A 112,296-nucleotide genomic window follows, 5' to 3' on the forward strand; every position below is an offset into this window, starting at 1 on the left:
ATTCTCGCCGAGATCGAGACCGATAAGGCGACGATGGAGGTCGAGGCCATCGACGAAGGCACTCTGGCCAAGATCCTCGTGCCCGAGGGCTCCGATAATGTCGCGGTCAATACGCCGATCGCCGTCATCGCCGCCGATGGGGAGGATGCTTCGCGCCTCAACGTCGCCAGCGACGCGACTCAGGCGGCAAAAGGGAAAGACGCCGCTCAAAAGGGCGCTCCGCCGCCGCCTGCGGTCGCCACGGCGGCTTCTGTTCCTGCGACGGTTCACGCCGCGCCGCCGCCCGAGGCGCCTGAAGTTCCGGAAGGCGCGGTCATGGAGACCATGACTGTGCGCGAAGCGTTGCGCGACGCCATGGCCGAGGAAATGCGCCGCGACGAGAATGTTTTCGTTCTCGGCGAGGAGGTCGCCGAATATCAAGGTGCTTACAAGGTCACGCAAGGCCTCTTGCAGGAATTCGGCGCGAAGCGCGTCGTCGACACGCCGATCACGGAACATGGTTTCGCGGGCCTCGGAGTGGGGGCAGCCATGGCCGGCCTGCGCCCGATCGTCGAGTTCATGACCTTCAATTTCGCTATGCAGGCGATGGATCAGATCATCAATTCGGCCGCTAAGACTCACTATATGTCCGGCGGCCAGATGAGCTGCCCAATCGTTTTTCGCGGCCCCAACGGCGCGGCGGCGCGGGTGGCGGCGCAACATAGCCAGGATTACGCCGCCTGGTTTTCCCATGTGCCTGGCCTCAAGGTTGTCGCGCCCTATACAGCCGCCGACGCCAAGGGCCTGCTCAAGAGCGCCATTCGCGATCCGAACCCCGTTATTTTTCTCGAAAACGAAATCCTCTATGGGCACACGTTCGAAGTGCCGAAGCTCGACGATTTTCTGGTCCCGATCGGAAAGGCCCGCATCGCGCGCAAAGGAGAGCATGTGACCATCGTCTCCTTCGGCATAGGGATGACCTATGCGCTGCAGGCGGCCGCCGAATTGGAGAAGGAAGGCCTCGACGCCGAGGTCGTGGATCTCCGCACGATCCGCCCGATGGACAGCGCCACAATTATCGAATCGGTCAAAAAGACCGGTCGCTGCGTCACGGTCGAGGAGGGCTGGCCGCAAAGCGGCGTCGGCGCGGAAATCGTCGCGCGGCTCATGGAGGAGGCCTTCGACTATCTCGACGCGCCGGTCATGCGCGTAGCCGGACGAGACGCCCCCATGCCCTATGCGGCCAATCTCGAAAAACTGGCTTTGCCGAGTGTCGCGGAGGTCGTCGCCGCCGCGAAAGCCGTTTGCTACCGATAGGACGCGCATGGCCGAGCGACGAGACGAGCGCATTCTCGAAATTCTTCGGCCTATCCAGTCGGATCCCGCCGATGTGAAGTCGGATATTCGCAAGGTCCGAGGCTGCGTAGGCGACGTGCAGATAGAGCACGGTCTGCATCGTGTAGAACTCGCCGATCACTCACGATGAAATGAGCCACCATGCCCGCCAATATTCTCATGCCCGCGCTGTCGCCCACCATGGAGAAGGGCAATCTCGTCCGCTGGCTGAAGAAGGAAGGCGATAAGGTCAGATCAGGCGACGTGCTCGCCGAGATCGAGACCGACAAAGCGACCATGGAGGTGGAGGCGGTCGACGAAGGGATTCTCGCCAAGATCGTCGTGCCCGAAGGGACCGCCAACGTGCCGGTCAATGACGTTATCGGCTTGATCGCAGAGGAGGGCGAGGAGGCCGGCGAGGTCGCATCGCCGCAGCCGTCGGTCGCGGCCGCCCCCAGCGCTGCGCCAACTGAGCCTGAGCCGCGCTTGGAGAGGGCCCCGGCTCCGGCGTCCGCGCCCTCTCACAACGGCGAGGCCGGACCTCGCCTTTTCGCCTCCCCGCTGGCGCGCCGCATCGCCAAGGAGGCGGGGCTCGATCTCGCCGGCGTGACGGGGTCTGGGCCGCATGGCCGCATCGTCGAGCGCGACGTGAAGACGGCTCTGGCGCGGCCCTCGGCGCCGGCTCCCGCCGAAGAAGCGCGCCCGACATCGGCCCCGATGAGCCAGGCGCCGGCAGGCGAGCCCTCAGCGCGCGGCGACATGATCAAATCAAATTTCGCGCCCGGCTCCTTTGACGAAATTCCGCATGATTCCATGCGCCGGACGATCGCGCGGCGGCTCGTCGAAGCGAGCCAGACGATCCCGCATTTCTACCTTTCGATCGATTGTCGCCTCGATGCGCTTTTGAGCCTGCGCGAAGCGATCAATTCAGTCGCGCCCAAGGACAAGGACGGGGCGCCGGCCTATAAAATCTCGGTCAATGATTTCATCATCAAAGCCTTGGCGCTGGCGTTGATTCGCGTGCCGGACGCCAATGTGACTTGGACCGAAACCGCCATGCTGAAGCATCACTCCGCCGATGTCGGCGTGGCGGTCGCCATCCCGGGCGGCTTGATCACGCCCATCGTTCGCGGCGCCGAGAGCAAGACGCTCTCCGTCATTTCCAATGAGATGAAGGATCTCGCGGCGCGCGCGCGCGCGCGCAAGTTAAAGCCTGCGGAATATCAGGGCGGCTCGGCCTCGGTCTCCAATCTCGGCATGGTGGGGATCAAGAATTTCTCCGCCATCATCAATCCGCCGCAGGCTTCCATCCTCGCCGTCGGCGCGGCGGAGCAACGGGCGGTGGTGGAGAAGGGCGCGCTGGCGGTCGCCACGCTCATGAGCGTGACCCTTTCGACCGATCATCGCGCGATCGACGGCGCTTTGGGGGCGGAGCTTCTCGCCGTCTTCAAGAGTCTGATCGAGAATCCGATGGGGATGCTGGTTTAGGCGACGACGTCAGACCGCTTCCGCGCCGGCTTGTCCGCGCGGAGGCCCCCGAATTTGGGACATGCATCAGCGAGGCGTCCGTGGCGAGCCCTTACGACATTCTGATCATCGGAGGCGGACCCGGCGGCTATGTCGCCGCGATCCGCGCGGCGCAGCTTGGCTTCAAGACCGCGCTCGTTGAGCGCGAGCATTTGGGCGGCATCTGCCTGAACTGGGGCTGCATCCCGACCAAGGCGTTGCTCCGCTCCGCCGAAATCTATCATTATTTGGCGCACGCCAAGGATTATGGCCTCACGATCGAAGGCAGGATCGGCTTCGATCCGGCCGCGATCGTCAAGCGCTCCCGCGCCGTCTCGGGGCAGCTCAATAGCGGCGTGGGCTTTCTCCTCAAGAAGAACAAGGTCGACGTCATCTGGGGCGAGGCGGAGATCGTCAAACCCGGCGAGGTCCTCGTCCGCCCCTCAAAAAAATCGCCGATGCAGCCGCAGGCGCCGGTTCCGAAGGGCGTTCTCGGCGCGGGGTCCTATCAGGCCAAGAACATCATCATCGCCACCGGCGCGCGGCCGCGCGTACTGCCCGGCCTCGAGCCGGACCGCCGGCTGGTCTGGACGTATTTCGAGGCCATGGTTCCCGAAAAATTTCCAAAATCGCTTCTCGTGATGGGCTCGGGCGCGATCGGAATTGAATTCGCGTCCTTCTATCGCACCATGGGCGCCGAGGTGACCGTCGTCGAGGTGCTTCCGCAGATCCTGCCGGTCGAGGACGCCGAGATCGCCGCCTTCGCCCGCAAGCAATTCGAAAAGCAGGGGATCAAGTTCCTCACTTCCGCCAAGGTGACGAAGATCGAGAAGCAGGCCGACGGGCTCGTGGCGACGGCGGAGGAAGCGGGCGGCCCGGTCCAAACGCTCGCCGCCGAGCGTATGATTTCGGCCGTTGGCGTCGTCGGCAATGTCGAAAATCTCGGGCTTGAAAAGCTCGGCCTCGCCCTGGAGCGGGGCCTCATCAAGACCGATGGCTTCGGCCGCACCAATTTGGCCGGACTCTACGCCATCGGCGATGTCGCGGGTCCCCCCATGCTCGCCCATAAGGCCGAGCATGAAGGTGTGATCTGCGTCGAGGCGATCAAGGGCCTGGGTCCGCACCCACTCGATAAATCGATGATCCCCGGCTGCACCTATTGCAATCCGCAGGTGGCTTCGGTCGGCCTCACCGAGGCCAAAGCGAAGGAGGCGGGCTTCCAAATCCGGATCGGCCGCTTCCCGTTCATCGGCAATGGCAAGGCGATCGCGCTTGGCGAGCCGGACGGGCTCGTGAAGACAATTTTCGACGCCAGCTCTGGCAAGCTACTCGGCGCCCATATGGTTGGCGCCGAGGTCACCGAATTGATTCAGGGCTTTGTCGTCGCCATGAATTGCGAGACGACTGAAGTGGAACTGATCAATTCAATCTTCCCGCATCCGACAATTTCGGAGACCATGCATGAAAGCGTGCTCGACGCCTATGGACGAGTCATCCACATGTGACGCGCTGAAGTTGGAGGTTGAGATGACGGCTCGCCATTTGGCTCTTGGTTTTGCACTCGCCGTCGCATGTTGGCGTGCTTCCTCGCCGGCGCTCGCTGAGGCGCCGAATTTCGCGAATGTGCTCTCCGCCGTCACCTTGGATTTTGCCGGCGGTGGACAGCAAGATCGCGCGGTGCTGGTGCAGAATGCGGATGACGGCGCCGATCTCTATATTTATCTCGTCAAGGACGAGGCGGACTCCGAACGTAGTTGGACGCTTGCGGAGCTCAAGAAGAACCTGGTCTTCAGCGGGGCCATGTGGGGTCAACTCCCTTCGCTCGACGTCAATGGCAAAGGATCGCTGCTCATCAAATCGGAAAACGAGGGCGTTGGCCGGGACAGATGGAGCCAAACCCTGACCGTCGTTTATCGCAACAACGCGTTTCTCATTGGCGGGATCGCCTATACGGCAAGGGACACGATCGATCTCAAGGCCGGAGGCGCTTGCGATCTCAACCTTCTCTCGGGCAAAGGGACTCGCAACGGCAAGCCGATCGAAGGCAAGCTTGCGCCGATCAAGCTCGCCGATTGGTCGGATGAAAAGCTGCCCAAGGAATGCCAGTTTTGACCGCGCGGCCTCCGGACGTGGATCGTCGATAGGCGCGCCTGAACGCGTGGCTCTACGAGCTTGGCAGCCAGGTTTCGCCGGCCTTGTGATAGCTCTTCTTGACGGCCGCCCAGGCGACCCGAAAGGCGATTTCTTCCTGGCGCCGATCGTCTCGATATTCTTCATAGGCGCTGTTGAACGCGGCGCGAAAAATATCCTGCGCATGTGCCGGCAGATGATCGCGCACGGAGGGCGGCAGGTCGTCGTTGCTTGGATAGGGCATTGGGACGACTCGAAAGTGAATGCGGCGCTTTTGGGCGTTGGCCAACACTTCGCCTGCGCTCGGAGCGTCAATCGATGCGATGTCGCTATAGGTAGGTGAATTTTGCGTGACGCCCACTTATCTTTGTGGAGCGTAATGAGCCGCTCGGCGCGCCTCGGACTGCGCGGTCATGGAGAAAATGACACATGGCTTTGGACTCCGATGTGCTTCGCCCGAGCCGTGGCCTCGATGTTCCCCTGCGCCATCCTGAAAAGGCGCATCGGCCGGACCAGCCCGCGCCGCGCAAGCCCGACTGGATCAGGGTGAAAGCGCCAAATTCGCCGCAATGGGCTGAGACCCGCGCGATCGTGAAGAAGCATGGCCTCGTCACCGTCTGCGAGGAGGCGGGGTGCCCGAACATCGGCGAGTGTTGGGCTAAAAAGCACGCGACCTTCATGATCATGGGCGACACCTGCACGCGGGCCTGCGCCTTCTGCAACGTCAAGACTGGACTGCCGCGCGCGCTCGATCCCAGCGAGCCGGCCTCTGTCGCCGACGCCGTCGCCAAGCTCGGCCTCTCCCATGTCGTCATTACTTCCGTCGATCGCGACGATCTCGCCGATGGCGGGGCAGGGCATTTCGCCGAGGTGATCAGAGCCATTCGCGCCGCGAGCGCGGCGACGATTGAGGTTCTGACGCCCGATTTTCTGCGCAAGCCGGGCGCGCTGGAGACGGTCGTCGCCGCCAAGCCAGACGTGTTCAATCATAATCTAGAGACTGTGCCTTCGAAATATCTCGACGTCCGTCCCGGCGCCCGCTATTTCCACTCAGTCCGGCTCTTGCAGCGGGTCAAGGAGCTCGACCCGGAAATGTTCACCAAGTCCGGAATCATGGTCGGCCTCGGCGAAGAGCGCCATGAAGTCCTGCAGCTCATGGATGATCTTCGCGTGGCGGATGTGGATTTCCTGACCATCGGCCAATATCTCCAACCGACCAAAAAGCACCATTCCGTCGCGCGTTTCGTCGAGCCGGAGGAATTCGCCGGCTATGCGAGCCATGCCCTCGCCAAGGGGTTTCTCCTCGTCTCGGCCTCGCCGCTGACCCGCTCGTCTCACCATGCTGGGGAGGATTTCGCTCGGCTGCAGGCGCGGCGCTGGCGTCGTGACGCCCCGCCTGAACAGATCGAGCTCTAACGAGACGCCGCATGTTCTGACCGAAAAAGTCGTTCGACTTTTCCGGAACATGCTCTAGAGCATTGCCTCCTAAAGTCGAGCTTAACCCCTTGGCCGAGCGCCGAAACGCGTGGCCTCAATCTTATGCTGTGACGCCGCGTGCCTTCCTTTCAGACGATCCACAAGGTCCGCCACAGCGCGGCCGAAATGTTCGAACTCGTGTCCAATGTGGAGGCCTATCCGCAATTCGTGCCGCTTTGCCTCGCCCTGCGCGTGAAGCGCCGCAAGGAGGCGAATGAGGTCGTGATGCTGATCGCGGATATGCAGGTCGGCTATAAGGCGATCCGCGAAACCTTCACGAGTCGGGTGACCTGCGATCGAGCACAGCTCGAGATCCTCGTCGAATATATCGACGGGCCCTTCAAGCATCTTCAAAATCGTTGGAGCTTTCGCGATCTCGACGAGGGACGGGCCTGTCAGATCGGTTTCCACATCGACTATGAATTCAGGAGCCGCGCTCTCGGACTGTTGATGGGCGGCATGTTCGACGCGGCGTTTCGGAAATTCGCAGATGCTTTCGAGCGCCGGGCGGATGTCGTCTATGGCGCGGCGCCAGCGGCGTCGCTCAATCACCGATCCGAAATTTAAGCCGCGGCCTTGTGGAGCAGCTCAAGAGCCAGCGCAAGCGAGGCTAAGCGCACGCCGTCTCGCCCGAGATCGCCGAAGCGCCTTTCCACGGCGATGATCTCGCGGTCTTTGCGCCCGTAGGCAAAATGGACGAGGCCGACCGGCTTTTCGGCCGAGCCTCCGCCAGGCCCGGCGATTCCGGTGATGGAAACGGCGATGTCGGCGCGAGAATGCGCCAATGCGCCGGCCGCCATAGCGATGGCGACCTCCGGGCTGACCGCGCCACAAGCTTCAAGGAGGATAGGGGCGACGCCGAGTGATTCGATTTTCGCCGTATTGGAATAGGTGACGAAGCCGCGCTCGAAGACGTCGGAGGAGCCCGGGATCTCGGTGATCAGAGCGGCGACGAGGCCGCCGGTGCAGGATTCAGCCGTGGCCAAGGCCAAACCTGCCGAGCGGCACTGCGTGATGAGCGCCGCAGCCCTGTCTCGCAGATCTCGATCGAACATGGCGCGGATCCTTCGGCGAAAATCAGATCGGCAGCCGGACGGTCGCGATCGCCAGCGAGGCGATGCCTTCCTCGCGCCCGGTGAAACCGAGCCGCTCGGAGGTCGTCGCCTTGATCGCCACGCGGTCGATCTGAATGTTCATGATCTCCGCCAGACTCGCCCGGATGGCGTCGCGATGTGGTCCGACCTTCGGCCTCTCGCAAACCACGGTCGCATCGACATGGGCGATCATGCCGCCCCGCGCGCGCACTTTGGCGGCGGCGGCGGCGAGGAATATTTTCGACGCGGCGCCGCGCCATTGTGGATCGGAGGGCGGGAAATGGCTTCCTATGTCGCCGTCAGCCAGGGCGCCGAGCAGGGCGTCCGTGATCGCATGACTTAAGACATCGGCGTCAGAGTGGCCGAGAAGCCCATGATCATGCGGGACTTTTAACCCGCCGAGCCAAATATGGTCGCCGGGGCCAAAGGCATGGACGTCATAGCCTTGTCCGTTTCGGACATCCTGCAACTCGCGAATGAGCCGCGCCTCGGCGATTGCGAGATCTTCGGCGCTGGTGACTTTCATATTCGCGCTGTCCCCCTCGAATACATGGACGCGATAGCCCGCCCATTCGGCGATGGCGCCATCGTCCGTAAGATCGCATTCACCCGCCGCCGCCGCCTTTCGATGCGCGGCGAGAATGAGATCGAAGTGAAAGGCCTGCGGGGTCTGGACCGCCCGCAGGCGCGCCCGCGCCGGCGTGGCGACGACGCCGCTCTCTGCGTCGACCTCTTTGATCGTGTCCGTCACGAGGACGCCAGGAATGGCGGCGCCATGCGCCTTGGCGGCGGCGATGGCGCGCTCAATTAATTCAGAGCTCGCAAAAAGTCGTGCAGCATCATGAATTAAAACAAATTTTGGAATTTCTGCTTCGGCCGAGCGCAAAGCCTCAAGTCCGCCGAGCACGCTTGCCTGCCGGGTCGCCCCGCCAAAAGCCGGATCCCGCAACCGGCCGCGGAGCTTCGCATCGAGCCCGGCGATGCTCTCCAAATAGAGATCCTGATCGTCGGGGTGAATCACGGGCAGAATGATGGCGTCAGGCGCCGCCCGATGAAGCGCGGCTAGGCTGTGTGCAAGAATCGGCCGGCCGGCGAGGCTTCTATATTGTTTCGGACGTCCGCCGCCGATGCGCGATCCGCGGCCGGCGGCGACGACGAGGATCGCTAAATCGGAGATGACGGTCATGAGTCGGGCTTTAACGCCGTGGGTAAGGACGCAAGATTGGGCCTTTCCTCTCTTTTTTGGCGGCCCCCGTCAAATTTTCGCTCGCTGACAATTATATGGGCGCCATCCCTATTGCGGCGCCGCACCAAATGACTATGATCTAAGCATGGATCGAACTGCTAACGATTTAGGCGATGCTTTTCAGGACTCTGCCTTGAAAATCGGCTCTGTGTCCGTGATCGGTCGCGCCTTCCTTGCACCCATGTCGGGCGTGACCGATGTCGGCATGCGCCGGATCGCGCATGATTTCGGCGCGGCGCTAACCTTCACGGAGATGGTCGCCGCCGATCAATATGCGCGGGGCGACGCCGCAAACAGGCTCAAGGCCGAAGGCGCTGGCGTCAACGTCCATGCCGTGCAAATTGCCGGTTGCGAGCCTTGGGCGATGGCGGAAGCCGCCCGCCTTGCGCAGGATTCGGGCGCCGCGATCATCGACATCAATATGGGCTGTCCGGCCAAAAGCGTGACAAACGGCTATGCCGGATCGCATCTGATGCGTGATCTCGATCTAGCGCTCGCATTGATCCGCGCGACCGTCCAGGCGGCGCGCGTGCCGGTCACGCTCAAGATGAGGCTCGGCTGGGATCAAGGTTCGATGAACGCCGCCGATCTCGGCCGGATCGCCGAGGCTGAGGGCGTTGCGATGCTGACGGTGCATGGACGCACGCGTCAGCAGTTTTATGCGGGAAAAGCCGATTGGGCCGCCATTCGCCTCGTAAAGGAGGCGGTCGCCATTCCCGTCGTCGCGAATGGCGATTGCACGAGCGCGGCCGATGCCGCCTCCATGCTGGCGCAATCAGGAGCCGACGCGGTTATGATCGGTCGGTCCGCGATCGGCCGGCCCTGGTTCGTCGGCGAGGTCGCGCATTTTCTGGCGCGAAAGACTGAGCGCCGTCCGTTGCCGGGGGCCGTCCGCGGCGATGCGGCCATCGCTCATTATGAAAGCCTGCTCGAGAGGCTCGGGGCGGCGCAAGGCGTGCGCCACGCCCGCAAACATCTTGCCGCTTATGCCGAATGGTCCGGCGCGACCAACGCCGCGACGCTGCGCCGGCAACTCGTCGCGCTCGACCGACCAAGCTCGGTCAAAGCCATTTTGCGCGAATTATTTGACCATCCTCCGTTGACCGAGGCGGCGGCATGACGACGAGCTTTTGCAATTCACCTGCTGACAGGGTGCCTATGGCTCCAAATCCGGCTCCTCCCTCAGGCGATTCCGCTCAGCTTTTGAACGCCTTGCCGCATCCGGTCCTGGCCATTTTGCCAAATGGGGCCGTCGCCGAGGCCAACGCGGCGGCGGAGGCCTTTTTCGGCATGAGCCGGACCTCCTTGCGGCACCAGAAGTTGGCCGAGCTCGTGCCGGATGATTCGCCGGTTCTGTCGCTCATCTCTCAGGTCATGACGCGCGGCGCGGCGATCAATGAATATCGCGTCGATCTTGGCCTCGCGAAGATCCCGGGTGAAAAATTAGTCGACATCTTCGTGACGCCCTTGCCGCAAGTAGGAGAGGGCGTTGTGGTCATGCTGCAAGAGCGCTCGCTTGCGGAAAAAATCGATCGTCAGCTCACTCATCGCGGCGCCGCGCGATCGGTCGCAGCCATGGCTTCGACCCTCGCCCATGAAATCAAGAATCCTCTGTCCGGCATCCGCGGCGCTGCGCAATTGCTCGAGGCCGAGGCGAGCGACGCCGACCGGGCCTTGACGAGGCTCATCTGCGAGGAGACCGACCGGATCGTGAAGCTTGTCGACCGGATGAGCGCCTTTTCCGACGAGCGGCCGATCGAGCGGGAGAGCGTCAATATTCACGAAATACTGGATCACGTGAAGAAAGTGGCGCAAGTCGGCTTCGCGCGCCACATTCACTTCAAGGAGACCTATGACCCGTCGCTTCCGCCGGTGCTCGGCAGCCGGGATCAGCTCATTCAGATCTTTTTGAATTTGGTGAAGAACGCTGCGGAAGCCATTGGCGAAGAAAGCTCCGATGGGGAAATCGAACTCACCACCGCCTATCGGCCAGGGGTTCGCCTGCAGCTTCCCGGCTCGAGCGCGCCGGTTAGTCTACCTTTAGAGTTTTGCGTTCGCGACAATGGGCCGGGCATCGCCGAAGAAGTATTGCCCTGTCTATTCGATCCGTTCGTCACGACAAAGGTGTCCGGAACTGGCCTTGGACTTGCATTGGTAGCCAAAATAGTTGGCGATCATGGCGGCACCATCGAATGCGAAACAAACGCGCGCCGCACGACCTTCAGGGTGCTCATGCCCCGCTATGCGCCGCGTGATGGGCGTGGCGCATCGCGCAGGTGACGCCGGCGCTCTTCAAGAGCCATTGTCGAGCGCCTCGGCGGGATCGACTGGCGGACGCGCCAAATGCTGGGGGGTGGAGCGTGCTCTGATCGTCCCTGCTTGAAATTATTACGCTGCGGCGATCTCGCTCCGCCGTTTCAAACCCGTGTCGGCGCCGCCTGGCGATTTGGCCGCGCTGATTTTACGCCCGCAGGAGACGCCTCGTGATGGCAACCGGAAATATCCTGATCGCTGATGACGACACCGCCATTCGCACGGTCCTGAGTCAGGCCCTGTCGCGCGCGGGCTATGACGTGCGCACAACCGGCACGGCGGCCACGCTTTGGCGCTGGGTGCAGTCGGGCGACGGCGATCTCGTCATCACCGACGTCGTCATGCCGGACGAAAATGCGTTCGAGCTGCTGCCGAAAATGAAAAAGCTTCGGCCGGATCTGCCGATCATTGTGATGAGCGCGCAAAATACCTTCATGACGGCGATCAAGGCTTCGGAACGCGGGGCCTATGACTATCTGCCGAAGCCCTTCGATCTCCGGGAATTGGTCTCGATCGTCGGACGCGCGATGAGCGAGCCGAAAAATAGAGTCAGAGCGGAGCGCAATGAAGAACTCGAGGGCATGCCGCTCGTCGGCCGATCGCCCGCGATGCAGGAGATTTATCGCGCCCTGGCGCGGCTGATGCAGACCGACCTCACAGTCATGATCACGGGCGAATCGGGCACGGGCAAGGAACTCGTCGCCCGCGCGCTGCACGATTACGGCAAGCGCAAAAAAGGCCCGTTTGTCGCGATCAACATGGCGGCCATTCCGCGCGACCTCATCGAAAGTGAATTGTTCGGCCATGAGAAGGGCGCGTTTACCGGCGCCAATCAGCGCTCGGCGGGCCGGTTCGAACAGGCCGAAGGCGGCACCTTGTTTCTCGACGAGATCGGCGACATGCCGATGGAGGCTCAGACCCGGCTCCTGCGCGTTCTTCAGCAAAGCGAATATACGACAGTCGGCGGGCGCACCTCGATCAAGACCAATGTCCGCATCATCGCGGCGACCAATAAGGACTTGCGCATCCTGATCCAGCAGGGACTCTTCCGCGAGGATCTGTTTTTCCGCCTCAATGTCGTGCCCCTGCGCCTGCCGCCTTTGCGTGAGCGCGCTGAAGACATTGGCGATCTGGCTCAGCATTTCTTCGCGCTCGCGGCGGCGGAAGGCCTGCCCTTGAAACATATTGAGCCCGACGCCTTGGAGCGGCTCAAGCGCTACCGCTGGCCGGGCAATATCCGGGAGCTCGAGAATCTCACGCGGCGATTGGCGGCTCTTTATCCACAAGAGACCATCACGGCGCAGCTCGTGGACGCGGAGCTCTCCACCGACGCAGCTGAACTCGAGCAGGGCTTCGCCGCCGCCTTCAATTCAGCAGCGCCGATCAGGGACGGCGAGCATAGCGGATCGCTGGCGAGCGCGGTGGAGCAGCATCTTTCGGAACTGTTCCGCGGCCATGGCGACAATCTGCCGCCGCCCGGCCTTTATCACCGCGTCTTGCGCGAGCTCGAATATCCGTTGATTTCGGCTGCGCTGGCCGCGACGCGCGGCAATCAGATCAAGGCTGCCGAACTTTTGGGCCTGAACAGGAACACGCTACGTAAAAAGGTTCGCGACCTCGACATCAGGCTGATGCGGGCCCCGCGCTAGATCCGTGGAAGGCCGGCGAGGCGCGCCGCGTTCAAACGCGATGCGTTTCTGCGCGGGAGCGGTTCCATTGTTCACCGTTTTGATCGATCGCGCCCGCATGGTCATCCTGCGGTCGCCTTGTCGTCGGCGCTTCAGCGCCGGGACGTCGAGCCGCGGCTGCGTCTTGTGAAGCGCAAAGTGCGATGAGAAAAGTGTCGCTCGTTTCTGTCCTGACAGCATCGGAACATGGGTGAGCCTGAGAGAAAAGAGAAAATTTCAGCCCCGAAAATGTCGCAATTGCGCAACAGTGTGATATAAGCGCAACCTAAAGAAATTTATGCTGCATATTCTAGATATTTTGCAATATTTCCCCGACGGCCAATAGACGGCAAACAAATGGCGCCAAGTCCTTCGTCGGCCGGAACCAGCACCAAGGCGCGGTTCACCATCCGCTTCGGACCTGCGGCCGTGGTCATGGCCTTGGTCGTCGCCTTGGTCAGCTTTCTTATTTTCGCTGGCTTCACACCGATCGCCCCGCGTCCCGGCGTCCTTTTCGGGCTGTTTCTGGCGAATATCCTTTGCATTCTGCTCGTTGTGTCCTTCGTGGCGGCCGAAGCCTATGCGCTCTTCAAAGCGCGCCGAGCCGGCGTGGCGGCGGCGCAGCTTCACATACGGATTGTCGGGCTATTTTCGATCATCGCCGCAGCGCCTGCGCTTCTCATGGCCGGGGTCGGATCAGTCACGCTCGACCGCAGTCTGAACCCATCCTTCATGGCGGACGGACGCGGCTTCGTCGCCAACACGATCGACGCCGCGCGGCTGTTTCGCGAAGCGCAATGCACCTCATTGTTTCAAGAAGCGAATCTCACGGCGGGAGATCTTGACCGAGCCAAACTCATGTTCGAGGTCGACCGGCCGACCTTTCGCGAATTTTTTCGCTCGCGGGCGCGCTTTCTCGGCTTCAGCGCCGCGGCCCTTTTGAAATCGAGCGGCGAGACCATCGAGAAAGTCGACACTGGGGCTTTGTTCGGCAACGCCGTCGTGCGGCCTGACGCAAGCGATTTCGCCTATGCTCAGAAAACCAAGGACCCATCCTGCTTGATCCTCGACGAGGGGCGAACCTTCGTCGCGCTGATCGCATTAGGCTCGTTCCAGGACACGTTTCTTTATGTCGCGAGGCCAGTCGATCCGTTCACGATTCAATTTGCGCGCTCCGCGGCCAAGCTTGTTTCCCTCTACGACGGTTTCGACAGCCATAGACGCAGCATTCAGATCGCCTTTGCGACGGTCTTCGTCCTGATCGCCTTGATCATGATTCTCTCGGCGACGTGGCTCGGGCTCTCCTTCGCGAATCGCCTCGTCGCGCCGATCAGGCGCCTCATTGCGGCGGCGGACCAAATCTCGTCGGGCAATCTCGGCGTGAAGGTGCAGGTCCGCAAGTCCGAGGGAGATCTCGCCCATCTCGGCGAGACATTCAATAAAATGACCTCCGAGTTGAGGCTACAGCAGAACCGCCTCATCGCGGCGAGCAATCTCATCGATGAAAGGCGGCGCTTCACCGAAGCCGTGCTCTCCGGCGTTCCGGTCGCCGTCATCGGCGTCGGCCCCAAAGGCGAGATCACCGTGCTCAATCCTTCGGCCGAGCGCTTGATCCCGCAGGCGGGCGAGGGAGCCTCCGGCGCAGTCGGCCAGCCCCTCGAGGCGGTGCTGCCGGAAGTCAAGGAGGCGTTCGACGAAGCGCACTTCAGCCACGGACGCATAGCGCAAGGCCAAGTCTCACTTGATCGCGATGGCCTGGAACGGCTTTTCAACGTGACGGTGACCAGCGAGCCTACCGAGCGCGCTGATAAGAGCTATATCGTCACGCTCGACGACATCACGGACTTGGTGACGGCGCAAAGGACGGCGGCCTGGGCCGACGTCGCACGCCGCATCGCCCATGAGATCAGAAATCCATTGACCCCCATTCAGCTTTCGGCTGAGCGGTTGAAGCGTAAATATGGACGCCTGATCGTCCAGGATCGCGACGTCTTCGACCAGTGCACCGACACGATCGTGCGGCAGGTCGACGACATCAAACGGATGGTCGACGAATTTTCCGCCTTCGCGCGCATGCCGAGGGCGAAAGTTGAGCATGACGACCTCGGCGAATGCGTCCGACGCGTCCTTTTTCTGATGCGGGTCGCGCATCCAGACATTGTTTTCGATGAGCATTTGCCCGAGGCTCCCCTTCTTGGACAATTCGATCGGCGCCTTTTGTCCCAGGCCCTGACCAATATCGTGAAGAACGCCTGCGAGGGGATTGCGGCCCTCGCCGAGCAAGGAAGCATCGACGGACGCATCTCGGTGACGTTGTCCATGGTTGAAGGAAGCGTCGCCATCGACGTGATCGACAATGGCAAGGGTTTCCCGCGCGAGAACCGTCAAAGACTCCTTGAGCCCTACATGACGACAAGGGCCGAAGGCACCGGGCTCGGGCTTCCAATCGTCGCCAAGATCCTCGCCGATCACGGCGGCGGGCTCGAATTGCGCGACGCGCCTGAGGGCCGCGGGGCCTGGGTCAGGTTGTATTTCCCCTGGAACGACGAGACGCAGTATTTTACCGAGGCGTCGGATCAAGCCGCGGCGGTCGCGGCGCACCGAGGTTCGTGAGGACTCTATGGCGAGCGACATCTTGATCGTAGACGACGAGGCCGACATCCGCGACATCGTGTCTGGAATTTTGTCGGACGAAGGCCATGGCGCGCGGACCGCGAAAAATTCAGACGAGGCGCTGGCCGCCGTCGAGGCCAGACGGCCGAGCCTCGTCTTCCTAGACATTTGGCTGCAGGGCTCGCGTCTCGACGGCCTGCAACTGCTGAAGATCATCAAGGAGCAGAATCCGATGTTGCCGGTGGTCATGATTTCCGGCCATGGCAATATCGAAACGGCGGTCTCGGCGATCAAGCTCGGCGCCTATGACTTCATCGAGAAGCCCTTCAAGGCGGATCGCCTTGTTCTCGTCGCCGAGCGCGCGCTCGAAGCCTCGCGCCTCAAGCGCGAGGTCATTGATCTTCGGGCTCGAACCGGGGCGGCCAACCGCATTATCGGACGTTCGACCGCGATCAACCAGCTAAGGCAGGTCATCGACCGCGTCGGACCGGCAAATTCGCGGGTTCTCATCACCGGCGGGCCAGGGTCGGGCAAGGAGCTCGTGGCGAGAACCATCCACGAGGCGTCGGCGCGCGCCAGCGGTCCGTTCATCGTCATCAATTCCGCGACGATCGCGCCCGACACCATGGAGTTCGAGCTTTTCGGAGTCGAGAGCAAGGACGGCCGCAGCCGCAAGGTCGGCGCGCTGGAGGAGGCCCATGGCGGCACTCTTTACCTCGACGAGATCGCGGACATGCCGAAGGAAACGCAAGGTAAAATCCTCCGCGTTCTCGTCGAGCAGAATTTTCAGCGCGTCGGCGGAACGACCCGCGTCCATGTCGACGTCCGCATCCTGTCGTCAAGCTCGCGCGACCTGACGGCGCTCATCGCCGACGGATCCCTTCGCGAGGACCTGTTCCATCGATTATCCGTCGTGCCGGTCCGGGTGCCTTCGCTCTCCGAGCGACGCGAGGACATCTCGGAACTGATCGCCTTCTTCATGGATCAGGTTTCGGCGACGACGGGAATGCCGCGCCGCGCCATCGCCGACGACGCCATGGCCGTTCTGCAATCGCATGACTGGCCTGGCAATATCCGACAGCTCCGCAACAATGTCGAACGCCTGATGATTCTCACCGCTGGCGACCCTGAGGCCGAGATCACCGCGGACATGCTGCCGGCAGAGATCGGCGCGCTTGTGCCTTCGACTCCGAATGGCGCTGGAGGAGAAAAGCTGATGAGACTGCCCATGCGCGAGGCCCGCGAGGTCTTCGAGCGGGAATATTTGGTCGCCCAAATCAATCGCTTCGGCGGAAATATTTCGCGCACCGCTGAATTCATCGGCATGGAGCGCTCGGCCCTACATCGCAAGTTAAAGTCGCTGAGAGTCGATTGATCGCCTCCAACGTTTTCACTGCGATCGAGTGAGATCAAAAAGTCTGCGCGGCGTCTTGCTTGTCAGGGTGAGCGGCGGGCATCGGCTGCAATCAAGCGGCGAGGATGCTTCAAAAGCCAACGGCGCAAGGCGCGCCGGACAGCCTAGAGAACCGCATGGGCGTCAGCTTCTGCGCCACCTTCGTGCTCGGAGATTCTGCTCGAACAAAAGGTGTTCTCAAAATAAAGTGAACAGAATTTCAACTCTCTCTTTCAGAAATGCCGCCAGTGAGAAACACGCTTCAGCTGCATTATTATTCATTGGAGTTTCATCGCTCGATCCAAGTTGCACGTAGAGATTGTCCGGAAAATCTCATTGAATTGATATATTTTTTAGACCATACGATGCTTGAATCGTATAGCGTTCCTCACTATAGCAGCAACTGTTGTTGCACCTGACTGAAGCAGCCCTGTAACGTTATGCTCGAAGGGTGGTTAGATGTTTTATAGGCTGTATATTTTCGTTAGGGATACAATAAGGAAGTTCCCTTTTTTACATTTTTATGTATGGAGGTTGCGCAAAGCAATTTGGCGGCTGCAGGCCATTGCCGAGCCCAAACGGCCTCTTGTTCCGGGCGGCCCTCTTCTGGCGGAGGCCATCCGCTGCGCGCGGCCGCTGGCGGCGGGCAAAATCGGATTCACCGAATTATTGGCGCTCAATCACTTTCTAAAGCGGGATGCGGCGCTGACGAAAAATAGGAAGCCGGAGCCTTATCCGCGCTACGCCTTCGAAACGCTTTATATAAATTCCGGCGTTTTCCCCCAGCAAGACGAGTTTTACGACAAATTCGGCGCGATCTATCGCAACGCCGTCTCTGACATGGACATATTGGTTTCGTGGGAGCTCCAAGGAGAATATAAAATCTTCAACAGTTTGGGGCGGCGCGCGACGCTGGTGCCATGGGGCGCCGTAGACCCTTTTCTCTCGGACAAGCCTTGGAGCGAGGCGCTGCAGGGCAAGCGCGTTCTCGTCGTTTCTCCCTTCGCCGCGAGCATCCAAAAGCAATATGCTCGCCGGACGTCGATCTGGCAGGATCCGCGCGTGCTGCCCGAATTCACGCTCCTGACAATCCTTCCGCCCTTCAGCGCCGGCCTCGTGCCGCCCAAGCATCCTGATTGGATCGCGGCGCTGAACGATCTGAAAGCGCAGATGGATGCTCAGAACTATGACGTCGCTTTGATCGGCGCCGGGGCTTTTTCACTTCCTTTGGCGACCCACGCCAAGCAACACGGCAAGGTCGGAATTCATATGGGGGGCACGCTTCAGGTCTTGTTCGGCGTCTACGGCAACCGCTGGAAAGATAATAAGGCCTTTCACCAATATATTAACGAGAACTGGGTGAGGCCGAGCCCGAGCGAGACGCCGGATACGGTCCAGAAGAACGAAAACGCCTGCTATTGGTGATCGTCTCGGCCGACGAGCGATCCGCGTCGCGGCTGCGGAACGGACATTGGTTCGGCGCGCCCGATTCGCGAAAATTACGCGAGCCTCGCCGTAGCGCGCGGCGGAAAAGGGCGCCATAAGGCGCCCTCATTCACAATTCAGCGCGATTGTTCATATTGGTTTCGCATCGCGATCTCTTTTCCGCTTTCTTCAAGCTCGGCCTTCTCGGCTTCGGCGGAGTCGCCGGCTGGGTCAGGCAAATCGTCGTCGAGGAGCGGGGCTTTCTCGATGAACGCGAATTCGCCGAATGGCTCGGCGTCGCGAGCATCTTGCCGGGAGCCAACACCGTCAATCTGGCTGTCATGCTCGGCGATTTTTATAAGGGCCCGTCTGGCGTCCTCGCCGCGCTCCTCGGGCTTCTTCTGGCGCCGATCCTTATCCTGATCACGATCGTTTCGCTCTTCGATCAGTTTGCGTCTCAGCCGGACGTCAGCCGCGCGCTGGGCGGCGCCGCAGCGGCGACCGCCGGACTCGTGATCGGCAACGCCTATAAAATCATGCGCGCCATTCGCGGGGATTTCCGGGCGATGATCGTGGCCGGATCGACGTTCGCGGCCGTCGCCATCTGGCAATTCCCCCTCGCGGCGAGCCTGGCTGTTCTCGTCCCCTTGAGCATTCTCGGCTTCGCCGCATTCGGGCGGCGGTCTTGACGCCGTCCAACTCCATGTGGGGTTTACTAGTCCAACTAGCTGCAACCTTTGCGCTCTTGTCGCTCACGGCGGTAGGCGGGGCCAATGCGACGCTCCCGGAAATTCATCGGCAGATCGTCGAACTCGCGCATTTCATGGATGACGCGACTTTCGCCAAATTGGTGGCCGTCGCGCAGACGGCCCCCGGCCCGAATGTCATCGTCATCAGCGCGATCGGCTGGCATATCGCGGGCCTCCTCGGGTTGGGAGTCGCTACGGCGGCGATGATTTTGCCATCGTCCCTCGTCGCCATAGGCGCGCGCCGAACAATGCAACATTTCTCCGCTAGCGCGCCTCTTTCGACAGTCAAGAAAGCCCTGGCGCCGATCGCGGTCGGACTCATGTTCGCAAGCGGCTATGTCATGGCTCGCGCGGCGGACCACGGCGGCTTGACGATCGCTGTGACAGCCGGCATGACCCTGATTGTCGCCCGAACTCGACTGAACCCGCTTTGGGGAATCGCGGCGGGCGCCGTCATAGGCTTGGCGTCCCACCCACTGGGCTTCGCCTTCTGATTGCCTGGAGCGCACGGATGAGCAGGATCGCCTATGTCAATGGTCAATATGTCATCCAACGCGACGCCAATGTCTCAATTCAGGATCGCGGCTATCAGTTCGGCGACGGCGTTTACGAAGTCTGCGAAATCTTTCGAGGGGCGCTGATCGACGAGGCCCGCCATCTCGATCGGCTCGCGCGATCGCTCGAGGAACTGCGCATCGGCGCGCCCTTGGGGAAGGGCGCCTTGGGCGTGGTCCTGCGCGAGATCATCGCACGAAACAAAGTCGCCAATGGCTATGTCTATATTCAGGTCACACGGGGCGCGGCGCCACGCGATCACGCCTTCCCGCCAAGCTCCGTCCGCTCAAGCCTTATCGTCACCGCGCGACAAATTGATCCCGAAAAGGGCGAAGCTGCCGCGCGCAAAGGCATCAGCGTCGTCACGACTCCAGATCTGCGCTGGAAGCGCGTCGACATCAAGACCATATCGCTGATCCCGAATTGCCTGGCGCGTCAGGCGGCCAAGGAGGGCGGCGCGCAGGAGGCCTGGTTCATCGATTCAGATGGAATGGTTGTCGAAGGCGCGGCTTCGAACGCCTGGATCATCGACCGATCCGGCGCGATCGTCACCCGCCAGCTTGACAGCTCAGTCTTGCGCGGGATCACCCGGACAACGCTGATCGACATTATCGCCGCGCAGGGCTTGACGCTGGAGGAGCGCAAATTCAGCCTCGAGGAAGCTTTCTCGGCGCAGGAGGCTTTCATCACGGGCGCCACGACTCTGGTCACGCCGGTCGTCACCATCGACGGACGCAAGATCGGGGACGGCGCTCCGGGCCCATTGGCGCAAAGATTGCGCTCGATTTTTCATGACACGGCGGCGCGAACATTCTAGAATTTTGAACATAGACGGTTAGTGACATTTTTTACGATGAGTTGTCTCGCGTCGTCATAAAAACGCTGGCGCGCCCCTGTCGGCCGCTTTTATATGGCCGAAAACAAACTATCGGCGCCATTGATTGCGTCTGACCCGGCTCTATTGAACAGGCGAGCGATGAGCGTCGGCCAGTGCGCCAAGAACAAAACAGGACTTTCATGATGGCGGCAGAACGGCCACAAAACCTCCAGGACACTTTTCTCAATTTTGTGCGTAAGAACAAGGTGCCTTTGACGATTTTCCTGGTCAATGGTGTGAAGCTCCAGGGCGTCGTAACCTGGTTTGATAATTTTTGCGTGCTCCTTCGCCGGGACGGACATTCCCAGCTCGTTTACAAGCACGCGATTTCGACCATCATGCCGGGGCAGCCGATCCAGATGTTCGAATCGGGCGATGAGAGCGGAGCAGGGTAGAGCTAAAGTCCAGCTCAATAGCCGATGGTTTTCCTGAAAATCGCGATTTCTATGCCTATATATAGTCAGGATTGGACATGGGCTCGTTGTCTCGCCCACAGTCCCGCAGGAGACGGACATCGAAGAGCAAGCAAAGCCGTTGCGTTCAGCGACGACCAAAATGAGCGAAAACGGGATTGCGACAAGAGCGCGCGCGCTTGTCATCGGTCCCTATCTTAGCGAAAGAACGAGAGGGACCTTCGACGAGCGGGGAGGCGCGGCCGCGCTACGATCCGCGAGGGGGCCAGAGGCGCGTCTGGCTGAGGCGCGGGGATTAGCCGAAGCCATTGATCTCGATATCGTCGATGCGCAAATCGTCCTGCTCAGGCAGATCCATCCGGCGAGCTTCCTCGGCAAAGGAAAAGTCGCCGAACTCGCGGAGTTCGCGCGGGCGGAAGAGATCGACCTCGTCATTATGGATTGCGCGCTTTCGCCGGTCCAGCAGCGCAATCTCGAAAAGGCGCTCTCGGCGAAGGTCATCGACAGAACCGGCCTCATTCTCGAAATTTTTGGCCTCCGGGCGCGAACGCGGGAAGGCGCGCTGCAGGTCGAGCTTGCTCATTTGGCCTATCAAAAGTCCCGCCTCGTGCGCTCATGGACCCACCTTGAACGGCAGCGCGGCGGCTTCGGCTTTCTTGGCGGTCCTGGCGAAACCCAAATCGAGACCGATCGCCGGCTCATTCAGGAGCGCATGAGCCGCATCGAGCAGGAGCTCGCCGGGGTCAAGCGCACGCGCGGCCTGCACCGCAAGACGCGCCGGGCCACGCCCTATCCGATCATCGCCCTCGTCGGCTATACGAACGCCGGAAAATCCACCCTTTTCAACCGACTGACCAAGGCCGGCGTGCTCGCGGAAGATATGCTCTTCGCAACGCTCGATCCGACCCTTCGCGGCGTTTGTTTGCCGCACGGCGGTGAAATCATCCTGTCGGACACGGTCGGATTTATTTCCGAGCTTCCGACCATGCTGGTCTCCGCATTCCGCGCGACCCTTGAGGAAGTGCTCGAGGCGGACGTCATTCTTCACGTCCGCGACGTCGCCCATGAGGATTCTGAGCCGCAGAGATCCGACGTCGAGGCGGTTCTGGCGGATCTCGGAGTCGACCCGAGCGGCGACAGGCGCTTGATGGAGGTGTGGAACAAGGCCGATCTTCTCGACGACGATAGGCTCGCCGCATCGCGCGCCGACGCGCGCAGCCGATCGGCTGGCGCCAAGCCGATCATCGTCTCGGCGCTCACAGGGCAGGGCGTGGACGAACTCTATGCAGCCATCGAGGCGCGGCTCGCGATCGGGCGCGTCGTTTTCGAGGTGCCGCTCGATCCTGTCGACGGCCGAAGCCTCAATTGGCTCTATGAACATACTGAGGTGCTGCGTAAAAGGACAGAGTCCGACGGGTCTCTCAGCATCACCATTCGCGTCGCCCTGGAACGGGCGGAAATGGTCAGGCGGCGCTTCATAGTTGACGCGCCTGTCCAGGCGTGAGATCGCGGGATCAGCTTCCCGCAGATTTCTCGCAGGTCTTGGCCTCGACCCAGAGCGCTTCCATTTCTTCCAAACTCGCTTGATCGGGCGAGACGCCCTGAGCGGCTAGACGCATTTCGATGAAACGGAAGCGGCGCTCAAATTTGGCGTTGGCGCCGCGAATCGCATGTTCCGGATCCGCCCCGGCATGCCTGGCGAGATTGGCGACGGTGAACAGTAAATCGCCGATTTCATCCTCGACCGCGCTAGGATCGCCGGAGTCGAGAGCGCCTTCGATTTCATCGGTCTCCTCACGAATCTTGGCGACCACCAAGCGCGCGTCATTCCAATCAAAGCCGACGGTCGACGCCTTGGCCTGTAATTTCACGGCGCGGGTCAAGCCGGGAAGGGCGAGGGGGACATGTTCGAGCAGGCTCGCTCGCCCGCTTACGTCCGCCGCGCCATCATCGCCTGGAATCGCTTTTCGCGCGGACTCTTTCGCGGCTTTTTCGTCGGCTTTGATTCTCGCCCAGGAAGCCTTCACCTCGTCAGGCGTCAGGAGGCCGGCGTCGCCGAAGACATGCGGATGACGTCGGATCATCTTCTGAGCAATCGACAGGACCACGTCGCCGAAATCGAAAGCCTCGGCCTCCTCGGCCAGGCGCGCCTGAAAGACCACTTGGAAAAGCAGATCCCCCAGCTCTTCCTTGAAATCGGCCATATCGCCTCGTGCTACGGCATCAGCGACCTCATAGGCCTCTTCGATGGAAAATGGGACAATGGTCTCGAAGGTTTGCGCAAGATCCCAGCGGCAGCCGGTTTCCCGGTCGCGCAAAGCCGCCATGATCTCAAGGAGGCGATGGATGTCGCGAGTGGGCTGCATGGAATGACGACAATACCCCACGGGAGACGGAGAAGAGTCCATCTCCCGCTTGTAACGCGCCTCGGCGACGCTTCCGCTTAATCGAGCGACAGCGACAGAGCTTCACGCCCTTTCGGCGTGTCAACGACGCGCATGGTCACCGGCTGGCCTTCGGCGAGATGCTGAACGCCGGACGGCCCTAGAATCGAGATGTGGACGAAGACATCCTTGCCGCCATCATTCGACTGGACGAAGCCGAAGCCCTTATTGTCGTCGAACCATTTAACGGTCCCGCTGACGGAGACGGCGCTGGACGGGTCCGGCGCGCGGCGAGGCGGCCGCGGCGAATCGCCGAACGTGCGCGGCTGTGGCGCGCGCTCCGCGGCGCCGGCCGTATCGACCTCGAGCACGCGCGTGACCTGCGCGCCCTTGACGCCGTTGGAGACTGTCACCTTCAGCTTCGCGCCGGGCGGAACCGTCTCATAGCCAGCCGCTTGAAGCGCGCCGATATGGAGGAAGGCGTCGCCCGTTCCATTGCCCAGCTCAACGAAGCCAAAGCCTTTGTCGCCCTTGAACCACTTGACGACGGCGTCGACCGTGGGGCCGCTCATGGGGGCGCCGAATTCCGGCGCTCCACCGCCAAAGCTCGACGGCGCGCGTGGGGCGCGACTCTGCCGCGGCATATCGTAGGGTGAGGGGCCGTCGTCGTCGAAGCCCCTTTTCTTGGGTCCCCGGAAATCTCTACCTTTGCTCATGATGTGCCTGCTCGTCTCCACCTACAACCGCCTAACGCCTTAAAACCCGGCGTCACTCCGCCCGTAAAAATCGCCCGATTCCAATGCGGGACGCCTTAATGGCGATCGCGTCCGCTACGCCAAAAGGCCGGCAGCCAAATAGGCTCCAGCCAATAGTTTTGAAAATGGTATTCGCTATGAATGCCAATAGTCCCAGCCTTGAACAAATATATCAATTGTTCAGCGCCTTGGCTAGACCGTGATGGCGAAAAGTTAGGGCTTCTTCAGACGGATATAACGCGTGGAAACAAAGAGATTCCGAGAACTTTGCAGTACGCTTGAGCTTTCTATGCGGCTAAAGCGCGCTGGGTTCGAGATCGTTCGCTCCGCCGCGCAAAGGGCCGCGACTCCCTCGGAGCAGGCTGAACGCCGGATCAGGGCGCGCTTCGGCATGTCGCAAGGCTTTCTGCGCGCGGGGCGCGTCAACGCCGAAGGGGGCTACCCTAGAGGATGATTCGCATAATCAATATTATGGAACCTAACTAAGCAGGATCTGCCGTCGGAGTCGATCCGCGCTCACGCCAGGATCTGCATGCCGTCGAAGGCCGGCTCGATATTGGCAGGCAACTCCGCCTTGAGCCGCTCGAAATCGAGGTCCGTGTGCATATTGGTGAGGATCGCGCGCTTGGGTCGCAGCTTGGCGATCCAATCCAGGGTTTCCGGCAAAGAGAAATGGCTGGGATGCGGCGTATAGCGCAAGGCGTCGACGATCCAAATGTCGAGCCCCTCGAGAAAGCCACGACTTTCGACCGGAATGGCGTTGAGGTCTGGCGAATAAGCGACATTGCCAAAACGGAATCCGAGCGCGTCTATGTCGCCGTGCTCGAGCTGGAACGGCAAGGCCTCCACGGCGCCGCCGGGTCCGTCGATCGTGACGGATTCGCCGGCGAAAAGGCGATGCTCGTTCAGCAGCGCCGGATACTGGCTTCCGGGAGGCGTCTCGAAAATATAGCTGAAAGCCGTCCGAACCCGGGCGGACGTCGGCGCATCCATATGTATGTCGATCTTGCGGCGGGCCATGATGACCAACGGCCGGACGTCATCCATGCCATGGATATGGTCGGCATGGGCATGAGTGAGCAGGATTCCGTCGAGACGGCTGACGCCGAGCCCTAATAATTGATCGCGAAGATCAGGCGAGGTGTCGACCAGCACCTGAGTCTTGGCGTCGCCGCCTTCCGCGCGCTCCACAAGGATCGAGCAGCGCCGCCGACGGTTTTTCGGATTGTTTGGATCACAGGCGCCCCAGCCCTGGCCGACCCGTGGGACGCCAGCGGAAGAGCCGCAGCCGAGAATGGTGATCGTGAGGCTCACGCGGCGTCCTCGCGGGCGCTGTCCGGCCGCGACATTTTATCGAAAAGGCGAAGCACATTGGCGCTTGTCGCGGCGGCCAGATCTGCGATCGAAACGCCCTTGAGGCCAGCGATAAATTCGGCCGTGGCCGCGACATAGGCGGGCTCATTGCGTCCGCCGCGATGAGGAACCGGCGCAAGGAAGGGCGCGTCCGTCTCGACCAGCAACTTATCCAGCGGGACTGCGCGCGCGACGTCGCGGATTTCGCTCGCGTTTTTGAACGTCACGATTCCGGAGAAGGAAATATAGAGGCCAAGAGAAAGCGCGGCCTCGGCGAGCGCCATGGACGAAGTGAAGCAATGCAGCAGACCCTTAAAAGGTCCCTTCCCCATTTCGTCGGCGAGGATCGCGGCGACGTCGGCGTCGGCGTCGCGGGCGTGGACGACGACCGGCAAGCCGGTTTGACGCGCCGCGGCGATATGGGTGCGGAAGACGCGCTCGGCAGTGTCGCGCGGAACTTTATCGTGATGGTAGTCGAGGCCGGTTTCACCGATTCCAACGCATTTTGGATGCTGCGCCAGCGTTGTGAGACGATCGAGGGTCGCTTCGGCGCCTTCATTGGCGTGTTCCGGGTGGTCGCCAACGGTGCAGAACACATCCGGATAAGCCTCGGCGAGCGTGCTGATCTCCGCGAATTTGTCGATACGCGTCGAGATTGTGATCATTCGCATCACGCCCGCGGCGCGCGCCCGCGCGACGACGGCGTCGCGCTCCGGGGCGAAATCCGGGAAATCGAGATGGCAATGGCTGTCGATCAACAAAGGCTGCCTCAATAGTTCGGATTTTTCGAGCCTGCGACTGGCTCCGTTCAGCCTGCGGCGACGCCTTCCGGCTCGACGTAGCGGGGAAAGATCGGCGAGGGCTTCGGCAAGCGCGCGCCCGGCTCAAGGGCCTGCGCCGCCTCCGCCTGCGCGAAGCCGCGCGCCTCGGGCGCGACGCTCAACAAATCCAGAAGCTGCGCCATCGAGCCCGGCATAAACGGCTGCGTCACGATCGCGATCATGCGCAAGACCTCCGCCGTCACGTAGAGAATGGTTTGCATCCGCTCAGGATCCGTCTTTCGCTTGATCCATGGCTCCTCCGACGCGAAATAGCGGTTGGCCTCGGCGACGACGCGCCAAATCTCGGTCAGCGCGGCATGCAAGGAATAATCCTGCATGGCCGTGCGGGACTTGGCCGGGAGCGCCGCGGCCTGGGCGAGGATCGCCAGATCCGCTTCGGTCAGCGGCCCCGGCGCGGGCAAGGCGCCTGCGCAATTCTTTTCGATCATCGATAGGGAGCGCTGCGCCAGATTGCCGAGATCATTGGCGAGATCGGAATTGATCCGGTTGACGATCGCCTCATGCGAATAATTGCCGTCCTGGCCGAAAGGCACTTCGCGCAAAAAGAAATAGCGGAACTGATCAGCGCCGTAATGTTCAACCAAGGCGAAGGGATCGATCACATTGCCAACGGATTTCGACATTTTCTCGCCGCGATTGAACAGAAAGCCATGCACGACAATCTGCTTGGGCAGAGCCAGGCCGGCAGACATCAAGATTGCGGGCCAATGAATCGCGTGAAACCGCGTGATGTCCTTGCCAATCACATGCGCGTCGGCCGGCCAAAATTTCGCTCGCGGCGCGTCAGGATCAGGAAAACCCGTCGCGGTGATGTAATTTGTCAGCGCGTCAAACCATACATACATCACATGCTTCGAATCGCCGGGAACCGGCACGCCCCAGCCAAAGGTCGAGCGGCTGATCGAAAGATCAATTAGGCCGCGCTCGACGAAGGCGACGATTTCATTGCGATAATGCTCGGGCGTGATGAAATCCGGCCGATCGCGGTAGAGCTGAAGCAGGCGATCGCCATAAGCGGAAAGCTTGAAATAATAGCTCTCCTCCTCGACCCATTCGACCGGCGCGCCGGTCGGGGCGAGCCGCGCGCCGCCCGGCCCCTGCGTCAATTCGGACTCGTCGAAAAACGCCTCGTCGCGAACGGAATACCAGCCCGGATATTTCGATAAATAGATGTCGCCGGCGGCGGCCATCCGGTTCCAGATCTCTTGGGCGGCGGCCTTGTGACGGTCCTGCGTCGTGCGCACGATGTCATCGGCCGTAGCGCACAGGAGGTCGCCCATTTCGGCGAATTGAGCCGCGGTGCGATCGGCGAGCTGCTGCGGCGTCAATCCTTGTCGCGCCGCCGTTTGCTGCATCTTCTGGCCATGCTCGTCCATCCCGGTGACGAACAGGACCTCGTGGCCGTCGAGCCGCTTGAACCTGGCGATGGCGTCGGTCGCGATTCGCTCATAGGCGTGCCCGATGTGAGGCGCGCCATTGGCGTAGGGAATTGCGGTCGTGATGTAAAAGCGCGGGCGGGCGGACATGGGCGACAGTCTCAGGTTCGCGCGCGGCGGCCCTCAACGGAAGCTTTGTCTTGCCCCGAGCGGCGTCAGTTTGAGGAAGCCCGAGCGGCGGCGGCCAATTCGGCCAAGATGGAGAAAACGAGAGGGCGCCTGTCGAGGTTGAGGGTCTCGATCTCCCGCGCGGTCTCGGCTGCTTTTTCCCATACCTCCGCGTAAGGCGCAAGGCGCCGCAAGGCGTCGCCCTCCCCGGCCTGAGCGCTTCGCCGCAGCCGGTCGTCGAGCCAATCCAAGACCGCGACAAGCAGAGTCTCGAAGTCATCGCTTCGGTCGCGCGGCGCGACGCGCTCGGCGAGAGAATGCACGGACCGCCAGTCGACCGCCGGCAGCCGATCGAGGAGCCGATGGACATCTGCGTCAATATCGACTCCGCCGCCGAGGAGACGCAAAAGATCGCGCATGGAGCCCTGGCAACGCCCGATCGCCGCCTCGAGCGCGGCCGCGTCGGGCTCGGACCAGGGCGGCCCGAGTTCGGTCACGATTCGAGTCATGTCGAGGGAACCGAGCGGCCGTAGCGCGATCTTGACGCAGCGCGACCTGATCGTTGGAAGAATTCGGTGCGGCCGGTGGGCGACAATCAGGAAGATCGAGCGCGGCGGCGGCTCCTCGATCAGCTTCAAGAGCGCATTGGCGCCGGAGGCGTTCAGATCCTCCGCGCTGTCGACAATGCATACGCGGTAGCCGCCGCGGCCTGCCCCCTGATGAAACATATGGATGGCGCTGCGCACGTCATCGACGCGAATTTCGGTAAAATGCTTCTTGGTCTTCTCGTTCCATGCCCGCCGCAGCAGAAAGAGATCGGGATGAGAGAGAGATTCTATCTGGCCTGCGACCGGATGCTCTCTCGGCACGAAGAGATCCTGCGCCAAGTCGCCATGAGTTCTCGCTATCTCCGCGTCGGCGAGGAGGAAACGCGCGAATCGCCAGGCCAGAGTCGCTTTGCCGACGCCCGGCGGACCGCCGATGACGAAAGCCTGAGCCAATCGCCCCGAGCGATAGGCGTGCAGTAGCTCGGCTTCAGCCTCGGCATGTCCAAAAAACGCATAGGTCTCGCGCGGATGCGGCGCATCCGTGAAACGATCCGCCTCGGGCGCGGCCTGTTCCGCTGGGGGGGTCCGCGGCCTAGGCGTCAAGCGCCCCCTCCCTGGGAAGGAGCTGAACCGGAAACCGATGCGAGACGACGTCCCAGATCGCTTGGGCGACTTCCGCCTCGGAGCCAGCGGCGTCGATCAGAACGCAGCGGTCTGGCTCCGCCTCTGCAATCGCGCGGAAGGCGGCGCATAGATTTTGGTGAAATTCGAGCGTCTCATTCTCGAACGGATCGAGCGGCTCAGAGGGGCGCCGCCGCCGGTCCGCACGCGCTAGCCCCTCTTCCGGCGGCAGATCGAGAATCAGGGTCAGAGCGGGCCGTAGACCGTCGAGCGTCACACGCTCGAGGGCCCGCAGGAATGTCGGATCAAGGCCACGCGCGCCCTGATAGGCGCGGGTCGAATCGGCGAAGCGATCGCTGACGACCCAGGCGCCCGCGCGCAAAGCGGGCTCTATGGTTTGGTCGATGTGGTCGATCCTGGCCGCCGCAAAAAGAATGGCCTCCGCGGCGGCGCCGAGCGGCTTAATGGCGCCGGAAAGAAGGACCTGTCGCAGGATCTCGGCGCCGGGCGAACCGCCCGGCTCCCTGGTGCCGATCGCATGGACGCCCGCTTGCTGCAAGCGCTCAACAAGATGCTTAAGTTGGGTCGACTTGCCGGCCCCCTCGCCGCCCTCGAGCGTGATGAAATATCCTCGCGGCCGGACGGCTTTTTCGTTGCAAACCTCGTTCTGCGAAACCTGGGCTTCCGGCGCAGCCTCAATCATTTTTCTTGACGACATATTTTCGAAACAAGACGGTCGCGTATTCGAGTCCCGCGTCCATCGCCCGCCGCGGCAACGAGCCGACCTCGACTGCGGACGCCGTCTTCAACGGCAAGTCGAGCACCTCGACCGCGCCGCGCGTGATCTTGAGATGCGCGACCGGCTTGCCGGCGTCAACCGGCGCGATCAAAGGTCCATTATAGACGACATGGCCAGTCAGCTTCTCGCCTCCCGTCCGCGGCGTCAGAACCTTGACGTCGCCATCGGCCACGAGAGGAACCTCCCAAACATTGCCGCCATAAACCTTGGCGTATCCGATCGTTTCTCCAGCTTGAAAAATCGTCTTCGTGTCAAACGAGCGGAATCCCCAGAGGAAAATCTTGCGCGCCTCGTCGGCGCGCTCCTTAGAGGACGTGGCTCCATAAAGGCCGAGGATCAGGCGTTGCCCATTCTGCACCGCCGAGCCGATAAGGCCATAGCCGCTTGCGTCAATATTGCCGGTTTTCAGCCCATCGGCGCCGAAATCCATTGTCAGCAGCGGATTGCGGTTCGTCTGCTTGATCTTGTTCCAGGTAAAATCTTTCTCGCCGAAATATTTATAGAGATCCGGATAGGTCCGGATGACGTGATTGGCGAGGAAGACCATGTCCCTGGGGCTGACCTTCTGGTCGGCGTCATTCCTGCCCCAAGGATTGGTGAAGGTGGAATGGGTGAGCCCAAGCTCGCGCCCGCGCTTCATCATCAGCGTGGCGAAAGCGCCCTCGGAGCCGGCCACGCCTTCGGCGAGCGCGATAGCGGCGTCATTGCCAGAGGCGATCACGAGCCCACGGATCAAATCCTCGACCCGCACACGGCTGTTGAGGACGGCGAACATGCTGGAACCGCGCGCCGGAGCGCCACCATAGCGCCAAGCGTTCTCGCTGATCAGAAATTCGTCGTCGAGCTTCAGGCGTCCTTCGGCGATTTCATGAAAAACCAGCTCGGCCGTCATGACCTTGATCGTGGAGGCCGGGATCACCGGCGTGTCGGCGTCCTTCTCGAACAGAACGCTTTGCGTGTCCGAGTCCATGAGGATGACATGGGGGACATTGGTTTGCAGCGTTTGCGCGCCGGCGGCCCCAAGGCCGCCGAAAAATGCCGCCGCAAACAGGGCCGGCGCAGCGAACCTAACGAGATGCGAAATACGGAAGATCGAAAACAGAGCGATCACGCAAACCCCTTCCCTGGCGTCGCGCCACACTGGAATTCGCCGCCCGAAGCTCCCAAAGGGAATTCCGCGGAAAGCCGATGAAACCGCGATATTTCGGCGAGGCCCCCCGGTCGAGCTCCGCAACCGAGGCGGCGCTCGACGACGCAGCGAATCCTGCACCGGACGTGGCGCGATTTCAATGCGCCGGCGGCGAAATCTCAGCGTAAATTGGCTTGCCGGGTGCGCGCGGAGCTGGCCCCGCGCGAGCCGGAATTGGAAGCGAGATCAAAAGGCCGCGCCGGAGGCAAAGGCGCGGTTCCGGCAAAAGGTCGGCTGACCGGGAGAGGCGCTGAGGCGCGGGCCGGCGCAACGGCTGGGGTTTCGGCGGCCTCGGCGGGCTCGGATTCAGGCTCGGCCGAGGCTGTTCGCACGGGCGCGCGCTCGGCGACCATCGTGCTTTCGCCGCTCACGCCTTCAAAACGGGCCGGCCCATCATTACGCAAGGTTGCGACAAGCTTATTGTCGTCCGATCCTTCTAGGCCCGCCGGACCAAGATATTCGACCTTAACTTTGGTCGTTCCGGCGCCGTGGAAATCGAGGACTTCGGCAGTCTTGCGCGAGACGTCCATAATGCGGCTGGAGTCGAACGGCCCGCGGTCGTTCACGCGCACAATCATCGAATAATGATTGCGAAGGTTGGTGACGCGCGCATAGCTCGGCAAAGGCATGGTGGGATGCGCAGCCGAGATGGAATCGAGATCGTAAACCTCGCCATTCGCGGTGCGTCGGCCGTGGAAAGCGTCGCCATACCAGGAGGCGTAGCCGACCGCCGCATATTGCTTCGCGCTCGGATAATAGGTGTGGCCCGCTACCGAATAGGGCTTGCCGACCATATACATGCCGCCGCCGCGCGGCACCGGCTCGCCATATTCGACGACGCGCGGGCTCGCGGCGCCATATTTCGAGGATGGAAAATATTCCTTGGAATGATGGGCGGCGACGCGCTGGACCTGTGGTTGCTGCGCGCATCCGCCGAGGCCGAAAGCCGCGCTTCCGATAAATCCGACGATCAGCAAACCCCGAGGCGCGGGGGATACAGGACCGTTTGGATCTACGGCGGAAGATTCCGAATAGGATTCACAGATGAAGCGACTAGGGGGGAAACGCCAAAGCTGTTTGACCCACATCGTTCTTTCCTCTCGCTTCCTCATCGAGGCCATGCGACCTGCCCGCGCTCGACCCCAAAAACCTGCCGAGCTTGGCCCGACCTTCGCATTCATTCGGTTGCCGAAAGCTTAAAAGCCGGGGCAACGTTTGCCATTGGGCTTCAATGAACGCGAAAATCAGACTTAAATTTGGCGTTAGCTGTGCAGAAGAAAGTGCTTCGGGGACGCTAGGGCAACAAGGCAGTCAAGCGAATTCAATGCCTTATGCATTTGTGCAACAGTTGCTGTAAATTGCGCGTCGAAACGCTGGATTGACCGCCGCTCCAGGTTGGGACAAGTTTATATAAACAAAAAGGAATAGCTTTTCGCGCGCCGCGCCGAGCTATGGGCCGATATGCCGATCTTGGATATTTTTGATCGCCCCGCCGTGGCCCGAAGGCTGATGGTTTGCACCGGCCCCTGCTGCAATAGCACCGGCGCGGCGCAGGCCTATTTGGATGAGCTACGGCTCAAGCTTCTGGATGAGGGCCTCGCCGAGCGGCTCGTCGGCGAAGCCTCCTGCGTTCGCCGATCCTGTCTGGGCAAATGCACCGGCGAGCCCCTGGCCTATGTGCATCCGGACGGCGTCTGGTATCATGATCTTTCAGGAGACAATCTATTGCTGATCCTGCACAGCCATGTGCTGAACCGTCGTCCCCTGCCCGATCTGATCCTCGAAGAGGACGACTAGCGCTCAAAATCTAACGCTTGAGGCTCGGAGCTTTGGCTCGGCATGAGGCTCCTCAGCTCCCTTAGACAGTCTTCGACGGCGCGGTTCGCGGTGTCGATCACCACATGCTCGCGAGGCCAAGGACCGGCTCGCCAGTTGCAAATCTCCTCCCAGTCGGGGAGCTGCAACCCTGGAACGTCGGGAACCCGGTTCTCGACGCGACGGCGATGTTCGGCGGCGTCCGAGCAGACAATCTCGATTTCCAGGAATGGAACGCCGACGCCAAGCGCCACTTCCCGCCAAGCGTCGCGCGTGACGTTCACGTCGTTGACTGAGTCGGTGACGACCGCGTGTCCAAGTTTCAGATTGTCGCTGGCGACGCCATAGGCCACGCGATAGCTCACATCGGCGATGTCATCGCCGTAGGCCGCCATGATCGGGGGCGCCATCGTGTCGTCGCGAAGGTAGACCGCCCTAAGCTCGCGGGCGAGCGCGCGCGCGAGGGTCGTTTTGCCTGTGCCGGGAATGCCGCTGAAAACGATGAGCATGTTCACGCCTAGTAGGTACCGAACGTCGACAAAGCGTCGATGGTTTCTCCGGGGAAGGCGTGGCCTCGCATTGACGCCGACCACCACGATTTTCATAGCTCGTTACACGCGAGCCAAATATAAGATTGCGGCCGCTAGCGCTGGAGGTGGATGGAGCGCCCGGCGCGCCAATAATCGCAGGCATCGTCAAATCGAATGACCAAACTGATCCTTGCGCCCCTGGAGAACGGCCGTCTCGGTCCGCTCGACGGACCCTTCTCGCTCTCCGTCGAAGCCCACGGCGACGAGAGCCAGATTCTCGAGATCGTCATCGGCTATGTGCGCGCTGTCGCGGCCGGCGTGTCGTGCTACAATAGCCGCGCGCTCGAGGAGTCAAGCAATCTCAATTCCTATGCCGACGAATGTTTCGAGGAGTTGGCGGACCAGGCGCCCCAGGCGGCGGGGCGGCTGGAAAATCTGACTGTCGATTGCCGCGCCCTCGGCGAATCTCTCAAGACTCATCCGATCTGGCGGCTCGACCGGGCGATCCTGCGCCGCCTGCCCGGCGTGAAATTCATCGATTGAGCGCCTGCTGGTCTTCAAGCCCACCTGCTCGCTTGGCGGCCGATCGCGGCGACCCGGCGAGAAAGGCATGGAGCCGGGCGGCCAAGCCTTCCAAATCCTTGATCTCGCATTCCCAGATCGTGAGGACGTCCCATCCGTCCGCCAAAAGCGCCGAATTGGACTGTGCGTCCCGCGTGACGTTGCGAGCGATCTTGGCGCGCCAATAGGCGGCGTTGTTTTTGGGCGCGCGGGCCCCGCGCTTGCAGTCATGCCCATGCCAAAAGCAGCCATTGACGAAGATCGCCTTGCGCCGCGTCGGAAAGACGAGATCCGGGCAGCCCGGCAGAGTTTTTCGATGGAGTCGAAACCGGAATCCGAGCCGATGCGCCAAGGATCGGACGATCATTTCCGGGCGCGTGTTCGTCGATTTCACCGCGCGCATGATGGCGCTGCGCGCCGGATCAGTGGCCGGCGGTCGGAGCGCCGCCTTGGACCGCGCTTCCATCATGCCGCCGCTTGCGCCGCCGAACCGAGCTGCGCGAGAAGCGGCTCAAGGATCTGCTCCGCAATATGCCGCACGACCGGGACCGCCACGCCGTCGCCCGTCAGATGATAGGCTTCATTGTAGTTTTTGGGCAGTTCATAATGGTCCGGCAGACCCATGAGCCAGGCGGTCTCGCGGGCGGAAATCAGGCGGGATTTCACGCTCTCGCCCTCGACGATGAGCAAGAGCTGACGGCTGGAGCCGCCGGCTGGCGTCCGCAAGCAGCCGGACATGTCGTCGAAGCGCACCTCCGCGCGTTGAATCTTGGCGCCGGATTCGTCGTAGCGCGTGCGCCGATAGATGCAGCCGACCATCCGCTGTCCGGTTGATTTCGCGCTTTCGACCTTTGCGAGATTGACCTCGCTCATCAGCGCGAGAAGGCGCCGCGTTTCTTCCTCCGTGCGCCAGGCGACGCTTGACGGTTCGTCTTCGATCAGTTCCGCGAGCCCGATATTGCGAAGCGCTGGCGCCGCCATGCGCCACCAAATCCAGGAGTCTTTGACGCCTTCCGGCAGCGTGTCGAACGCCTCTTGGAGCGCACGGGGATGCCAAAGCGGCGACGGGGCGTTCGCCCGCAATTTCCGCGGAATGCGTAGGGACTTTCGTGCGCCGACGACGAAGAGCCGCGGACGCGATTGAGGCAAGAATAGCGCGGCGTCGACGACCAGCGCGCCATAGGCGTAGCCCGCCTCATGAAAGCGGCTGCAAATGGCGGCGAAATCACGGCCTCCATGGGAGGTCAAAGCGCCGGTCACATTTTCAAGCGCGATGACATCGGGGCCGCGGCTTTCCGCTATCAGCGCGTTCATGAGCGCCCAAAAGGGATGGAAGGCGCCGCTGCGCGCGCCATTCAGCCCGGCCCCTGCCCCGGCCAAGGACAGGTCCTGACAAGGAAAGGACGCCCAAGCCAGATTGGCTCTCTCATGAGGAAGTTGCGCCGTGGTCAGAAGCCGGATGTCGGCGGTTCGAAGCTCGCGCGCACCCCAGTTACGGCGATAGGCGGCGCTTTTTTTGAGATCAAAATCATTGGCGAAAAGGCATGTCCATCCAGGCCCGAGACCTGCCCGCGCCATGCCGCCGCCGGCGAAAAATTCATAAAAGCTGCGCAAGTCCCGTCACCCCGCGCAACTATGCGCGCCGGCCGTCGATTCGAAAAGCCCACCGGAGATCGTCATTGCATTCAGCTTTGGCTGTCCGTCGGCGCATTTGTTGTCCGATCTCTACGGCCTCCCTCCAGATCCCGGAGGCGCTGGTCCAGCGCGCTGATCGCCTCGGCGAGCTGTTTTTGGGCGCTTTCAAGCATTTCGATCTTGGCGGCGGCTCTGCGCGTGTCGGCGATCAGATCGGCGGCGTCGAGGATCGTCTCCATCGTCGCCGTAACGACGCGCTCGCCCGGTCGAGCGACCGATGGTTGCGACGCCGGCGCGATCGCCAGGCGCTCGAGGACCTGCGTCAGGTCGCCCCCCGATTGATGCGCCATCTTCAGCGCTTCCAAAGTCGCGGAAGGCATGGCCGGCGCATCGCCATCGCCGCCGACGGGGCCAGCGCGGGGAACCATCGCCTCCGCGATCATGGCGAGCTTTTTTGCGTTGGACTCTTGGTCGCCGTCGGCGCTCATCGGCAAAACCTATGCGTTGAAGCAAAGCGGCGCAGGCCCCGGGCGTGGCGTTCGTCGTTCGCTCGGTGCGTCATGACGCGAGGCGATATTTGTTGGCGACCCCGGCAGGGCTCGAACCTGCGACCTGCCGCTTAGAAGGCGGCTGCTCTATCCAGCTGAGCTACGGGGCCAAGCCTTCGCCCGCCAAAAGCTCAATGGGTCCATTGGCCGAGGCGAGTGGATTTGAAATTATCCGAATAGGACAAGATCTTGCGGGCGACCAACTGATGCTCCTCGACGCGATAGGCCAAGCCGTTTCGCTCGGCATAGGCGATCGCCTCTTCCTTGTCGCCGAAACGCAGACGAACCTGGCTTTTCATGTCGCCGGAACCGGTCCAGCCCATGAGAGGATCGATCCGGCGAGGCTCCTCCGGCTCGAATTCAAGAATCCAGTCTCTGGCTTTAGCCGAGCCGGATTGGGTTGCGGTTTTGGCGGGGCGGTAAATCCGTGCGGTCATTGCGGCATCCAAGACTTCGTGCAAGGCCTCGATCAATCTATCGCGACGCGCTTCGCATGGCTGGGATGGTCGGGGCAGCAGGATTCGAACCTGCGACCTGAAGTACCCAAAACTTCCGCGCTACCAGACTGCGCTATACCCCGCGTCGCATGGACGGCGTTTTGTCGTCGCGCCTCTCGCTATCACGGGGGCGCCGGGCAAACAAGTTCGGCGGCGCGCGGAGACGGGTTCGCCTCACTTGCCGAATTCCGGACTGCGCAGCAGGTCGCCGGGCTTCAGCCCGATCCTTGCCGCCACGCCGGCGTTGACTTCGAGAACGGCGAAGACCGGGCCACCGGAGGGGATGATCTTTTCCGATAGCGGCTCGGCATTTTCAGCGACGCTGACCACCCCGCCGCTCCTGCCGATAAAAATCATGTCGAGCGGCAGATAGGTATTCTTCATCCACATCGCCACGGGGCGCTCGGTCTCGAAAATAAACAACATTCCCCGATCCTGCGGCAGAAACCGGCGAAACATCAGCCCGCGCTGGCGTTCCTGCTCGGTGCGCATGACCTCGACCTTGAATTCATGCGGGCCGCTCGCCGTGGCGAAAGAAGCGGTCTCAAGCCCACGGTCGGGGCCGTCCGAGGCCTGCGCCCATAGCGCGCCGGCCGAAAGAAACGTCCCCAACGATGCGCCAAAGACGGCAAAAGCGAGAAAGGCGAGCCGTGCGGCCGTCGCCGCCTTGCGTCTCCGTCCAAAGGCTATCTCGGTCAAATCGAAGGCCCTTCATCCTGTCCTGATCGCGGAGCCTAAAGATACGAGCAACGCGATCCGGCGTCACCTTCGCTCGACACGTCGTCCTCCCCTAGCCCGCTCATAACGCGATGAAAAAGCGGCGGCAGTTTCAATGCGCAACCGGCCCGGCGGCGTTAAGCAGGCGCACTTCAGCCGCCATGAGGCCTTTTGGGCCATCGCCAAAACGCGCGAGCAAGCTTTCGCCCGGCTGCAATTCGCCAATTCCATAATGGCGCAGCGTTTCCATGTGGATAAATATATCCTGCGTTCCTTCGCCGCGCGTCAAGAAGCCGAAGCCGCGCGTGCGATTGAACCACTTCACCACGACGATCTCGAAGCCGCCTGCGGAGGAGACCTGAGCGTGCGTGCGCGGCGCGCGCCATTCGGTTGGCGCGGGGACGCGCGACGCCTCGAGCGAGATAATCTTCAAGGCCTGTAAGCCTTTAGCCCGGCGGACAGCCTCGCAGACGATTCGCATGCCCTCCTGCGCCGTCTCGAAGCCGTCCTTACGCAGGACGGTGGCGTGCAAAAGCACGTCCGGCCCGCCGTCGTCCGGCACAATGAAGCCGTATCCTTTGCCGCCGTCGAACCATTTCACCTGGCCGGAAATTTCGACGAGCTCCAAAGCTTCGACGCGCGACGAAAAGGCCGCGAAATCAAGCCGAAGCGATGCGGGAATTTTGTCGTCCAAGGACGCCTCCCTCAATGCGCACGCGTGGCTTCCAAAACCGCCTCAAGCCTGTCGCGTCGGCGACGAATCACGCTACGGCGGGCATTTCAACATGAGAATAACATTCACTTGTCACGACAAAAGCGGCCAAAGAAGAGGAACTTGTGGATGAATGAAAAAATGACGGCGCTGTGTCGTTGCGGCGACTCTTGCGCTCGACCAACTGTTGAGGAGTCCTGGGAAAATATTTCGTGCGGCGGCCTCGTATTCGATGCCCGCAGAGCCCTCTCGCGTATGATTTGGCGCTGATCAGGACGCGAAAGGCTCCAAAATATCGCCAATATCGCCGCGCAATACGAGGTCAGCCTCGGAATCGAGGGGGGTCGCCTCTCCATTGACGATCACCAATCGCGCATTGTGTGATTTCGCCAGCGATGGATAGGAAGCCGCCGGATAAACAATCAACGATGAGCCGATCGCCAAAAAAAGATCGCACGCAACCGTCGCCTCATGGGCGCGGCGCATCGCCTCGGCCGGCATGGGTTGTCCAAAAGAGATCGTCGCCGATTTAACCGGCCCGCCGCAGGCCGAGCATAGGGGCGCGGCGCCGGTCGCCTCGAAGCCGCGCCTTATGTCGACGAGCTCATGCCGCAATCCGCAGGAAAGGCAGGAGGCATAGGTTCCATTCCCATGCAGCTCGACAATGCGGTCGTCAGGCGTTCCAGAACATTGATGCAAATTGTCGATGTTTTGCGTGATGATCGCCGTCGCCTTGCCGCTGGCGACGAGATTGGCGAGGGCGTAATGGCCGCGTCCCGGTTGCGCTTGGGCATAGATGTCGTCGAGCGCGAATTTGCGCCGCCAAGCCTCCTCCCGCATGAGTTCGCTTGAAACAAAAACGTCGAAATCGATCGGCTTGTATTTGAGCCAGGGCGAGTTCGTCGAACGAAAGTCAGGCACGCCGCATTCCGTCGATATGCCTGCGCCTGTAAAGGCCACGATCCTCGACGCTTGATCTATCGCGCGGGCCAACGCCGCGCGGGCCTCGTCGACATGCGTCAAAATCACCTGTGATTCTCCATCAGATCCGAATTTCCGCAGAGCCGCGACCAGCTGGCTCACGAAAATCCGCACGACGCCGCCAGAAAGCAATCTCGGTGAAATTAGGTGATCCGCCGGCAGGCGCAAAAGTTAGCGATCCGCCATTTGCCGCGCAAATCGCTCCTGACGAGACGATTGCGGCGGCATTAGCGCGGAAAAATTGGCCGTCGCCGAACGTTGCTAGACAGACTGTCGATGAAAATTGTATCAGCGCTTTGATCTCCCTCATAGGAACCAGGTTAAGCCCACCCATGGTCCGAAGCCTTTCTTTTTCCATTCGGCTGGCCGCGATAATCGTCTTGCTCGGCCTCATTGTGTTCTTTGAGCTCAAGCATCCTGTCCCCAGTTTCCGTCTGGCCACATTCGTTTTTGTTTTCCTGCTTCTCGCCGACGCAGCTTCTTTGGCGCGGGGGAAGACGCGCGACCTTCTACTCATTCTCACGTCCTTGGCTTTTGGACTCAGTCTCGTCGAGGCCGGGGCGAATATGTTGGAGCCGAAAAACGGGATCGAGATGACCCGAGGTTGGTCAGTGCAGCAGCCCATCGTCGGCTGGGGACCAGAGCGTATGGGCAGCTTCCATGCCAAGAAATGGAATCCTACAACCGGCGAGTCGATCTATGAGGCCGATTATACGATCGACGCCAATTTATTGCGGGCGACGAAATCCTGCGAGTCGGGACCGACGGTCGTCTTTTTCGGGTGCTCCTTCACCTTCGGCGACGGCGTGGCCGACGCCCAGACTTTGCCGCAAGCCTTCGCCGACGCATTCGACGGCAAGTTGCGGGTCCTCAACCTCGGCTTCACCGGCTATGGGCCTCAGCAATTCCTGCGCGAGATGGAGACCGGCCTTTTCGACCGAGTCATAGGCCCGAAACCAAAGCTTTTCGTCTTCCTGACCGCGCCCTGGCATGCGGAGCGAACCGCCTGCAAATCCTATTGGACCGCCCATGCGCCCCTCTATGCGCTGGAGAACGGCAAGATCGTCTTCAAGGGCTCGTGCAATGAAGGGGCGCGCCTGTGGCTGCGCGAATGGCTCGAGAACACGGCTTTGTATCGGGTTGCGATCGAGCCTTATCGGCACAGGCTCACGCATGACGACGTCGAGCTCTATATTCGGATCCTGCTCGCGGCCGTCGACCTCGCCAAGGAAAAATATGGAGCGCCGACGCTCGTTCCATATCTCAGGGTCGAGGACGGATATCTCGCGGGAACGGGCTTCGACGACGACATGATCATCGAGCGCCTGACGAAAGGCGGGGCCGAGGTGGTGGACGCGTCGCTTGCGACGGAAAAGGCCGCGGGGGCTCTCATAGCGATCAACGGCGACGGCCATCCGACACCCTTCGCAAATCGCGTTCGCGCCTCATTGGTAAAGGATTATGTCGAGCGGCATATGACCTCCATCCTTGCGTCTCGCCCGGATTGACTCGAGCCGCTGGCTCTCATCAGACGCCTAAACCAAAGAGATCTGTTCGCCTATGACTAGAACGCTTTTCCTCGCCCTCCGCCTCGTGGCAATGCCGATCCTGATCGCGTTCGTCATAGTGATCGAGACGCATCACTCTCCCAATTATTTCCGCCTGCTCAGCTTTGTCCTCGTTCTTTTCCTGTTGATTGATCTGGCTTCGCTCGCGCGCGGGAAATTACGCGATCTGCTCCTGATAGCCGTCTCGCTCGCTTTCGGCGCAAGCGTCATCGAAGGGATCGCCTATCTCATCGAGCCGAAACAGATCATTGTGTCGACGGATGGCTATACGGTTCGCCGGCCGGTGATCGGCTGGGGACCCGAACATCCTGGGCGCTTCCATTCTGAGAAGATTGACCCGAGCACAGGCGCCACGATCTACAGCGTCGACTACACAATCGACGCCAATCTCCTGCGCCGGACTGACTCGAACGAAGCAGATCCCGCGATTGTATTCTTCGGCGATTCCATGACCTTTGGACTGGGGGTGAACGACGCGGACACCTTGCCGCAAGCACTCGCCGATAGTCTCGACCGCAAGAACCGCGTTCTCAATCTAGCCTTCGGCGGCTATGGACCGCAGCAGTTTCTGCGCGAACTCGAAACCGGGATTTTCGATCCGGTTATTGGGCGGCAACCTAAACTGTTCATTTTCATGACGTCGCCTTGGCACGCCGAACGATCGGCATGCAAGGTTTCATGGGTACTGCTTGCGCCGCGCTATGAGGTCGAGAACGGCCACGTCCAATTCAAAGGCTCCTGCTACGAAGGCGGGAGGCTCGCGCTGCAGGAATGGCTTTGGAATTCTGCAGCCTATCGCGTATCGATGTCGGCGCTTCGGTCAAAACTCAGCCATGACGACATCGAGACCTATATTCAGATCACGCTCGCGGCGGTGCGCCTCGCCAAGGAGAAATATGGCGTGGACACGGTCGTGCCTTTCGTACGAGCTGCGCCAAACTATCTTCCGGGAACAGCCTTCGACAATGAGGCGATCATGCAGCGTCTGAAGGACGGCGGAGCGATCGTCATCGACGTCACGCTGGAGAAGGAGGCCGCCGCCGGCGCCGCGATCGCCATCGAAGGCGACGGACACCCAACTCCGCTCGCCAACCATCTGCGGGCGGAGATGCTGAAATCGCTCATCGCGACGCATGAGCGCGGAGAGCTTCTGTCCCGGCAATAACTGCGCGTCAATCGAGTTCGAAAGCGCTCTTATAGTCGCGGGCAAGCGCGGGATTTTGATGCTCCTTGTGCAGGATGCAGTTTCCGATGGCGAGAAACTCGATCTCGGTTCCCATGAAGCAAGCGAATGCGTCCTCGGGCGTGGCGACGATCGGTTCGCCACGCACGTTGAAACTTGTGTTCACCAGCACCGGGCAACCAGTCAGCTGCTCGAACCGACTGATCAACGCATGATAACGCGGATTGGTCTCGCGGTGGACAGTCTGGATGCGCGCCGAATAATCGACGTGGGTCACAGCGGGAATGTCCGACCGAGGGACATTTAGCTTGTCAATGCCAAACAAGGCCTGCTCGTCGGTCGACATTTTGCGGCAATGCTCATCTCTGACATTGGCGACGAGAAGCATATAGGGCGAATCGACGTCGAGCTCGAACCAGTCGGCGACCCGCTCGCGCAAGACCGACGGCGCGAAGGGACGGAAGCTTTCGCGATATTTCACCTTGAGATTAAGCGCCTTTTGCATGATGGGCGAGCGCGGGTCGCCGAGGATCGAGCGATTCCCAAGTGCGCGCGGGCCAAACTCCATGCGGCCTTGATGCCAGCCGACCGCCTGCCCGCTTGCAAGCGCCGCGGCCGTCTTTTCAATGAGCGCCTGATCGTCGACCGTGCTGAAGACGGCTCCAGCCGCCTCGAGCCGACGCTCGATATCCGACTGCGCGTAGGCGGGCCCGAGATAGGAGCCTTGCATCGCGTCCGGGCGTTTGATGATCCTTGTGGCGCCGCCGTCAGGATTTTCGTCGTGATAGACGGCGAGCGCTGCGCCGAGGGCGCCCCCGGCGTCGCCCGAGGCCGGCTGGACGAAAATATTGTCGAAGCGGCCGTCGCGCAGCGCCTTCCCATTGGCGACGCAATTGAGCGCCACGCCGCCGGCGAGACACAGGTTGCGAAGTCCGGTCTCCGCGGCGAGAGCGCGGGTGAGGCGGAGGACCACTTCCTCGGTCGCCGCCTGGATCGAGGCGGCGAGATCCATGTGCCTCTGCTCGAGCGCTTCATCAGCGCGGCGCGGCGGCCCGCCGAAAAGCGCGTCGAACCGCGGGTCCGTCATGGTGAGCCCGGTGCAATAGTTAAAATAATCGAGGTTCAGCCGAAATGATCCGTCCGGCTTAACGTCGATGAGATGCTCCAAAATATCCTTGACATATTTCGGCTCGCCATAGGGAGCGAGGCCCATGACTTTATATTCGCCCGAATTAACTTTGAAGCCCGTGTAATAGGTAAACGCGGAGTAGAGTAGCCCGAGCGAATGCGGGAAATGAATTTCCTTGTGAATGGCGAGCGAGCGACCGTCGCCGATCGCCGCGGAGGTCGTCGTCCATTCGCCGACGCCGTCCATGGTCAGGACCAAGGAAGATTCGAAAGGCGAAGGATAATAGGCCGACGCCGCATGCGAAAAATGATGTTCCGAAAATCGGAGCTTGGCTTTCTCGCCCAGTTCCGGCGAGATCGCGGAAAGTTCGCGGAGAAGAAGATCGCGCTGGAAAAGCTTCTCGCCGATCCACAAAGGCATCGCCTTTCGGAACGATTCGAATCCGCGCGGGGCGAAGGCCAGATAGGTCTCGATCAGACGCTCAAATTTCAGGAACGGCTTCTCGTAAAAGGCGACGCGATCGACCGACGCTCCTGAGGCCTGCGCCGCCTCTAGGCAATAGCGGATCGCATGGACCGGAAATCCCGGATCATGCTTTTTGCGGGTGAACCGCTCTTCCTGCGCCGCGGCAACGACCTCGCCGTCGCGCACGAGGGCGGCGGCGCTGTCATGATAAAAAGCGGAAATGCCGAGAACAAGCATCAAGGCGCGCTCAAAAGAGCGTGTAAATGAATGGCGCGACGACGGAGCCTTGGCTCAGCACGAACAAGCCGCCGACGATCAGGAAAAGGATCAGGAGGGGCAACAGCCAGAATTTCTTTCGGGCGCCCAGAAACTCGAAAAGCTCGGCGAAAATGGACATTGGCTCTCCTCAGAATTGTTTCGTCAACGTGCCAGGCGCTGGGCCCGGCGGATCGCGCTCGATCCAATAGGATGCGGCGTCCGGCTTGATCTGGAGGCGCAACAAGTCTTCGCCTTTTTTGCGCAGGAACCAACCCAAGGGCACGATCGCTCCGAAAAACAAGACGCCCATAATGATCGGATTGGCGATCTTGTTCAGGAGAAAGCCGAGCTTAAACCAGGCGCGATTGAGCGGCGCGAGCCAGCGCGGTCTAACGATCGCCGTCGCAAGAAATAATGCGGCCAAGGCGAGCAGCGCCCATTTGGGCGATTCGGCGTGGCGCAGCAAGGGCCAAGCGCCGAGGATCGCGAAAATCAGCGCAAAGGTCAGCCCGAATTTACGGTCCGATCCAAGTGCGACCTTGCGGAAGCTCAGGACAGTTTCGTGTGTTTGCATGCGATTCCGTCAAATCCATCCGATAGCGTCGCGACGCGTTCTTATGGCGTCAAACGCGCGCGGCCGTCAAAAGCCGCGCGCCCATCTCATGAAGCCGGCTGCTCCTCGTCTTCGGGCGGCGTGGTGCCGAGGAGCGCGTGAAGAGCCTCGTACGGGTCCTTGGCTTCCAGGAGCGCGCCGCCGACCCGAACGGCCTTAGCCCCCAAACCCGCCATTTTTTCAATGTCCTCGTAGCTCTTAACGCCGCCCGACGCCACCGCCAAAGTCCTGTCGGCCGGAATCTTGGGCAAGAGGCGCTCGCAGACGGTCGGGTCGATCTCGAGAGTCTCGAGATTGCGATTATTAACCGCGATAAGCGACGCGCCCGCGGACAGAGCGAGCTCGAGCTCGGCCTCGTCACGAATCTCGACATAAGAATCGAGCGCGACGGATTCGGCGCGGGCCATGAATTCGCCGAGTCTATCGCCGAGGATGCTCGCGATCAGCAAAATCGCGTCGGCGCCGGCATATCGCGCCTCATAGATCTGATAAATATCGATGACGACGTCGTTACAGAGAATCGGAACATTGGCCGCTTTGGCGGTCGCGAGATCCGCGACGCTGCCGCGAAAAAAACGGCGATCCGGCGAGGCGGAGACGCATGTCGCCCCGGCGTCGCGAAAATCTTCCGCGAGCTCCATGACGTCGAGCCGCGACCGCGTCGATTTCGATAGCGGCGAGGCGCCTCTTATGTCGGCGATGACGCCCGGCTTGCCGCTCGTCTGGAACCGATTGAACAGCGCGCCGAGAAACCCTTTCGTCATCGGCGCTTCGCCGATCATGCCGGTCAGGGCGCCGGCGGAGCGCTTCGCCTTTGCCTTGTCGATGTCGGCCTGACGCTGCGCAAGAATCGGCGCGAGTCTCGGGCCAATCGACGTCCCATCAGCAGCTGCCATTCGAACAAGCCTTTCCAATTTATCGCGCGGGCGTCCGATCGAGACCGCGAATCGGGGCGAACCTGCCGCAGCCTGACTGACCGGCCGCACCCCAAATCGCAACCGGAGCGCGCCAGATCAATCGATCTGCGCATTCGCTAAAGGGGCGAGGCGCTCGATCGGCTGCGTCCGACGCCTTGATCCACGAGATCACGCAGCTTTTGAGCCGAATCGATCTAAGACTGCGATTATGATCGATCTCCATGGGATTGCGCGGACCGCCCCCTTTCGGGGAAATCGGTCTTCCTGTGTCATCCCGCTCTAGAGCATGCGCTGCAAAAGTCGAACAAATTTTTCATGAGCGCTCGGGCTCTGGAAGACAGACATATTCTTTTGCCCGGGAGGCATGCCGGGACTCTGGATGCGCCGCTGCATCCTTGCAAAAAGCAGGAGCGGGCTTCCGACTTGCCAAGCCTCAGCTTCTGAGATGAAGATTTCTTGAAGAATCACGGACAAAAGCCGAAGTTGCCTAAACTGGAACTTGGCTGAATATCTGCGCGAACCGCCTTCAAATTTGCCCTCGACGCACGAAACTTGTGCAGTATGTTTCTGTAAGCCTATAAATCTGGTGGACAATTGTGAACTGACCTCATATCCGTAAGATAAGTACAAATGCGGTCCCTCCTCGCGTCGACGGAGGTCCGGGGAACTCCCGTCGGAGCCTGCATGCTGACAAAAAAAGGCAAATACGGATTGAAGGCGATGGTTCATCTCGCCGGCCGGCCGCCGGGTGAAGCCACGCTTGTGACGGATATTGCCGTCTCGAACGACATCCCCAAGAAATTTCTCGATACGATTTTAGGCGAACTGCGCAATGCCGGCTTCGTCAACTCGAAAAAGGGCAAGGGCGGAGGCTATACCCTCGCCCGGCCTGCGCATGAGATTCGAGTCGGCCATATCGTGCGTGTGCTTGACGGTCCGCTCGCCCCCATTCAATGCGCGAGCAAGACGTCCTATCGCCGCTGCGATGATTGCACGGACGAGAGACGCTGCAGCGTTCGCTTGATCATGCTCGAGGCCCGCGACGCGATTGCGACCATTCTCGACAATCGGACGCTCGCCGAAATGCGCGCGCTCGGCGCGGGCGAAGACGCGCAGCTTATGTATTACATCTAATCCCGGCTGCGGAAGGCAAGCGCTTCCGGCGACATCCGTCATAGGATGATTAGGACGGCGCGAAAGCGCGCGTTTGGCGAGCGCTTCATGCTTGGGGACCGACCGGCGGCCAGAGCGTTCTGAATTGAGCGAGCGATTTTCGCGGGCGGACGCCGGACTTTTCGCGAGCCGGTGGGCGGGGACCCCGTGTCTAAGTCCTTAGGCGGACTAGCCGCAGAGTCTGCTGGCGAGGCGCCGTAAGAACGCGCCGACCTTATGCGCCCACGTTGGACGCAGCGCGTCGTCGATAGCCGCCGAAACCGCGTCGATCGGCGCCATCCCATCGACCGTTTTCAAAGCGCCCTTCTCGGCATAATAGGCCGATACCGGCGCGGTTTGCGCGCGATAGGCGTCGAGCCGCGCCATGAAGGCTTCGGCATTGTCGTCGGCTCGGACCGATCCACCGCCGGCGACGGTCTCGCGCGCGCGTTGCTCGATGCGCGCCAGCAGCGCCTCTTCATCGACCTTGAGCTCGATGACGGCGTCGAGATCCATATTCTTGGCGCGCAGCATTTCGGCCAGGGCTTCGGCCTGCTTAACGGTTCGCGGAAAACCGTCGAGGATAAATCCGGCCTTCGCGTCGGGCTCAGAGATGCGATCGGCGACGATTCCAACCACCGTATCGTCCGGGACGAGCCTGCCGGAATCCATGACGGCTTTAGCTTTGAGCCCGATCGGCGTCGCTGCCTGCACCGCCGCGCGCAGCATGTCACCCGTCGATAATTGCGGGATCTTATACTTGTCCCTGAGCCGCGCCGACTGAGTGCCTTTTCCGGCGCCGGGCGGTCCCAGAATCACAAGCCTCATCTGCGTCGTCCTCGCAATTTGGCTTTCTTGACGAGCCCCTCATATTGATGGGCCTGCAAATGGCTGAGAATTTGCGCGACCGTATCCATCGTCACGCTGACCACAATCAAAAGCGACGTTCCGCCGAAATAAAAGGGCAGCGCCGCATAGGAGATCAGCATTTCGGGCAAGAGACAGATAAGCGCGAGATAGCCGGCGCCGAGCACGGTGATGCGCATCAGGATCGTGTCAATATATTGCGCCGTCCGCTCGCCGGGTCTTATGCCCGGAATGAACCCGCCATGCTTCTTGAGATTGTCGGCCGTCTCGGTCGGGTTGAAGACGATCGCCGTGTAGAAAAAGGCGAAAAACACGATCAGCGAGACATAGAGAATGAGATAGAGCGGCCGGCCGTGGCCGAGGTAGGTCGAGATCGTCGCGAGGATGCCGGTCCCACCCTGGCTTTGCGAGAAATTGGCGATGGTCGTCGGCAAAAGCAGTAGCGAGGACGCGAAGATCGGCGGTATGACGCCCGATGTGTTCAACTTCAGCGGCAGGAAGGACGTCTGTCCTTCGTAGATCTTATTGCCCTGTTGTCGCTTTGGATAGGTGATCAGAAGGCGTCGCTGCGCGCGCTCCATGAAGACGATGAAGGCGACGACCAAGACCGACATGACCATGACGCCGAGGATCAGAGCGGTCGAGATCGCGCCCTGGCGTCCGAGCTCCAAAGTATTCACGATCGCGGAAGGGAAAGCTGCGACGATGCCCGCAAAGATGATCAAGGACGAGCCGTTGCCAATGCCGCGCGAGGTGATTTGCTCGCCGAGCCACATCAGGAACATTGTCCCGCCCATCAGGGTCAGCACGGTGGAAACGCGGAAAAACCAGCCGGGCTCCGTAACGACGCCAGCCTGTCCCTCGAGTCCGATCGAGATGCCATAGGCCTGGAAAGCCGCGAGAACGACAGTCAGATATCGCGTATACTGATTGATGATCTTGCGCCCGGACTCGCCTTCCTTCTTCAGGGCTTCGAGCGTCGGAAAAACGGACGTTAGAAGCTGGATGATGATGGAGGCCGAGATATAAGGCATGATGTTCAAGGCGAAGATCGCCATGCGCTGCACGGCGCCGCCCGCGAACATGTTGAAAAGCTCGAGCACGCCCTGGCGGTTATTGGTGAAGCTCGCCTCGAAGGCGGCGGGATCTATGCCCGGCAGTGGAATATACGTGCCGAGCCGATAGATGATAAGGGCGCCCAGCGTAAACCAAATGCGCTTCTTGAGCTCCTCGGCCTTGCCAAAGGCGCTCCAGTTGACATTCGCCGCAAGCTGCTCTGCCGCCGATACCATCTATTGCTCCCAAGGCGCGCGGGCGCCAGACAATTTGTTCTTATTGTGTCGCCGATTTCGGCAGCGCCAGGCGTCGGGCCGAACTCGAAACAGGCTCGCCGGCCGCGCTGGCGCGGACCTCGTGGCGATCCGAAGGATCATTTCGCACTGTCCGCGACGCGGCGCAATGCATTCCGCCATCGAGATGGCCTCACGGTCCCGCCACACCAGTTTCGCAAACACGACCGCGCGGCCGCATCATAGCCCATCGGCGGAGCGAGGCAAAAGCCCGCCCCGCAATTTGATTATGCTTGTTCCGCGGGCGGAGTAGAATCGGCCGCAGCGAGAAGCGTTATCGATCCGCCTGCGCCCTCGATGGCTGCGACGGCGCTTTTCGATGCGGCCGCGACTTCAAAAGCAAGCTTAGCGTTCAGCGCGCCGACACCGAGAATCTTGACGCCATCACGGGGCTTGGAGCACAGGCCCGCAGAGACGAGCGCCTCGATCGTCACCGGATTGGCCGCATCGAGCTTGCCGGCGTCGAGCGCCGACTGAATGCGGCCGAGGTTGACCTCGTTGTAATCGGTCGAGAAAGGATTCCAGAAGCCGCGCTTCGGCAACCGGCGATGCAGCGGCATCTGACCGCCTTCGAAGCCCTTGATCGCGACGCCGGTCCGCGCCTTCTGGCCCTTGACGCCGCGTCCGCAGGTTTTGCCCTTGCCCGACCCGATGCCGCGGCCGACGCGCATGCGCGACTTCGAGGAGCCCGGATTGTCGCCGATTTCATTCAATTTCATTGTCGTGGCTTTCCCTGATCTCGTCTCACGCGGCGTCGACGATGCGGACGAGATGCGCGACCTTCGCGATCATGCCGCGCACGGCCGGCGTGTCTTCGAGGGTCGACCGCCGCCCAATCTTATTGAGGCCGAGCCCGATCAGCGTCGCGCGCTGCGCGAATGGCCGCCCGATCGGGCTTTTGGTCTGCTCGACCGTAATTTTAGCTTGTGCGCTCGTGGTCACAATAAAGCTCCTTAGGAATCGGCGCCGGCCTCGGCCTCGCCGCCCTGGCGCCGGGCCTGAAGCGTCGAGACCTTGAGGCTGCGCCGGGCGGCGACCGCGCGGGGAGAATCCTCCCGCTGCAGCGCATCGAAGGTCGCGCGAACCATGTTGTAAGGGTTCGACGACCCTTGCGATTTCGCGACCACGTCATGCATTCCGAGCGTTTCGAAAACGGCGCGCATCGGACCGCCAGCGATAATGCCGGTTCCGGCCGGGGCCGCCCGAAGAACAACGCGTCCCGCGCCGTGGCGGCCGTTCACGTCGTGATGCAAGGTGCGGCCTTCCCGAAGCGGGACCCGAATGAGGCCGCGCTTGGCGGATTCGGTCGCCTTGCGGATCGCTTCCGGCACTTCGCGCGCCTTGCCATGGCCATAGCCGACGCGGCCTTTCTGATCGCCGACGACGACGAGCGCAGCGAAGCCGAAGCGCCGACCGCCCTTGACCACCTTGGCGACGCGATTGATATGGACCAGACGATCCACGAATTCGCTATCGCGCTCTTCCCGATCGCGGTCGCGGCCGCGGCCGCCTTCACCCTCACGCGCCATATCTTTGTTCCGCCTTCAATCCGCTGTTCCAATTCCGAGCCGAAGCGCCGGCGTCTTCTCGGCGCGGGCTCCGAATTCCATCAAAAGCTGAGGCCGCCTTCGCGCGCCCCTTCGGCCAAGGCCTTGACCCGGCCATGATACATATAGGCACCGCGGTCAAAGACAACTTCCTTGACGCCGGCCTCGGTCGCGCGTTCCGCGATCAATTTGCCGATCAGCTTCGCCGCCTCGACGGTCGCCCCGGTCTTGAGGCTTTCCCGATTGGCTTTCTCGAGCGAGGACGCAGACGCAAGCGTGCGTCCAGCCTCGTCGTCGATGATCTGGCAATAAATTTGTTTCGACGATCGGAAAACCGACAGCCGCGGCTTGCCATAGGCCCGCGCCTGCAGAGACCGCCGTACTCGCGACCGCCGCCGATCCGTCGCCGCATTATCTTTCGCCATGATGCTGGCTCCTCGAACCTGTGTTGGCCTACTTTTTCTTACCTTCCTTGCGGAAGATGAATTCGCCGGCATATTTGACGCCCTTGCCCTTATAGGGCTCCGGCGGCCGCAATGACCGTATCTCGGCCGCGATCTGGCCAACTTGACGCTTGTCGATCCCGGAGATCGAAACCTCTGTCGGCTTAGGCGCGACGATCGCTATGCCCTCCGGAATCGGAAAACTCACGTCATGGCTATAGCCAAGCGACAGCTGCAGGTTTTTGCCTGCGACGGCGGCTTTATAGCCGACGCCAGTAATCTCTAACTTCCGTTCGAAGCCCTGGGACACGCCGATCACGAGATTATTCACGATCGACCGGGTCATGCCCCACATGGCCCGCGCGCGCTTCGTCTCGTTGCGCGGCGAAACCGCGATCTGATTTTCGGCGAAGCTCACACTGACCTCGTCCGGCGCCGTGAAGGACAAAGCGCCCTTGCCGCCTTTCACCGAGATCGACTGACCCTCGACCTTGGCAGTGACGCCAGCCGGAATGACGACCGGTTTCTTACCGATGCGAGACATGAACCGTTTTCCTCATTCTCTCGGTCAGAAGACCTTGCAAAGCACTTCGCCGCCGACATTGGCTTCCCGCGCCGCGTAATCGGCCATCACGCCCTTGGGAGTCGAAATAATGGTGATGCCGAGCCCATTCGCGACCCGCGGCATGGCGTCGACCGCGGCATAGACGCGCCGGCCTGGCTTGGACACGCGCTGGATCTCGCGGATCACGGGCGCGCCGTCGAAATATTTGAGCTCAATCTCGAATTCCGTCCGGCCATTGCCGTATTCGGTCGTCGAATAGCCCCGGATATAGCCCTCCGATTGGAGAACGTCGAGCACATGCGCGCGAAGCCGCGACCCCGGAGTCTGAACCTTGCCCTTGCGCCGCATCTGGGCGTTGCGAATGCGGGTCAGCATATCGCCCAGCGGATCGTTCACTGCCATGATCCGCTCTCCTTACCAGCTCGACTTGACGAGGCCCGGAATCAGGCCTTTGGAACCCAGCTCGCGCAAGGCGATGCGGGACATTTTCATCTTCCGGGTGAAGGCGCGTGGACGGCCGCTCACCTCGCACCGATTGCGAATGCGCCCAGCCGAGGAGTTGCGCGGCAATTCCGCCAATTTAAGCCGCGCCGCGAAGCGTTCCTCAAAGGTCAGCGCTTCGTCATTGGCGACGGCCTTCAGACGGAGGCGCCGAGCCGCATATTGCTTGACGAGCTTAATGCGATGCTTGTTCTTTTCGATGGAGCTTTTCTTCGCCATAAACCTTCTACCTCTGGTCGCCGCGTCTGAGACGGTCTCGCCTCACTGCCGGAACGGGAAGTTGAATGCGCGCAACAGGGCGCGCGCCTCTTCGTCGGATTTCGCCGTCGTACAAACGATAATATCCATGCCGACGATGCTTTCCGCCTGATCGTAATTGATCTCGGGGAAAATGATGTGCTCCTTGATCCCCATAGCAAAATTGCCGCGGCCGTCGAAGCTCTTCGGATTGAGGCCGCGGAAGTCGCGGATGCGCGGCAGCGCGATCGTGACGAGACGATCGAGAAATTCGTACATTCTCGTCTTGCGCAAAGTGACCTTCGCCCCAATCGGCATGTTCTCACGAACCTTGAACGTCGAGATGGCGTTGCGCGCGCGGGTGATCACGGCCTTCTGCCCCGCGATCAAGCCGAGATCCGCTGCCGCAGCGGTGACCTTCTTGGTGTCGTTCACGGCCTCGCCGACGCCCATGTTCAGCACGATCTTCTCGATGGTGGGAACGGCGAAAGCGTTTTTATAGCCGAATTGCTCGATGAGGCTCGGACGAACCACCTCCTCATAATGCTTCTTCAGCCGCGGCGCGTAATCTTTCGGCGAAGCGAGCGATTCCGCCGAGGCGGTCACAAATTGCGTTGGCTCCCGACGCCCGCCGCCTTCACCGACGCCCTTCTTGGTCTTGGCCGCCTCTTTCGGAGCGGATTTAGTCGGACCCTTGCCGCCCTTCGCGGCGCCCTTGGCCCCACCCTTGCCCGTCTTGGACTCAGCCATCGATCACATCTCCGGAACGTTTGGCGACGCGCACCTTGCGGCCATCGTCGAGAAGCTTGAAGCCGACGCGGGTCGGCTTGCCGTCCTTGGGGTCGGCCACAGCGAGGTTCGACAAATGGATCGCAGCCTCTTTGGTGACGATGCCGGCTTCCTGCTTCGCCGTTTGGGCCTGATGCCGCTTCACAAGATTAATTCCACGCACAATTGCGCGGGATTCCTTCGGAATGACCTGGACGACCTCGCCGGACCGCCCCTTATCCCGGCCGACGAGCACGACGACCCGGTCGCCCTTCTTGATCTTCGCCGCCATCACAACACCTCCGGCGCGAGGGAAATGATCTTCATCTGGTTCCGAGCGCGCAACTCGCGCGGCACCGGCCCGAAGATGCGGGTGCCAATCGGCTCCGACTGATTATTGATCAGCACCGCGGCGTTCGAATCGAACCGGATGACCGAGCCATCCGCGCGCTTGATGTCCTTGGCGGTGCGCACCACGACCGCCTTCATCACGTCGCCCTTCTTGACGCGCCCGCGCGGAATAGCCTCCTTGATCGAGACGACAATAATGTCGCCGACGCCGGCATATTTCCGCTTCGAGCCGCCGAGCACCTTGATGCACATCACGCGGCGCGCGCCGGAATTATCGGCGACGTCGAGATTGGTCTGCATCTGTATCATCGTCTCATGCCTTTCCGCTCAGATCGGTTTCCGGCCGCAAAGCCGCCGGACTACGTCTGAAGGAGGCTCAAAGCCCCCTCAGAACCAAATTCGTTTCGGGCCGCCGCCCCTCAGGCCTTTTCAGCCGCCGGCAGAACGGTCCAGCGCTTCAGTTTGGAGATGGGCTTCGTCTCCTCGATCGAAACCTGATCGCCCACCTTGAAAGCTTTCGCCTCGTCATGCGCGTGATAATTCTTCGATCGCCGCACCGTCTTCTTCAAGAGCGGATGGGTGAACCGGCGCTCAACCTTCACGACAACGGTCTTTTCCTGCTTGTCGCTCACCACGACGCCTTGAAGAATTCGTTTCGGCATAGTCTCTGAAACCTATCTGCAAACTCTGCGCTCAAAGCGCCTTGAAGCGCCTAAACTCGAAGACCTGGCGCATGTCCCAATTGGCGCATGCTCTTGCCAGCTCCTACGAGCAAAATCCTATCTCGCGCCTTCGCGCCGCTTCAGTCCCGCCAGAGATTTAACCCGGGCGATGTCCCGCCTCACGACGCGCACCCGCGCCGTGTTCTCCAGTTGGCCCGTAGCCCGCTGGAAGCGAAGATTGAACTGTTCCTTTTTGAGGTTCAAAAGTTCCTGCTCAAGCTGATCGCCCGACATGACCTTGAGATCCGACAAACGCTGTTTCGATTTCATGACGGCGCCCTTGTCACTCGAGAATCCGTTGAACGAACCGCGTCTTGATCGGCAATTTAGCGGCCGCAAGCGTCAGCGCCTCACGGGCAAGCTCGGCCGGAACGCCGTCAAGCTCGAACATGATGCGGCCGGGCGCAACGCGGCAGGCCCATAGTTCCGGCGCGCCCTTGCCCTTGCCCATGCGAACCTCGGTCGGCTTTTTCGACACCGGAACGTCGGGAAAAATCCGGATCCAAACGCGCCCGGCGCGCCGCATATGACGCGTCATCGCCCGGCGGGCCGCCTCGATCTGCCGCGCGGTGATGCGCTCGGGCTCAAGGGCCTTCAGACCGAACTGTCCGAAATTCAGCTCGAAGCCGCCCTTGGCCGCGCCGTGAATGCGGCCCTTGAAGGCCTTGCGGAACTTTGTGCGCTTGGGTTGAAGCATGATTCAAAAACTCTCAGACTTAATATTGCCCGTGCGATCAGGCCGCGTCGCGGTCGCGCCGACGCCGTTCTCCGCCGCCGCCGCCCGAATGTTCCTGTTCGCTCAGCCGCTTGTCCTGCGCCATCGGATCATGCTCAAGGATTTCGCCCTTAAAGATCCAGACCTTGATGCCGCAAGTGCCATAGGCGGTATGCGCTGTGGCTGTGCCATAATCGACGTCGGCGCGCAGCGTATGCAACGGGACTCGCCCCTCGCGATACCATTCGAGCCTGGCGATTTCGGCGCCGCCGAGACGGCCAGAGCAATTGATGCGAATGCCTTCCGCGCCGAGACGCATGGCGGATTGAACCGCACGCTTCATGGCGCGTCGGAAAGCGACCCGGCGCTCGAGCTGCTGCGCTATGGAATCGGCGACCAATGTCGCGTCGATTTCCGGCTTGCGCACCTCGACGATATTGATCAGCACTTCCGAATCCGTGAGCTTCGACACGAGCTTGCGGATCTTGTCGATATCCGCCCCCTTCTTGCCGATCACGACGCCCGGACGCGCCGAATGAATGGTCACCCGGCACTTCTTATGCGGGCGCTCGATGATGATCTTGGAGACCGCGGCCTGCTTGAGGTTCTTCATCAGAACCTCGCGGATCGCGATATCCTCGTGCAGCAGCTTGCCATATTCGCCCTTGCCGGCGAACCAGCGCGAATCCCAGGTCCGGTTGATGCCGAGCCGCAGGCCGATCGGGTTGACTTTCTGACCCATGCCTATCTCCTCAGGCCGCCGCCGCGACTTCGCGCAAGATAATCGTCAAATTCGAAAAAGGCTTCTGAATGCGTCCCGAGCGGCCTCGGGCGCGCGCGCTGAACCTTTTCATCACCAAAGCCTTGCCGACATAAGCCTCCGCTACGACGAGATCGTCGACGTCTAGGCTGTGATTGTTCTCAGCGTTGGCGATCGCGCTTTCCAACGCCTTCTTCACGTCGAAAGCGACCCGCTTGTGTGAAAATTCGAGATCGGCCAAGGCTGTCTCCACCTTCTTGCCGCGGATCAGCTGCGCCAACAGGTTCAGCTTTTGCGGGCTCACGCGCAACATGCGCGCAACCGCCTTCGCTTCATTGTCCTTCAACGCGCGTTCGGTTTTTTCCTTGGACATGATCAGCCTCTCCTGGCTTTCTTGTCCGCGGCATGGCCGTGGAAGGTTCGCGTCGGCGAGAACTCGCCGAACTTATGACCGATCATTTCCTCGGTCACGGACACCGGCACATGCTTATGGCCATTGTAGACGCCGAAGGTCAGCCCCACGAATTGCGGCAAAATCGTTGAGCGCCGGCTCCAGATCTTGATGACTTCGGAGCGCCCCGTTCCACGCGACGCCTCTGCCTTCTTGAGCAGATAGCCGTCGACGAACGGACCTTTCCAGATCGAGCGAGCCATGGTCAGCCCTTCTTCTTGCTTTTGTGACGCGAGGTCACGATGAATTTGGTGGTCGACTTATTCGACCGCGTCTTCTTGCCCTTGGTCGGCTTGCCCCAAGGGGTCACGGGATGGCGGCCGCCCGAGGTGCGGCCTTCGCCGCCGCCGTGCGGATGGTCAACCGGGTTCATGGTCACGCCGCGGTTATGCGGCCTGCGCCCGAGCCAGCGGCTCCGTCCCGCCTTGCCGATCGAGGCGTTCATGTGATCCGGATTGGACACGGCGCCCACAGTGCCGAAACATTGGCCATGGATCAGCCGCTGCTCGCCCGAATTCAGCCGAACGATGACATAGCCCTGATCGCGCCCGACGACTTGAGCATAAGTGCCTGCCGACCGCGCCATGGCGCCGCCCTTGCCAATCTTCATCTCGACATTATGCACGATCGTCCCGACCGGCATATTGGCGAGGGCCATGGCGTTGCCCGGCTTCACGTCGACCTGCAGGCCAGCGATCACCTCGTCGCCGACAGAGAGCCGCTGCGGCGCGATGATATAAGACAATTCGCCGTCGGCGTAGCGAATGAGGGCAATGAAAGAGGTCCGGTTGGGATCATATTCGATCCGCTCGACCTTCGCCGCGACATTGAGCTTGCGCCGCTTGAAATCGATGATCCGATAGGCCTGCTTATGGCCGCCGCCGCGAAAACGCACGGTAATCCGGCCATTGTTGTTGCGTCCGCCCGAGGAAGATTTCCCCTCGGTCAACTGCTTCACCGGCTTGCCCTTGTAAAGGTCGCTGCGGTCCACAATGACGAGCTGGCGAAGGCTCGGCGTGACAGGTTTGAATGTCTTAAGCGCCATCGGCGCACTCCTCAAATCGAAATCAAAGCCCGGTCGTCACGTCGATCTTGTGACCTTCGGCGAGGGTCACGACCGCCTTCTTCACGTCCGATTGAACGCCGCGCGTTCCTTTGAACACTTTCCTCTTGCCTTTGCGGATCAGCGTATTGACGCTCTCCACCTTGACGTCGAAGAGGCGCTCGACCGCGGCCTTGATCTCAGGCTTGGTCGCCGTCTTCGGAACCTTGAAGATCACCTGGTTCGCCTCGGAGGCGAGAGTCGCCTTCTCGGTGATGACCGGAGCCAGGATCACGTCATAATGATGCGCTTCGAGCGCGAGTTTCGCCGAGCTCATTTGAAGCGCGCCTCCAACGCGTCGATCGCCGCCTTGGTCAGAACCAGCTTTTGGCGGCGGAGAATGTCATAGACATTGATGCCCTGAACCGGCAACACGTCAATCTGCGGGATGTTGCGCGCGGCAAGGCTAAAATTCGCCTCGGGCTCGGCGCCGTCGATGATCAAGGCGCTGGTCAGGCCGAGCTTGGCGAAGCTCGCTTTCAGTCCCTTGGTCTTCGCGTCGACAGCCTTCGCATCCGCCCATACGATGATCCCGCCTTCTTGAGCCTTCGCCGAGAGGGCGTGCTTCAAGGCGAGGGCGCGAACCTTCTTCGGCAGATCATGCGCATGGGAGCGCACGACCGGGCCGAAAGCGCGCCCGCCGCCGCGAAACTGCGGCACCCGAGCAGAGCCGTGCCGGGCAGAACCCGTGCCCTTCTGCTTGTACAATTTCTTGCCCGTCCGGGCGATCTCCGCCCGATTCTTGACCGCATGGGTGCCGGCGCGCCGCTTGGCAAGCTGATAGCGCACCATCCGCGCGATCAAATCCTCGCGGGGCGTCAGACCGAAAATCGAATCGTCGAGATCGATCGAGCCGGCGGCGACGCCGTCGAGAGAGGTAATGTCGATCTTCACGCGCCCGCCTCCGTCGTCTCGCCTGCAGGCGCCTCTGACGCATCGCTGGCCAAGCGGTACTTGCCCGGCTTCGGCGCATCTTTCGGAAGCGCCTTTTTGACTGCGTCGCGAATATGAATCCAGCCGCCGGCGACTCCGGGAACCGCGCCCTCGACCAGGATCAAACCGCGTTCAGTGTCGAGCTGAACCACGCGAAGATTGAGGGTCGTCACCCGCTCAGCCCCTAAATGGCCGGCCATTTTCTTGTTCTTAAAGGTCTTGCCGGGATCTTGCCGACCGCCGGTCGAACCATGCGAGCGATGCGAGATCGACACGCCATGGGTCGCGCGCAAACCGCCGAAATTCCAGCGCTTCATTGCGCCGGCAAAACCTTTGCCGGTGCTGGTTCCGGTCACGTCGACGAATTGACCGACGACAAAATGATCTGCCGTGATCTCGGCGCCGACGGGCAGCAAGCCGCCCTCCTCGACGCGAAACTCGGCAAGCTTGAGCTTGGGCTCGACTTTGGCGACCGCGAAGCGTTGGCGCTCGGCTTTTGACACGTTCTTCACCTTGGCGCGGCCGACGCCGAGCTGGACAGCGGTGTAGCCGTTCTGCTCCTTGGTCCGATGCGCGACGACCTGACAGCCTTCGAGCTTCAGAACCGTGACCGGCACATGCTCGCCGACGTCGGTGAAGACGCGGGTCATGCCGAGCTTTTGCGCGATGACACCTGATCGCATGGTTAAATCCTTCAAGACCCACTTTTGCGCCTGCCGCGGCGCGCCTTCGTCGCGACGGACGCGTCAACCTTCGGAAACGTCCGTCCCCGCAATGCCTAAAGCTTGATCTCCACATCCACGCCGGCGGCGAGATCGAGCTTCATCAGCGCGTCGACGGTTTGCGGCGTGGGATCGACGATGTCGAGCACCCTTTTATGCGTCCGGATCTCGAACTGCTCACGCGACTTCTTGTCGACATGGGGCGAACGGTTGACCGTAAATTTCTCGATCTTCGTCGGGAGAGGGATCGGGCCGCGAACCTGCGCGCCGGTGCGCTTCGCGGTGGATACGATCTCCTTCGTCGACGAATCCAAGATTCGATGATCGAACGCCTTGAGGCGAATGCGGATATTCTGGCCGTTCATCTATTCATTCCCTGTCGGCCAGCCTCGGAGCACCCGGCTTGCCAGCTCATCCTGCTTCCCGCGATCCCCTCGAGCCGCGCCTCAATCGGCGCGCCCCGAAGAGTCTTTGTCTTCGCTATAGCGACCCGCCTCGCCGTCACTCGGTGATTGAGGCGACGACGCCTGCGCCGACAGTGCGGCCGCCTTCACGAATGGCGAAGCGCAGCTTCTCCTCCATCGCGATCGGAACGATCAGCTCGACATCCATGGTCACATTATCGCCAGGCATCACCATTTCCGTGCCTTCCGGCAGGGTGACGACGCCGGTCACGTCGGTCGTGCGGAAATAGAATTGCGGCCGGTAATTGGTGAAGAAAGGCGTATGCCTGCCGCCCTCGTCCTTGGTGAGGATGTAGGCTTCCGCCTTGAACTTCGTATGCGGCTTGACCGAACCGGGCTTGCAGAGCACTTGGCCGCGCTCCACGTCCTCGCGCTTGGTGCCGCGAAGCAAAGCGCCAATATTGTCGCCCGCCTGGCCCTGATCGAGCAGCTTGCGGAACATTTCGACGCCCGTCACCGTGGTTTTCACGGTGGGCTTCAAGCCGACGATCTCGATTTCCTCGCCGACCTTGATGATGCCGCGCTCCACGCGGCCGGTCACGACCGTGCCGCGGCCGGAGATCGAGAACACGTCCTCGACCGGCATCAGGAAGGGCTGGTCGATCGGACGTTCCGGCTGCGGGATATAGGCGTCTACCGTCGCCATCAAAGCCAGGACCGCATCATGCCCGATTTCGGGATTGCGGTTCTCGAGCGCGCACAGCGCTGAACCCTTGGTGATCGGAATGTCGTCGCCAGGGAATTCATATTTGGACAGAAGCTCGCGAACCTCGAGCTCAACGAGCTCAAGCAGCTCCGCGTCGTCCACCATGTCGACCTTGTTGAGAAACACGACCAGCGCTGGGACGCCGACCTGACGCGCAAGCAGAATATGCTCGCGGGTCTGCGGCATCGGACCGTCGGCGGCGGACACGACGAGAATCGCGCCGTCCATCTGCGCCGCGCCGGTGATCATGTTCTTCACATAGTCCGCGTGGCCGGGGCAATCGACATGCGCGTAGTGGCGATTCTTCGTCTCGTATTCGACATGCGCGGTCGAGATCGTGATGCCGCGCGCTTTCTCTTCGGGAGCCTTGTCGATTTGATCATAGGCGGTGAAGGTCGCGCCGCCCGATTCGGCCAGGACCTTCGTGATCGCCGCGGTCAAAGACGTCTTGCCATGGTCGACATGGCCGATCGTCCCAATGTTGCAATGCGGCTTTGTCCGCTCAAACTTTTCCTTGCCCATCGTCCGGCTCCTCTAGGATTTCTTCGCGCGCTGCGTTTCAAGATCAGGCGTATTTCGCCTGGACCTTCGCGGCTTCGCCCGCGGGGACCTGCTCGTAATGATCGAATTGCATCGTGTAATTGGCGCGGCCCTGGCTGAAGGATCGCAGCTGATTGACGTAGCCAAACATATTGGCCAAAGGCACCATGGCGTTGATGACCACGGCGTTGCCGCGCATGTCCTGTCCCTGGACCTGACCGCGACGGCCGAGGAGATCGCCCATAACCGATCCCGTGTAATCCTCGGGAGTCGTCACCTCGACCTTCATGATCGGCTCGAGCAACACCGAGCCGCCCTTCTGGAGCGCCTCGCGGAACGCCGCCCGCGAGGCGATTTCGAAGGCGAGAACCGAGGAGTCGACGTCATGAAAGGCGCCGTCGACGAGAGTCGCCTTCACGTCGACCACCGGGAAGCCGGCGAGGATGCCGGACCCCATCACGCTGTTGATGCCCTTCTCGACGCCGGGGATATATTCCTTCGGCACCGCGCCGCCGACGATCTGCGACTCGAAACTATTGCCGGCGCCCGCCTCGTTCGGCTCAAAGATGATCTTCACGCGCGCGAACTGGCCGGTGCCGCCCGTCTGCTTCTTATGCGTGTGGTCGATCTCGACCCTGCGCGTAAGCCTCTCGCGATAGGCGACCTGCGGCGCGCCGATATTGGCGTCGACTTTGTAGGTGCGCTTCAGGATGTCGACCTTAATGTCGAGATGAAGCTCGCCCATTCCCTTCAGAATTGTCTGGCCAGACTCTTGATCGGTCGACACGCGGAAGGAAGGATCTTCCGCCGCGAGCTTCGACAGGGCGATGCCGAGCTTTTCCTGATCGGCCTTCGACTTCGGCTCGATCGCGATCTCGATGACCGGCTCGGGAAACTCCATCCGCTCCAGAATCACGGCCTTGTTCGGATCGCAGAGCGTGTCGCCGGTGCGCGTGTCCTTGAGGCCTGCGAGCGCGACGATGTCGCCCGAATAGGCTTCCTTGATGTCCTCGCGATTATTCGCATGCATGAGCAACATGCGGCCGATGCGCTCGCGCTTGTCCTTTGTCGAATTGAGCACGGTGGTGCCCGAGTCGATATGGCCTGAATAAACCCGTGCGAAGGTGATCGAGCCGACGAAGGGATCGTCCATGATCTTGAAAGCGAGCATGGAGAATGGCGCATCGTCGTTCGGCAGACGCACGACTTCCTCGCCGCTATCGACGTCGACGCCCTTGATCGCCTCGCGATCGAGCGGCGACGGCAGATAGTCGACGACCGCGTCGAGCAGAGGCTGCACGCCCTTGTTCTTGAAGGCCGAGCCGCACAGGATCGGAATGAAGGTGATTTGCCGAACAGCCTTGCGGATCAAGCGCTTCAGCGTCTCTTCATCGGGCTCCACGCCATCGAGATAGGCGCTCATGACGTCGTCGTCGAGCTCGACCGCCGCCTCCAAAAGGGTATGGCGATAGTCTTGGGCCTTCTCTTTCAATTCGGCCGGAATCTCGGCGTCGTTATATTTGGCGCCGAGCGCCTCGTCTTCCCAGACGACCGCCTTCATGCGGATGAGATCGATGACGCCCTTAAAATCCGCTTCCGAGCCGATCGGCAATTGAATGCAGACCGGCCGTCCGCCAACCTTGTTCTTGATGTCGTCGACGCAGCGATAGAAATCGGCCCCGATCTTGTCCATCTTGTTGACGAAGACGATGCGGGGCACGTTGTATTTATCGGCCTGACGCCACACGGTCTCGGTCTGCGGCTCGACGCCCTGGTTGCCGTCGAGCACGCATACGGCACCGTCGAGCACGCGCAGCGAACGCTCTACCTCGATCGTGAAATCGACGTGGCCGGGGGTGTCGATAATGTTAAGGCGCTTGCCGTTCCAGATGGTGGTCGTGGCGGCGGACGTGATCGTAATGCCGCGCTCCTGCTCCTGCTCCATCCAGTCCATGGTCGCGGCGCCGTCATGGACTTCGCCGATCTTATGCGACTTGCCGGAATAATAGAGGATGCGCTCGGTCGTCGTCGTCTTGCCCGCGTCGATATGGGCCATGATGCCGAAGTTACGGTAGTCCTCGATCGGATGGCTACGAGGCATGAGATTTCCCTTCAAGCGCAAACAGCGTCGTAAAAACCCATCACCAGCGATAGTGCGAGAAGGCGCGGTTCGCCTCCGCCATACGATGCGTGTCTTCACGCTTCTTCACGGCGTTGCCGCGGTTGTTCGCCGCATCCATCAGCTCGGCCGAAAGACGGTCGACCATGGTCTTGTCGTTGCGTCCTCGCGCGGCCGTGATGATCCATCGGATCGCCAACGCCTGGCGGCGCTCCATGCGAACCTCGACCGGGACCTGATAGGTCGCGCCGCCGACGCGGCGGGAGCGCACCTCGATCGCCGGCGCGACATTTTCCAGCGCCTGCCGGAACACGCTAAGCGGCTCGGACTTGGTCTTTTGCCCGATGATGTCGAAGGCGTTGTAAACGATCGACTCGGCGACCGATTTCTTGCCGTCATACATGATCGAGTTCATGAACTTGGTGAGGATGACGTCCCCAAATTTGGCGTCGGGGATGACTTCCCGCTTTTCGGCGCTATGGCGGCGCGACATCTCGGTATGCTCCGTCGAATTGATTTCTAACGCGGGCCGGTGCGCTCGGTCACCCGATCACAGCCGCCCCGAAGGCTCGATACAGATTACTTCGGCCGCTTGGCCCCGTATTTCGAGCGGCGCTGCTTGCGGTTCTTGACGCCCTGGGTGTCGAGCACGCCACGCAGGATGTGATAGCGCACGCCGGGCAGATCCTTGACACGGCCGCCGCGGATCATGACGACCGAATGCTCCTGCAGATTGTGTCCCTCGCCAGGGATATAGCCGATCACCTCGAACCCATTGGTCAACCGGACCTTGGCGACCTTACGGAGCGCCGAGTTCGGCTTCTTCGGGGTCGTCGTATAGACGCGCGTGCAGACGCCGCGCTTCTGCGGGCAGGCGCCCAAATGGCGCGCCTTCTCCCGGTAGGTCTTTTCGTGCCGCGGCTTGCGGATCAATTGGCTGATCGTCGGCATACTTATTATCTTTCCAATAGGTCCAAATCTTCGCAGTCGGGCGGAGCCCGCCGCTCCAGAGAACCCGCATTCGCCAAATTCAAAACGCCGCCCCACCCTGCGTCATGCAGGCCCGGCGGCGTTATAGAGACGCAAACACGTCAGCGCCAACAGCCGGTAAGGGCTTGTGGCGCTGCCATTGCGCAGAGGACCACGGCGGCGAAGCCCGCGGTCTTGCCTCCGAGCGACCCAAGGCGAGCCCTGAATCTATGCTGTGACTATTCAGTCGCTGAATCCGACAGCGTTTAGGTTTTAAGGTTTCAGAACGAGTCGTTCCGAATAGAAAAACCTACTGCCTGTCTGAGGTGGGCGGAACTTAGTGATGTCGCGCTAGCGCGTCAACCCCTTCCCTATACGAAATGCGGCGGCTTTTCCCTCTTACGCTCCATGATGAGCCAAAACTCATCGTGGTCATCGGCTGCGGCTAGGCCAATACTCAGGCATTATCTTGGCTGTTCGATGTGCGCGAGGCCGCCCATATAGGGGCGCAGCGCCTCGGGCACGGTCACGGAGCCGTTCTCGTTCTGGTAATTCTCCAGCACGGCGACGAGCGCGCGGCCAACCGCCACGCCAGAGCCATTGAGCGTATGGACGAATCGGGTCGCCTTCGCGCCTTCGGGGCGATAACGGGCGTTCATCCGCCGCGCCTGGAAATCCCCGCAGACGGAGACAGAGGAAATCTCGCGATAGCGATTCTGTCCCGGCAGCCAGACCTCGATGTCGAACGTCTTTTGCGAGGCGAAGCCCATGTCGCCGGTGCAGAGCGTGACGACGCGATAGGCGAGACCCAGGCGTTTCAGCACTTCCTCGGCGCAGGAAAGCATGCGCTCATGCTCGACGAGCGAATTTTCGGGAGTCGTGATGGAGACGAGCTCGACCTTGGTGAATTGATGCTGGCGAATCATGCCGCGCGTGTCGCGGCCCGCCGATCCAGCTTCGGCGCGAAAGCAAGGCGTGCAGGCGGTGACGCGGAGGGGAAGCTGCTTCTCTTCCAGAATCGATTCGCGGACGAGATTGGTGAGCGGGACTTCGGCGGTGGGGATGAGGTAGGAAAACCTGCTAAGACCTCGAAGCCCCGTGCCATCAATAAATTCCCGCAGGATTCGACTCCCTCCCTCGTGCTCAGCGGCATACTCGGCCTCATCCTCCAAACTAATATTCGCAATTTTCTGAGAGAGACTGCGCACTTTATCTGGGTGCATCGATTTTATCAGCCACGGATTTTCGCGCTCTGATTCAAGAATGCTATCGATGTCGCTCCAATCGATTTCACTGGACGCAAAAAATTGGTCGGAACGAAATTTTGGAAGCTGCGCCGTGCCATACATCGCCGCACTATTTGCGATGAGTGGCGGATTGACCTCCGTATAGCCGTGCTCGCCGGTATGTAGATCGAGCATGAACTGGCCCAACGCCCGCTCCAGCCGCGCCAAAGGCCCTTTATTGACTACGAATCGCGCGCCGGAAATCTTGGTCGCGGTCTCGAAATCCATGAGGCCCAGCGCCTCGCCGATTTCAAAATGCTCCTTCGGTTGAAAAGCGAATTTCGACGGCTCGCCGACGCGGCGCAGCTCGGGATTGTCATTCTCGTCCTTGCCGAAGGGCACATCTTCGAGCGGCAGATTAGGTATTTCTGATAAGGCCTTGTCTAAGAACGCGATGGCCTCGCGCTCCGCGGCCTCAAGAGCGGAAAATCCCGCCTTGAGCTCGGCGACCTCGGCCTTTAACGCTTCAGCGCGAGCGGAATCTTTCGCGGCCATGGCCTGGCCGATCTCTTTCGAGGCGGCGTTGCGGCGTTCCTGCACGGCCTGTGATTTCGCGATGGCCGCGCGCCGCGCGTCGTCGAGCCCCAGCAGCTTTTCGCCGAGCGGTTCCAGTCCGCGCCTCTCGCGGCCCTTATCGAAAATCTCAGGGTTTTCCCGTATCCATTTAATATCGTACATAAAATTTCGTCCATATGGCGCCAAAGCTTTCATCCTAAGGAGCCGGCGAAGCCGACGTCACGAAGGATGAATTCATCCCGGTCCTAGGGCGCCCTCTTGCTTCGAGAGGGGTGTTTCAGACCCTCATCAGCATTAAGGGCAATGGGCGCGCGACAAGGGCAATGCGCGCGCCGACTCACGCCGTGGGAGTGTCTCCGCCTGCTTTCTCCGCCTCTCGCGCTTTCTCGATCCAGGCCACGGAGAGAATCGAGGCCTCGTAAAGCAGAAGCGCCGGCGCCGCGAGCGCCAGCATGGAAAATATATCAGGCGGGGTCAGGATCGCCGCGACGACAAAGACAAGAACGACAGCGTAGCGCCTCTTGTTGCGCAGAAATTCCGACGAGATGATTCCGACCCGCCCGAGAAGGGTCAGAATCACAGGCAGCTGGAAGGTGATTCCAAAGGCGAAGATCAGGGTCATAATCAGCGACAAATATTCGCTGACGCGCGGCAAAAGCTCGATCTGCGCCCTGCCCGGCTCCTTAGCCTGCTGCATGCCGATGAAGAAGCGCAGAAGATTCGGCATGACGATGAAATAGACGACGAGCCCGCCCAGCGCGAAGAAGATCGGGGTGGCGAAAAGATAGGGCGCGAAGGCCTTGCGTTCATGCCTGTAGAGACCAGGCGCCACAAAAGCATAAAGCTGCCCGAAGACAATGGGACAGGACAAGAATGCGGCCGTGAACAGGGCCACCTTGATCTGCGTGAAGAAATATTCCTGCGGCGCCGTGTAAATTAGGCGGGCGTCCGGCCCGGCGACATGCTCGAAAGGCATGACGAGTATGTTGTAAATATCCTTGGCGAAATAGAACGAGATAAGAAACATCACGAGGAAGGCCAAGAGCGCCTTGATCAGCCGCGACCGCAGCTCGATCAGATGATCCATCAAAGGCGCCTTGGTCGCCTCTATGTCGGCGTCGGTCATTTAGGGCTTGTCCCCGAGAAGATTGCGGCCGCGCGAGCCGAACGCACAGGCTCAATGGACCGGCTTGGCGGGAAAGTCACGCCGGATTTCGCGCCTCGCCGGCGGGCGTTGCGACGCCAACCGCGGCCTCCTGGCCCCGCATCTCAGCCTCAAGCGCATGGGCGAGCGCCTGCATCTCGGCTTCGACGCCGGCGACTGGCGCTTTGGACGAGGCCGCCGCAGCCTCACCCTCGACCGGCGCCGGCGCGATCCAGGCCGCGAGAAGCGAATCGCCGCCCTCAGGCGCCGCTTCGGGAAGGCGGGGGATCTCGATGGAGTTCAATGATGATTCGGCGGCATGCGGAGCGGCGAGCGCTAGCGCATCGATGGCTTCGGACGGGGGCTTGCCGGCGGCGTCGACTGCGCCCCGGACCTGGCTTTCGATTTCGGCGATCGGGTTAAAGCCTACGTCAAGCTTGGCGCTATTGGCGAGCTTATCGACATCCGCCTTAATGTCGGCCATGTCGGCTTCGCGCATCGCCTCCATGAACTGGCCTTGAAACTCGGCCGCCATGCGCCGCATCTTGCCGACCGCCTGCCCAAGCTGGCGCAGCACGCCCGGAAGTTCCTTCGGCCCGATGACGATCAGCGCCACGATTCCGATGATGATGAGTTTGCCGGCGTCAAATTCGAACATGAACGGATAAAGCTCGCCTAGACGATCGGGACAGGGTCAGGATCGGCATCTCGCTATCGGGCCGCCAGCCGGCTGCAGAGCGTCTCGTGGAAGGCGCGCTTCGCTCAAGGCCAGACGCGACCGCAAAGCAGCTGCGCGCATTCAACCGACCTTACGAGCGTCCGGCGCCTTGGCCGAATCGACCCCCGGCTGATGGTCAAGGCTACGGAGCGCCGCCTCGCCGCCCTTGGAGGGGTCGGCTTTGTCCTCGTCTTCCGACAGGCCCTTCTTGAAGGATTTGATGCCCTTGGCGACGTCGCCCATAATATCCGAAATTTTGCCTTTGCCGCCGAAGAGAAGCAACGCCACGCCTCCGACGATAAGCCAATGCCAGATCGATAGACCGCCCATCGCGTAAACCTCCGATGCGAGACCCCGGCGGGGTCCTTGCGCCTTTAGTTCCGAGAACCTATGCGTCCAGAGCCGCAAAGACAAGAAAGGCTGGCGGCTTTTGCGCCATGCACAGCGGTCGGGCCCCGGCTTGGTCCGCCGGCTCCTCGACTTTCAGGCGCGCATCGGCGCAAAATTTGCTTTAATGCGCGCGATCCTCAGGGATTCCATGCTCTTCACGCAATCAAAGACACGAGGATTTGATGCCGCTCTACGTCTATAATTGCCAGGATTGCAACGCCGAGTTCGAGCTTTTGGTTCGATCCTCCGACGTTCCCGCCTGCCCGTCATGCGGCAGCGAGAAATTGCAGCAACAGGTCGCCAAGATTTGCGTCGAGATCAAATATCCCGCTATCGCCAAATCCTGGCGGCGGGCGGCGGCGGCTGGAGGCGATCTCACCAATTTCAACAAGAAGGAATTGCAGACCAAGAAAAGCTAGACAGACAAAGGCTCGAAAGCCGGGAGGGCTCGACGGGACCCGCGGCTTTGGACTGATGTTCGGCGCCGAGCGCCGCGGCGCTCTCCGATGTGATTGGCCCTTAGGCGGAAATTGGCTGCGCGGCGCCAATTCATACACATATGCTTGATATGAAGAGCCGGAAAGCCTAAGCAGGTTCGGCTCGAGCTAATGGCTAAGGCTTACTTCGACAAGGCTGCGCTTCCCATGTCGTCACCGTCGCGCGAACAGGCGAGCCTCGACGAATTCCGGCGATTTATCTATGATTCTTACACCGAGACGCATCCGGCCCTCGGGGACCACATTCGCGACGACGACGTCCAACGATCTTGGCAACTCCAAGTCTTGCTGCGCGGGGCTCTGCCCCCCGGCAAGGACGGACCGCTCCTTGATTTCGGATGTGGTGACGGGTTGCTTTTATCGGTCGCGGAAAAGCTCGGCTATCGACGCCTGTCCGGCGTCGATTCTTCAGAGCGCCTCATCGAAATAGCGTCGCAGCGGACGTCCGCCGAACTCACGGCGGGCGACGGATTGGCGTTTCTAAAGTCGAAGCCTACAAGCACGTTCGAGACCATTACTGCTTTCGACGTGTTCGAGCATTTCACACGCCCCGAACTCCTGGACGCCTGTCGCGAAATCCATCGCATCTTGAAGCCCGGCGGGCGTTTGCTCATTCGCGTCCCGAACGGCGCCTCGCCTTTTTGCGGCGGCGTCTTCGCGGGCGACCTCACGCATGAGCGGCCTTACACCCTGTTCTCGCTTGCGCAGGTCCTGGCGCCGCTCGGCTTCGAAGACATTCAAGCGAGCGAGTTGGGGCCGGTGCGACACGGGCTGAAGAGTACGCTGCGCGCGATCCTCTGGTCGATCATGCGCGCCGGCGCCATTCTTTGGATCGCGGCCGAGACCGGCGTGATTAGGGGACATATTTTATCCGCCAACATATTCGTGACGGCGCGCAAGGCGGCGCGATAGGCGTCTGCGCAAGCCGATGCGGGACAGGTCCCGCATCCAATGAGTCCGTGGCAGGCGAGCAAAGACGCGCCGGTCTCCCCCTATTCGTTCTCCTTTTTAGTCTCCTTGGGCGTACGGCGGGACAACTGCACCCCGACCATGGCCATCATGATCGTATTGACGACGATCGCCGGCAGGACGACGCCGGTGAGCCCATAGGGCTCGGCGAGGAAATAGCTGCAGACCACGCCTAAGAAAGAGAGCGCGCCATAGGTGTTCGCCGTGACGACATGGCGGTTGATGGCGGCAAGCGGGATCAGGAGCGTGCTCCACAACATCTCACCGACGATAGAGACCAGAAGCAGAGTGAAAAACGGCTGCACGAGGCTGACCGCCCCTTTGGTCCAAAGCGACAGAATCCACCCGCCGAGAAAATAAAGGCTGACAAAATAAACAGCGGAAACTCCGGCCGAAGCGGCGAACTGCATCAACGCCAATCGCCGAAAAACGGCGATATTCCCCAAGCCGAACAAGCGCGAATATTCAGGCACGAGGGGCCAACCCATCACATTGGTCGCAGTCGTGCCGAGCCGCGCGAGGGTCCGGCAAGTCGAATAGGTGACGACGTCGAGGGGCCGGACGACCATTCCGAGAACCATGACCGGACCGCTGATCGCGAGCGTCTGGCCGAGAGTCTGCGACATGAAGCTGACCGAGGGATGAAACAAGCGCTTCACCTCAAGCCAGGACGCATGCCGCGTTCCTAGCTCCAGCCATGGCGCGATCGCGCGGAGCCAAAAAATCATTAAAATGATGCTCAAAACACCGTCTACAATGATGATTGCGGCGGCGACGACGAGATCGCCTCCGAAAACAGCGGCGACTGCGGTGACCAATCCGGTCGCAAGCCTACTCAAGGCCGCGATGGCCACCTCGGTGGCGGGGCGACCCGCGGCGCGCATGCCGCCGGACAAGAGCAGAAAATATTGGTAGAGGATGACGTTCATCAAAAGGAGAAAAAGCGCGAGCTTCGCCTGTCCTTCCGACACCTCGCCGAGATTCAGGAACGACCCGAGCCGGATGCTGAGAAGCGCGACGACGATCACAGCGACGACGCCGACCGCGACCATATTGAGCAGCATCAAGACGCTCTGATAGATGACGACGGCGCCGTGCTGATCCCCCTTCGCCACGCGCATCGTCATCTCGTTCTTCGCGCTCAGCGTGAAGCCAAAATCGCTGAAGGTCAGATAGACCGGGATCGCGGACAGGAGCAGCCAGACGCCGTAGCGTTCGGTTCCCCAGCCGAAAAGCAGGATCGGCACCAGGGCGATCTGCACGACGATGTTGACGACTTGATTGAAAATATGCGCGCCGAAGGTGAAGCCGACCCGGCGCAGCGAACTCGATGACGCCATTTGACTCTTTCGATCTGGAGAAAGCGTTGAAGGCGATGCCTCGGCGGACTTAAACATCTTCGCGCGCCAAATGGCGAGCGACTTCCTCGGCGGCCTCGATGAGATCGCGGCAAACCGGCGCGGCGATGGAGCGCGCGTAATCGACGTCCAAATGACCATGGCCGGTGGTGACGAGAATCCCCTTCGCGCCGACCGCGACGGCGAGATCTATGTCGCTCCGCTTGTCCCCGATCACAAAGGAACGCGCCGGATCTATATCGAGATCTTGGACCGCGGATCGAATCATGCCGGGAAGCGGTTTGCGACAAGCGCAGCTCTCATCCGGCGCGTGAGGGCACATATACCAACCAGCGATCGTCACGCCCTCCTGCGCCAAAAGCGCTTCCAGCCTTCGTTCGACGGCATGCGCCTGGTCGATGGAAAAATAGCCGCGCCCGACGCCCGATTGATTTGAGACGATCACGAAAGGGAAAGCGTACTTGGCCATGGCGCGCAGGCCTTCCGCGGCGCCTTCGAGCAGAACAACCTGCTCGGGATCGCCGAGGTAGTTTTTCTCGACGATGATCGTCCCGTCACGATCGAGGAAGATAGCTGGAGACGGCATGCCGAGCCTTGAAAGGGGAGACAAGGCCGCGCCCGTCAAAGTTGAGCGTTTGCGCGAGCGACGCAGCCTTTTCATGTTGCGACGCCGTTTTAACCCGAGTCCACCGAGGCGTCCATAGGTTAGGCGTAAGCACATTCAAAGCGTAGTCGCGCTGCGTCAACTTGCGGAAACTGACTCCGCGCGATATTCCTCGGCTCGTCGCATACGCGCTATCCATAAGGCGGCGCCGATCTCCCGCTCCGCCGCTCATCGTCACATTGAGGTCGTAAATGATTCTCGTCACCGGCGCCGCTGGCTTCATCGGATCAAATCTCGTCGCGGATCTGAACGAGGCCGGGCGCGACGACATCATTGCCTGTGACTGGCTCTCTGACGATGGCCGCTGGGAAAACCTGAGCAAGCGCTCGTTTCATGATCTGCTTTTGCCTGAGCAATTGGAGGGAGTTCTCGCCTCCGCGAAAGGCAAGCGGATCGACGCCGTGCTTCATATGGGCGCCATTAGCGCGACGACCGCGACCGACGGCAATTTGGTGCTGAAGCGAAATTATCAATACACGAAGATGTTATGGGAGTGGTGCGCCGCCAATGGCGCGACCTTTGTCTACGCCTCCTCCGCCGCGACCTACGGCGATCGCACCGATCATTTCGATGACCGTTTGGACTATGAGGGGCTCCGCCAGCTAAGGCCTCTGAACCTCTATGGCTGGAGCAAACATATGTTCGATCTGTTTGCGGTCAAATCCACAGACCCGGCGCCGCCACATTGGTACGGGCTCAAGTTCTTCAATGTTTTCGGGCCGAATGAATATCACAAGGAGAGCATGCGCAGCGTTGTGTGCAAGCTCGCCCCAGACATATTGCTCGGCAAGCCGGCGAAACTGTTCAAGTCGCACCGGCCCGACTTTTCCGACGGCGGACAGACGCGAGACTTTATTTTTGTTTATGACGTGTGCAAGGCCGTCCTCCATTTCGCAAGAGGAGAAGCCGAGTCCGGAATCTACAATGTTGGCACCGGGCAGGCGCGGTCCTTTGCCGATCTAGTCTCGGCGGCCTATCGCGCCGCGGGCCACGAACCCAACATTGAATATATCGACATGCCGATGGAGCTGAGAAGCCGCTACCAATATTTCACAGAGGCGAGCACTGATAAGCTACGATCGGCGGGTTACAACCTACCATTTCTCAAGCTCGAGGAAGCGGTAGAGATCTACGTCAAGCAACATCTGGCGGCGGAAGACCGCTACAGATAGTGAGGGCGATCAGGCGACTCGTCTGCTCGGCCTGTAGCGAAATCTTATTGCGGCGCCCGCATCGCGGCCGTCGAGGCCAGCAGAGCCGCGCGCGCAGCCGCCGCGACTTCATCGACGCGGATCGAAGCGATGCCCTCGGTGCGGTGAATGATCGTGTGGCGGGCGCCATAGGGATGCCACTGCCTCGGCTCGTTGACGTCGCCGAAGAGCCCAACGCAAGTGACGCCGCAGGCGGCTGCGAGATGCAATGGTCCTGAGTCATGGCCGATAAACAAGCGGGCGTCTTGCAACGCCGCCGCACTTTCGCGCGGGAGAAGACGGCCGCACGCATTCACCACCTCGCTCGGCCAATGCTGCGTGATTGGCGCGACGCAGGCGGCGTCATCAGGCGCTCCCACGACCAGCAAACCGTACCCGCCGAGATCGCCCGCGAGATCGTCCAAAAGCCAGCTCCAATTTGCCTCGCCCCATAACTTGGCCGGGTCTTTTCCGCCCATGTTGATGGCGATATAGGGCCTGCCGTTGAAGGGAGCGATGATTTGCGCAGCGACCTCCCGCTCCTGGGCGGTCAGCCGCAAATCCCAGCTAGCGGGATTCTCTAAATCGACAGCCCCGAGGTCGGCGATTGTGCGGGATAGCCGGACGCATTCCGGCTCGAGCTCGCCGGTGTCGGGATCCCTGCGGCACAAGCGCAAATCCTTGGTTGTCGGCGCGCCGATAATGCGGGTGAACCCGCAGAGGAAGAAAAAGACGATATCGCGATAGACCGAGAATTCGCCGCGCGGCGCCGACAGATAAATCAGGGTCGAGGCGCCGAATTTCCGCAGCCTCCAAGACAGGGCAAGCAGCTTGCTGATCGATCGCAACCCGACCGGATAAGGGATCGCGCCGTCGATCAGCCCGGAATTCGCCAAGATGGCCTCAAGCGGCGCCGCCTTGGTCGAGACCGGGAAATTAGTCAATACATAGCGCTCGGCGTCGGGGAAGGCCTCCGCGACCTTGTGGAGGCAAGGCAGAGCGACAATGGTGTCGCCAAGGCTGCCCAAGCGATAGATCAGGATCCGCTGGTCCGACTTTTTCGTCTGACTCAACGACGACGCCTTTGCTATTCCCTGTCCGCGGTCACGGCGCCGCCCATCGCCAAACGACCCGTCGCCGCCTCCCGGCTCGCCCTCAGACATGGTCCTCGCCGTCCAACTGCACAATCTTCGCCTCGCCCAATCGACGATATCGGTCCTGATTTTCTCGAGCCGAAGCCAAAACTGGCCGGAGTCGAAATATTTAGTCAATTTCCGAGCATTGGGCATTGGCTTTCCCAGCATTCTCGCCGACGTCGCTTTTCGTAGCCGAGGAAGCGAGGCCGAAACATGCGAATTGACAGCCCTCTAAGCGCCCTAAGTCCAAAAGGGCGAGATCGCATCGCAACTCAGGTTTTTGGAGAAGAACCTTGTCGCGAAGTTGGTCCGCCATCGAGGCCCGCCGCCTCGACGCGCTGGGATTGCTCAGGACAAGGAACGGCTCACTCAAGATAAACGAAGCTGTGCCGAGCTTGTGACGTATAATTGTTATATTAACATGAAGCTCGTCCCAAACGAAAGTATTTCGCGACCTAGAGAAAAGGCCGCTTTGACCAGGGTCTTCACAATTTTTGAATAGATACAAGTCAAAATTGCAGCTTAGGCGCGCGGTCGGCATGGGCTATCCCGCCTCGCTCCTTTGTTGCTTATCGATTCGCCAGCAATTTCTCGACAAAGGCGCTGATTCCTTGCTGGGCGCGGGTCGCCCGACGCCGCTCCGCGGTCAGGATTGCATGCAAATCGTCAAAGGTGCTTTGCAGATCGGCGTTGATCAGAACATAGTCATATTGCGTCCAGCGCCTGATTTCATTGCGCGCATTATCCAACCGGCGCGCAATGACATCAGGAGGATCTTCGGCGCGGCGTTCGAGGCGCGAGCGCAATTCCGCGATCGAGGGCGGAAGGATGAAGATTGTCACGACGTCCGAACCGACCGCCTGCCTGACCTGCTGCGTGCCCTGATAGTCGATGTCGAAGAGAACGTCGCGGCCTTGCGCCAGCACTTTCTCGACCGGCTCGCGCGGGGTCCCGTAAAAATTGCCATGGACTTCCGCCCATTCGAGTAGCTCGCCGGCGTCGCGTAGAGCCTCGAACTGCTTCTTGCTGATGAATGTATAGTGAATCCCGTCGACCTCGCTCGACCGGCGCGACCGAGTGGTGACGGAAATCGACAAGGTGAGATCGAGCTCCTTGGTCTGGAGCAGCATCCTCGTCAAAGTCGTCTTCCCCGCGCCGGACGGCGACGACAGAATCAACATCAAGCCGCGCCGCGGAAGCCCCGGCTCGCTTTGCGTCCGTATCATTTCTTAACTCGCAAAGCTCGGCCCGCGAAGCGCGCGTTCGTCCGCATGAGGCCTACTCGATATTCTGAATCTGCTCGCGAAACTGCTCTATCTCGACACGAAGCTCGAGGCCAAGTGCAGTCAGGCTCGCATCGTTTGATTTCGCGCAAAGCGTGTTCGCCTCGCGCCCCAGTTCCTGCGCGAGAAAATCAAGCCTGCGCCCGACCGCGCCTCCCGCTCCAAGAAGATCGCGCGCCGCCGCCGCATGAGCAGCCAAACGGTCCAGCTCTTCGCGGATATCCGCCTTCGCGGCGAGCATGAGAGCCTCCTGATGCAGACGATTCTGATCGAGACCCGCATGTCCGGCGAGGGCGGCGAGCGACTGCTCGAGACGCGCGCGCACCGCTTCCGGCTTGCGGCCCGGGCAGAGCTCGGCGGCTTGCGTCAGCCTGGCGATGTGATCGAGACGCTCGCTCAGCACGGCGGCGAGCGCTGCGCCTTCGCGCAGCCGCATTGCGGTCAAAGCTTCGAGCGCCTCATCCAGTCCGGCGATCGCCGACGCCCGCGCCCGAAACATTTCCGCTTCGGTCTCGGCCGCATCGGCAACTTCGACGACGCCGCGCACGGCGAGCAACCCGTCGAGCGTCGCTGGCGCGACGGCGCCCTGGAGGTCCACCCCCGCGACCGCGGTCACAAGCCTTTGCAATAGATCGTGGTTGACGCGAATTTCGGGACCCGTCGATTCGCGCTGCGCCGTCAACGAGGCGTAGATTGTCCCGCGCGCGAGCTTTTGGGTGATTCTCAATCGGGCGTCGGGCTCGATCGGATCAAAGCCTTGCGCAAGGCGAAGCCTGACGTCGAGCCCCTTGGCGTTGACCGACTTGAGCTCCCAGCTCCAACGGCAGGCTCCGACAGTTCCCGACGCTCCGGCAAAGCCGGTCATGCTGGCGATCATCTTAGAATTCAACGCTACAGCCCCATGACCCGTCGCCGCACCATAGGGCTGAGGCGGCTCCCACTCAAGGTGGCGGCCGCCCATCTTTCTCGCTTCGGCCGCCCCGAGACGACCGTCAGGATTTCGGGAAGTCGAGCCCCATCTCACGATAGCGCTCCGGATCATCCGGCCAGTTCTCGCGCACCTTGACGAATAGAAAGAGATGAACGGTTTGCTCGGCCGCGGCCATGATTTCCTTGCGCGCCGCCGTCCCGATCGCCTTGATCGTGCGACCGCCTTCTCCAATCACGATCTTCTTATGGCCTTCGCGCATGACATAGATAGTCTGCTCGACCCTGGCCGAACCATCCGGCATGTCCTTCCAAAGCTCGGTCTCGACGGTCGATTGGTAAGGCAGCTCGTCATGCAAGCGCTCGAAGATCTTTTCACGGGTGATTTCCGCGGCGAGAGATCGCAAGGGCGCGTCGGAAATCTGGTCTTCCGGATAAAGCCAGGGCCCCGCCGGCATCAATGCGCCAAGCGCTTGCTTAAACTTGGGGACGCCATGGCCACGCAGGGCTGAGATCATGAATGTGTCGGAAAAAGGCAGTGCTGCGTTGAGCGCGGCGGCGAGGTCGAGAAGTCGCGGCGGCTCGACCGTGTCGATCTTATTCAAGACGAGGATTTTCACCGCGCGAACTTGCCCGAGGCCCGCGAGAATGGCGTCGACCTCCTCGTCCCTGCCCTTTCGCGCATCGACAAGCAAAGCGACCGCGTCGGCGTCCCCGGCGCCGCTCCAGGCTGAGCTCACCATCGCTCTATCGAGGCGCCGCTTCGGCGCGAATATGCCGGGCGTGTCGACGAAGATGATCTGTGCGCCGCCATCGAGGGCGATCCCACGCACCAGCGTGCGCGTGGTTTGAACCTTGCGCGAGACGATCGAGACTTTCGCTCCGACGAGCTGATTGATCAGCGTCGATTTTCCCGCATTCGGCGCGCCGATGAGAGCGACGAAGCCACAACGGGTCTTGACGTCGATGTCCGCGTTCACGCCACGCCCTTTCGGCTGATTTGTTCGATGCCCTCGCGGGAGATGAAATCCGCCGCGGCGGATTGTTCCGCCAAACGTTTCGCCGAGCCGCGCGCCACGGCAGGCGTAAAGCCCTGAATTTCGACCGCAATGGTGAATTCGGGCGCGTGATCGGGTCCCGAGCGCCCGATCTCGCGATAAAGCGGCGTCGGCAATCCCCGCGCCTGCGCCCATTCCTGCAAGGCCGTCTTGGGATCCCGCAAGGGCCGCCGCGGTGAGCGCATCCGGGCCTCGAAGGCCTCACGCACGACGCCTTTGGCCGCCGCGTAGCCGGCGTCGAGAAAGATTGCGCCGATGATCGATTCGCAAATGTCGCCGAGGATCGCGGTCTTGGTGAAATCCTCCTGCCTTTCGCTTTCGCCGAGGCGAATAAAGGCTTGCGTCCCCCATTCGAGCGCGACCTCGGCGCAAGTCTCTTTGCGGACGAGATCCGCGAGGCGGCGCGACAATTCGCCTTCCTCCGCGGAGGGAAAGGACTCGTAGAGCATTTCCGAAATGACAAGCCCGAGCACCCGATCGCCGAGAAATTCGAGCCGCTGATAAGTTTCGCGCCGGGATCCGTTCACGGCGCTCATATGGGTCAAGGCGGCGTTGATGAGGCCGCGATCGGCGAATCTATGGCCAATGCGGGCCTCCAGCGCGCCGACGTCCAGAGCCTGTCGCGTCATCCTAATTCACTGGCTTCAGCATCCGGCCGAACCGCACCGTCCACGGCCATTCCCAGACCGCCCAGAAAGGCCCTTTGATGGACCAGAAGATGACCTCCGCCCGTCCGACCAAATTTTCAAACGGCACATAGCCGACGCCGTTCTCGTCCGGCGAATAGCGGCTGTCGGTGGAATTGTCGCGATTATCGCCCATCATAAAGTAATGCCCGGGGGGCACTTCATAGACTTCGGTATTGTCCTTGAAGCCCGTATCGCCTTGAATTTCGATGATCGTGTGCTTCACTCCGCCCGGCAGGGTCTCCTCATAGGTCGGAACATCGGTTTCACGACCGTAGAAATCTTCCGTGTGGGCCTTGGCGATCGGCTGGCGCGGCGTGATCTCACCATTGATATAGAGACGGCCCTCGCGCATTTGGATCCGGTCGCCGGGCAGGCCGATCACGCGCTTAATGTAATCCGTCTGACCGTCGCGCGGCAGCTTGAACACGACCACATCGCCGCGCTTAGGCGGCGAAGCGAAAATGCGGCCGGAGAGCAACGACGCGGGCAGACAATAAGATCTGACTTCGGTCCTGGAATCCACGAATATTTGCTTGCCGACGTCCAAAACATTCGGGACGCAGGGGAATGAATACCTGGAATAGCCGTAGGCATATTTGGACACGAAGAGATAATCGCCGATCAGCAGGGTCGGGATCATCGAGCCCGAGGGGATGTTGAAGGGCTGGAACAAGAAAGTGCGGACCACGAGCGCGATGAGAAGGGCCTGCAGCGCGACTTTCGCAGCATCGCCCCAACCGCCTTCCTTTGCGCGATCCGCCTCGTCGCTCTTTTCCTTCAACCGCACTGGCTCACTCATCTTGGTTATCTTTCTCGAGCATTTTCCATCGAAGCCGAGGCCGCATCAAGAACCGCCGCGGCAAACGAAAGTCTGTGTTTTAAAGGCTCGGCCGCCCGCCGCTATTCGATTGTGCGCCGAAATGGTGCGGACTTTGCTTAGGGCGCGCCGTCGGACAGAATAGCCGCTCATTACCATGCGACGAAACGCGGGTATAGAGCATGCGTTGAGGGCCAAAACCACGCGCGGCGGATCAGAAAAAAGTGAAGCCGGCCATAGGCCAAGGTTTTCCTCACGCCCGTTCGATCCGTTTTCTTCCAAACGGCGGATCGTTTGATCCACAATTATCTTGATCTCAAGGGCCGGCGTCGCTCGGCGCTCCGTCGACAATGGCCGCGTCTTCCAACGCCTCGATAATGACCTGCGCTTGCGCTAGCGGATATTCGTCGGTCAGGGTCAGATGAATAATTGCGCGGCGTCCCGACGGCGTCAATTTGGCCAACCGGGCCGCGGCGCCCCCCGTCAATCGCATCGTGGGCTTGCCTGACGGCAAATTAACGACGCCCAATTCGCGCCAGGCGACGCCGACTCGCAGCCCCGTGCCGAGGGCTTTGGCGCAGGCCTCCTTGGCGGCGAAGCGCTTGGCGTAGGAGGCCGCCCGCCCCGTCCGGCCGTCGGATTTTCGCCGCTCGACCTCAGTGAAGCAACGATTGACGAATCGCTCGCCAAAGCGGTCTAGCGCACGCTCGATGCGCCGAATATCGCAAAGGTCATTGCCGAAACCAATGATCATTCGCTCAATCCGAATCGCTTCGCACGACGCAAGTCCGACCGGCGTCCATGGCCGCGCGCATCTTTTCCACCGCAGCGCCGAGCCCAATGAACACCGCTTCGCTAACCAAGAAATGGCCAATGTTGAGCTCGACGATCTGCGGCAAGGCCGAGATGATCCGGGCGGTGTCGAAATCCAGCCCGTGCCCGGCATGGCACTCGATCCCGCGCGCTTCCGCGTGGGCCGCGGCGGACTCGATCCGCGCGAATTCGCGCGCCGCCTTTGCGGCGTCGCCTTCGATCGCCGCGTTGCACCAGGCGCCGGTGTGAAGCTCGATTACCGGAGCGCCGATCTCCGCGGCCGCGTCGATCGCCTCGATCGCAGGCTCGATGAACAACGAGACCCTGACGCCGGCGCGCGCCAATTCCGACGCGAAAGGCTTCAAATAATCATGGCCTCCGATGACGTCGAGGCCCCCTTCCGTCGTGCGCTCCGTCCGCTTCTCGGGAACGAGGCAGGCCGCATGAGGCTTGGTCTTGAGGGCGATGTCGAGCATCTGGTCGGTCGCCGCCATCTCGAAATTGAGCGGCTTGAAGATCGTGGCCTTGAGGCGCGCCATGTCCTCGTCGCGAATATGGCGGCGATCCTCGCGGAGATGAGCGGTAATGCCGTCGGCGCCGGCCTCGATCGCCAAGAGCGCCGCACGAAGCGGATCAGGAACGGCGCCGCCGCGCGCATTACGCAGCGTCGCGACATGATCGATATTGACGCCCAGGCGCAGGCGGCGCGGGTTCGGCATGAAGCTCGGCCTTCGATCGGAGCAGGGTTAGCCGCGCGGCGGCGAACCGCGCTGGCCGATGCGGCGTTGGTTATCACGAAAACACGCGGGACCGCCATCCGAACCGACGGGCGCGCGGCTCTTCGTCCGGGTCTTCCGATAAAGCCCCTTCGTTCTGCGTCTCGAATAGGCGCCGGTAGACCCCGCCCGGCTTCGCCACGAGTTCTTTGTGGGTTCCGTCCTCGATGATGCGGCCGGCCTTGAAGACGAGAATCCGATCGAGGCGTTGAACCGTCGACAGGCGATGGGCGACGACGATCGTCGTGCGTCCGGCCGATAAATGGTCGATGGCGTCGCGGATCAAGGCTTCCGAGACGGAGTCGAGGCTCGATGTCGCTTCGTCGAGGACGAGGATCGGCGTTCCCGCCAGGATCGCGCGGGCGATCGCCACCCGCTGCCGCTCGCCCCCCGAAAGCTTGACGCCTCGCTCGCCGACAAGAGTCCGGTAGCCCGCCGGCAGAGCCTCGACGAAAAGATCCGCATGCGCGAGCGTTGCGGACTCCGCGATTTCGGCAGGGGTCGCGTCCGGCCGGCCATAGGCGATATTTTCGGCGATCGAGCGATGAAACAGCGCCGGATCTTGCGGGACAAGGCCGATCGCTCGACGCAAGCTCGCCTGAGTCACCCCGGCGATGTCCTGCCCGTCGATCAAAATTCGTCCGTCGTCCAGATCGTAAAGACGCTGCAACAGCTTGACGAAGGTGGACTTACCGGAACCGGACGGCCCGACGAGCCCGACTTTCTCACCTGGCCGAATTTCGAGCGAAAGACGATCGAAGAGAAGCCCTGCCCCAGCGGCATAGCCAAAGCTCGCCTTGTCGAAAGTGATTTCCCCACGCGACACGATGAGCGGCCTCGCGCCCGGCATGTCGTCGACATGAGGGGCCGTCTCGCAGAAGGCGGCGACATCCTCCATCTCGTTCAAGGCGCGCTGCGCATTGCGGACATGCTGGCCGATGTCGCGTAGATAGCCGCGCACCAGGGCTTGAACCGAAACGAGGCTCGCCATGTCGCCGGGCCCAACTTCGCCGCGCGCCCAAAGCCAAATTCCAGCGCCGAGCATCAAGACCTGCATGCCGAGCAAGACGCCGGATTGCGCTATTCCCGCATAGGCGCCTCGCCGCCAGGACACGAGGGTCCGCGCCTTCCAGGCCGCCGTCAGCCCGGCGAAGCTCGCCTCCTCCCTCGGCTCGGCGGCGAAAGCCTTGACCGCCGCATTGGCGGTCAGCGCATCGGCGAGAGAGGCGCTCATGCGCGAATCCAACGCTTGCGCGGCGCTGCTCGCAGGCGCGACCCAGGCGACCGAAAGCCCGATGCTGACGGCGAGATAGGCGAAAATGGACAGAGTCACCAGGACGCCGAGCATGGGCCAGCGCGCGAGAAAGATCGTGCTGATCGTCAAGATCACGATGATGGCCGGCGCGAATTGAAAGACCATGGCGTCGGTGAATGTGTCGAAGGCCCACATGCCGCGCGTGATCTTGCGGACCGTCGCGCCCGCGAAGGAATTCGCGTGCCAGTCGGCGGAAAAACGTTGAACTCTGGCGAAGGCCTCGCCGACGAGCGCAGACATCGCGTCGGCCGTGAAGCGGATGATGATGAACTCGACCGCGCTGCGCAAAATCTGGAACGCCAGAACGATGCCGAGAAGCCAAGCCAGCGCCTCGATCACGCGCCCGACGTCGCGGACCTCAGCGGCCACGGCGTCGACGAGATGGCCAGCCGCGAAGGGCGTCGCTACGTCGATCAAGGACGAGGCGATGCGCAACACGACCAGGGCCGCCAACAGCCGGGGGCTTCTGCGCCAATAACGCCAGACGAAGCGCAGGACCTGCGCGAATGCCGATGCGGACATGATTCTGCGCGAGGGCTCGTCGCCGCCGCGATCCCGAGACGACCTCCATGCCGCCGCGCGTCGGACGCGCCGAAAGCGACATGAGGATGAAGATGAATGAATGGCCGGAGCGAATTCTCGCCACCGGAGCGCCAATGGCCGCGCGCGCAGGGCGCCGCTCACATTTTGTTGAGCTGGAGCATGTCACGACCGGAATTGTCGAGCAATTTTTTCGTGATCGCGCGATTGCGCAGCAATTCGGCGGCCCATCGCGTCGCGCTGAGGCCGCGAAATGGGCGAATCAGCCCGCACGGGCTCTGTTTCGCTGATCTGCATCAACGAGTCGCTCCCTGATCGAGTCTTTCTTGAAGCGCTCAATGAGCGCGGAGTCCAGGAGGGCGCATGTTCAGAAAAATTCTCGTCCCAATCGACGCCGCCGAACCGACGCTCGCCGAGCTTGGCGTCTTTCTCGCCGCGCAATTGACGGCCCTGAGCGACGGCGCCGTCCGCATGATTCATGTGTTTCCAGAAATTCCCTATAGTTTTCAGGAATTCCTACCGCCGCACGTAGGCCCGGAGCGGGAAAAGGCCGTCGTCTCGCTCTTCGAGGATCTCGCGAAAAAGGCCAATATTCCCGAGGGCCGCTTCACACATATCCTGCGCACCGGAGCGGCCTATGACGAGGTCCTCACCGAAGCCGAGGAATGGGGCGCCGATCTCATCATCATCGGATCGCATAACCCCTCGATGAGCACTTATCTCCTGGGCTCCAACGCCCAGAAGATCGTGCGCCACGCCAACTGTTCCGTCTTGGTCGTGCGGCCGCATAAGGAACATCCGGGCGCGGTCTCCTGGCTCACGCCGCCCTTCGCCTCCTGACGACCGGGGCTCACGCCGAGTTCACCGAAGCCTGCGCCGCAAAGCTGGGGCGCCTGAGCCGCGAATCTCGTCAAACCGACCGCGCCGACGCGCGCCTTCCGAAAATCGCCTGGACTCGGCTAGGGGCGCGAAGCGTCTGTCCTTTCAAGCTGATTGATTTCACCTGCAGGGCCCCTTTTGGCGCGAAAAGATCGTCCGCCGCCACGATCTCCCCATGGCGCGCCTCGAGTCCCAAGATCGCATAGGCCGTCGAGAGCATGCGCGCGGCCGAGCCAGTGTACCAAGACCAACCGCCCCGGCCCGAATAGCCGCCTCCGTCGTAAATATCGGCCGGCTGCTGATGCGGGGCGAGGCCATAGACCGCGAGCCGATCTCCCTCGGTTTTTCCAATCGGAGAGATCTTGGTCCAGCATGTAAGGGCGCGCGCCTTGAGGCGCGCCGCGAGCGCTTGATCGCCGGCCTGCATCGCAAGCTCCGCGAGGCGCACATAGGCGTCGATCGTCCATGAGACGCCATGGGAATATTGGCCGCCATTCTCGCGCACGCCTGGCGGATAATCGGCGATCCGGCCCGGATAAGGCTCGGAACATTCATCAAATGGCGGATCGAGGAGAAGAATGCGATCCGATTTTTCGAGATGCTCGAGCCCTTGCTCAAGGGCTTGGAGCCCGCGCTCGAAATCGACTGCGCCCGAGAGGATAGGCCAGGCGGCCGTCATCGCGCTCTGCGGATCGAGGACGCGGCCCATGTCGTCGAAGGCGAGCGCATAGCGATCGCCGAGCCAAGCCTGCTCGAGCGCGCGCGCGAGCCTCTCCGCCGCGCCGGAATAGAAGCGCGCCGCCGCTTCGTCTTGCTTGCCGCGCGCGATCTCGCTGAAGCTCGTCAGCACGTCGTGAAGGAAAAATCCCATCCACACGCTCTCGCCACGCCCTTTGACGCCGATGCGGTCGATGCCGTCGTTCCAGTCGCCAGAGCCGATGAGCGGCAGGCCATGCGCGCCCATATGGGCAAGCGAATAGGCGATGGCGCGCCGGCAATGGTCATAGACGTCGCCGCTCTCGCGTGAGGCGCGCGGCGCGATGAAAATATCCGACGCACCTTTCGGCACGGGCGGACCCTCGAGATAGGGGATATTTTCATCGAGCAGGGAGTGATCCCCCGTCGCCGCGAGATAGCGCGCGACCACATAGGGCAACCAAAGATGCGGATCGGAGGCGCGCGTCCGCTGCCCGACGCCGGTGCGTCCATCGGGCGCCGCATGCCACCATTTCAGCACGTCGCCTTCCGGAAATTGCTGGCCCGCGTGAAGCGCGATCTGACGGCGCGCAAGAGTCGGATCCAAAAGCAGGAAAGGCAGCACGTCTTGAAGCTGGTCGCGAAAACCGGTCGCGCCGCCGCGCTGGTTCGGCCCGGTTCGTCCCCAAAGCCGCGAAGTCAAGACTTGGTAGGGAAGCCAATAATTGACGAGGCGGTCGAAGGCCGGATCATTGGTCTCAACTCGCACCACGTCGAGCCGATCTTCCCACCACGCCTTAGTCGCATGAAGCGCCGCGCGCGCGGCGACCGGATCGCGCAGATCGCTCGCAACCATTGTCGCATGATGGCGCGAAGCCGCCTGCCCGAGCACTACGGCGACGTCGATCGCCCCATTGGCCGGCACGGTGACCACGCCAGAAAAAGCCGCGACTCGGCGCCCATCGTCCTCGCGCGATCCGTCAGCCGCGCCGGTCTCGACCATGACTGGATTTGTGAGATCGCGGCCCTTGGAGCCGATGAAGCGGGCGCGCACTGTCTCGGTCGTCGCAGCGGTCAGACTCGTCGCGGCAAAGGCCCAACCCTGCTCATAATCATTGGCGGGATTTGCGAAGAGAAGCGCCTCAGACATCTCGTCGCGAACGGCATGGATGAGCCCCTGGCTTTCGGCCGGACTCTCGGCGAGCGCGATGTCGAAATAAGGCGCGATCCGAAAATCCTTCGGCTTGCCGGTCCTATTGCGCAAGGTCAGCATGCGCACGTCGGAGGAATCCGACGGCAGCACGAAAAAGGTCAATTCCAGCTCGGTGTCTGGTCGCGAATTGCGGAATGTGACAAAGCCTAGCCCATAGACCACCTCGTAGCGCGCATCGGCGCGCCGGAATGGAATAGAGCCGGCAGCGTCGACCTCGCCGCTCGAGAGATCGACCACATAGATCAATTGACCCGGCAGCGAGGTCGGAACCGATTCGAAACGGAACGGCGTCAGGGCGTTCTGCCTGGCGTTGCCGGCGAAGGAATGGATTTCGCCGTCGTTTGAGACAATGGCGCCATGGCCGGTCGTGCTCGCCAAAACATGCGCCCATGGCCGAGGCGTGCGGGGCGTCAGGCGCAGTTCGTCGCCCGTCGGCGAGAAGGCGAAGGGCCAAGCGTTGGCGGACGGCCGTGGAAGCGGCTCAAGGGCGCGAAAATCCGCGCGCGCCGCCTGAAGCTCGTGCTCGTTCGGCGCGCCGACGCACAGATGTTTCGCGAGAACGCGGGCGGCGGCAATTTCCGTTCGTGCATGGCCATTAACGAAGATGATCTCGCGGCTGCCGCCCGCCGGCAAGTCGACGGCGATCGTGAGGCTCGCCGCAGGATCGAACGTGTAGAGCCCTCCTTGATCGTCGGGGCTGCGCCAGTGCTCGACTTGGAGGCCCTGCGGCCGTCGCAAATCGCCGGCCCCGATGAAGCGCGTGCGCGAATCCTCATAACCGAGCAGGGAAAGCCCTTCGCCCGCCCCGGCAGCATGGAAAGCGACCTCCTTGGACATTCGCCCCGACGTTCCCGCGCGCAGAAGGCGGTTTCGCGCAAAGACGGCGTTGAGCGCGCTCACGAACCATGTCTCGACATGCATTGCGTTGAAGTCGGGATCGCGCAGATAGGCGCCTGGCTCATGCAGCGCCAATTCCTGAAAGCTCGTCAGCAAAAGGCGCCGCGGCCGGCCGGAAAGCTCAGACAGACGCACCCGCCAGATCTCGACGCAGCCTTCCTCGGAAAGCGTGATCTCCGCCTCGGCGCGAACGCCGTCGAAACTATTGGCGATGCGCAGACGATCCGGCTTCGGCTGCTCGACGCAATAATCCGACGCCGCCGTTCGCGTGGGCTCGTAGCCGATGCTCCAGGGCTCGTCATCGCCGTCGTCGCGCAGGTAGAAGAAGCGGCCTCGGAGCTGCAGCGGATCCGTCGGACGGCGGGTGACGTCGATCGGATGGCCGCCTCTCGCAATGCCATTGCTCACAAAGCTGTAGCCGCGGCCGTCCGAAAGAAGCTCAAGGCCCATGAAGGCGTTCGAAAGCCCGAACCTCGCCGGGCCGTCGCTCACCGCATGGGGGACGCCTGACATCGCCGGCCCCCCCGGCCCGCGTCGGCTCCATCGCCTCGCGATGACGCCCGCCGCAACGCAAGCGCCGCCGAGCGCCAAGACATAGGCGCCGGCGAGCGCGGCCACCGGGGTCCCCATCGGCGGCGCGGAGGCGCGAATGGCTTCCGCCCCGGTCCAGGCGACGTCCCATTCCGCGCCGCGTGGAATGTAGAAGGGAATGAGCAAGGGCGCCCAAGTCGCAAAGCGCCGGATCGGATCGGGGATGATCCGGGTCCGAGCCGGGTGGCCGGCGAAACGCGCCGCCGCCTCGTCCGCCCGATCTCCGCCGATGAAGGTGAGATTCACCAAGGTGGCGACGCGCAATCCCATGTGGTCGAACCAAATGGCGACCCTGAGCCAATCATAGGCGAGAAGGCCGGTGAAGACGGCGAGGCTCGAAGACCGGAAGTCTTGCGCCGGCATGGCGAGATTCGCGAAGGTTGCGGCAACGGTGCGCACGCCGCCGTCCTGATTGTACCAAGTCGGATCGGGCGCCTGGCGCAGGAAAGAATTGATGATCGGCGCCATCCAAAGGCCCCAGCGCATCACTCGGATCGTCTGCTCGAACAGCTCCCTGAACCCCTCCATGCTGAAAAGCTTCTTCAAGGGCGAGAGACTGCGCTGGAACAACGCCGCTAGAATAAAGAAATTCACGCTGAACAAGGACGCCGCGATTGACCAGTTGATCATGCCCGAAAGGGATTCATTGTAGAAAAGCCGGACGCCGCCGCCGGTCGCGCCGAGATCGATCGGACCCCATTTGCTGAACCAGGGATAGATGATCGAATGGCTCACAGCGCGGCCGGAGTCCGGAAAGCTCAGCGCCGCATAGGTCCAGAATTTGGCGCCGACGACGTTGAGCTGCGCGGCGTCGAAATACCAGCCCAAGGCGCCGCCGACGAGGCCGCCGAGCAAGGCCGCGAGCGCATAAATGCGCCAGGACTCCATCACGCGGCGGCCGCGAAACGCATTGGCCGCATCGAAGACGAGATCGACTCCCGCAAAGGCGATCGCCCCAACGAGAAACAGCGCCAGAAAGCGGCTCAATCCGTCTTGCTCGGGCAAGCCGCCGAGCAGCGCCAGAGCCGCGCCCAGCCCAGCGACGACGCCGCGCAAATAGGAGCGCGGATTGCGATAGCAGTCGATCAGCCGTCCGAAGAAAGGCGGCGTGCCGTCGGAGCTGCCGACGATCGTCTTCGCCAACGGGAACAAAAGCGCACCGAAGATCGCGGCGCAAAGATAAGGAGCGCTTGCGGCAAGCCGGCCGAGCGCCGGCGCGCGCATGGCCGCCGCCGCGGCGAGAAGCAGGAAGACGAAAACGCCGCCATAGATCGCGCCTTTCACGAAACCATTATTCCAATGGCGATAGGCGGTGACGAAGATTGGCGGGGATCCTTCCAGGGAGTCGATGGCGAGCCCGGTCAGAACAAAGACGATCGCCCAGAGCCCCGCCTGGGCCAGAGCGGCGGACGTGACCGCCAGCACGAATTGAGCAAGGGCGCCCGCGTCGCCGGCCGCCTGAGGCAGGTCCGCGATCGCCGGCGTCAGCACGGCATGGGCCGCCGCGACGAAAAGTAGGGCGTGCAATCGCCGGCTGCGGAAAAGGCGCCCGGACATAACGAGGCAAAGCGCGCCCACGAGAATTTCGACGAAAGCGAAGAGGATGACGGCCCGCGCCAAGGTCACGCTCACGTCGATGGAAGCGATCGCACCGAATGCGAGCCATGAGCCGAGCTCTCGCATGAGCGCCGTCGAGCCGAGCGAAAGCAGGAGATTGAACAGAAGCGGCAGGATGAGAATCGATAGGCTTTCGCGAAGCGTCAAATGACGCTGGTTGCGCGCCTCTACGACGGCGGCGCTGGCGAAATAAAAGGCGCAGGCCGCCCCCGCGCCCGGCGCGGTCAGGCGCAAAAGGTCGAGCCAATGGGCCGGCAATTGCCAGATCGCGGCCGCATCGTCGCGGGAGGCGACGAAGGCGCCGATCACGCCGGCGTCGATCGCCAATTCGGAGAGCCTCGGCAGCTTCCCGGCGAAGCCCGCGTGCAAAGTCGCAAGCCCGCAAACGCCGAGCAGGACGGCGAGAAAGGCGCCGACGAGGGGCGGCGCGGCGACGCTGAAGACTACGGATGCGGCGAGGCACAGAATCCCGCCCGCGACTAGGCCTGCCGGGCGGGCCCGCTCGATGGTCATTGCCATGCTCATTTGGGCGCTCCTCGATTCGCATCGATGGTATCAGATCGAAGAAGGCGAAACCGCCGAGGCTGACGCAACCCCGCGTTGACGAGATCGCCCCGCCACGGAGGAGCGACAGAGGGCCCGAAAGGAGGCGCGCAACCGGCTGTCGCCTCTTGAGCCTACGCGAGACGTCTTCGGGCGGATCTCACACAGGAAAAGGCGGCGCCTATATGGCGCTCGAGCCCCTGCGCGGGGTTGACGCGTTGCGGCGCGGAGATCAGATTCCGCTCATGAGCCGCGCGCGCGATAGCTTCGAGATCACCTGCGACATTCTTCTTCGCGCCTATTCGATCGGCCTTTTTCCCATGGCCGAAAGCGCGGACGATCCCAATCTCTTCTGGGTCGATCCCGAGTTTCGCGGCGTGTTCCCCCTCGACGGAATGATCGTGTCGAGAAGCTTGGCCAAGGCCATCAGGTCCGACCGTTTCGAGATCAGGGTCGATCACGATTTCGACGCAGTCATCGAGGCTTGCGCGCGGGCGAACGAGGACCGCGACAAAACCTGGATCAACGCGCGGATCAAATCACTTTATCGCCAGCTTTTCGACATGGGCCATGTTCACACGGTCGAAGCCTGGAGCGAAGGCGAGCTCGCCGGCGGCCTCTATGGCGTTCGCCTCGGCGCCGCTTTTTTCGGCGAGAGCATGTTTCATCGCAAGACGGACGCCTCCAAGGTCGCGTTGATCCATCTCGCGGCGCGGCTGGCGCAGGGCGGCTTCCGCCTCCTCGACACCCAATTCATCACGCCGCATCTGGCCTCTCTCGGCGCCGTCGAGATTCCAAAGGAGGCCTATCGGCGCCGGCTCGCCGATGCGATCGCGGGACAAGCTCATTTCTGGACCTGGCCTAAGGACTATGTCGTGACCGGGCGCGAGGCGCTCGCAGCCCTGCCAAACTCAATGCGCTAGAGCATTTTCCGAAAAGGTCGATCAACTTTCGATCGGAGCGCGCGATAGCTTTAGCGCGGATCGAGCGGGCGATCCTCGTCGGCGAGCAAGCTCTCGAGCCTTGCGCGCTCGCGCGCGCTCAATGGAACGGAAGATGGAAGGCTCGGCCGCCTCCGGGCGAAAAAGACAATGGCCGCAGCGCCGCCGAGAAACGCCAGAAAAGGCCCTCCCCACAAAAGCCAGGTCGAAAGCTTGAAAGGCGGCTTCAGCAGAATGAAATCGCCATAGCGTTGGACCAGAAAGGCGCGGATCTGCGCGTCGCTGTCGCCGGCCTGGAGGCGCTCGCGCACCAGCAGGCGCAAGTCACGGGCGAGTTCGGCGTGAGACTCGTCGATCGACTCGTTTTGGCAGACCATGCAGCGCAATTCAGCCGACAGCGCCCGCGCCCGCGCCTCGAGCCTGGCGTCGCTCATGATCTCGTCGGGCTCGACCGCCATCGCCGCCAGCGGCGCGAGCATGAACAGAAGCGCGACGATGGCCCTCAGCGAAGACATCGTCATTCCGCCGGTTGCGGCAGCGCCGCTACCTTGCGGGCGCGGCGGGCGACGCCAATCCTGAAGCTTCTATCGCTCAAAGAGAGCCCGCCGCCGAAGGCCATGATCAAAGCGCCGATCCAGATGAGGGCGACAAGCGGCTTCCAAAAGATGCGGGCGCTGACCGCGCCATTCTCTCCGGGGTCTGCGATGCTCACATAGACCTGGCCGAGGCCCAGCGTCGCGATCCCCGCATCCGTCCGGCTCATGCGTCGCGCGGGATAAAAACGCGTGGCCGGCTCGATCACGGCCTTCACCCGTCCGTCCGCGCTTACAATCGTCTTGCCGACGATCTCGGTATAATTCGGGCCCGCGCGGGAAAAGAGACTATCGAGCGCCAGTTCATAGGCGCCGATCGCGACGCGACCGCCGGGCTTCATCACGAGGATCTTCTCCGCGCCCCAGCCGGTCGCCGCGAGGCCGAGCAAAGTCACGCCGAGCCCGGCATGGGCGAAAGCCGTCCCGAGCGCCTGCCGCGGCACGCCAAGCGCGCGGGAGACGACGGTTCCGACGTTGGCGCTGCTCGCGAAAACCCGCCGGCCGAGATCCGCGAAAGAGCCGACGATCACATAGACCGCGAGCCCGGACAAAAGGACGCTGACCACCGGGCCGCCTCGCCATGCGGCTATCGCAAGCGCGCAAACAACGCCCGCGCCGAACGCGACGGCGACGCGTTGCGCCGCCCCGATGAGGTCGCCGCGTTTCCAAGCGAGATTCTGGCCGATCGGCATCAACACGAAAAGCGGAACGAACAAAGGCGCGAAGGTCATGTTGAAGAAAGGGGCGCCGACCGAAATCTTGTCGCCGGTCAAGGCCTCGAGCGCCAGCGGATAGAGCGTGCCGACGAGGACCGTCGCGCAACAGGTGGTCAATAGGAGATTATTGATCACCAAAGCGCCTTCGCGCGAAATCGGGGCAAAAAGGCCACCCTGCTTCAGCCCGCCTGCGCGCAAGGCGAAGAGCGCGAGCGAGCCGCCAATGAAGGTCACGAGAATGGCCAGGATGAAGACGCCGCGCGTCGGATCGCTGGCGAAGGCGTGGACGGAGGTCAGGACGCCGGAACGGACAAGGAAAGTGCCGAGCAGCGACAGGGAGAAAGCGAGAATAGCGAGAAAGATCGTCCAGATCTTCAAGGCCTCGCGTTTTTCCATCACAGCCGCGCAATGCAGCAGCGCGGTCGCCGCGAGCCAAGGCATCAAAGAGGCGTTCTCGACCGGATCCCAGAACCAGAAGCCGCCCCAGCCCAAGGTGTAATAGGCCCAATAGGAGCCCATCGCGATGCCGAGCGTGAGGCAGATCCAGGCGACGAGAGTCCAAGGCCGCACGAAACGGGCGAACACCGCGTCGATGCGCCCGGTGATGAGCGCCGCCGCCGCGAAGGAATAGGTGATCGAAAGCCCGACATAGCCGAGATAGAGGAGCGGCGGATGAATGGCGAGCCCCGGATCCTGCAACAAAGGATTGAGGTCATTGCCTTCCAGCGGCGGCGCGCCGAGCCGCGCGAACGGATTGGACGTCAGCAGGATGAACAGAAGAAAAGCGCTTCCGATCCAGGACTGGACGGCGAGCACATTCGCCCGAAGGTCCTGTGGCATGGAGCCTGAAAACAGAGCGACCGCAGCGCCGAAGAGGGACAGCACCAGGACCCATAAAAGCATCGAGCCTTCATGATTGCCCCAGACGCCGGAGATTTTGTAGATCAAGGGCTTCGCGGAATGGGAATTCTCGACGACATTGACGAGCGAAAAATCCGAAACCACATGGGCGTAGGTCAAGGCGAAAAAGGCGTAGCCGATAAGGCCGAAAATAGCGATCGACGCCGAGGGCGCCACCGCCATGAGGCGGCGGTCTCCGCTCGCCGCGCCCCATGCGGGCAGGATCGAATTGACGAGCGCCAGCGCCAAGGCCAGGACGAGCGCGTAATGGCCAGTTTCCACGATCATCTGTTTCTCGCTTGCTGCGCGTCACTCATGCGACGTCTCGGCTGGAACAGCGCGACTGGAGGCGGCGTCCTGCGCCTCCTCCTTCCAAACGCCCTGCTTCTTCAACGCGTCGGCCACGTCGCGCGGCATATAGCGCTCGTCATGCTTGGCGAGAACGCTGTCGGCGTGAAACAGCTTGTCCTTGCCGAAGCTTCCCTCGGCGACGACGCCCTGCCCTTCGCGAAAGAGATCGGGCAATTGGCCCGCATAGAGGACCTCGACCTCCTGCTTGGTGTCGGTGACCGCGAAACGCGCCGTCCCGCCGTCCTCGCGATGGAGCGAGCGCTCCTTGACGAGGCCGCCTATGCGAAGCCTCGTCCCTGGCGAGGGCTGCTTTTGCGCCAACTCGCTCGGTCCATAGAAAAAGACGATATTGTCGCGTAACCCAACCAGCACAAGCGCGACGGCGAGACCGAGGGCGCAGCCCGCGACCGCGATCAGGACGAAACGGCGTTGCTTACGGGTCATGTTTTTCAGCCTTCAAGACCGAGCTCGCGCGCAAGCGCGTCGATCCGCCCGATCGCAGTTTCATCGGCGGCTAGGTTGCGCTTGGCGTCGCTGACGGCGGCGCGCGCCTTGTCCGATTCGTTCAAGACCGCATAGGCGCGCACGAGCCGCAGCCAACCATCGAGGTCTTGACCATTTTGAGCGAGGCGCGTCGCGAGACGCTCCACCATTCCCCGAATGGCCCCTGCCCGCTCCGTCTCGGGCATGGCCTCGATTTTTGCGGCCAATCCCGGCGAAGCTCGTGGTCCCGCCTGCGTCTCGGCGTCTGCTCCGGCGGGGGACGCGCCGTCCGGAAGCGCCGCGACACGCTCGCGCAACACCCGCGCCCAGGGCGCGTCGGCGGGCGCTTCGGCCAGAAGCGCGCTCCAGATTCGCCGCGCGCTCGCTGCGTCGCCGTCCTGCTCGGCGGCGAGTCCGAGAAAAAAGCGCGGCTTGGCGAGCGAGGGCATTTTCGCGGAGGCCGTCTCGAAAGCCTGGCGCGCCTCACTATCGACGGCGCCATTTGCGGCGAAGACCCGCGCTTCGCCATAAGCGGCGAGCCTCTCCGGCGTCTCGCCGAGGAGACGAAGCGACTCCGAATAGGCGCGAACGGCCTCAGACGCTCGGCCCATGCTGAGATAGACCGGCGCCAGCACCTCATAGGCGCGCCCATCGTCAGGATGCTGCGCCAAATGCGCTTCGATCTTGGCGACCGCCGCCATCAATTCGTTTCGCTCAGGCGAAGCGGCGCGACGCGCCTCGAGCGGAAGATCGGGCAAAGTCGGGCTGCCGATCATCCAATAGAGGCCGATCGCCAAGGCAGGCGCGGCGAAGGCGGCCGCCGGCACGGCGAAACGCCCGATGGAGCCGCGCCCCTTGGGCGGCGTCCTAGCGGGCGTTTCGGTCGCCATCAGGCGGCGGGCGGCGTCAGCTTTCACAGACTCCACGTCATCGGCGGCGATCAGGCCCTGCGCGGCGTCACGGTCGATTTCCGCAATCTGCGCCTTATAAAGCGCGACCTCGGTCGCGCCCTGCGACAAGCCGCGAGGCGTCTTGATCAGCGGCCACAGGATGCTGAGGGCCGCTGATCCGGTCAGGAGCGCAAAAATTAGCCATAGCATGAGGCCCTTAATAGTGATTGCCCGGCGCCTTGCAAAGGCCTTTCAGCTACGTCGACCGCCGAACTTCGGAGACGCCATGGGCAAGCCTCGACTCGGCGAAAAACCAGCCTCCGGCCGCGGAAAAAAGAAAATATTTTTGCGCTCAGCTCCGCTCGGCTGCGGCTTCCGCCAAAGGCAGCCTCAGCTCCGCCCTCAGCCCCCCCGTCGGATTGGAGCCGAGTTCCAGGGCGCCGCCATACATGGAGGCGAGATCGACGACGATCGAGAGGCCGAGGCCGGAGCCCGGCTTCGTTTCGTCGAGCCGGCTTCCCCGCCGCAACGCCGCCTCGCGTTGCTCCTTTGCGAGCCCCGGCCCGTCATCGTCGATGGTCACGCGGAAGAACGTTCGCCCGGCGACGTCCGTAACAGGCTCCGCGACGACGCTGATCGTGATCTCGCGCGCCGCCCATTTGCCGGCGTTGTCAACAAGATTGCCGATCATTTCCTCGAGATCCTGGCGCTCGCCGAGGAAGCGGATGGAACGCTCCGTCGTCGCCGAGAAAACTATGGCCCGCGCCGCGTAGATTTTCTCGAAGGTTCGAAGAAGCGCTTCGACCACCGGCGCCACCTCGGTCGCGCCCGTCAATGTCCCGGCGCGCACGGCGGCTCGCGCGCGATCGAGGTAATAGGAGACCTGATCGCGCATGATCAAGGCCTGCTCCTCGACCTTGCTCGCAAGCGTTCCCTGATCGACCGCGGCCTCGTTCATAATAACGCTCAGCGGCGTCTTCAGGGCGTGAGCGAGATTGCCGACCTGAGTGCGGGCCCGCTCGACGACCTCGCGGTTCGCGGCGATGAGAAGATTGAGCTCGCCTGCGAGCGGCGCGATGTCGCGCGGAAAATCCCCTTCGATCATTTCCCTCTGACCGCGCCGGATCGCCACGACGGCCCTTCGCAACCGGCGCAACGGCCGCAAGCCGTAGCGGAGCTGGATGATCGAGGAGCCGATGAGCGCGAGCGCCAGCAGGCTGAAGGCGACGACGAGATCGAGCTCGAAGCGCGCGATTTGGGCGTCGAGGTCCTTTGTCGTCGCCGCCACTTGGACCAGAAAAATTCCGTCGTCGCCAGCGTCGATCACCCGCTCGAGCATGCGCAGCGGGCGATCGTCGGGACCCTTGACATAGCCGCGCCTCGCGCCGCCGAGGCCCGCCTCGACGCCTTGCTCGGAGAGACGCGGCAGCTTCGCGGCGAAGAGCGAGCGCGAGCCCCTGATCAGCGGCTTTTCGCTGTCCAATCGGGTGATCTGCCAGTACCAACCCGACAGGGCCAGCTCGAACTGGGGATCGCTAAGTTCGTCGGGGTCGAGGCGGACGGCCTCGCCGGGCGTCGCGATCTCGGCCACGAGCGCGCGCAAATAGACTCCAAGCCTTTCGTCGAAATTATCCTCAGCGCCCCGCTTATAAATCGTCGTAAGGGCGAGCCCGGAGACGAGCAGAATGACGAAGCTCAGGACCGTAGCCGAGAAGAAGAGCCGCTTCGCGATAGAGTCCCTAGATATTCTCAAGCCCGGCCGTTTCGGGCTCGCGCCGACGGCGTCCCCGTCCATGTTTGCGCCAGGCTCTTTCGCTGTTTGCATGTCGTCTTCGTGTCTGGGCTTGTGCAAGCGGAACGCTTCTCGGTGCGCTCGTCACTGGACGGGACGACGCGTAACAGGGATGCGTCCGCGCGTCTCGCCGCGCAATCGACGCCGCCATTTCGCCGTTTAGCTCTTGCCGGCCCGGTCTTTCGCCTCCCCGTCCTTCGTCTCGGGCGCGGCGAGAAGATAGCCGAGCCCGCGCACGGTCTGGATGATGTCGACGCCGATCTTTTTTCGCAATCGCGCGACAAAAACCTCGATCGTATTGGAATCGCGGTCGAAGTCCTGATCGTAGAGATGCTCGACGATCTCGCCGCGCGACACGACTCGCCCGGCGTGATGCATCAGATAGGACAGCAGCCGATATTCATGCGAGGTGAGCTTGATCGCGTTGCCCTCGACCGAAACCCGGCCGGCGCGGGCGTCAAGGCTCACGCCGCCGCAGCTAAACTCGTTGCTGGCGTGGCCGGCGGCCCTCCGCAAGAGCGCCCGGAGCCGCGCCAGGATCTCCTCCATGTGAAAAGGCTTGGCGACATAGTCGTCGGCGCCGGCGTCGAAACCCTGGACCTTGTCGCCCCAACGGTCGCGTGCGGTCAGGATTAGGACCGGCATGATGCGGCCGGCTTTGCGCCAGTCGGAGAGGACGGAAATGCCGTCCTTTTTCGGCAGGCCGAGATCGAGCACGACCGCGTCGTAAGGTTCGGTGTCGCCCAGGAACCCGCCTTCCTCGCCGTCGAAGGCGCGGTCGACAGCATAGCCCGCAAGCTCCAGCGCGGCGACGATCTGCCGATTGAGATCCTTATCGTCCTCTACCACGAGCAGGCGCAATATTTCGACCCTAGCTTGAGTTAAGGACGCTCAGTCTTCACTTTTAGAACCGACGACCTTGCCGGTCTTCGCGTCAATGGAAATATGAAGGACTCGTCCATCATGGCGCAGCAAGCTGATTTCATAGACGAAATCCTCGCTCCACCGACAAAGCTTCGCCCCGATCGCTTCAGCTTGCATCTTCGCCGCGACGCTCCGCATCAGATGAAAAGGCTCCGACAGCCCGAGCGCCACGATCTTGTCGCGAGTCTCGGCGGTCGAATAACATAGGCGCGGCTGTGCAGGCTCCGCTCCGGAGGCGAAGCCGGCGCCGGCCGCGACGAGGAGCAGAATGAGGATGTTCATCAATCGAGGCTGGCGCCGCGCAAATGAATGCGGAATGAATAATGTCCACATGAAGGCACATTTTCAATGGACGGAACGCCTTTGCGCCGCGCCGCTAGGTCTGGTTGGGCTGCTGCTTTGGCTGCTGCCGACATCTGCCGCCGCGCTGGTCGGACCCGCGCGCGAATCGACCGATCTCGCGCCTTATGTCGTGGTCGTGCTGAACCGCAATGGGACGAGCGCGAGCTTTTGCACCGGAAGCGTCATTGCGCAAGACGTCGTTTTAACCGCCGCCCATTGCGTGTCGACTCCTGATGACACGCGGATTTATTTGGCTGGCGCGGACAGCCGACCAATAATGCTGGAGGTCGCTTCGGTCGCCATAAATCCAGGCTATCGGCCAGACGCCATCAAGCGACGACTCGTCTCGATCGATCTCGCGCTTTTGCGTCTCGCCGAGCCGCTTCCCACGTCTTTCGCCCCAGTCGAGCTTTCGAAATCGGCGAAGGCCGCTGTCGGCCAATCTTTCCGCATCGCGGGTTTCGGGGTGGCGTCGGAAAATGCCGGCGGGACCGGCGGGGTCCTAAGGCAGGGCGTGCTTGTGGCGAGCGAGCCGCGATCCGCCATCCTGCTCTGGCTGACGGATCCGAACCGCGCCGGCCTCGGCGGCTGCACCGGAGATTCCGGCGCGCCCGTCTTCACGAAAGACGCTCCGCTCCTTGTCGCGGTCGCGGTCTGGGCCAAAGGCGACCGCGGCCATTTATGCGGGGCCTTGACCCAAGCCGCCCTCGTCGCGCCGCAGATGGATTGGGTCCAGAACGTCCTGCGCGCTTGGAGCGCGCTCGGACGCCCCGCGCCATAGACCGCGGCGCCGGCAATCGCTCAGAAGGCAGAGACAGATGCGCTCGCGAACCGGCCGTCGCGCCTTTACACGCGCCGAGCAGATATGAAACATGTCGCCGTTTCTTTGGCGCTAGCTCCAGCCGCAGATCGCGAGGCCGGAGTTTCTTTGACGCAAGGACCACCGAAATGAGCGCAAGCGCTGGCAATTCGCTTTTTGTTTCGACGGCTTGGCTCGCCGAGAATTTAGACGCGCCGGATCTCGCGATCGTCGACGGCACCTTCTTCATGCCCGACGAAAATCGCGATGCGCGGCGCGAATATCTCGCCGGGCATATTCCCGGCGCGGTCTTCTTCGACATTGACGAGATCGCCGATCATTCGACGGCGCTTCCCCACATGTTGCCGAGCGTCGACGTCTTCGCCGCCGCGATGGAGGCCCTTGGCCTCGGCAACGACCAGCGCTTTGTCGTCTATGACGCCACGGGCCTTCCCGGGGCGGCGCGCGTCTGGTGGACTCTACGCGTCTTTGGCGCGAGGGACGTGAAGCTCCTGTCCGGCGGCTTGCCGCAATGGCGGGCGGAGGGACGGCCGCTCGAAACCGGCGCGCCCTCTCGCGCGCCTCGCGCTTTCGCGGCGCATCTGGACGCCGTGGCGGTCCTCGACGCCGCAAAAGTGAAAGCGGCCAGCGAAAGCGGCTCAGCGCAAATCGTCGACGCGCGCGCAGCGGCGCGCTTCAAAGGCGCAGTCCCCGAGCCGAGAGCCGGCTTGCGCTCGGGCCATATCCCCGGCAGCCGCAATCTGCCCTGGCGCGAAATCGCGGCGGACGGCGCGATCAAGCCCGCGGACGAGGTCAAAGCGGCCTTCGTCGCGGCCGGCGTCGACCTCACGCGTCCCATCATCACGACCTGCGGCTCCGGCGTAACGGCCGCGGTCCTCCTGCTCGCCTTGGAGACGATCGGCAAGACCGGCGTCGCGCTCTATGACGGCTCCTGGAGCGAATGGGGTGGCCGCGACGATCTTCCGATCGCGATAGGCGATTGAGCTTTGCTTCACGGATGAAATTTATCGACAGGCGACAATGCCGTCGACGTTCAAAAAGCCGTGCGCTCAGAGGGGAAATCGCTTGACGCGACAATAGGCTGCGCTAGCATATCTTTAAGCGCGAGCGCCTTGAACCCTTTCTGGCTTTTACGCGTTCGCAGCCTAAGTGGATCGTTCGGCGATCGTCGGACGAAGCTTGATCCAACGCCGGACCACGCGCGTTTTTCTCAGGATCGAGCCAGCAGGCCCCGAGGGGCTTCCACGCCGACCCCCGCCTTGGGGGAGACCATTCTCCTTTTCATAGCTTCGAAGCCGGGCTTGGCCATGGCACGCTCTCGGCTGACCATGCGGCTTAAAAAGGGAGAAATCCGCCTCGAGACTTAGGAGTGACGCACATGTGTGACTATTCGCTTGAAATGTATGCCTCTCGGCCTGCACGCGAGTCCGAGAAGTATGTCACGACCCGCTTCCCGTCGGGAAGCATCGGTCTTGCGGCCCCCGGCGATTGCACGACGGCGGTCTGTGTTCAGTATGACACTAAGCTCAAGCTCGAAGGAATTTCGAGCGACTTGCAAACCCGTCTCAGCGTTATGCCCAGCGAGCACGTCGTCTTCGCAAGGCTCGAGCATGGCGCTTATCGCGACGGGGTCAAGTTCGAGAATGGCAAGGAAATCTCGCTTCAGCTTCTCGGCTCGGGCGTCGGTGTGTCGCTCGTGGAGACGATTGCGGAACCGGCGCCGGCGCGCGTCTCTCGCGAGATTCTCGAAACTGTGGACTGATCGCGCGCTAAAACGCGACAATTGAGCTGCTCCATTGGTAGGTCCTTTGAACCCGTTCCGCGATCGACGCGGGACGGGCTTTTTTCAGCGCATATTTCGCCGAGCAAGCAAAATGATCTTCGCCGCTCACGGAGACCCGCCGGCGACGGCGGAACTCGAGGACCTTGGTCAATCGCCCCTTTCGGCGCGTGCGAGGAAACGTCATGACACGCCACGGCCCTGTGGAATTTTCGCGTCGACGATGGGTGGCGGAAAAGAACCTTCCACTTTATTGCTTTTGCGTGGCAGTTTTGCTCAGCAAGTGCTAAGAGCCGAAAAAGCGCTCAATTTCTGGTTCTCTGCACGTTCGGCTCGTCCGGATCAGCGGCGACCGTTCCAAGCAATAAAGAACCGATGAAGAAAATCGAGGCGATCATCAAACCATTCAAGCTCGACGAAGTGAAAGAGGCGCTGCAGGAAGCGGGAGTGGCCGGCATCACGGTCACCGAGGCGAAGGGCTTCGGCCGGCAGAAGGGCCATACCGAGCTTTATCGCGGCGCAGAATATATCGTCGATTTCCTGCCCAAGGTTAAGATCGAGGTCGTCGTCCCGGATAGCTTGGTCGACGCCGCCGCCGACGCTATTCGGAAGGCCGCCCAGACCGGCCGAATCGGGGATGGAAAAATCTTCATTTCAAATATAGAAGGCGCGATCCGAATTCGGACTGGCGAAACCGGAAGCGACGCCATTTGACGTTGCGGCGCCGCCGAATTCTGCGTTTCCACAGGCCTTCCCACCGGACACGACGTTCATTCAGACCATGAGGGACAGAAATGACGACCGCCAAAGATGTGCTGAAGTCGATCAAAGACAATGATATCAAATATGTCGATTTCCGTTTCACGGACCCGCGCGGCAAGTGGCAGCATGTCACTTTCGACGTTTCGCTGATCGAAGACGAGACGTTTACCGAAGGCGTGATGTTCGACGGTTCGTCGATCGCCGGCTGGAAGGCGATCAATGAATCGGACATGACGCTTCTACCCGATCCGAAGACCGCGTTCATCGACCCCTTTTTCGCCGCGCCGACCTTGGTGATCGTTTGCGACATTCTCGACCCGGCCAGCGGCGAGCCCTATAGCCGCGATCCGCGCGGCATCGCCAAGAAGGCTGAAGCCTTCGCCGCTTCCTCGGGCATCGCCGACGCCGCCTATTTCGGGCCGGAAGCCGAATTTTTCGTTTTCGACGACGTCCGCTTCAATACCGACCCCTACAATATGGGCTTCATCCTCGATTCCTCCGAGCTGCCGTCGAACACGGGAACGCCCTATGAGGGCGGCAATCTCGGCCATCGCATTCGTACGAAGGGCGGCTATTTCCCGGTGCCGCCGCAGGATTCGGCGCAGGACATGCGCGGCGAAATGCTCGCCGCCATGGCGCAAATGGGCGCCAAAGTCGAGAAGCACCATCATGAAGTGGCCTCCGCCCAACATGAGCTCGGTCTGAAGTTCGGGCCGCTCACGACCATGGCGGACCATCTCCAGATCTACAAATACGCCATCCATCAGGTCGCCCATAGCTACGGCAAATCAGCGACTTTCATGCCGAAGCCGATCTTCGGCGACAATGGCTCGGGCATGCATGTGCATCAATCGCTCTGGAAGGGCGGCAAGCCCCTCTTCGCCGGCAATAAATATGCGGATCTGAGCGAGGAATGCCTTTTCTATATCGGCGGCATCATCCGCCACGCCCGCGCCCTGAACGCTTTCACCAATCCGTCGACCAATTCCTATAAGCGGCTCGTGCCGGGCTATGAGGCGCCGGTCCTGCTCGCCTATTCGGCGCGCAATCGGTCGGCCTCCTGCCGCATTCCCTTCGCGACCAACCCCAAGGCGAAACGCGTCGAGGTTCGCTTCCCCGACCCGGCGGCCAATCCCTATCTCGCCTTCGCGGCTATGCTGCTCGCCGGCATCGACGGCATCCTGAACAAGATCGATCCGGGCGCGGCGATGGACAAGGATCTCTATGATCTGCCGCCGAAGGAATTGAAGAAGATCCCGACCGTCTGCGGCTCGCTACGCGAGGCGCTGAGCAATCTCGACAAGGACCGCGCCTTCCTCAAGGCCGGCGGCGTCTTCGACGATGATTTCATCGACAGCTATATCGATCTGAAAATGCAGGACGTGCTGCGCTTCGAGACGACCCCCCATCCGGTCGAGTTCGACATGTATTATTCCTACTGATCGCATCGGACGCGCGGCGGCTTCGCCCTCGACGATCCCGGATTTTCCGGGATCGTCTTTTCTCCTTTAGGCAAACGGCCGAACTCGAACGGACCTCGTTCGAACCCGCGCAGGCGAATCGTTCATCGAGCCGGCGCTTCAGCGGCCTCGCGGCAAGCCGCAAATTCAATCCGGCACGCGCAGGACACCTAGAGAGCGATTAAGGGGCAGACCCTTGCCGAAATTTTGAACTTGTTAATGTTTTTGTTTTGTTCTTTCTTTCGCGTCAATGCTTGGACTATAATTCCAAATATGACGATCGGCAGGTGCGGGAGATCCCATGGCTAATGGCGGCGGCGACCTTTTCGGAAATGCGGCGCGAAAGCAGCCCCCCGCCCGCCGCGACGGCAAGGCCGGCGGATCCCCGAAAGGCGAGGCGACCCAGCCCATGTCCGCCCCGCCGCGGTTGGGAACACCCGGAGAATCAGGCTACACAGCCGCCTCCATCGAGGTTCTGGAAGGGCTTGAGCCGGTTCGCCGTCGTCCCGGCATGTATATCGGAGGGACGGACGAGACCGCCCTTCATCATCTCTTCGCGGAAGTTATCGACAACGCCATGGACGAGGCCGTCGCCGGCCACGCCTCCTTTATCGACGTCCATTACGAGGCTTCGGGCGTTCTCGCGGTGACCGACAATGGCCGCGGCATTCCGGTCGATCCGCATCCGAAATTTCCCAAGAAATCTGCTCTCGAAGTCATCATGACGACACTGCACGCCGGCGGCAAATTCGACTCCGGCGCCTATCAAACCTCCGGCGGCTTGCATGGCGTCGGCGTCTCTGTCGTCAATGCGCTCTCTGAACAGCTTGAGGTCGAGGTCGCGCGCGGCCAGATTCTTTATCGCCAAACGTTCGAACGCGGGCATCCCAAGAGCAAGCTGGAGCAGATCGGCAAGGCGCCGAACCGGCGCGGCACGCGCGTGCGCTTCAAGCCAGACGAGCAGATTTTCGGCAAAGGCGCGCGCTTCAAACCGGCGCGCCTGTTTAAAATGGCCCGCGCGAAGGCCTATCTCTTCGGCGGGGTCGAGATCCGCTGGCATTGCGCGCCGGAATGGCTCGACTCTGGCGCTGAGACTCCGACCGAGGCAGTTTTCCGCTTTCCCGGCGGCCTCAAGGATTATCTCGCGCAAGACATTGACGGCAAGGAGCTCGTCATCGAGCCGATCTTTTCGGGCAAGGTCGAAAAGCCGGGCGGCCATGGCTCGCTGGAATGGGCGCTCGCCTGGCTCACCGCCGACGACGGCTTCGTTCATTCCTACTGCAACACCATTCCGACGCCCGACGGCGGCGCGCATGAGGCAGGCCTCCGGTCCGCTCTGCTGCGCGGCCTGAAGGATCACGCCGACCGGATCGGCCAGTCGAAGCGCGCAGCACCGATAGCGAGCGAAGACGTCATGGCCTCTTGCGCCGCCCTCGTCTCTGTCTTCCTGCGCGAGCCCGAATTCCAGGGCCAGAACAAGGGCCGGCTGATGTCCAGCGAGGCGTCGCGGATCGTCGAGAGCACGATCCGCGACGCCTTCGATCATTGGTTGGCGGCGTCGCCGTCCCATGCCGCCAAGCTGCTCGACTGGACGGTCGACCGAGCCGAGGAACGGCTCCGCCGCCGCGCCGAGAAGGAAGTCGCCCGCAAGAGCGCAAGCCGGAAGCTCCGCCTGCCCGGAAAGCTCGCGGATTGCTCGAATAATGCCTCACAAGGCTCTGAAATATTTATCGTCGAAGGCGATTCCGCCGGCGGCTCGGCAAAACAGGCGCGGGACCGCGCGAGCCAGGCCATCCTGCCGTTGCGCGGCAAGATCTTGAATGTCGCCAGCGCCACGCGGGACAAGCTCGCCGCCAATCAGCAACTCGCCGATCTCGTCCAAGCGCTCGGCTGCGGCGTCGGCTCGCATTACAAGGAGGACGAGCTTCGCTATGAGAAAGTGATCGTCATGACCGACGCCGATGTGGACGGCGCCCATATCGCGTCCCTACTCATCACTTTCTTCTATCGCCAAATGCCGAAGCTCATCGAGGCCGGCCATCTCTACCTGGCGGTTCCGCCGCTCTATCGCCTGACCCAAGGCGCGCGCCAGGTTTACGCCCGCGACGAAGCCCATCGCGACGAGCTGATCGCTAAAGTTCTAACTGGGAAGGGAAAGGTCGAGATCAGTCGATTCAAAGGCTTGGGCGAAATGCTTCCCGCACAGCTCAAAGAAACGACGATGGACTCCAAAAAGCGCAATCTTCTCCAGGTCGTCGTGCTCCCGGCGGATCGGGAGGACACATCAGACTCCGTCGAGCGCTTGATGGGCAATCGCCCAGACGCGCGCTTCGCCTTCATTCAGGAACGCGCCGCCTTCGCGAATGTAGCGGATCTCGTGGTGGTCTAAAGCAAGCGCGAAGGGCGATTGACGGCCGGGTTTCATGCGCTGCTCTAGGCTGAGACGAGCGAAAACGCGGTTTCCATCGAAGGCGGCCGGCGGCAAATGGCGTTTCGAGGAGGCCACTCCTTCCATTTGCGCGCCGGCCGACCCTACGGACCCAGGAGATGCGGCGGACCTGAGCACTCCGCAGGGCATTCGATAGTCAGTTCGCCGCCTGCGCAGATCTGCGCGGGGGCTCGGTTGAGACCTTCTTGCAGGAGCCTCTTCCACGCCGCCGGATTTCGTCTCGGCTCGGCGGTTCGACGTTAGCGCGCGGCGGAGAAAATGCAATCGGCTTGTTTGCTCCTGATGGTTGAACTTTCGTTAACCTAAATTCCGATTTGCAGCGCGGAAGCGGGAATTTCGCAGCCGTAGGAACAGCAGCCGAAGCACGCAGCGGCCTCCGCGCTTTTCGGTCTTGCATCTCGACGCCAACCTTTGCACATTGTTTATCGCCCAATTCGAATCGGCCGAATAGGCTCGGCGTCCTCCCTTGCGTGGAGGAATTGAGCATGCCCTCAGGAAAAGCGAGTAAGTCTCCGGCGGAGGCGGCTCCGCGCGTGTTTATCGGCAGTTCCCCAGCGATCCCGTCGTTCGTGCGCCTTCGCGCGACGCCGTCTTCAACACAGGCCTGCTTCTCCAGGCGGGACTCAGGGCGTTGCTGCCGGCGGCTGAACGGCAAGGCGTCGCCTTGCCCGGCGCGCCGTCGCCGAAAGATCCGCGGGAATTGCTCGAGGCTCAGGAAAATTACGAGACCGTCTTCGAGTCGGGAGCCGAGGCGACTGCGCAGCATAAGACTATCGCGGTGAAATCGATTGAATTGCCCGCTCGCCAGCTGAAGGACGCCGGATATGTCCAGTTTTCCACGGCCATGACCCATTTGCTTTGCGACGCAGCGCGGCGGGCGTTGAGACGCGCCCAGCCGATTTCGATCAATCGTGCAGATAGGTGCGCACGGTTTCAAGAAATTTGACGATGGAGATCGGCTTGGAGAGATAGGCTTCGCAGCCCCCGGCCCTGATTTTTTCCTCATCCCCTTTCATCGCGAAAGCGGTTACGGCGATGACCGGAATGTGGCGCAGCGACTCGTCCTCCTTGATCCATTGCGTGACCTGAAGGCCCGAAACCTCGGGCAATTGAATGTCCATCAGGATCAGATTGGGTTTGTGCAGGCGCGCGAGATCCAACGCCTCCAGGCCACTGCGCGTCTGCACCGTTTTGTAGCCATGCGCTTCGAGAAGATCGTTGAACAACTTCATGTTCAACTCATTGTCTTCTACGATCAGAATGCTCTTTTGCATCGAAGATCCCATTCCGCCCCGCGAGGCGGCGGACAAGCCCGCCCGGGACGATCCGATCATAGGTCCGAGCTTTAGCGAATAGAAATTGACGAAAGGGAAATCAGCGTCATGGAAAATGGATCAAGCCCCATTTCGCGGTCCAAATCCAGCCCGCTGACCAAGGAAGCAGCGGAATCCATCGCCATTGACGTCTTGACCTTCATCGGCGCCGAACGCGTGCGCCTCGAGCGGTTCATGACGCTGTCCGGCCTCACGCCGGAAGGACTGCGGGCGGCAGCCGAGGAATCCGGGTTTTTGGCCGCCGTGCTCGACCATCTCGCCGCGGACGAACCTATGCTGCTCGCCTTCGCCGCCAACGGCGGCCATGATCCGTCGATCGTCGCGCGGGCGCGCGAGCGGCTCGCCCCGACAACGGACGACCGATAGCTCTGTGAATTGGCGCGCATGGACCAGGCCTTTTGCCGCGATTGCCTCGTCGAGCAGCCGGCTGGCGCCGCCCGCTGCCGATCCTGCGGCTCGCCGCGAGTGGTCGCCCACCAGGAACTCGGCGCGCTGACCTTCGCCCATGTCGACTGCGACGCCTTCTACGCCGCGATCGAGAAGCGCGACGATCCATCTCTGCGCGATCGGCCGGTGATCATTGGCGGCGGCAAGAGAGGGGTCGTCGCCACCGCCTGCTATGTGGCGAGAACCTACGGCGTCCATTCCGCCATGCCGATGTTCAAAGCGCTGAAAGCCTGTCCGGACGCCGCGGTCGTCGCCCCGGACATGGCGAAATACGCCAGAGTCGCGCGGCAAATTCGCGCCCTCATGAAAGATCTCACGCCCCTGGTCGAGCCGGTCTCGATCGACGAAGCTTTTCTTGATCTCGCCGGCACAGAGGCGCTGCATCGCGCCGGCGCGGCGATGGTCCTCGCCGGCTTCGCCGCGAAGGTAGAGGCGCAGGTCGGCGTCACGATCTCGATCGGACTCTCCTATTGCAAGTTCCTGGCGAAAATCGCTTCAGATCTCGACAAGCCACGCGGATTTGCGATCATCGGGCGCGCCGAGGCCCAAAGCTTTTTGAGGCCGCGGCCCATCGGGCTCATTCCCGGCGTCGGAGCGAAGACGCAAGAGAGGCTTGCGCGAGACGGCTTTCGCTTGATCGGCGACCTCCAGCTGGCCGATGAGGCGGCGCTCTTCGCCCGTTATGGTGCGGAAGGCCAGCGGATGCGGCGGCTCGCGCTCGGGATCGACGCACGCAAGATCTCCACGGACCGCGAAACGAAAAGCATATCGGCCGAAACGACGTTCGAGACCGATCTCGGCGCGCTCGACGAGCTTGCGCCAATCCTCTACCGCCTCTGCGAGAAGCTCAGCGCGCGCCTGAAGCACGCGGGTTTGGGCACGCGCGCCGTGACTTTGAAGCTGAAGGGCGCCGATTTCAAATCCCGCACGCGCGCGCTTTCAGGGCTTGCGGCGACGCAATTGCCCAATCGCCTCTTCGCGCCCGCGCGAGAGCTTCTCGCGCGCGAGCTTGCGAGCGCGGGGCGCGAGGCGCGCTTCAGGCTGATCGGGATCGGCGCTAGTGATCTTTGTCCCGCGGCCGAGGCCGATCAGGGCGATCTCGTCGATACGGGCCTCGCGCGGGAAAAGGCGGAGGATAAAGCCATCGACAGCCTTCGCGCCAAATTCGGTCCACAAGCGATCGTCAAAGGCCTCAGCCTGCGTGCAAGCCGCAAAAGGCTCTAACGGCCCCTGCACGCAGGCCCAAAACTTTGATCTCAGGTCAAAACGGCCGATTTCATTGCAATTGGCGCAGGCGGCGCGCATCGAACCACGCACCTTAAAACCACTCGTCGCCGCGCGCCTTGCGAACCGCGCGATTAACAAGCCGCAGCGATTCCCATGCGACCGACGTGCGCCTTAATTCCCAAAACGGCTCGAGCTTACCGCCAAAGCCGAGATAGAAATCGACGGTCGTAGGCATGTAAAGTCCCAAGAAATCAAATGCGCGTCCCGCCTCATTGGCGTCGACGATTGCTTCAAATATGAGGGTCGACATCGAGCCGCTATGCGCATTCGGATGACGCGAAGATAAGAAGTAGTATGAGTAGTTCTTGTCGTTAGGGACAAACAGGACAGCTTCAGGCATTTTGTCTGATCGAAACGCCGCATAAATCCTTCCACACGTTCGCGCCAAACACTCATTGGCGAATACTTCGGCCTCAGGCCCTGTATAATCTCTCGGCGTCTCTCTCTTTTCCCGCAGGTGCGACCGATAGGCGACGAAAAACGAGGCGACGTCATATTCTCTAGCTACAGTGACATTGGCGCGATGGATGTCGGAACGCAGTTTTTTCTTGAACGACTGCAAAGCATGATCGCGATCTCGAAACCGCGCCACAAATCTGAAATTCGGATCGATCCGATTGAATTTGGCCTTGCGCGCAGCAATCGCCGCAAGCGGATCGTCAGTCATATAGTGGCAGGCATGCGAAAGCGGGACGCTCGCCAATAGCTTTGAATAAATCTCGATCTTCGTCGAATCCTTGAGTTTTTCCTCGATAAGCGGACCCTGGCTCACCGATGCGCGCATGACGTTTGGCGGAAGGCGAGTCACAAGCCCGAATTGCTTATGAAGCGAGAAGACAGGGATTGAGCCGCTCTCAACCTTGACAATCTCTACTTGAGGATCAGCGATTTTCAGCGCCCAGGGCGCATGAAAAAGATCTTCTGGCGTAAGGTCGTTTGCGAAGGTGGAATTAAGCATTTTCGCTATGCGTCGCAATAAACCCAATATGCGGCCCTACAGGCACGATCCCGGTCGGATTGATCTGTAGATGACTTTGATAATAGTGGCGCTTAATATGATCTGGATGAAAAGTCGAGGCGATTCCATCAATCTCATGCAGATCGCGAACATAGGCGAATAGATTCGGATAATCTGCGATCCGCCTGATGTTGCATTTGAAATGGCCGACATAGACGATGTCGAAGCGCAACAAGGTGGTCAACAGTCTGATGTCGGCTTCGGTCAGACGGTCGCCGCAAAGATAGCGGCGATCGGCGAGCCTCGCCTCCAGAAAGTCGAGCGTCGCGAACAAGGGGCCGATCGCCTCCTCATAAGCGGCCTGGGTGGTCGCGAAGCCGGCCTTGTAGACGCCGTTATTCACCGTGTCATAGATGCGTGCGTTGAGGCTGTCGATTTCCGCGCGGAGATTTTCAGGATAATAGTCTCCTGCGGCCGCGCCGACGCCGTCGAAGGCCGAATTGAACATGCGAATGATCTCTGAAGATTCATTCGAGACGATCGTCCGCTTTTCCTTGTCCCACAACACGGGCACGGTGACGCGGCCTGAGTAAGTCGGCGCTGCGGCGCGGTAGATTTCATAAAGGAACTGGGCATGATGGATCGGATCGCCAATCACGCCGTCGCCTTCCGCGAAAGTAATGCCATTCTCGCGCATCAGCCAATGCGCGATCGAAAGCGAGACGGTGCCAGCCAGTCCTTTCAGCTCGCGAAAGATCAAAGTTCGATGCGCCCAGGGGCAGAAATAGGCGCCGTATAAATGATAGCGCCCCGGCTCCGCCTTGAAGCCGCCCTGCCCCGTCGGACCCGGCGCGCCATCCGGCGTGATCCAATTGCGAAATCTCGCGGCGTCGCGCTCGAACCGGCCACCCGAGCCGCTCGTGTCATACCACTGGTCTCGCCACACGCCGTCGACGAGCAGTCCCATGGCCCACCTCACTTTGTTGCGGCGCTACATAAATGAATCCGTCGCCGCCCTCAATTTCATGCGACATCGCCTGGACGCAAGAGCGCGCGTTCAGGTTTCGACCAGTTTGAGCGTCAGGCATTTGGCGCCGCCGCCCGCCTTCATGAATTCCGACAATGGCGTGACGATCGGCGCGAAGCCAGCGCTGCGCAGATGCGTCTGCAAAGTCTCCGACGCGTCATTCATGAAGACATGGCCGCCAAGATCGACGGCGTTGCAACAGAATTTCATGGCGTCGGCCTCCTCGACGGCGATGCGCTTGCCCTGCGGCGTGAGCGCTTCGATCAAGGCGCGCGATTTTTCATCGAAGGCCGCGGGAAAATACAGCAAATATCCGCCCTCGAGGGGGCAGAGGCAGGTGTCGAGATGGTAGAAGCGCGGATCGACCAGATTCAACGCCGCGGTTTTGCGGCCGAGAAGCTTCTCCAAAAGCGCCGGCACGGCGGCGTCCGAGCGAAAGCCGTGGCCGACCCAGAGCAAATCCTGCCCGCGATCGAACAATGCGTCGCCTGCCCCTTCAAAGGGCACGTCCTGCGGCCAGTCCAGAATTTCAAAGCCGCTTTCTTCAAACCACGCGCGATGATGCGGCTCTTCGCCCCGTCTTTCGCGACTGCGGAACCGGCTGACAATGACCTTCTCGCCAAGAACAAGCCCCGCGTTCGCGGTGAAGACAATATCCGGGAGGTCTCGCTGCGGCGGCTCCAACGCGAGCTTCGCATATTGTCCTACCGCGTTGCATAAGTCGTCCCATTGCCGATGCGCCAAGTCGTCGTCGGTCTTTGCGATCTGCCCTTCCATCCAAGGATTGATAACGTAAGCGACCTCGAAATGATTAGGCGGACACATGAGGATCGTCTGTGAATGCAATGTCATCAAATCCGGTCCTTTTGTCTTTCGAAACGAGCGCCCAAAGCGTAGGATCGCCTGGGTCCAAACCCGCTCTCCAGCATTGCCCGCCTAGGCTTGAATCGATCCATGACCCGTCGGGCGTTCCCGTCCAACCTTTGCAGATATGTCATCGCCTTGTCCGCGCCGATTTGAACCCGCGCATGAAAGCAGGTTTTTGCATATTTAATTTCGAAGCGCCTCGCCTGCGTGACGAGGGCCAAAAGGAAAAAATCGGCGACCCTGGCGTAACTCCAGCCATTCATGAGAATCAAAGAGGATCGAATGAGTCGCCTCAAGCTCAGAGGGGCAATAATCTTCTTTCTGATCAGCCTCCTCTCATTATGTTCTATGGTTTCGATTGTTGTATATTTACTACACAAAGAATTAATGTCGAATGACGGATTGACCGCCCTGGTTGCGCTTGGCGTCGTCGTCACCACGACTGGGCTGCTTTTTCCGATCAGTGTTGGAATAGGCTTTTGGGTTTCGCACAAGACGCTCCGGCAAAGCCCCTCCGATAAGGTTGATGGATGATCATTTCGAATTGACCTTCGACCGACGGCGCTCTTCGCTTGCACGGTCGCAAAGCTAAGTTTACCAAAAATCCGCAGCGCCGCCCTAACCTCGCTGGGTCCAAGTTCTTTCGTGCGGCCGGTTGGTTGCGCCAATTGACAGGCCCGACGTGGCGCATATCGGTCGAAGCTTCCCCCGCTCCGGAGCACCGCATGATTTGGCCGCTCAACTCGAAGCCGAAATATGAGCCCCTCCTAAGGGATCAAGCCCAGGCGCCATCGGCCGGCGGCCTCGACCTGAGCTTGCGCCTCAGGCGCAATCGCAAGGCCGAATGGTCGCGCAAGCTCGTGCGCGAGAATGCGCTCTCTCCAGCCGATCTCGTCTGGCCGATCTTTCTGAACGAAGGCGAGAATCTCCGCGAGCCGGTCCCCTCCCTGCCCGGCGTCGAGCGTCTGTCGATCGACGAAGCCGTTCGCGCCGCGGCGGAGGCCGCCACGCTCGGCATTCCGGCGATCGCGCTTTTTCCCAACACGGCCCCGGCCTTGCGCGATGAGAAGGGCAGCGAGGCCTTGAACCCCGAGAACCTCGTCTGCCGCGCGTTGCGCGCGATCAAGCGCGAGACGCCGCAGATCGGCCTCATCACCGATGTTGCGCTCGATCCTTACACGAGCCACGGCCATGACGGGCTGCTGCGCGGCGAAGAAATCTTGAACGACGAGACAGTCTTCGTGCTGGTTCAGCAGGCGCTGAACCAGGCCCGCGCCGGCGCCGACGTGATCGCCCCGTCGGACATGATGGACGGGCGCGTCGGCGCGATCCGCGCCGGGCTTGACGCGCATCATTTCCAGGCGGTTCAGATCCTCTCCTACGCCGCCAAATACGCCTCGGCCTTTTATGGGCCTTTTCGGGACGCGATCGGCACCAACGCCATTCTCATCGGCGACAAGCGCACCTATCAGATGGATCCGGCCAATACGAATGAAGCGTTGCGCGAGGTCGCCCAAGACATCGAAGAAGGCGCAGATATGGTGATGGTGAAGCCCGGCCTGCCCTATCTCGACGTGATCTACAGGGTAAAGGATCATTTCGGCCTGCCGACATTCGCCTATCAGGTCTCGGGCGAATACGCCATGATCATGGCGGCGGCGAATAATGGTTGGATCGATGGCGACAAAGCCATGCTCGAGAGCCTGCTTGCCTTCAAACGCGCCGGCGCCGACGCCATCTTCACCTATTTCGCGCCGCGCGCAGCCAAGAAGCTGAAAGAAATCGGCTAAGGGAAAGCCCGTTCCGGCTCATGCCGCCAAGCTCGCCCTGAGTCCAGGCGAAAATTTTTAAAAATTTTTGGCGCATGTGAATTGCGGGATGAGTGGGACGCTTCCCCGCTTCAGTGAAAATGGGCTCCAATCGGCCGCGACGGCGTGCGAGAAAGAGAGTTCGCATCCGAATCGCTTCGTCGCCAAAACCGCGCCGATCCCAGAAAGTCCCATGACCACGATCGATCATTTCGCAGACCGGTTCGAAACGACTTCCGCCGAGGCAAAATTTCGCCTGGCGCCGCATAATATCGAGGCCGAGCAGGCGCTGCTTGGCGCAATCCTCGTCAATAATGACGCCTTCGACCGCGTGTCCGACTTTCTGCGGCCGGAACATTTCTCCGAGGAGATCCACCGGCGCATCTACGACATCGCGTCGCAGCTGATCCGCGCCGGCAAGCTCGCCTCGCCGATCACCTTAAAAACCTTTCTCGGCGACCATGATCTCGGCGGCGTCACGACGCCGCAATATCTCGCTCGCCTCGCCGCCGAGGCGACGACGATCATCAACGCCGAAAATTACGGGCGCACCGTCCATGATCTCGCGATCCGCCGCGACTTGATCCTGATCGGCGAGGACATTGTGAACGCGGCCTTTGACGCGCCGGTCGACGCGAGCCCGCGCGACCAGATCGAGGAGGCCGAGCGCAAGCTCTATTCCGTCGCCGAATTCGGCCGCTATGAAGGGGGCTTCCAACGCTTTTCCGACGCCTTGACCACCGCAGTGGACATGGCCGCGAAGGCCTTCGAGCGCGACGGGCGCCTCTCCGGCGTCGCGACCGGCCTCGCAGATCTCGACCGCATGATGGGCGGGCTGCAAGCCTCCGATCTGGTGATCGTCGCCGGCCGCCCCGGCATGGGCAAGACTGCCCTGGCGACCAATATCGCCTTCAATATCGCCAAGGCCTATGAGTTCAGGCCGAGGCCTGACGGAACGCCGGAAACCGTCAACGGCGGGATCGTCGGCTTTTTCTCTCTCGAAATGTCCTCCGAGCAATTGGCGACGCGCATCATCGCCGAGCAGGCCGGCGTCGCCTCCTATAAAATCCGCCGCGGCGACATCGCCGAGCACGAGTTCCACCGCCTCGCTGAGGCCGCGCGGGACATGCAGACGATTCCCTTCTATATCGACCAAACTGGCGGCCTCTCGATCGCGCAATTGACGGCGCGGGCGCGAAGGCTCAAACGGCAGCGGGGACTGGACGTTCTGGTGATCGACTATCTGCAATTGCTTGGCGGCTCGAAATCGCGCGGCGACAGCCGGGTGCAGGAAGTGACCGAGATCACGACCGGCCTCAAAGCGCTCGCCAAGGAATTGAACGTGCCGATCATCGCCCTTTCGCAATTGTCGCGACAGGTCGAAAGCCGGGACGACAAGCGGCCGCAACTCTCCGACCTGCGCGAATCCGGCTCGATCGAGCAGGACGCCGACGTTGTCATGTTCGTCTTTCGTGAGGAATATTATTTGAACAACAAGCAGCCGCGCGAGGGGACCGAGGAGTTTCTGGCCTGGCAGACCGATATGGAGCGCGTGCATGGCCGCGCCGAGATCATCATCGGCAAGCAGCGCCACGGACCGACCGGAACCGTCGAACTCGCCTTCGAGGCGGAGATGACGCGGTTTTCAAACCTGGCCCGCGAGGACGCCTTGCCGGAGCCCCGATGAAGACGGCGGGCCGCGCGGAGGTCCCCCAGCTCGAAGCCGGCGCCGTCCTCAGCATCGACCTCAAGGCTCTGGTCGACAATTGGCGCGCGCTCCAGGCTGTGTGCGGCGAGGCGGAATGCGGCGCGGTCGTCAAGGCCGACGCCTATGGGCTCGGGATGGAGCCCATCGTCCGTGCGCTCGTCGGGGCCGGGTGCAAGACCTATTTCGTCGCGCATATTTTCGAGGGCCGCCACCTCCG

General features: G+C 61.6%; 119 protein-coding genes and 2 tRNA genes (2 of these 121 running past the window's edge). 39 read left to right on the plus strand and 82 right to left on the minus strand.

Going from position 1 to position 112,296, the window contains the following annotated elements; genetic code table 11:
• The 4 genes from METAC_RS0105870 to METAC_RS0105885 form a co-directional block, all read left to right on the plus strand.
• Positions 1-1,296, plus strand: the 3' portion of a protein-coding gene (locus METAC_RS0105870) for a pyruvate dehydrogenase complex E1 component subunit beta (protein WP_026606304.1). Its footprint begins 102 nt before the window's first position; 1,296 of the gene's 1,398 nt are visible here — the last part of the coding sequence; the start codon falls outside the window, past its left edge; its stop codon occupies positions 1,294-1,296.
• A gap of 180 nt (positions 1,297-1,476) precedes the next feature.
• Complete coding sequence (locus METAC_RS0105875) at positions 1,477-2,802, plus strand: pyruvate dehydrogenase complex dihydrolipoamide acetyltransferase (RefSeq protein ID WP_026606305.1); 1,326 nt, start codon at positions 1,477-1,479, stop codon at positions 2,800-2,802.
• Between the two features lie 80 nt (positions 2,803-2,882).
• On the plus strand, positions 2,883-4,325 hold the full coding sequence (gene lpdA, locus METAC_RS0105880) for a dihydrolipoyl dehydrogenase (protein WP_026606306.1): 1,443 nt from the start codon (positions 2,883-2,885) through the stop codon (positions 4,323-4,325).
• A 22-nt stretch (positions 4,326-4,347) separates the two neighbouring features.
• Positions 4,348-4,932, plus strand: coding sequence for a hypothetical protein (locus METAC_RS0105885; RefSeq protein ID WP_051335787.1), 585 nt, complete (start codon positions 4,348-4,350; stop codon positions 4,930-4,932).
• Between the two features lie 52 nt (positions 4,933-4,984).
• On the opposite strand, the gene METAC_RS0105890 is transcribed toward METAC_RS0105885, so the two are convergent.
• Positions 4,985-5,194: a ChaB family protein gene (locus METAC_RS0105890; protein ID WP_026606308.1), complete on the minus strand. Its 210-nt coding sequence runs from the start codon at positions 5,192-5,194 to the stop codon at positions 4,985-4,987.
• 185 nt (positions 5,195-5,379) lie between these two features.
• Between METAC_RS0105890 and lipA the strand changes: the two genes are divergently transcribed.
• Positions 5,380-6,366, plus strand: a complete 987-nt coding sequence (gene lipA, locus METAC_RS0105895) for a lipoyl synthase (RefSeq protein ID WP_026606309.1) — start codon at positions 5,380-5,382, stop codon at positions 6,364-6,366.
• A gap of 138 nt (positions 6,367-6,504) precedes the next feature.
• The gene (locus METAC_RS0105900) at positions 6,505-6,993 is read left to right on the plus strand and encodes a type II toxin-antitoxin system RatA family toxin (protein ID WP_026606310.1); all 489 of its coding nucleotides are present in this window, start codon (positions 6,505-6,507) and stop codon (positions 6,991-6,993) included.
• Here METAC_RS0105900 and METAC_RS0105905 read toward each other — a convergent pair.
• Entirely contained in the window at positions 6,990-7,481 is a 492-nt protein-coding gene (locus tag METAC_RS0105905) for a CinA family protein (protein ID WP_026606311.1), read from the minus strand. The genes METAC_RS0105900 and METAC_RS0105905 overlap by 4 nt on opposite strands.
• A gap of 22 nt (positions 7,482-7,503) precedes the next feature.
• Positions 7,504-8,706, minus strand: coding sequence for a bifunctional 2-C-methyl-D-erythritol 4-phosphate cytidylyltransferase/2-C-methyl-D-erythritol 2,4-cyclodiphosphate synthase (locus METAC_RS0105910; RefSeq protein WP_026606312.1), 1,203 nt, complete (start codon positions 8,704-8,706; stop codon positions 7,504-7,506).
• Positions 8,707-8,899: 193 nt separating this feature from the next.
• Between METAC_RS0105910 and dusB the strand changes: the two genes are divergently transcribed.
• From dusB to hflX, 11 genes are all read left to right on the plus strand, one after another.
• A complete protein-coding gene (dusB, locus tag METAC_RS0105920; RefSeq protein ID WP_026606313.1) occupies positions 8,900-9,886 on the plus strand; it encodes a tRNA dihydrouridine synthase DusB in 987 nt (328 codons plus the stop codon).
• A 38-nt stretch (positions 9,887-9,924) separates the two neighbouring features.
• On the plus strand, positions 9,925-11,046 hold the full coding sequence (locus METAC_RS0105925) for a two-component system sensor histidine kinase NtrB (protein ID WP_036255326.1): 1,122 nt from the start codon (positions 9,925-9,927) through the stop codon (positions 11,044-11,046).
• 206 nt (positions 11,047-11,252) lie between these two features.
• A complete protein-coding gene (gene ntrC / locus METAC_RS0105930) occupies positions 11,253-12,728 on the plus strand; it encodes a nitrogen regulation protein NR(I) (protein WP_026606315.1) in 1,476 nt (491 codons plus the stop codon).
• Between the two features lie 375 nt (positions 12,729-13,103).
• Positions 13,104-15,359, plus strand: coding sequence for a sensor histidine kinase NtrY-like (locus tag METAC_RS22540; protein WP_036255327.1), 2,256 nt, complete (start codon positions 13,104-13,106; stop codon positions 15,357-15,359).
• A 7-nt stretch (positions 15,360-15,366) separates the two neighbouring features.
• On the plus strand, positions 15,367-16,734 hold the full coding sequence (gene ntrX, locus METAC_RS0105940) for a nitrogen assimilation response regulator NtrX (protein WP_026606316.1): 1,368 nt from the start codon (positions 15,367-15,369) through the stop codon (positions 16,732-16,734).
• A gap of 552 nt (positions 16,735-17,286) precedes the next feature.
• Complete coding sequence (locus tag METAC_RS22545) at positions 17,287-18,177, plus strand: hypothetical protein (protein ID WP_051335412.1); 891 nt, start codon at positions 17,287-17,289, stop codon at positions 18,175-18,177.
• 155 nt (positions 18,178-18,332) lie between these two features.
• Entirely contained in the window at positions 18,333-18,866 is a 534-nt protein-coding gene (locus METAC_RS0105950) for a chromate transporter (protein ID WP_245257425.1), read from the plus strand.
• Positions 18,863-19,420: a chromate transporter gene (locus METAC_RS0105955; protein WP_245257426.1), complete on the plus strand. Its 558-nt coding sequence runs from the start codon at positions 18,863-18,865 to the stop codon at positions 19,418-19,420. The genes METAC_RS0105950 and METAC_RS0105955 overlap by 4 nt, the downstream gene beginning before the upstream one ends.
• Before the next feature lie 17 nt (positions 19,421-19,437).
• Entirely contained in the window at positions 19,438-20,298 is an 861-nt protein-coding gene (locus METAC_RS0105960; protein ID WP_026606319.1) for a D-amino-acid transaminase, read from the plus strand.
• Between the two features lie 203 nt (positions 20,299-20,501).
• Entirely contained in the window at positions 20,502-20,753 is a 252-nt protein-coding gene (gene hfq / locus METAC_RS0105965) for an RNA chaperone Hfq (protein ID WP_026606320.1), read from the plus strand.
• A gap of 160 nt (positions 20,754-20,913) precedes the next feature.
• Entirely contained in the window at positions 20,914-22,275 is a 1,362-nt protein-coding gene (hflX, locus tag METAC_RS0105970; protein ID WP_026606321.1) for a GTPase HflX, read from the plus strand.
• A gap of 10 nt (positions 22,276-22,285) precedes the next feature.
• On the opposite strand, the gene mazG is transcribed toward hflX, so the two are convergent.
• A complete protein-coding gene (gene mazG / locus METAC_RS0105975) occupies positions 22,286-23,137 on the minus strand; it encodes a nucleoside triphosphate pyrophosphohydrolase (protein WP_026606322.1) in 852 nt (283 codons plus the stop codon).
• 77 nt (positions 23,138-23,214) lie between these two features.
• On the minus strand, positions 23,215-23,871 hold the full coding sequence (locus tag METAC_RS0105980) for a cold-shock protein (protein ID WP_026606323.1): 657 nt from the start codon (positions 23,869-23,871) through the stop codon (positions 23,215-23,217).
• Between the two features lie 328 nt (positions 23,872-24,199).
• Between METAC_RS0105980 and METAC_RS26340 the strand changes: the two genes are divergently transcribed.
• Positions 24,200-24,364, plus strand: a complete 165-nt coding sequence (locus METAC_RS26340) for a hypothetical protein (RefSeq protein ID WP_156898124.1) — start codon at positions 24,200-24,202, stop codon at positions 24,362-24,364.
• A gap of 62 nt (positions 24,365-24,426) precedes the next feature.
• On the opposite strand, the gene METAC_RS0105995 is transcribed toward METAC_RS26340, so the two are convergent.
• From METAC_RS0105995 to METAC_RS27430, 7 genes are all read right to left on the minus strand, one after another.
• A complete protein-coding gene (locus METAC_RS0105995) occupies positions 24,427-25,224 on the minus strand; it encodes an MBL fold metallo-hydrolase (protein WP_026606324.1) in 798 nt (265 codons plus the stop codon).
• Positions 25,221-26,024 carry a TatD family hydrolase gene (locus METAC_RS0106000; RefSeq protein WP_026606325.1) on the minus strand — a complete coding sequence of 268 codons (804 nt, stop codon included), beginning with the start codon at positions 26,022-26,024 and terminating at the stop codon, positions 25,221-25,223. The genes METAC_RS0105995 and METAC_RS0106000 overlap by 4 nt, the downstream gene beginning before the upstream one ends.
• A 47-nt stretch (positions 26,025-26,071) precedes the next feature.
• The gene (metG, locus tag METAC_RS0106005) at positions 26,072-27,631 is read right to left on the minus strand and encodes a methionine--tRNA ligase (RefSeq protein ID WP_026606326.1); all 1,560 of its coding nucleotides are present in this window, start codon (positions 27,629-27,631) and stop codon (positions 26,072-26,074) included.
• A gap of 65 nt (positions 27,632-27,696) precedes the next feature.
• On the minus strand, positions 27,697-28,800 hold the full coding sequence (locus tag METAC_RS0106010) for a DNA polymerase III subunit delta' (RefSeq protein WP_026606327.1): 1,104 nt from the start codon (positions 28,798-28,800) through the stop codon (positions 27,697-27,699).
• The gene (gene tmk, locus METAC_RS22550) at positions 28,790-29,536 is read right to left on the minus strand and encodes a dTMP kinase (protein WP_036255330.1); all 747 of its coding nucleotides are present in this window, start codon (positions 29,534-29,536) and stop codon (positions 28,790-28,792) included. Before tmk ends, METAC_RS0106010 begins: the two co-directional genes overlap by 11 nt.
• A complete protein-coding gene (locus tag METAC_RS0106020) occupies positions 29,514-30,668 on the minus strand; it encodes a D-alanyl-D-alanine carboxypeptidase family protein (protein WP_245257550.1) in 1,155 nt (384 codons plus the stop codon). Before METAC_RS0106020 ends, tmk begins: the two co-directional genes overlap by 23 nt.
• Positions 30,669-30,925: 257 nt before the next feature.
• Complete coding sequence (locus METAC_RS27430) at positions 30,926-31,894, minus strand: septal ring lytic transglycosylase RlpA family protein (RefSeq protein WP_026606329.1); 969 nt, start codon at positions 31,892-31,894, stop codon at positions 30,926-30,928.
• 373 nt (positions 31,895-32,267) lie between these two features.
• On the opposite strand from METAC_RS27430, the gene METAC_RS0106035 reads away from it, so the two are divergent.
• On the plus strand, positions 32,268-32,603 hold the full coding sequence (locus tag METAC_RS0106035; RefSeq protein WP_026606330.1) for a (2Fe-2S) ferredoxin domain-containing protein: 336 nt from the start codon (positions 32,268-32,270) through the stop codon (positions 32,601-32,603).
• Here METAC_RS0106035 and METAC_RS22555 read toward each other — a convergent pair.
• Positions 32,600-33,130, minus strand: a complete 531-nt coding sequence (locus tag METAC_RS22555) for a P-loop nucleotide/nucleoside kinase family protein (protein ID WP_051335414.1) — start codon at positions 33,128-33,130, stop codon at positions 32,600-32,602. The two genes, METAC_RS0106035 and METAC_RS22555, sit on opposite strands and share 4 nt — an antisense overlap.
• 195 nt (positions 33,131-33,325) lie before the next feature.
• Between METAC_RS22555 and METAC_RS0106045 the strand changes: the two genes are divergently transcribed.
• On the plus strand, positions 33,326-33,694 hold the full coding sequence (locus METAC_RS0106045; RefSeq protein ID WP_026606331.1) for a hypothetical protein: 369 nt from the start codon (positions 33,326-33,328) through the stop codon (positions 33,692-33,694).
• Here the strand turns inward: METAC_RS0106045 and METAC_RS22560 are convergent.
• The 10 genes from METAC_RS22560 to METAC_RS26350 all read right to left on the minus strand — a co-directional run bounded on the left by METAC_RS22560 (position 33,684) and on the right by METAC_RS26350 (position 39,160).
• Positions 33,684-34,181, minus strand: a complete 498-nt coding sequence (locus tag METAC_RS22560) for a very short patch repair endonuclease (protein ID WP_342446940.1) — start codon at positions 34,179-34,181, stop codon at positions 33,684-33,686. The genes METAC_RS0106045 and METAC_RS22560 overlap by 11 nt on opposite strands.
• Complete coding sequence (locus METAC_RS0106055) at positions 34,178-35,326, minus strand: DNA cytosine methyltransferase (RefSeq protein WP_026606332.1); 1,149 nt, start codon at positions 35,324-35,326, stop codon at positions 34,178-34,180. Before METAC_RS0106055 ends, METAC_RS22560 begins: the two co-directional genes overlap by 4 nt.
• 71 nt (positions 35,327-35,397) lie before the next feature.
• On the minus strand, positions 35,398-35,835 hold the full coding sequence (locus METAC_RS0106060; RefSeq protein ID WP_026606333.1) for a hypothetical protein: 438 nt from the start codon (positions 35,833-35,835) through the stop codon (positions 35,398-35,400).
• Between the two features lie 93 nt (positions 35,836-35,928).
• Positions 35,929-36,005, minus strand: a tRNA-Arg gene (locus METAC_RS0106065).
• Positions 36,006-36,026: 21 nt separating this feature from the next.
• Positions 36,027-36,332 carry an ETC complex I subunit gene (locus METAC_RS0106070; RefSeq protein ID WP_026606334.1) on the minus strand — a complete coding sequence of 102 codons (306 nt, stop codon included), beginning with the start codon at positions 36,330-36,332 and terminating at the stop codon, positions 36,027-36,029.
• A gap of 66 nt (positions 36,333-36,398) precedes the next feature.
• Positions 36,399-36,475: transfer RNA gene (locus METAC_RS0106075), tRNA-Pro, on the minus strand.
• Between the two features lie 91 nt (positions 36,476-36,566).
• Complete coding sequence (locus METAC_RS27035) at positions 36,567-37,091, minus strand: DUF192 domain-containing protein (RefSeq protein WP_245257427.1); 525 nt, start codon at positions 37,089-37,091, stop codon at positions 36,567-36,569.
• Between the two features lie 130 nt (positions 37,092-37,221).
• The gene (locus tag METAC_RS0106085) at positions 37,222-37,803 is read right to left on the minus strand and encodes a cold-shock protein (protein WP_036255331.1); all 582 of its coding nucleotides are present in this window, start codon (positions 37,801-37,803) and stop codon (positions 37,222-37,224) included.
• 288 nt (positions 37,804-38,091) lie between these two features.
• Positions 38,092-38,850, minus strand: coding sequence for an SIR2 family NAD-dependent protein deacylase (locus METAC_RS0106090; protein ID WP_026606336.1), 759 nt, complete (start codon positions 38,848-38,850; stop codon positions 38,092-38,094).
• Between the two features lie 13 nt (positions 38,851-38,863).
• Positions 38,864-39,160: a hypothetical protein gene (locus METAC_RS26350; protein ID WP_198017287.1), complete on the minus strand. Its 297-nt coding sequence runs from the start codon at positions 39,158-39,160 to the stop codon at positions 38,864-38,866.
• A gap of 22 nt (positions 39,161-39,182) precedes the next feature.
• On the opposite strand from METAC_RS26350, the gene METAC_RS0106095 reads away from it, so the two are divergent.
• Together METAC_RS0106095 and METAC_RS0106100 are read left to right on the plus strand one after the other, a co-directional pair.
• Positions 39,183-40,310: an SGNH/GDSL hydrolase family protein gene (locus METAC_RS0106095; RefSeq protein WP_245257428.1), complete on the plus strand. Its 1,128-nt coding sequence runs from the start codon at positions 39,183-39,185 to the stop codon at positions 40,308-40,310.
• Positions 40,311-40,362: 52 nt separating this feature from the next.
• Positions 40,363-41,535 carry an SGNH/GDSL hydrolase family protein gene (locus METAC_RS0106100; RefSeq protein ID WP_026606338.1) on the plus strand — a complete coding sequence of 391 codons (1,173 nt, stop codon included), beginning with the start codon at positions 40,363-40,365 and terminating at the stop codon, positions 41,533-41,535.
• A 7-nt stretch (positions 41,536-41,542) separates the two neighbouring features.
• On the opposite strand, the gene METAC_RS0106105 is transcribed toward METAC_RS0106100, so the two are convergent.
• From METAC_RS0106105 to METAC_RS0106120, 4 genes are all read right to left on the minus strand, one after another.
• The gene (locus METAC_RS0106105) at positions 41,543-43,384 is read right to left on the minus strand and encodes a carbamoyltransferase family protein (RefSeq protein ID WP_026606339.1); all 1,842 of its coding nucleotides are present in this window, start codon (positions 43,382-43,384) and stop codon (positions 41,543-41,545) included.
• Positions 43,385-43,394: 10 nt separating this feature from the next.
• Positions 43,395-43,544, minus strand: coding sequence for a DUF5989 family protein (locus tag METAC_RS26740; protein WP_198017174.1), 150 nt, complete (start codon positions 43,542-43,544; stop codon positions 43,395-43,397).
• 9 nt (positions 43,545-43,553) lie between these two features.
• Complete coding sequence (locus METAC_RS0106115) at positions 43,554-43,979, minus strand: SxtJ family membrane protein (protein ID WP_026606340.1); 426 nt, start codon at positions 43,977-43,979, stop codon at positions 43,554-43,556.
• Between the two features lie 86 nt (positions 43,980-44,065).
• On the minus strand, positions 44,066-44,914 hold the full coding sequence (locus tag METAC_RS0106120; protein ID WP_026606341.1) for an indole-3-glycerol phosphate synthase TrpC: 849 nt from the start codon (positions 44,912-44,914) through the stop codon (positions 44,066-44,068).
• Between the two features lie 705 nt (positions 44,915-45,619).
• Between METAC_RS0106120 and METAC_RS0106135 the strand changes: the two genes are divergently transcribed.
• Positions 45,620-46,069 carry an RrF2 family transcriptional regulator gene (locus tag METAC_RS0106135; protein WP_026606344.1) on the plus strand — a complete coding sequence of 150 codons (450 nt, stop codon included), beginning with the start codon at positions 45,620-45,622 and terminating at the stop codon, positions 46,067-46,069.
• 207 nt (positions 46,070-46,276) lie between these two features.
• On the opposite strand, the gene METAC_RS22570 is transcribed toward METAC_RS0106135, so the two are convergent.
• From METAC_RS22570 to METAC_RS0106300, 31 genes are all read right to left on the minus strand, one after another.
• Entirely contained in the window at positions 46,277-46,915 is a 639-nt protein-coding gene (locus METAC_RS22570; RefSeq protein ID WP_051335416.1) for an adenylate kinase, read from the minus strand.
• Positions 46,912-48,246: a preprotein translocase subunit SecY gene (secY, locus tag METAC_RS0106145; RefSeq protein ID WP_026606345.1), complete on the minus strand. Its 1,335-nt coding sequence runs from the start codon at positions 48,244-48,246 to the stop codon at positions 46,912-46,914. The genes METAC_RS22570 and secY overlap by 4 nt, the downstream gene beginning before the upstream one ends.
• Positions 48,247-48,530: 284 nt before the next feature.
• Positions 48,531-49,022, minus strand: coding sequence for a 50S ribosomal protein L15 (rplO, locus tag METAC_RS0106155; RefSeq protein WP_026606347.1), 492 nt, complete (start codon positions 49,020-49,022; stop codon positions 48,531-48,533).
• Positions 49,023-49,047: 25 nt separating this feature from the next.
• The gene (rpmD, locus tag METAC_RS0106160) at positions 49,048-49,245 is read right to left on the minus strand and encodes a 50S ribosomal protein L30 (protein WP_026606348.1); all 198 of its coding nucleotides are present in this window, start codon (positions 49,243-49,245) and stop codon (positions 49,048-49,050) included.
• A gap of 11 nt (positions 49,246-49,256) precedes the next feature.
• The gene (rpsE, locus tag METAC_RS0106165) at positions 49,257-49,832 is read right to left on the minus strand and encodes a 30S ribosomal protein S5 (protein ID WP_036255333.1); all 576 of its coding nucleotides are present in this window, start codon (positions 49,830-49,832) and stop codon (positions 49,257-49,259) included.
• An 80-nt stretch (positions 49,833-49,912) separates the two neighbouring features.
• Positions 49,913-50,275, minus strand: coding sequence for a 50S ribosomal protein L18 (gene rplR / locus METAC_RS0106175; protein WP_026606351.1), 363 nt, complete (start codon positions 50,273-50,275; stop codon positions 49,913-49,915).
• 28 nt (positions 50,276-50,303) lie between these two features.
• Entirely contained in the window at positions 50,304-50,837 is a 534-nt protein-coding gene (gene rplF / locus METAC_RS0106180; RefSeq protein WP_026606352.1) for a 50S ribosomal protein L6, read from the minus strand.
• A 24-nt stretch (positions 50,838-50,861) separates the two neighbouring features.
• On the minus strand, positions 50,862-51,260 hold the full coding sequence (gene rpsH, locus METAC_RS0106185; RefSeq protein WP_026606353.1) for a 30S ribosomal protein S8: 399 nt from the start codon (positions 51,258-51,260) through the stop codon (positions 50,862-50,864).
• Positions 51,261-51,272: 12 nt separating this feature from the next.
• Positions 51,273-51,578: a 30S ribosomal protein S14 gene (gene rpsN, locus METAC_RS0106190; RefSeq protein ID WP_026606354.1), complete on the minus strand. Its 306-nt coding sequence runs from the start codon at positions 51,576-51,578 to the stop codon at positions 51,273-51,275.
• Between the two features lie 42 nt (positions 51,579-51,620).
• Entirely contained in the window at positions 51,621-52,202 is a 582-nt protein-coding gene (gene rplE / locus METAC_RS0106195) for a 50S ribosomal protein L5 (RefSeq protein ID WP_036256070.1), read from the minus strand.
• A 136-nt stretch (positions 52,203-52,338) separates the two neighbouring features.
• Positions 52,339-52,656, minus strand: a complete 318-nt coding sequence (gene rplX / locus METAC_RS0106200; protein ID WP_026606356.1) for a 50S ribosomal protein L24 — start codon at positions 52,654-52,656, stop codon at positions 52,339-52,341.
• Positions 52,656-53,024 carry a 50S ribosomal protein L14 gene (gene rplN / locus METAC_RS0106205; RefSeq protein WP_026606357.1) on the minus strand — a complete coding sequence of 123 codons (369 nt, stop codon included), beginning with the start codon at positions 53,022-53,024 and terminating at the stop codon, positions 52,656-52,658. Before rplN ends, rplX begins: the two co-directional genes overlap by 1 nt.
• A gap of 110 nt (positions 53,025-53,134) precedes the next feature.
• Positions 53,135-53,377 carry a 30S ribosomal protein S17 gene (rpsQ, locus tag METAC_RS0106210; RefSeq protein ID WP_026606358.1) on the minus strand — a complete coding sequence of 81 codons (243 nt, stop codon included), beginning with the start codon at positions 53,375-53,377 and terminating at the stop codon, positions 53,135-53,137.
• Positions 53,378-53,494: 117 nt separating this feature from the next.
• On the minus strand, positions 53,495-53,707 hold the full coding sequence (gene rpmC / locus METAC_RS0106215) for a 50S ribosomal protein L29 (RefSeq protein ID WP_026606359.1): 213 nt from the start codon (positions 53,705-53,707) through the stop codon (positions 53,495-53,497).
• A gap of 13 nt (positions 53,708-53,720) precedes the next feature.
• Complete coding sequence (rplP, locus tag METAC_RS0106220; RefSeq protein WP_026606360.1) at positions 53,721-54,134, minus strand: 50S ribosomal protein L16; 414 nt, start codon at positions 54,132-54,134, stop codon at positions 53,721-53,723.
• A gap of 37 nt (positions 54,135-54,171) precedes the next feature.
• A complete protein-coding gene (rpsC, locus tag METAC_RS0106225) occupies positions 54,172-54,894 on the minus strand; it encodes a 30S ribosomal protein S3 (protein WP_026606361.1) in 723 nt (240 codons plus the stop codon).
• 10 nt (positions 54,895-54,904) lie between these two features.
• On the minus strand, positions 54,905-55,285 hold the full coding sequence (rplV, locus tag METAC_RS0106230; protein ID WP_036255335.1) for a 50S ribosomal protein L22: 381 nt from the start codon (positions 55,283-55,285) through the stop codon (positions 54,905-54,907).
• Positions 55,286-55,287: 2 nt separating this feature from the next.
• Positions 55,288-55,566, minus strand: coding sequence for a 30S ribosomal protein S19 (rpsS, locus tag METAC_RS0106235; protein WP_026606363.1), 279 nt, complete (start codon positions 55,564-55,566; stop codon positions 55,288-55,290).
• A gap of 2 nt (positions 55,567-55,568) precedes the next feature.
• Positions 55,569-56,408, minus strand: a complete 840-nt coding sequence (gene rplB, locus METAC_RS0106240; RefSeq protein WP_026606364.1) for a 50S ribosomal protein L2 — start codon at positions 56,406-56,408, stop codon at positions 55,569-55,571.
• Positions 56,409-56,430: 22 nt separating this feature from the next.
• Positions 56,431-56,742, minus strand: coding sequence for a 50S ribosomal protein L23 (locus tag METAC_RS0106245; RefSeq protein WP_026606365.1), 312 nt, complete (start codon positions 56,740-56,742; stop codon positions 56,431-56,433).
• A complete protein-coding gene (gene rplD, locus METAC_RS0106250) occupies positions 56,739-57,359 on the minus strand; it encodes a 50S ribosomal protein L4 (RefSeq protein WP_026606366.1) in 621 nt (206 codons plus the stop codon). Before rplD ends, METAC_RS0106245 begins: the two co-directional genes overlap by 4 nt.
• Complete coding sequence (gene rplC / locus METAC_RS0106255) at positions 57,356-58,081, minus strand: 50S ribosomal protein L3 (RefSeq protein WP_026606367.1); 726 nt, start codon at positions 58,079-58,081, stop codon at positions 57,356-57,358. Before rplC ends, rplD begins: the two co-directional genes overlap by 4 nt.
• A gap of 95 nt (positions 58,082-58,176) precedes the next feature.
• Positions 58,177-58,485 (minus strand): 30S ribosomal protein S10, encoded by a 309-nt coding sequence (gene rpsJ, locus METAC_RS0106260; RefSeq protein ID WP_026606368.1) that lies wholly within the window; start codon positions 58,483-58,485, stop codon positions 58,177-58,179.
• A 136-nt stretch (positions 58,486-58,621) separates the two neighbouring features.
• Positions 58,622-59,812, minus strand: coding sequence for an elongation factor Tu (gene tuf / locus METAC_RS0106265; protein ID WP_026606369.1), 1,191 nt, complete (start codon positions 59,810-59,812; stop codon positions 58,622-58,624).
• Positions 59,813-59,855: 43 nt separating this feature from the next.
• Positions 59,856-61,931, minus strand: a complete 2,076-nt coding sequence (fusA, locus tag METAC_RS0106270) for an elongation factor G (RefSeq protein WP_026606370.1) — start codon at positions 61,929-61,931, stop codon at positions 59,856-59,858.
• A 40-nt stretch (positions 61,932-61,971) separates the two neighbouring features.
• Entirely contained in the window at positions 61,972-62,442 is a 471-nt protein-coding gene (gene rpsG, locus METAC_RS0106275) for a 30S ribosomal protein S7 (RefSeq protein ID WP_026606371.1), read from the minus strand.
• 86 nt (positions 62,443-62,528) lie between these two features.
• Entirely contained in the window at positions 62,529-62,900 is a 372-nt protein-coding gene (gene rpsL, locus METAC_RS0106280; RefSeq protein WP_026606372.1) for a 30S ribosomal protein S12, read from the minus strand.
• 482 nt (positions 62,901-63,382) lie between these two features.
• On the minus strand, positions 63,383-64,882 hold the full coding sequence (serS, locus tag METAC_RS0106285) for a serine--tRNA ligase (protein WP_026606373.1): 1,500 nt from the start codon (positions 64,880-64,882) through the stop codon (positions 63,383-63,385).
• 175 nt (positions 64,883-65,057) lie between these two features.
• Positions 65,058-65,846 (minus strand): twin-arginine translocase subunit TatC, encoded by a 789-nt coding sequence (gene tatC / locus METAC_RS0106290; protein ID WP_026606374.1) that lies wholly within the window; start codon positions 65,844-65,846, stop codon positions 65,058-65,060.
• A 76-nt stretch (positions 65,847-65,922) separates the two neighbouring features.
• A complete protein-coding gene (locus tag METAC_RS25125) occupies positions 65,923-66,522 on the minus strand; it encodes a twin-arginine translocase TatA/TatE family subunit (RefSeq protein WP_051335417.1) in 600 nt (199 codons plus the stop codon).
• 141 nt (positions 66,523-66,663) lie between these two features.
• Positions 66,664-66,912 carry a twin-arginine translocase TatA/TatE family subunit gene (locus tag METAC_RS0106300; RefSeq protein WP_026606375.1) on the minus strand — a complete coding sequence of 83 codons (249 nt, stop codon included), beginning with the start codon at positions 66,910-66,912 and terminating at the stop codon, positions 66,664-66,666.
• 242 nt (positions 66,913-67,154) lie between these two features.
• Between METAC_RS0106300 and METAC_RS0106305 the strand changes: the two genes are divergently transcribed.
• Positions 67,155-67,391, plus strand: a complete 237-nt coding sequence (locus METAC_RS0106305) for an FmdB family zinc ribbon protein (RefSeq protein ID WP_026606376.1) — start codon at positions 67,155-67,157, stop codon at positions 67,389-67,391.
• A gap of 189 nt (positions 67,392-67,580) precedes the next feature.
• On the plus strand, positions 67,581-68,381 hold the full coding sequence (locus METAC_RS25130; RefSeq protein ID WP_026606377.1) for a class I SAM-dependent methyltransferase: 801 nt from the start codon (positions 67,581-67,583) through the stop codon (positions 68,379-68,381).
• An 80-nt stretch (positions 68,382-68,461) separates the two neighbouring features.
• On the opposite strand, the gene METAC_RS22585 is transcribed toward METAC_RS25130, so the two are convergent.
• Positions 68,462-69,778, minus strand: coding sequence for a lipopolysaccharide biosynthesis protein (locus METAC_RS22585; protein WP_051335418.1), 1,317 nt, complete (start codon positions 69,776-69,778; stop codon positions 68,462-68,464).
• A gap of 49 nt (positions 69,779-69,827) precedes the next feature.
• On the minus strand, positions 69,828-70,382 hold the full coding sequence (locus METAC_RS0106320) for a D-glycero-alpha-D-manno-heptose-1,7-bisphosphate 7-phosphatase (RefSeq protein WP_026606378.1): 555 nt from the start codon (positions 70,380-70,382) through the stop codon (positions 69,828-69,830).
• Between the two features lie 269 nt (positions 70,383-70,651).
• On the opposite strand from METAC_RS0106320, the gene rfaD reads away from it, so the two are divergent.
• Complete coding sequence (rfaD, locus tag METAC_RS0106325; RefSeq protein WP_026606379.1) at positions 70,652-71,632, plus strand: ADP-glyceromanno-heptose 6-epimerase; 981 nt, start codon at positions 70,652-70,654, stop codon at positions 71,630-71,632.
• A gap of 44 nt (positions 71,633-71,676) precedes the next feature.
• On the opposite strand, the gene METAC_RS0106330 is transcribed toward rfaD, so the two are convergent.
• The 9 genes from METAC_RS0106330 to METAC_RS22590 all read right to left on the minus strand — a co-directional run bounded on the left by METAC_RS0106330 (position 71,677) and on the right by METAC_RS22590 (position 80,986).
• Positions 71,677-72,723 carry a glycosyltransferase family 9 protein gene (locus tag METAC_RS0106330; protein ID WP_026606380.1) on the minus strand — a complete coding sequence of 349 codons (1,047 nt, stop codon included), beginning with the start codon at positions 72,721-72,723 and terminating at the stop codon, positions 71,677-71,679.
• 632 nt (positions 72,724-73,355) lie between these two features.
• Positions 73,356-74,012 carry a guanylate kinase gene (gene gmk, locus METAC_RS0106340; RefSeq protein WP_026606382.1) on the minus strand — a complete coding sequence of 219 codons (657 nt, stop codon included), beginning with the start codon at positions 74,010-74,012 and terminating at the stop codon, positions 73,356-73,358.
• Positions 74,013-74,064: 52 nt separating this feature from the next.
• Positions 74,065-74,934 (minus strand): YicC/YloC family endoribonuclease, encoded by an 870-nt coding sequence (locus METAC_RS0106345; protein WP_245257429.1) that lies wholly within the window; start codon positions 74,932-74,934, stop codon positions 74,065-74,067.
• Between the two features lie 127 nt (positions 74,935-75,061).
• Positions 75,062-75,976 (minus strand): GTPase Era, encoded by a 915-nt coding sequence (era, locus tag METAC_RS0106350; protein ID WP_026606384.1) that lies wholly within the window; start codon positions 75,974-75,976, stop codon positions 75,062-75,064.
• On the minus strand, positions 75,973-76,683 hold the full coding sequence (gene rnc / locus METAC_RS0106355) for a ribonuclease III (protein ID WP_026606385.1): 711 nt from the start codon (positions 76,681-76,683) through the stop codon (positions 75,973-75,975). The genes era and rnc overlap by 4 nt, the downstream gene beginning before the upstream one ends.
• A 1-nt stretch (position 76,684) precedes the next feature.
• A complete protein-coding gene (gene lepB / locus METAC_RS0106360) occupies positions 76,685-77,542 on the minus strand; it encodes a signal peptidase I (RefSeq protein WP_051335420.1) in 858 nt (285 codons plus the stop codon).
• Positions 77,543-77,876: 334 nt separating this feature from the next.
• Complete coding sequence (gene acpS, locus METAC_RS0106365; RefSeq protein ID WP_026606387.1) at positions 77,877-78,314, minus strand: holo-ACP synthase; 438 nt, start codon at positions 78,312-78,314, stop codon at positions 77,877-77,879.
• Between the two features lie 4 nt (positions 78,315-78,318).
• Entirely contained in the window at positions 78,319-79,092 is a 774-nt protein-coding gene (locus tag METAC_RS0106370) for a pyridoxine 5'-phosphate synthase (RefSeq protein ID WP_026606388.1), read from the minus strand.
• Between the two features lie 73 nt (positions 79,093-79,165).
• A complete protein-coding gene (locus tag METAC_RS22590) occupies positions 79,166-80,986 on the minus strand; it encodes an ABC transporter ATP-binding protein (RefSeq protein ID WP_084143474.1) in 1,821 nt (606 codons plus the stop codon).
• Between the two features lie 381 nt (positions 80,987-81,367).
• Between METAC_RS22590 and METAC_RS22600 the strand changes: the two genes are divergently transcribed.
• Complete coding sequence (locus METAC_RS22600) at positions 81,368-81,844, plus strand: universal stress protein (protein ID WP_051335421.1); 477 nt, start codon at positions 81,368-81,370, stop codon at positions 81,842-81,844.
• Positions 81,845-81,914: 70 nt separating this feature from the next.
• On the opposite strand, the gene METAC_RS22605 is transcribed toward METAC_RS22600, so the two are convergent.
• Positions 81,915-87,422, minus strand: a complete 5,508-nt coding sequence (locus METAC_RS22605) for a GH36-type glycosyl hydrolase domain-containing protein (RefSeq protein WP_156898126.1) — start codon at positions 87,420-87,422, stop codon at positions 81,915-81,917.
• Positions 87,423-87,685: 263 nt separating this feature from the next.
• On the opposite strand from METAC_RS22605, the gene aat reads away from it, so the two are divergent.
• A complete protein-coding gene (gene aat / locus METAC_RS0106400) occupies positions 87,686-88,363 on the plus strand; it encodes a leucyl/phenylalanyl-tRNA--protein transferase (protein ID WP_026606389.1) in 678 nt (225 codons plus the stop codon).
• A gap of 50 nt (positions 88,364-88,413) precedes the next feature.
• Here aat and METAC_RS0106405 read toward each other — a convergent pair whose 3' ends face one another.
• From METAC_RS0106405 to METAC_RS0106435, 7 genes are all read right to left on the minus strand, one after another.
• The gene (locus METAC_RS0106405; RefSeq protein ID WP_036255346.1) at positions 88,414-88,896 is read right to left on the minus strand and encodes a cytochrome c-type biogenesis protein; all 483 of its coding nucleotides are present in this window, start codon (positions 88,894-88,896) and stop codon (positions 88,414-88,416) included.
• Between the two features lie 2 nt (positions 88,897-88,898).
• Entirely contained in the window at positions 88,899-90,878 is a 1,980-nt protein-coding gene (locus METAC_RS0106410; RefSeq protein ID WP_026606391.1) for a heme lyase CcmF/NrfE family subunit, read from the minus strand.
• A 21-nt stretch (positions 90,879-90,899) separates the two neighbouring features.
• Positions 90,900-91,385 carry a cytochrome c maturation protein CcmE gene (gene ccmE / locus METAC_RS0106415; protein ID WP_026606392.1) on the minus strand — a complete coding sequence of 162 codons (486 nt, stop codon included), beginning with the start codon at positions 91,383-91,385 and terminating at the stop codon, positions 90,900-90,902.
• A gap of 5 nt (positions 91,386-91,390) precedes the next feature.
• Positions 91,391-92,524, minus strand: coding sequence for a c-type cytochrome biogenesis protein CcmI (gene ccmI, locus METAC_RS0106420; RefSeq protein WP_026606393.1), 1,134 nt, complete (start codon positions 92,522-92,524; stop codon positions 91,391-91,393).
• Positions 92,525-92,666: 142 nt separating this feature from the next.
• Positions 92,667-94,109: an ATP-binding protein gene (locus METAC_RS0106425; protein ID WP_051335793.1), complete on the minus strand. Its 1,443-nt coding sequence runs from the start codon at positions 94,107-94,109 to the stop codon at positions 92,667-92,669.
• A 156-nt stretch (positions 94,110-94,265) separates the two neighbouring features.
• Positions 94,266-94,967 (minus strand): response regulator transcription factor, encoded by a 702-nt coding sequence (locus tag METAC_RS0106430; RefSeq protein ID WP_026606395.1) that lies wholly within the window; start codon positions 94,965-94,967, stop codon positions 94,266-94,268.
• Between the two features lie 30 nt (positions 94,968-94,997).
• On the minus strand, positions 94,998-95,312 hold the full coding sequence (locus METAC_RS0106435) for a PepSY domain-containing protein (protein WP_036255348.1): 315 nt from the start codon (positions 95,310-95,312) through the stop codon (positions 94,998-95,000).
• Between the two features lie 49 nt (positions 95,313-95,361).
• Here METAC_RS0106435 and METAC_RS22610 point away from each other — a divergent pair, with 49 nt between their 5' ends.
• The 6 genes from METAC_RS22610 (at position 95,362) to parE (ending at position 102,583) form a co-directional block, all read left to right on the plus strand.
• Positions 95,362-96,153, plus strand: a complete 792-nt coding sequence (locus METAC_RS22610) for a S1 family peptidase (protein WP_198017175.1) — start codon at positions 95,362-95,364, stop codon at positions 96,151-96,153.
• 167 nt (positions 96,154-96,320) lie between these two features.
• A complete protein-coding gene (gene sseA, locus METAC_RS0106445) occupies positions 96,321-97,175 on the plus strand; it encodes a 3-mercaptopyruvate sulfurtransferase (protein WP_026606397.1) in 855 nt (284 codons plus the stop codon).
• Positions 97,176-97,570: 395 nt separating this feature from the next.
• Complete coding sequence (locus METAC_RS0106455) at positions 97,571-97,954, plus strand: hypothetical protein (RefSeq protein ID WP_026606398.1); 384 nt, start codon at positions 97,571-97,573, stop codon at positions 97,952-97,954.
• A gap of 393 nt (positions 97,955-98,347) precedes the next feature.
• Complete coding sequence (locus tag METAC_RS0106465; RefSeq protein ID WP_026606400.1) at positions 98,348-98,686, plus strand: P-II family nitrogen regulator; 339 nt, start codon at positions 98,348-98,350, stop codon at positions 98,684-98,686.
• Positions 98,687-98,766: 80 nt separating this feature from the next.
• Complete coding sequence (glnA, locus tag METAC_RS0106470; protein WP_026606401.1) at positions 98,767-100,176, plus strand: type I glutamate--ammonia ligase; 1,410 nt, start codon at positions 98,767-98,769, stop codon at positions 100,174-100,176.
• Positions 100,177-100,495: 319 nt separating this feature from the next.
• Positions 100,496-102,583, plus strand: a complete 2,088-nt coding sequence (gene parE, locus METAC_RS0106475) for a DNA topoisomerase IV subunit B (RefSeq protein WP_026606402.1) — start codon at positions 100,496-100,498, stop codon at positions 102,581-102,583.
• A gap of 965 nt (positions 102,584-103,548) precedes the next feature.
• On the opposite strand, the gene METAC_RS0106485 is transcribed toward parE, so the two are convergent.
• Positions 103,549-103,917 carry a response regulator gene (locus METAC_RS0106485; protein ID WP_026606404.1) on the minus strand — a complete coding sequence of 123 codons (369 nt, stop codon included), beginning with the start codon at positions 103,915-103,917 and terminating at the stop codon, positions 103,549-103,551.
• 108 nt (positions 103,918-104,025) lie between these two features.
• Here METAC_RS0106485 and METAC_RS0106490 point away from each other — a divergent pair, with 108 nt between their 5' ends.
• Both METAC_RS0106490 and METAC_RS0106495 read left to right on the plus strand, forming a co-directional pair.
• Positions 104,026-104,343: a DUF3572 domain-containing protein gene (locus tag METAC_RS0106490; RefSeq protein ID WP_026606405.1), complete on the plus strand. Its 318-nt coding sequence runs from the start codon at positions 104,026-104,028 to the stop codon at positions 104,341-104,343.
• 18 nt (positions 104,344-104,361) lie between these two features.
• The gene (locus METAC_RS0106495) at positions 104,362-105,648 is read left to right on the plus strand and encodes a DNA polymerase IV (RefSeq protein ID WP_026606406.1); all 1,287 of its coding nucleotides are present in this window, start codon (positions 104,362-104,364) and stop codon (positions 105,646-105,648) included.
• 94 nt (positions 105,649-105,742) lie between these two features.
• Here METAC_RS0106495 and METAC_RS0106500 read toward each other — a convergent pair whose 3' ends face one another.
• The 4 genes from METAC_RS0106500 to METAC_RS26355 form a co-directional block, all read right to left on the minus strand.
• Positions 105,743-106,378 (minus strand): GNAT family N-acetyltransferase, encoded by a 636-nt coding sequence (locus tag METAC_RS0106500; RefSeq protein ID WP_198017176.1) that lies wholly within the window; start codon positions 106,376-106,378, stop codon positions 105,743-105,745.
• 283 nt (positions 106,379-106,661) lie between these two features.
• Positions 106,662-107,636 (minus strand): glutathione S-transferase family protein, encoded by a 975-nt coding sequence (locus METAC_RS0106505; RefSeq protein WP_026606408.1) that lies wholly within the window; start codon positions 107,634-107,636, stop codon positions 106,662-106,664.
• A 90-nt stretch (positions 107,637-107,726) separates the two neighbouring features.
• Positions 107,727-108,548 (minus strand): dimethylarginine dimethylaminohydrolase family protein, encoded by an 822-nt coding sequence (locus METAC_RS0106510; protein ID WP_026606409.1) that lies wholly within the window; start codon positions 108,546-108,548, stop codon positions 107,727-107,729.
• Entirely contained in the window at positions 108,548-109,231 is a 684-nt protein-coding gene (locus tag METAC_RS26355) for a hypothetical protein (protein ID WP_156898128.1), read from the minus strand. The genes METAC_RS0106510 and METAC_RS26355 overlap by 1 nt, the downstream gene beginning before the upstream one ends.
• A gap of 57 nt (positions 109,232-109,288) precedes the next feature.
• Here METAC_RS26355 and hemB point away from each other — a divergent pair, with 57 nt between their 5' ends.
• The 3 genes from hemB to alr all read left to right on the plus strand — a co-directional run.
• Positions 109,289-110,353 carry a porphobilinogen synthase gene (gene hemB / locus METAC_RS0106525; RefSeq protein ID WP_051335424.1) on the plus strand — a complete coding sequence of 355 codons (1,065 nt, stop codon included), beginning with the start codon at positions 109,289-109,291 and terminating at the stop codon, positions 110,351-110,353.
• A 211-nt stretch (positions 110,354-110,564) separates the two neighbouring features.
• The gene (locus METAC_RS0106530) at positions 110,565-112,058 is read left to right on the plus strand and encodes a replicative DNA helicase (protein ID WP_026606412.1); all 1,494 of its coding nucleotides are present in this window, start codon (positions 110,565-110,567) and stop codon (positions 112,056-112,058) included.
• A protein-coding gene (gene alr, locus METAC_RS0106535) for an alanine racemase (protein ID WP_026606413.1) crosses the window boundary here: on the plus strand, positions 112,055-112,296 show its start. It continues 901 nt past the right edge of the window; the window shows 242 of its 1,143 coding nt (coding positions 1-242); its start codon is at positions 112,055-112,057; its stop codon lies beyond the right edge, outside the window. Before METAC_RS0106530 ends, alr begins: the two co-directional genes overlap by 4 nt.

Origin of the sequence: Methylocapsa acidiphila B2, from assembly GCF_000427445.1 — a bacterium.
Classification (GTDB): domain Bacteria; phylum Pseudomonadota; class Alphaproteobacteria; order Rhizobiales; family Beijerinckiaceae; genus Methylocapsa; species Methylocapsa acidiphila.

Excerpts from the sequence above, each read along its gene's own strand:
- rplO (WP_026606347.1), bottom strand. The coding sequence starts at position 49,022 with ATGAAATTGAATGAAATCGGCGACAATCCGGGCTCCTCGAAGTCGCGC.
- rpsS (WP_026606363.1), bottom strand. The coding sequence starts at position 55,566 with ATGGCTCGCTCGATCTGGAAAGGTCCGTTCGTCGACGGCTATCTGCTC.
- METAC_RS0106485 (WP_026606404.1), bottom strand. The coding sequence starts at position 103,917 with ATGCAAAAGAGCATTCTGATCGTAGAAGACAATGAGTTGAACATGAAG.
- METAC_RS22560 (WP_342446940.1), bottom strand. The coding sequence starts at position 34,181 with ATGATGGAAGCGCGGTCCAAGGCGGCGCTCCGACCGCCGGCCACTGAT.
- aat (WP_026606389.1), top strand. The coding sequence starts at position 87,686 with ATGAGCCGCGCGCGCGATAGCTTCGAGATCACCTGCGACATTCTTCTT.
- METAC_RS0106495 (WP_026606406.1), top strand. The coding sequence starts at position 104,362 with ATGGACCAGGCCTTTTGCCGCGATTGCCTCGTCGAGCAGCCGGCTGGC.
- METAC_RS0106245 (WP_026606365.1), bottom strand. The coding sequence starts at position 56,742 with ATGAGCTCGGCGAAACTCGCGCTCGAAGCGCATCATTATGACGTGATC.
- tmk (WP_036255330.1), bottom strand. The coding sequence starts at position 29,536 with ATGTCGTCAAGAAAAATGATTGAGGCTGCGCCGGAAGCCCAGGTTTCG.
- METAC_RS27430 (WP_026606329.1), bottom strand. The coding sequence starts at position 31,894 with ATGTGGGTCAAACAGCTTTGGCGTTTCCCCCCTAGTCGCTTCATCTGT.
- METAC_RS25130 (WP_026606377.1), top strand. The coding sequence starts at position 67,581 with ATGGCTAAGGCTTACTTCGACAAGGCTGCGCTTCCCATGTCGTCACCG.
- METAC_RS0105960 (WP_026606319.1), top strand. The coding sequence starts at position 19,438 with ATGAGCAGGATCGCCTATGTCAATGGTCAATATGTCATCCAACGCGAC.
- METAC_RS0106060 (WP_026606333.1), bottom strand. The coding sequence starts at position 35,835 with ATGAGCGCCGACGGCGACCAAGAGTCCAACGCAAAAAAGCTCGCCATG.
- METAC_RS0106435 (WP_036255348.1), bottom strand. The coding sequence starts at position 95,312 with ATGAACATCCTCATTCTGCTCCTCGTCGCGGCCGGCGCCGGCTTCGCC.
- rplV (WP_036255335.1), bottom strand. The coding sequence starts at position 55,285 with ATGTCCAAGGAAAAAACCGAACGCGCGTTGAAGGACAATGAAGCGAAG.
- METAC_RS0106505 (WP_026606408.1), bottom strand. The coding sequence starts at position 107,636 with ATGGGACTGCTCGTCGACGGCGTGTGGCGAGACCAGTGGTATGACACG.
- METAC_RS0105885 (WP_051335787.1), top strand. The coding sequence starts at position 4,348 with ATGACGGCTCGCCATTTGGCTCTTGGTTTTGCACTCGCCGTCGCATGT.
- gmk (WP_026606382.1), bottom strand. The coding sequence starts at position 74,012 with ATGATACGGACGCAAAGCGAGCCGGGGCTTCCGCGGCGCGGCTTGATG.
- METAC_RS0106455 (WP_026606398.1), top strand. The coding sequence starts at position 97,571 with ATGTGTGACTATTCGCTTGAAATGTATGCCTCTCGGCCTGCACGCGAG.
- METAC_RS0106135 (WP_026606344.1), top strand. The coding sequence starts at position 45,620 with ATGCTGACAAAAAAAGGCAAATACGGATTGAAGGCGATGGTTCATCTC.
- METAC_RS22555 (WP_051335414.1), bottom strand. The coding sequence starts at position 33,130 with ATGCTCATCGTTTTCAGCGGCATTCCCGGCACAGGCAAAACGACCCTC.
- METAC_RS0105875 (WP_026606305.1), top strand. The coding sequence starts at position 1,477 with ATGCCCGCCAATATTCTCATGCCCGCGCTGTCGCCCACCATGGAGAAG.
- rpsE (WP_036255333.1), bottom strand. The coding sequence starts at position 49,832 with ATGGCGCGTGAGGGTGAAGGCGGCCGCGGCCGCGACCGCGATCGGGAA.
- hemB (WP_051335424.1), top strand. The coding sequence starts at position 109,289 with ATGATTTGGCCGCTCAACTCGAAGCCGAAATATGAGCCCCTCCTAAGG.
- rplP (WP_026606360.1), bottom strand. The coding sequence starts at position 54,134 with ATGCTTCAACCCAAGCGCACAAAGTTCCGCAAGGCCTTCAAGGGCCGC.
- METAC_RS0106115 (WP_026606340.1), bottom strand. The coding sequence starts at position 43,979 with ATGCAAACACACGAAACTGTCCTGAGCTTCCGCAAGGTCGCACTTGGA.
- METAC_RS0106305 (WP_026606376.1), top strand. The coding sequence starts at position 67,155 with ATGCCGCTCTACGTCTATAATTGCCAGGATTGCAACGCCGAGTTCGAG.
- serS (WP_026606373.1), bottom strand. The coding sequence starts at position 64,882 with ATGTACGATATTAAATGGATACGGGAAAACCCTGAGATTTTCGATAAG.
- lipA (WP_026606309.1), top strand. The coding sequence starts at position 5,380 with ATGGCTTTGGACTCCGATGTGCTTCGCCCGAGCCGTGGCCTCGATGTT.
- METAC_RS0105980 (WP_026606323.1), bottom strand. The coding sequence starts at position 23,871 with ATGAGCAAAGGTAGAGATTTCCGGGGACCCAAGAAAAGGGGCTTCGAC.
- METAC_RS26340 (WP_156898124.1), top strand. The coding sequence starts at position 24,200 with ATGCGGCTAAAGCGCGCTGGGTTCGAGATCGTTCGCTCCGCCGCGCAA.
- METAC_RS0106120 (WP_026606341.1), bottom strand. The coding sequence starts at position 44,914 with ATGGCAGCTGCTGATGGGACGTCGATTGGCCCGAGACTCGCGCCGATT.
- parE (WP_026606402.1), top strand. The coding sequence starts at position 100,496 with ATGGCTAATGGCGGCGGCGACCTTTTCGGAAATGCGGCGCGAAAGCAG.
- rplN (WP_026606357.1), bottom strand. The coding sequence starts at position 53,024 with ATGATACAGATGCAGACCAATCTCGACGTCGCCGATAATTCCGGCGCG.
- METAC_RS0105905 (WP_026606311.1), bottom strand. The coding sequence starts at position 7,481 with ATGTTCGATCGAGATCTGCGAGACAGGGCTGCGGCGCTCATCACGCAG.
- mazG (WP_026606322.1), bottom strand. The coding sequence starts at position 23,137 with ATGCAGCCCACTCGCGACATCCATCGCCTCCTTGAGATCATGGCGGCT.
- METAC_RS0105910 (WP_026606312.1), bottom strand. The coding sequence starts at position 8,706 with ATGACCGTCATCTCCGATTTAGCGATCCTCGTCGTCGCCGCCGGCCGC.
- METAC_RS0106320 (WP_026606378.1), bottom strand. The coding sequence starts at position 70,382 with ATGCCGTCTCCAGCTATCTTCCTCGATCGTGACGGGACGATCATCGTC.
- secY (WP_026606345.1), bottom strand. The coding sequence starts at position 48,246 with ATGGTATCGGCGGCAGAGCAGCTTGCGGCGAATGTCAACTGGAGCGCC.
- tuf (WP_026606369.1), bottom strand. The coding sequence starts at position 59,812 with ATGGGCAAGGAAAAGTTTGAGCGGACAAAGCCGCATTGCAACATTGGG.
- METAC_RS0106425 (WP_051335793.1), bottom strand. The coding sequence starts at position 94,109 with ATGGACGGGGACGCCGTCGGCGCGAGCCCGAAACGGCCGGGCTTGAGA.
- rpsQ (WP_026606358.1), bottom strand. The coding sequence starts at position 53,377 with ATGCCGAAACGAATTCTTCAAGGCGTCGTGGTGAGCGACAAGCAGGAA.
- METAC_RS0106100 (WP_026606338.1), top strand. The coding sequence starts at position 40,363 with ATGACTAGAACGCTTTTCCTCGCCCTCCGCCTCGTGGCAATGCCGATC.
- rplB (WP_026606364.1), bottom strand. The coding sequence starts at position 56,408 with ATGGCGCTTAAGACATTCAAACCTGTCACGCCGAGCCTTCGCCAGCTC.
- METAC_RS0106345 (WP_245257429.1), bottom strand. The coding sequence starts at position 74,934 with ATGACCGGCTTTGCCGGAGCGTCGGGAACTGTCGGAGCCTGCCGTTGG.
- METAC_RS0105890 (WP_026606308.1), bottom strand. The coding sequence starts at position 5,194 with ATGCCCTATCCAAGCAACGACGACCTGCCGCCCTCCGTGCGCGATCAT.
- METAC_RS22605 (WP_156898126.1), bottom strand. The coding sequence starts at position 87,422 with ATGAGCATGGCAATGACCATCGAGCGGGCCCGCCCGGCAGGCCTAGTC.
- METAC_RS0106500 (WP_198017176.1), bottom strand. The coding sequence starts at position 106,378 with ATGACTGACGATCCGCTTGCGGCGATTGCTGCGCGCAAGGCCAAATTC.
- METAC_RS0106405 (WP_036255346.1), bottom strand. The coding sequence starts at position 88,896 with ATGTCTTCGCTGAGGGCCATCGTCGCGCTTCTGTTCATGCTCGCGCCG.
- METAC_RS22585 (WP_051335418.1), bottom strand. The coding sequence starts at position 69,778 with ATGGCGTCATCGAGTTCGCTGCGCCGGGTCGGCTTCACCTTCGGCGCG.
- METAC_RS26740 (WP_198017174.1), bottom strand. The coding sequence starts at position 43,544 with ATGTCCATTTTCGCCGAGCTTTTCGAGTTTCTGGGCGCCCGAAAGAAA.
- rplR (WP_026606351.1), bottom strand. The coding sequence starts at position 50,275 with ATGGCGAAAGATAATGCGGCGACGGATCGGCGGCGGTCGCGAGTACGG.
- ccmI (WP_026606393.1), bottom strand. The coding sequence starts at position 92,524 with ATGCTATGGCTAATTTTTGCGCTCCTGACCGGATCAGCGGCCCTCAGC.
- METAC_RS0106490 (WP_026606405.1), top strand. The coding sequence starts at position 104,026 with ATGGAAAATGGATCAAGCCCCATTTCGCGGTCCAAATCCAGCCCGCTG.
- sseA (WP_026606397.1), top strand. The coding sequence starts at position 96,321 with ATGAGCGCAAGCGCTGGCAATTCGCTTTTTGTTTCGACGGCTTGGCTC.
- METAC_RS22610 (WP_198017175.1), top strand. The coding sequence starts at position 95,362 with ATGAAGGCACATTTTCAATGGACGGAACGCCTTTGCGCCGCGCCGCTA.
- METAC_RS0106300 (WP_026606375.1), bottom strand. The coding sequence starts at position 66,912 with ATGGGCGGTCTATCGATCTGGCATTGGCTTATCGTCGGAGGCGTGGCG.
- METAC_RS0106465 (WP_026606400.1), top strand. The coding sequence starts at position 98,348 with ATGAAGAAAATCGAGGCGATCATCAAACCATTCAAGCTCGACGAAGTG.
- METAC_RS22570 (WP_051335416.1), bottom strand. The coding sequence starts at position 46,915 with ATGAGGCTTGTGATTCTGGGACCGCCCGGCGCCGGAAAAGGCACTCAG.
- hflX (WP_026606321.1), top strand. The coding sequence starts at position 20,914 with ATGAGCGAAAACGGGATTGCGACAAGAGCGCGCGCGCTTGTCATCGGT.
- rfaD (WP_026606379.1), top strand. The coding sequence starts at position 70,652 with ATGATTCTCGTCACCGGCGCCGCTGGCTTCATCGGATCAAATCTCGTC.
- METAC_RS22590 (WP_084143474.1), bottom strand. The coding sequence starts at position 80,986 with ATGTCCGCATCGGCATTCGCGCAGGTCCTGCGCTTCGTCTGGCGTTAT.
- METAC_RS0106510 (WP_026606409.1), bottom strand. The coding sequence starts at position 108,548 with ATGACATTGCATTCACAGACGATCCTCATGTGTCCGCCTAATCATTTC.
- METAC_RS0106370 (WP_026606388.1), bottom strand. The coding sequence starts at position 79,092 with ATGCCGAACCCGCGCCGCCTGCGCCTGGGCGTCAATATCGATCATGTC.
- hfq (WP_026606320.1), top strand. The coding sequence starts at position 20,502 with ATGGCGGCAGAACGGCCACAAAACCTCCAGGACACTTTTCTCAATTTT.
- fusA (WP_026606370.1), bottom strand. The coding sequence starts at position 61,931 with ATGCCTCGTAGCCATCCGATCGAGGACTACCGTAACTTCGGCATCATG.
- ccmE (WP_026606392.1), bottom strand. The coding sequence starts at position 91,385 with ATGACCCGTAAGCAACGCCGTTTCGTCCTGATCGCGGTCGCGGGCTGC.
- METAC_RS26350 (WP_198017287.1), bottom strand. The coding sequence starts at position 39,160 with ATGGAAAAAGAAAGGCTTCGGACCATGGGTGGGCTTAACCTGGTTCCT.
- rpsH (WP_026606353.1), bottom strand. The coding sequence starts at position 51,260 with ATGGCAGTGAACGATCCGCTGGGCGATATGCTGACCCGCATTCGCAAC.
- METAC_RS0106035 (WP_026606330.1), top strand. The coding sequence starts at position 32,268 with ATGCCGATCTTGGATATTTTTGATCGCCCCGCCGTGGCCCGAAGGCTG.
- rnc (WP_026606385.1), bottom strand. The coding sequence starts at position 76,683 with ATGACGCGACAGGCTCTGGACGTCGGCGCGCTGGAGGCCCGCATTGGC.
- rplC (WP_026606367.1), bottom strand. The coding sequence starts at position 58,081 with ATGCGATCAGGTGTCATCGCGCAAAAGCTCGGCATGACCCGCGTCTTC.
- rplX (WP_026606356.1), bottom strand. The coding sequence starts at position 52,656 with ATGGCGGCGAAGATCAAGAAGGGCGACCGGGTCGTCGTGCTCGTCGGC.
- tatC (WP_026606374.1), bottom strand. The coding sequence starts at position 65,846 with ATGACCGACGCCGACATAGAGGCGACCAAGGCGCCTTTGATGGATCAT.
- rpsC (WP_026606361.1), bottom strand. The coding sequence starts at position 54,894 with ATGGGTCAGAAAGTCAACCCGATCGGCCTGCGGCTCGGCATCAACCGG.
- rpmC (WP_026606359.1), bottom strand. The coding sequence starts at position 53,707 with ATGAAATCGAAACAGCGTTTGTCGGATCTCAAGGTCATGTCGGGCGAT.
- rpsG (WP_026606371.1), bottom strand. The coding sequence starts at position 62,442 with ATGTCGCGCCGCCATAGCGCCGAAAAGCGGGAAGTCATCCCCGACGCC.
- METAC_RS22540 (WP_036255327.1), top strand. The coding sequence starts at position 13,104 with ATGGCGCCAAGTCCTTCGTCGGCCGGAACCAGCACCAAGGCGCGGTTC.
- rpsJ (WP_026606368.1), bottom strand. The coding sequence starts at position 58,485 with ATGAACGGCCAGAATATCCGCATTCGCCTCAAGGCGTTCGATCATCGA.
- METAC_RS25125 (WP_051335417.1), bottom strand. The coding sequence starts at position 66,522 with ATGTTCGAATTTGACGCCGGCAAACTCATCATCATCGGAATCGTGGCG.
- METAC_RS0106070 (WP_026606334.1), bottom strand. The coding sequence starts at position 36,332 with ATGACCGCACGGATTTACCGCCCCGCCAAAACCGCAACCCAATCCGGC.
- rplF (WP_026606352.1), bottom strand. The coding sequence starts at position 50,837 with ATGTCTCGCATCGGTAAGAAACCGGTCGTCATTCCGGCTGGCGTCACT.
- acpS (WP_026606387.1), bottom strand. The coding sequence starts at position 78,314 with ATGATCATTGGTTTCGGCAATGACCTTTGCGATATTCGGCGCATCGAG.
- rpsL (WP_026606372.1), bottom strand. The coding sequence starts at position 62,900 with ATGCCGACGATCAGCCAATTGATCCGCAAGCCGCGGCACGAAAAGACC.
- ntrC (WP_026606315.1), top strand. The coding sequence starts at position 11,253 with ATGGCAACCGGAAATATCCTGATCGCTGATGACGACACCGCCATTCGC.
- METAC_RS0106530 (WP_026606412.1), top strand. The coding sequence starts at position 110,565 with ATGACCACGATCGATCATTTCGCAGACCGGTTCGAAACGACTTCCGCC.
- METAC_RS0106410 (WP_026606391.1), bottom strand. The coding sequence starts at position 90,878 with ATGATCGTGGAAACTGGCCATTACGCGCTCGTCCTGGCCTTGGCGCTG.
- rpsN (WP_026606354.1), bottom strand. The coding sequence starts at position 51,578 with ATGGCGAAGAAAAGCTCCATCGAAAAGAACAAGCATCGCATTAAGCTC.
- metG (WP_026606326.1), bottom strand. The coding sequence starts at position 27,631 with ATGTCCGCCCGCCCGCGCTTTTACATCACGACCGCAATTCCCTACGCC.
- METAC_RS22600 (WP_051335421.1), top strand. The coding sequence starts at position 81,368 with ATGTTCAGAAAAATTCTCGTCCCAATCGACGCCGCCGAACCGACGCTC.
- METAC_RS0106045 (WP_026606331.1), top strand. The coding sequence starts at position 33,326 with ATGACCAAACTGATCCTTGCGCCCCTGGAGAACGGCCGTCTCGGTCCG.
- ntrX (WP_026606316.1), top strand. The coding sequence starts at position 15,367 with ATGGCGAGCGACATCTTGATCGTAGACGACGAGGCCGACATCCGCGAC.
- glnA (WP_026606401.1), top strand. The coding sequence starts at position 98,767 with ATGACGACCGCCAAAGATGTGCTGAAGTCGATCAAAGACAATGATATC.
- METAC_RS0106105 (WP_026606339.1), bottom strand. The coding sequence starts at position 43,384 with ATGCTTGTTCTCGGCATTTCCGCTTTTTATCATGACAGCGCCGCCGCC.
- METAC_RS0105925 (WP_036255326.1), top strand. The coding sequence starts at position 9,925 with ATGGCTCCAAATCCGGCTCCTCCCTCAGGCGATTCCGCTCAGCTTTTG.
- lepB (WP_051335420.1), bottom strand. The coding sequence starts at position 77,542 with ATGAGTGAGCCAGTGCGGTTGAAGGAAAAGAGCGACGAGGCGGATCGC.